Annotated in this window: 101 protein-coding genes, 1 tRNA gene and 2 pseudogenes (1 of these 104 running past the window's edge); 51 read left to right on the forward strand and 53 right to left on the reverse strand. The window is 40.0% G+C overall.

Annotated features, from left to right (window positions below):
- Positions 1 to 108, forward strand: a pseudogene (locus tag FTT77_RS10170) (IS5/IS1182 family transposase); the annotation flags it as partial.
- Positions 109 to 241: 133 nt separating this feature from the next.
- Complete coding sequence (locus FTT77_RS10175; RefSeq protein ID WP_180026408.1) at positions 242 to 757, forward strand: pyridoxamine 5'-phosphate oxidase family protein; 516 nt, start codon at positions 242 to 244, stop codon at positions 755 to 757.
- Between the two features lie 162 nt (positions 758 to 919).
- On the opposite strand, the gene FTT77_RS10180 is transcribed toward FTT77_RS10175, so the two are convergent.
- From FTT77_RS10180 to FTT77_RS10190, 3 genes are all read right to left on the reverse strand, one after another.
- Positions 920 to 2,563, reverse strand: coding sequence for an AMP-binding protein (locus FTT77_RS10180; RefSeq protein WP_180073989.1), 1,644 nt, complete (start codon positions 2,561 to 2,563; stop codon positions 920 to 922).
- Positions 2,564 to 2,874: 311 nt separating this feature from the next.
- The gene (locus tag FTT77_RS10185; protein ID WP_180073990.1) at positions 2,875 to 4,011 is read right to left on the reverse strand and encodes an acyl-CoA dehydrogenase family protein; all 1,137 of its coding nucleotides are present in this window, start codon (positions 4,009 to 4,011) and stop codon (positions 2,875 to 2,877) included.
- 318 nt (positions 4,012 to 4,329) lie between these two features.
- Positions 4,330 to 5,100 carry a 3-hydroxyacyl-CoA dehydrogenase gene (locus tag FTT77_RS10190; RefSeq protein ID WP_078188564.1) on the reverse strand — a complete coding sequence of 257 codons (771 nt, stop codon included), beginning with the start codon at positions 5,098 to 5,100 and terminating at the stop codon, positions 4,330 to 4,332.
- 141 nt (positions 5,101 to 5,241) lie between these two features.
- Between FTT77_RS10190 and FTT77_RS10195 the strand changes: the two genes are divergently transcribed.
- Both FTT77_RS10195 and FTT77_RS10200 read left to right on the forward strand, forming a co-directional pair.
- Positions 5,242 to 6,276 carry an AraC family transcriptional regulator gene (locus tag FTT77_RS10195; protein ID WP_180088166.1) on the forward strand — a complete coding sequence of 345 codons (1,035 nt, stop codon included), beginning with the start codon at positions 5,242 to 5,244 and terminating at the stop codon, positions 6,274 to 6,276.
- A 200-nt stretch (positions 6,277 to 6,476) separates the two neighbouring features.
- Positions 6,477 to 6,830: a hypothetical protein gene (locus tag FTT77_RS10200; RefSeq protein WP_078188566.1), complete on the forward strand. Its 354-nt coding sequence runs from the start codon at positions 6,477 to 6,479 to the stop codon at positions 6,828 to 6,830.
- 69 nt (positions 6,831 to 6,899) lie between these two features.
- Here the strand turns inward: FTT77_RS10200 and prmC are convergent, their stop codons facing one another.
- Positions 6,900 to 7,718, reverse strand: a complete 819-nt coding sequence (gene prmC / locus FTT77_RS10205; RefSeq protein ID WP_180109242.1) for a peptide chain release factor N(5)-glutamine methyltransferase — start codon at positions 7,716 to 7,718, stop codon at positions 6,900 to 6,902.
- The gene (prfA, locus tag FTT77_RS10210; protein ID WP_180051129.1) at positions 7,718 to 8,806 is read right to left on the reverse strand and encodes a peptide chain release factor 1; all 1,089 of its coding nucleotides are present in this window, start codon (positions 8,804 to 8,806) and stop codon (positions 7,718 to 7,720) included. The genes prmC and prfA overlap by 1 nt, the downstream gene beginning before the upstream one ends.
- A 368-nt stretch (positions 8,807 to 9,174) precedes the next feature.
- On the opposite strand from prfA, the gene FTT77_RS10215 reads away from it, so the two are divergent.
- From FTT77_RS10215 to FTT77_RS10235, 5 genes are all read left to right on the forward strand, one after another.
- Positions 9,175 to 9,603 (forward strand): glycine zipper domain-containing protein, encoded by a 429-nt coding sequence (locus FTT77_RS10215; RefSeq protein ID WP_078193959.1) that lies wholly within the window; start codon positions 9,175 to 9,177, stop codon positions 9,601 to 9,603.
- A gap of 286 nt (positions 9,604 to 9,889) precedes the next feature.
- Positions 9,890 to 10,417 carry a hypothetical protein gene (locus tag FTT77_RS10220; RefSeq protein ID WP_168377731.1) on the forward strand — a complete coding sequence of 176 codons (528 nt, stop codon included), beginning with the start codon at positions 9,890 to 9,892 and terminating at the stop codon, positions 10,415 to 10,417.
- 179 nt (positions 10,418 to 10,596) lie between these two features.
- Positions 10,597 to 11,604 (forward strand): LLM class flavin-dependent oxidoreductase, encoded by a 1,008-nt coding sequence (locus FTT77_RS10225; RefSeq protein ID WP_180007914.1) that lies wholly within the window; start codon positions 10,597 to 10,599, stop codon positions 11,602 to 11,604.
- A gap of 233 nt (positions 11,605 to 11,837) precedes the next feature.
- Entirely contained in the window at positions 11,838 to 12,314 is a 477-nt protein-coding gene (gene yiaA, locus FTT77_RS10230) for an inner membrane protein YiaA (RefSeq protein WP_180109241.1), read from the forward strand.
- 263 nt (positions 12,315 to 12,577) lie between these two features.
- Positions 12,578 to 13,150 carry a flavoprotein gene (locus FTT77_RS10235; protein ID WP_180109240.1) on the forward strand — a complete coding sequence of 191 codons (573 nt, stop codon included), beginning with the start codon at positions 12,578 to 12,580 and terminating at the stop codon, positions 13,148 to 13,150.
- Between the two features lie 999 nt (positions 13,151 to 14,149).
- Here FTT77_RS10235 and FTT77_RS10240 read toward each other — a convergent pair.
- Entirely contained in the window at positions 14,150 to 14,986 is an 837-nt protein-coding gene (locus FTT77_RS10240) for a pyruvate, water dikinase regulatory protein (RefSeq protein ID WP_168377735.1), read from the reverse strand.
- A gap of 153 nt (positions 14,987 to 15,139) precedes the next feature.
- Between FTT77_RS10240 and ppsA the strand changes: the two genes are divergently transcribed.
- The 14 genes from ppsA (at position 15,140) to alr (ending at position 30,639) form a co-directional block, all read left to right on the forward strand.
- Positions 15,140 to 17,518 carry a phosphoenolpyruvate synthase gene (gene ppsA / locus FTT77_RS10245; RefSeq protein WP_078188577.1) on the forward strand — a complete coding sequence of 793 codons (2,379 nt, stop codon included), beginning with the start codon at positions 15,140 to 15,142 and terminating at the stop codon, positions 17,516 to 17,518.
- 82 nt (positions 17,519 to 17,600) lie between these two features.
- A complete protein-coding gene (locus FTT77_RS10250) occupies positions 17,601 to 18,383 on the forward strand; it encodes an RDD family protein (protein WP_180109239.1) in 783 nt (260 codons plus the stop codon).
- 302 nt (positions 18,384 to 18,685) lie between these two features.
- Entirely contained in the window at positions 18,686 to 19,753 is a 1,068-nt protein-coding gene (gene cyoA, locus FTT77_RS10255) for a ubiquinol oxidase subunit II (RefSeq protein ID WP_078188579.1), read from the forward strand.
- Between the two features lie 3 nt (positions 19,754 to 19,756).
- On the forward strand, positions 19,757 to 21,745 hold the full coding sequence (cyoB, locus tag FTT77_RS10260; protein WP_078188580.1) for a cytochrome o ubiquinol oxidase subunit I: 1,989 nt from the start codon (positions 19,757 to 19,759) through the stop codon (positions 21,743 to 21,745).
- A 4-nt stretch (positions 21,746 to 21,749) separates the two neighbouring features.
- Positions 21,750 to 22,370: a cytochrome o ubiquinol oxidase subunit III gene (gene cyoC / locus FTT77_RS10265; RefSeq protein ID WP_078188581.1), complete on the forward strand. Its 621-nt coding sequence runs from the start codon at positions 21,750 to 21,752 to the stop codon at positions 22,368 to 22,370.
- Entirely contained in the window at positions 22,370 to 22,696 is a 327-nt protein-coding gene (locus FTT77_RS10270; protein ID WP_078188582.1) for a cytochrome o ubiquinol oxidase subunit IV, read from the forward strand. Before cyoC ends, FTT77_RS10270 begins: the two co-directional genes overlap by 1 nt.
- Positions 22,697 to 22,706: 10 nt before the next feature.
- Positions 22,707 to 23,585, forward strand: coding sequence for a heme o synthase (cyoE, locus tag FTT77_RS10275; RefSeq protein ID WP_180007909.1), 879 nt, complete (start codon positions 22,707 to 22,709; stop codon positions 23,583 to 23,585).
- A gap of 101 nt (positions 23,586 to 23,686) precedes the next feature.
- Positions 23,687 to 25,804, forward strand: coding sequence for a hypothetical protein (locus FTT77_RS10280; protein ID WP_180007908.1), 2,118 nt, complete (start codon positions 23,687 to 23,689; stop codon positions 25,802 to 25,804).
- A gap of 6 nt (positions 25,805 to 25,810) precedes the next feature.
- The gene (locus tag FTT77_RS10285; protein ID WP_180007955.1) at positions 25,811 to 26,599 is read left to right on the forward strand and encodes a DUF3142 domain-containing protein; all 789 of its coding nucleotides are present in this window, start codon (positions 25,811 to 25,813) and stop codon (positions 26,597 to 26,599) included.
- 157 nt (positions 26,600 to 26,756) lie between these two features.
- Positions 26,757 to 27,143, forward strand: coding sequence for a 30S ribosomal protein S6 (gene rpsF, locus FTT77_RS10290; protein ID WP_004696436.1), 387 nt, complete (start codon positions 26,757 to 26,759; stop codon positions 27,141 to 27,143).
- Between the two features lie 12 nt (positions 27,144 to 27,155).
- Positions 27,156 to 27,383, forward strand: a complete 228-nt coding sequence (gene rpsR / locus FTT77_RS10295) for a 30S ribosomal protein S18 (protein ID WP_004278792.1) — start codon at positions 27,156 to 27,158, stop codon at positions 27,381 to 27,383.
- 9 nt (positions 27,384 to 27,392) lie between these two features.
- Positions 27,393 to 27,839 (forward strand): 50S ribosomal protein L9, encoded by a 447-nt coding sequence (gene rplI, locus FTT77_RS10300; RefSeq protein WP_078188585.1) that lies wholly within the window; start codon positions 27,393 to 27,395, stop codon positions 27,837 to 27,839.
- Between the two features lie 238 nt (positions 27,840 to 28,077).
- Positions 28,078 to 29,517, forward strand: coding sequence for a replicative DNA helicase (gene dnaB, locus FTT77_RS10305; protein ID WP_078188586.1), 1,440 nt, complete (start codon positions 28,078 to 28,080; stop codon positions 29,515 to 29,517).
- Positions 29,518 to 29,565: 48 nt separating this feature from the next.
- Positions 29,566 to 30,639 (forward strand): alanine racemase, encoded by a 1,074-nt coding sequence (gene alr, locus FTT77_RS10310; protein WP_180109238.1) that lies wholly within the window; start codon positions 29,566 to 29,568, stop codon positions 30,637 to 30,639.
- Positions 30,640 to 30,735: 96 nt separating this feature from the next.
- On the opposite strand, the gene FTT77_RS10315 is transcribed toward alr, so the two are convergent.
- The 4 genes from FTT77_RS10315 to FTT77_RS10330 are packed head-to-tail and all read right to left on the reverse strand — an operon-like array spanning position 30,736 to position 34,436.
- Entirely contained in the window at positions 30,736 to 31,470 is a 735-nt protein-coding gene (locus FTT77_RS10315; RefSeq protein WP_180109237.1) for a proteasome-type protease, read from the reverse strand.
- Between the two features lie 17 nt (positions 31,471 to 31,487).
- Complete coding sequence (locus tag FTT77_RS10320) at positions 31,488 to 32,267, reverse strand: transglutaminase family protein (RefSeq protein WP_180109236.1); 780 nt, start codon at positions 32,265 to 32,267, stop codon at positions 31,488 to 31,490.
- Positions 32,264 to 32,866 carry an alpha-E domain-containing protein gene (locus tag FTT77_RS10325; RefSeq protein WP_168377743.1) on the reverse strand — a complete coding sequence of 201 codons (603 nt, stop codon included), beginning with the start codon at positions 32,864 to 32,866 and terminating at the stop codon, positions 32,264 to 32,266. Before FTT77_RS10325 ends, FTT77_RS10320 begins: the two co-directional genes overlap by 4 nt.
- Positions 32,867 to 32,888: 22 nt before the next feature.
- Entirely contained in the window at positions 32,889 to 34,436 is a 1,548-nt protein-coding gene (locus FTT77_RS10330; RefSeq protein WP_180109235.1) for a circularly permuted type 2 ATP-grasp protein, read from the reverse strand.
- A gap of 260 nt (positions 34,437 to 34,696) precedes the next feature.
- Between FTT77_RS10330 and FTT77_RS10335 the strand changes: the two genes are divergently transcribed.
- Positions 34,697 to 35,695: a YafY family protein gene (locus FTT77_RS10335; RefSeq protein ID WP_180007905.1), complete on the forward strand. Its 999-nt coding sequence runs from the start codon at positions 34,697 to 34,699 to the stop codon at positions 35,693 to 35,695.
- 840 nt (positions 35,696 to 36,535) lie between these two features.
- Positions 36,536 to 38,206, forward strand: coding sequence for an FMN-binding glutamate synthase family protein (locus FTT77_RS10340; protein WP_078188593.1), 1,671 nt, complete (start codon positions 36,536 to 36,538; stop codon positions 38,204 to 38,206).
- 451 nt (positions 38,207 to 38,657) lie between these two features.
- Here FTT77_RS10340 and FTT77_RS10345 read toward each other — a convergent pair whose 3' ends face one another.
- The 4 genes from FTT77_RS10345 to FTT77_RS10360 are packed head-to-tail and all read right to left on the reverse strand — an operon-like array spanning position 38,658 to position 42,422.
- The gene (locus FTT77_RS10345) at positions 38,658 to 39,701 is read right to left on the reverse strand and encodes an alpha/beta hydrolase (protein ID WP_180109234.1); all 1,044 of its coding nucleotides are present in this window, start codon (positions 39,699 to 39,701) and stop codon (positions 38,658 to 38,660) included.
- The gene (locus FTT77_RS10350) at positions 39,701 to 40,840 is read right to left on the reverse strand and encodes a YdcF family protein (protein ID WP_180007902.1); all 1,140 of its coding nucleotides are present in this window, start codon (positions 40,838 to 40,840) and stop codon (positions 39,701 to 39,703) included. Before FTT77_RS10350 ends, FTT77_RS10345 begins: the two co-directional genes overlap by 1 nt.
- Before the next feature lie 22 nt (positions 40,841 to 40,862).
- Entirely contained in the window at positions 40,863 to 41,897 is a 1,035-nt protein-coding gene (murB, locus tag FTT77_RS10355; RefSeq protein WP_180022008.1) for a UDP-N-acetylmuramate dehydrogenase, read from the reverse strand.
- Positions 41,898 to 41,906: 9 nt separating this feature from the next.
- Positions 41,907 to 42,422 carry a low molecular weight protein-tyrosine-phosphatase gene (locus FTT77_RS10360; protein WP_111884272.1) on the reverse strand — a complete coding sequence of 172 codons (516 nt, stop codon included), beginning with the start codon at positions 42,420 to 42,422 and terminating at the stop codon, positions 41,907 to 41,909.
- Positions 42,423 to 42,540: 118 nt separating this feature from the next.
- Here FTT77_RS10360 and FTT77_RS10365 point away from each other — a divergent pair, with 118 nt between their 5' ends.
- Both FTT77_RS10365 and FTT77_RS10370 read left to right on the forward strand, forming a co-directional pair.
- Positions 42,541 to 43,701, forward strand: coding sequence for an iron-containing alcohol dehydrogenase (locus FTT77_RS10365; RefSeq protein WP_180109233.1), 1,161 nt, complete (start codon positions 42,541 to 42,543; stop codon positions 43,699 to 43,701).
- A gap of 36 nt (positions 43,702 to 43,737) precedes the next feature.
- Positions 43,738 to 44,169 carry a thioesterase family protein gene (locus FTT77_RS10370; protein WP_180007898.1) on the forward strand — a complete coding sequence of 144 codons (432 nt, stop codon included), beginning with the start codon at positions 43,738 to 43,740 and terminating at the stop codon, positions 44,167 to 44,169.
- A 21-nt stretch (positions 44,170 to 44,190) separates the two neighbouring features.
- Here FTT77_RS10370 and dnaX read toward each other — a convergent pair whose 3' ends face one another.
- From dnaX to FTT77_RS10395, 5 genes are all read right to left on the reverse strand, one after another.
- The gene (gene dnaX / locus FTT77_RS10375; RefSeq protein ID WP_180007897.1) at positions 44,191 to 46,410 is read right to left on the reverse strand and encodes a DNA polymerase III subunit gamma/tau; all 2,220 of its coding nucleotides are present in this window, start codon (positions 46,408 to 46,410) and stop codon (positions 44,191 to 44,193) included.
- A gap of 134 nt (positions 46,411 to 46,544) precedes the next feature.
- Complete coding sequence (locus FTT77_RS10380; RefSeq protein WP_180007896.1) at positions 46,545 to 46,994, reverse strand: copper resistance protein NlpE N-terminal domain-containing protein; 450 nt, start codon at positions 46,992 to 46,994, stop codon at positions 46,545 to 46,547.
- 84 nt (positions 46,995 to 47,078) lie between these two features.
- Positions 47,079 to 48,365, reverse strand: coding sequence for a serine hydrolase (locus tag FTT77_RS10385; protein WP_180109232.1), 1,287 nt, complete (start codon positions 48,363 to 48,365; stop codon positions 47,079 to 47,081).
- 75 nt (positions 48,366 to 48,440) lie between these two features.
- Complete coding sequence (locus tag FTT77_RS10390; RefSeq protein WP_078188603.1) at positions 48,441 to 49,295, reverse strand: MaoC/PaaZ C-terminal domain-containing protein; 855 nt, start codon at positions 49,293 to 49,295, stop codon at positions 48,441 to 48,443.
- A 133-nt stretch (positions 49,296 to 49,428) separates the two neighbouring features.
- The gene (locus FTT77_RS10395) at positions 49,429 to 50,820 is read right to left on the reverse strand and encodes a 3-oxoacyl-ACP reductase (RefSeq protein ID WP_180055166.1); all 1,392 of its coding nucleotides are present in this window, start codon (positions 50,818 to 50,820) and stop codon (positions 49,429 to 49,431) included.
- A 241-nt stretch (positions 50,821 to 51,061) separates the two neighbouring features.
- Between FTT77_RS10395 and FTT77_RS10400 the strand changes: the two genes are divergently transcribed.
- Positions 51,062 to 52,582, forward strand: coding sequence for an acetyl-CoA C-acetyltransferase (locus FTT77_RS10400; RefSeq protein WP_180007893.1), 1,521 nt, complete (start codon positions 51,062 to 51,064; stop codon positions 52,580 to 52,582).
- Positions 52,583 to 52,649: 67 nt separating this feature from the next.
- Here FTT77_RS10400 and FTT77_RS10405 read toward each other — a convergent pair whose 3' ends face one another.
- A complete protein-coding gene (locus FTT77_RS10405; protein ID WP_180007892.1) occupies positions 52,650 to 53,753 on the reverse strand; it encodes an OmpW family protein in 1,104 nt (367 codons plus the stop codon).
- 204 nt (positions 53,754 to 53,957) lie between these two features.
- Positions 53,958 to 54,383 (reverse strand): chlorhexidine efflux PACE transporter AceI, encoded by a 426-nt coding sequence (gene aceI / locus FTT77_RS10410; RefSeq protein ID WP_168377760.1) that lies wholly within the window; start codon positions 54,381 to 54,383, stop codon positions 53,958 to 53,960.
- A 117-nt stretch (positions 54,384 to 54,500) separates the two neighbouring features.
- Between aceI and FTT77_RS10415 the strand changes: the two genes are divergently transcribed.
- The 4 genes from FTT77_RS10415 to FTT77_RS10430 all read left to right on the forward strand — a co-directional run bounded on the left by FTT77_RS10415 (position 54,501) and on the right by FTT77_RS10430 (position 58,617).
- Positions 54,501 to 55,391, forward strand: coding sequence for a LysR family transcriptional regulator (locus FTT77_RS10415; protein WP_180007891.1), 891 nt, complete (start codon positions 54,501 to 54,503; stop codon positions 55,389 to 55,391).
- A gap of 89 nt (positions 55,392 to 55,480) precedes the next feature.
- The gene (tal, locus tag FTT77_RS10420) at positions 55,481 to 56,470 is read left to right on the forward strand and encodes a transaldolase (RefSeq protein ID WP_078191801.1); all 990 of its coding nucleotides are present in this window, start codon (positions 55,481 to 55,483) and stop codon (positions 56,468 to 56,470) included.
- 72 nt (positions 56,471 to 56,542) lie between these two features.
- Positions 56,543 to 57,193, forward strand: a complete 651-nt coding sequence (leuE, locus tag FTT77_RS10425; protein ID WP_180007890.1) for a leucine efflux protein LeuE — start codon at positions 56,543 to 56,545, stop codon at positions 57,191 to 57,193.
- A 254-nt stretch (positions 57,194 to 57,447) separates the two neighbouring features.
- Entirely contained in the window at positions 57,448 to 58,617 is a 1,170-nt protein-coding gene (locus tag FTT77_RS10430; protein ID WP_180060074.1) for a benzoate/H(+) symporter BenE family transporter, read from the forward strand.
- Between the two features lie 344 nt (positions 58,618 to 58,961).
- Here the strand turns inward: FTT77_RS10430 and FTT77_RS10435 are convergent, their stop codons facing one another.
- The 3 genes from FTT77_RS10435 to FTT77_RS10445 all read right to left on the reverse strand — a co-directional run bounded on the left by FTT77_RS10435 (position 58,962) and on the right by FTT77_RS10445 (position 60,957).
- Complete coding sequence (locus FTT77_RS10435; protein ID WP_180007888.1) at positions 58,962 to 59,522, reverse strand: TetR/AcrR family transcriptional regulator; 561 nt, start codon at positions 59,520 to 59,522, stop codon at positions 58,962 to 58,964.
- Between the two features lies 1 nt (position 59,523).
- The gene (locus FTT77_RS10440; protein WP_078188613.1) at positions 59,524 to 59,868 is read right to left on the reverse strand and encodes an SMR family transporter; all 345 of its coding nucleotides are present in this window, start codon (positions 59,866 to 59,868) and stop codon (positions 59,524 to 59,526) included.
- 81 nt (positions 59,869 to 59,949) lie between these two features.
- Positions 59,950 to 60,957 carry an alpha/beta hydrolase gene (locus FTT77_RS10445; protein WP_180109231.1) on the reverse strand — a complete coding sequence of 336 codons (1,008 nt, stop codon included), beginning with the start codon at positions 60,955 to 60,957 and terminating at the stop codon, positions 59,950 to 59,952.
- A gap of 311 nt (positions 60,958 to 61,268) precedes the next feature.
- On the opposite strand from FTT77_RS10445, the gene FTT77_RS10450 reads away from it, so the two are divergent.
- Entirely contained in the window at positions 61,269 to 61,712 is a 444-nt protein-coding gene (locus tag FTT77_RS10450) for a universal stress protein (RefSeq protein WP_078191806.1), read from the forward strand.
- Between the two features lie 142 nt (positions 61,713 to 61,854).
- The gene (locus tag FTT77_RS10455) at positions 61,855 to 62,301 is read left to right on the forward strand and encodes a universal stress protein (protein WP_078188616.1); all 447 of its coding nucleotides are present in this window, start codon (positions 61,855 to 61,857) and stop codon (positions 62,299 to 62,301) included.
- A 49-nt stretch (positions 62,302 to 62,350) separates the two neighbouring features.
- On the opposite strand, the gene FTT77_RS10460 is transcribed toward FTT77_RS10455, so the two are convergent.
- The 5 genes from FTT77_RS10460 to FTT77_RS10480 all read right to left on the reverse strand — a co-directional run bounded on the left by FTT77_RS10460 (position 62,351) and on the right by FTT77_RS10480 (position 68,172).
- A complete protein-coding gene (locus tag FTT77_RS10460) occupies positions 62,351 to 63,379 on the reverse strand; it encodes a DUF1311 domain-containing protein (protein ID WP_180109230.1) in 1,029 nt (342 codons plus the stop codon).
- 120 nt (positions 63,380 to 63,499) lie between these two features.
- Positions 63,500 to 64,975, reverse strand: coding sequence for an OmpA family protein (locus FTT77_RS10465; RefSeq protein ID WP_180109229.1), 1,476 nt, complete (start codon positions 64,973 to 64,975; stop codon positions 63,500 to 63,502).
- A 209-nt stretch (positions 64,976 to 65,184) separates the two neighbouring features.
- Positions 65,185 to 66,420: a dihydroorotase gene (locus FTT77_RS10470; RefSeq protein ID WP_180109228.1), complete on the reverse strand. Its 1,236-nt coding sequence runs from the start codon at positions 66,418 to 66,420 to the stop codon at positions 65,185 to 65,187.
- 9 nt (positions 66,421 to 66,429) lie between these two features.
- Positions 66,430 to 67,446, reverse strand: coding sequence for an aspartate carbamoyltransferase catalytic subunit (locus FTT77_RS10475; RefSeq protein WP_180010388.1), 1,017 nt, complete (start codon positions 67,444 to 67,446; stop codon positions 66,430 to 66,432).
- 369 nt (positions 67,447 to 67,815) lie between these two features.
- Entirely contained in the window at positions 67,816 to 68,172 is a 357-nt protein-coding gene (locus FTT77_RS10480) for a hypothetical protein (RefSeq protein WP_180010389.1), read from the reverse strand.
- A gap of 221 nt (positions 68,173 to 68,393) precedes the next feature.
- On the opposite strand from FTT77_RS10480, the gene rlmKL reads away from it, so the two are divergent.
- Complete coding sequence (rlmKL, locus tag FTT77_RS10485; RefSeq protein WP_180109227.1) at positions 68,394 to 70,598, forward strand: bifunctional 23S rRNA (guanine(2069)-N(7))-methyltransferase RlmK/23S rRNA (guanine(2445)-N(2))-methyltransferase RlmL; 2,205 nt, start codon at positions 68,394 to 68,396, stop codon at positions 70,596 to 70,598.
- Positions 70,599 to 70,639: 41 nt separating this feature from the next.
- Here rlmKL and FTT77_RS10490 read toward each other — a convergent pair whose 3' ends face one another.
- The 8 genes from FTT77_RS10490 to crp all read right to left on the reverse strand — a co-directional run bounded on the left by FTT77_RS10490 (position 70,640) and on the right by crp (position 81,395).
- Complete coding sequence (locus FTT77_RS10490; RefSeq protein WP_180007880.1) at positions 70,640 to 71,107, reverse strand: hypothetical protein; 468 nt, start codon at positions 71,105 to 71,107, stop codon at positions 70,640 to 70,642.
- 188 nt (positions 71,108 to 71,295) lie between these two features.
- A complete protein-coding gene (locus FTT77_RS10495; RefSeq protein WP_180109226.1) occupies positions 71,296 to 72,597 on the reverse strand; it encodes a DUF945 family protein in 1,302 nt (433 codons plus the stop codon).
- 128 nt (positions 72,598 to 72,725) lie between these two features.
- Entirely contained in the window at positions 72,726 to 73,892 is a 1,167-nt protein-coding gene (locus tag FTT77_RS10500) for a GNAT family N-acetyltransferase (protein ID WP_180041137.1), read from the reverse strand.
- A 1-nt stretch (position 73,893) separates the two neighbouring features.
- The gene (locus tag FTT77_RS10505; RefSeq protein ID WP_180109225.1) at positions 73,894 to 75,444 is read right to left on the reverse strand and encodes a GH3 auxin-responsive promoter family protein; all 1,551 of its coding nucleotides are present in this window, start codon (positions 75,442 to 75,444) and stop codon (positions 73,894 to 73,896) included.
- The gene (locus tag FTT77_RS10510) at positions 75,444 to 76,280 is read right to left on the reverse strand and encodes a hypothetical protein (protein WP_306669886.1); all 837 of its coding nucleotides are present in this window, start codon (positions 76,278 to 76,280) and stop codon (positions 75,444 to 75,446) included. Before FTT77_RS10510 ends, FTT77_RS10505 begins: the two co-directional genes overlap by 1 nt.
- Before the next feature lie 225 nt (positions 76,281 to 76,505).
- Complete coding sequence (clpB, locus tag FTT77_RS10515; protein WP_168377776.1) at positions 76,506 to 79,085, reverse strand: ATP-dependent chaperone ClpB; 2,580 nt, start codon at positions 79,083 to 79,085, stop codon at positions 76,506 to 76,508.
- A gap of 347 nt (positions 79,086 to 79,432) precedes the next feature.
- Complete coding sequence (locus FTT77_RS10520) at positions 79,433 to 80,482, reverse strand: NADP(H)-dependent aldo-keto reductase (protein WP_180055141.1); 1,050 nt, start codon at positions 80,480 to 80,482, stop codon at positions 79,433 to 79,435.
- Positions 80,483 to 80,684: 202 nt separating this feature from the next.
- The gene (gene crp / locus FTT77_RS10525; protein ID WP_180109224.1) at positions 80,685 to 81,395 is read right to left on the reverse strand and encodes a cAMP-activated global transcriptional regulator CRP; all 711 of its coding nucleotides are present in this window, start codon (positions 81,393 to 81,395) and stop codon (positions 80,685 to 80,687) included.
- Positions 81,396 to 81,543: 148 nt separating this feature from the next.
- Here crp and FTT77_RS10530 point away from each other — a divergent pair, with 148 nt between their 5' ends.
- Both FTT77_RS10530 and FTT77_RS10535 read left to right on the forward strand, forming a co-directional pair.
- Positions 81,544 to 81,972: an OsmC family protein gene (locus FTT77_RS10530; RefSeq protein WP_078188630.1), complete on the forward strand. Its 429-nt coding sequence runs from the start codon at positions 81,544 to 81,546 to the stop codon at positions 81,970 to 81,972.
- Positions 81,973 to 82,375: 403 nt separating this feature from the next.
- Complete coding sequence (locus FTT77_RS10535; protein ID WP_168377779.1) at positions 82,376 to 83,122, forward strand: IS5 family transposase; 747 nt, start codon at positions 82,376 to 82,378, stop codon at positions 83,120 to 83,122.
- 86 nt (positions 83,123 to 83,208) lie between these two features.
- Here the strand turns inward: FTT77_RS10535 and FTT77_RS10540 are convergent.
- From FTT77_RS10540 to efp, 7 genes are all read right to left on the reverse strand, one after another.
- Positions 83,209 to 83,285 (reverse strand) — tRNA-Val (locus FTT77_RS10540).
- 32 nt (positions 83,286 to 83,317) lie between these two features.
- Complete coding sequence (locus FTT77_RS10545) at positions 83,318 to 85,330, reverse strand: DUF3488 and transglutaminase-like domain-containing protein (RefSeq protein ID WP_180065475.1); 2,013 nt, start codon at positions 85,328 to 85,330, stop codon at positions 83,318 to 83,320.
- A 3-nt stretch (positions 85,331 to 85,333) separates the two neighbouring features.
- Positions 85,334 to 86,239: a DUF58 domain-containing protein gene (locus FTT77_RS10550; RefSeq protein ID WP_180021985.1), complete on the reverse strand. Its 906-nt coding sequence runs from the start codon at positions 86,237 to 86,239 to the stop codon at positions 85,334 to 85,336.
- Positions 86,240 to 86,251: 12 nt separating this feature from the next.
- Positions 86,252 to 87,208, reverse strand: a complete 957-nt coding sequence (locus FTT77_RS10555; RefSeq protein ID WP_180004888.1) for a MoxR family ATPase — start codon at positions 87,206 to 87,208, stop codon at positions 86,252 to 86,254.
- A 230-nt stretch (positions 87,209 to 87,438) separates the two neighbouring features.
- A complete protein-coding gene (locus FTT77_RS10560) occupies positions 87,439 to 87,741 on the reverse strand; it encodes a YbdD/YjiX family protein (protein WP_078190160.1) in 303 nt (100 codons plus the stop codon).
- Positions 87,742 to 87,755: 14 nt separating this feature from the next.
- The gene (locus FTT77_RS10565) at positions 87,756 to 89,858 is read right to left on the reverse strand and encodes a carbon starvation CstA family protein (protein WP_180026451.1); all 2,103 of its coding nucleotides are present in this window, start codon (positions 89,856 to 89,858) and stop codon (positions 87,756 to 87,758) included.
- Between the two features lie 194 nt (positions 89,859 to 90,052).
- Positions 90,053 to 90,622: an elongation factor P gene (gene efp / locus FTT77_RS10570; protein WP_067762759.1), complete on the reverse strand. Its 570-nt coding sequence runs from the start codon at positions 90,620 to 90,622 to the stop codon at positions 90,053 to 90,055.
- A 388-nt stretch (positions 90,623 to 91,010) separates the two neighbouring features.
- Between efp and epmB the strand changes: the two genes are divergently transcribed.
- From epmB to FTT77_RS10585, 3 genes are read left to right on the forward strand one after another with little or no spacing between them, the layout of a single operon-like run.
- The gene (gene epmB / locus FTT77_RS10575) at positions 91,011 to 92,027 is read left to right on the forward strand and encodes an EF-P beta-lysylation protein EpmB (RefSeq protein WP_180109223.1); all 1,017 of its coding nucleotides are present in this window, start codon (positions 91,011 to 91,013) and stop codon (positions 92,025 to 92,027) included.
- A gap of 14 nt (positions 92,028 to 92,041) precedes the next feature.
- Positions 92,042 to 93,787, forward strand: a complete 1,746-nt coding sequence (locus tag FTT77_RS10580; RefSeq protein ID WP_180021984.1) for a GTPase — start codon at positions 92,042 to 92,044, stop codon at positions 93,785 to 93,787.
- A complete protein-coding gene (locus FTT77_RS10585) occupies positions 93,769 to 95,898 on the forward strand; it encodes an EAL domain-containing protein (protein ID WP_180055121.1) in 2,130 nt (709 codons plus the stop codon). The genes FTT77_RS10580 and FTT77_RS10585 overlap by 19 nt, the downstream gene beginning before the upstream one ends.
- 83 nt (positions 95,899 to 95,981) lie before the next feature.
- On the opposite strand, the gene rpmE is transcribed toward FTT77_RS10585, so the two are convergent.
- From rpmE to FTT77_RS10610, 5 genes are all read right to left on the reverse strand, one after another.
- Positions 95,982 to 96,206 (reverse strand): 50S ribosomal protein L31, encoded by a 225-nt coding sequence (rpmE, locus tag FTT77_RS10590; RefSeq protein WP_078190165.1) that lies wholly within the window; start codon positions 96,204 to 96,206, stop codon positions 95,982 to 95,984.
- A 217-nt stretch (positions 96,207 to 96,423) separates the two neighbouring features.
- Positions 96,424 to 96,894, reverse strand: a complete 471-nt coding sequence (locus tag FTT77_RS10595) for a hypothetical protein (protein ID WP_180109222.1) — start codon at positions 96,892 to 96,894, stop codon at positions 96,424 to 96,426.
- A 57-nt stretch (positions 96,895 to 96,951) separates the two neighbouring features.
- Positions 96,952 to 97,926 (reverse strand): bile acid:sodium symporter family protein, encoded by a 975-nt coding sequence (locus FTT77_RS10600; RefSeq protein ID WP_180026456.1) that lies wholly within the window; start codon positions 97,924 to 97,926, stop codon positions 96,952 to 96,954.
- A 223-nt stretch (positions 97,927 to 98,149) separates the two neighbouring features.
- Positions 98,150 to 98,551 (reverse strand): lactoylglutathione lyase, encoded by a 402-nt coding sequence (gene gloA / locus FTT77_RS10605; protein ID WP_078191833.1) that lies wholly within the window; start codon positions 98,549 to 98,551, stop codon positions 98,150 to 98,152.
- Positions 98,552 to 98,749: 198 nt separating this feature from the next.
- Entirely contained in the window at positions 98,750 to 100,894 is a 2,145-nt protein-coding gene (locus FTT77_RS10610) for an MFS transporter (protein ID WP_180063513.1), read from the reverse strand.
- Between the two features lie 205 nt (positions 100,895 to 101,099).
- Between FTT77_RS10610 and FTT77_RS10615 the strand changes: the two genes are divergently transcribed.
- The gene (locus FTT77_RS10615) at positions 101,100 to 103,748 is read left to right on the forward strand and encodes a Lon protease family protein (RefSeq protein ID WP_373686708.1); all 2,649 of its coding nucleotides are present in this window, start codon (positions 101,100 to 101,102) and stop codon (positions 103,746 to 103,748) included.
- A gap of 182 nt (positions 103,749 to 103,930) precedes the next feature.
- On the opposite strand, the gene grxD is transcribed toward FTT77_RS10615, so the two are convergent.
- Positions 103,931 to 104,272 carry a Grx4 family monothiol glutaredoxin gene (gene grxD / locus FTT77_RS10620; RefSeq protein ID WP_067762767.1) on the reverse strand — a complete coding sequence of 114 codons (342 nt, stop codon included), beginning with the start codon at positions 104,270 to 104,272 and terminating at the stop codon, positions 103,931 to 103,933.
- Positions 104,273 to 104,468: 196 nt separating this feature from the next.
- Here grxD and FTT77_RS10625 point away from each other — a divergent pair, with 196 nt between their 5' ends.
- Positions 104,469 to 105,680 (forward strand): aspartate aminotransferase family protein, encoded by a 1,212-nt coding sequence (locus tag FTT77_RS10625; RefSeq protein ID WP_180009361.1) that lies wholly within the window; start codon positions 104,469 to 104,471, stop codon positions 105,678 to 105,680.
- A 68-nt stretch (positions 105,681 to 105,748) separates the two neighbouring features.
- Here FTT77_RS10625 and FTT77_RS10630 read toward each other — a convergent pair whose 3' ends face one another.
- The 3 genes from FTT77_RS10630 to surE all read right to left on the reverse strand — a co-directional run bounded on the left by FTT77_RS10630 (position 105,749) and on the right by surE (position 108,489).
- The gene (locus FTT77_RS10630) at positions 105,749 to 106,678 is read right to left on the reverse strand and encodes a LysR family transcriptional regulator (protein WP_180004878.1); all 930 of its coding nucleotides are present in this window, start codon (positions 106,676 to 106,678) and stop codon (positions 105,749 to 105,751) included.
- A 92-nt stretch (positions 106,679 to 106,770) separates the two neighbouring features.
- Positions 106,771 to 107,601 (reverse strand): peptidoglycan DD-metalloendopeptidase family protein, encoded by an 831-nt coding sequence (locus tag FTT77_RS10635; protein WP_180009371.1) that lies wholly within the window; start codon positions 107,599 to 107,601, stop codon positions 106,771 to 106,773.
- 114 nt (positions 107,602 to 107,715) lie between these two features.
- Positions 107,716 to 108,489: a 5'/3'-nucleotidase SurE gene (gene surE, locus FTT77_RS10640; RefSeq protein ID WP_078190173.1), complete on the reverse strand. Its 774-nt coding sequence runs from the start codon at positions 108,487 to 108,489 to the stop codon at positions 107,716 to 107,718.
- Between the two features lie 116 nt (positions 108,490 to 108,605).
- Here surE and FTT77_RS10645 point away from each other — a divergent pair, with 116 nt between their 5' ends.
- The 9 genes and pseudogenes from FTT77_RS10645 to mnmA all read left to right on the forward strand — a co-directional run.
- Positions 108,606 to 108,980: an MCR_0457 family protein gene (locus FTT77_RS10645; RefSeq protein ID WP_078190174.1), complete on the forward strand. Its 375-nt coding sequence runs from the start codon at positions 108,606 to 108,608 to the stop codon at positions 108,978 to 108,980.
- A gap of 228 nt (positions 108,981 to 109,208) precedes the next feature.
- The gene (locus FTT77_RS10650) at positions 109,209 to 109,595 is read left to right on the forward strand and encodes an MCR_0457 family protein (RefSeq protein ID WP_180004877.1); all 387 of its coding nucleotides are present in this window, start codon (positions 109,209 to 109,211) and stop codon (positions 109,593 to 109,595) included.
- A 118-nt stretch (positions 109,596 to 109,713) separates the two neighbouring features.
- Positions 109,714 to 110,862, forward strand: a complete 1,149-nt coding sequence (gene dacC / locus FTT77_RS10655; RefSeq protein ID WP_078191838.1) for a D-alanyl-D-alanine carboxypeptidase PBP5/6 — start codon at positions 109,714 to 109,716, stop codon at positions 110,860 to 110,862.
- A gap of 103 nt (positions 110,863 to 110,965) precedes the next feature.
- The gene (locus FTT77_RS10660; protein WP_180009363.1) at positions 110,966 to 111,496 is read left to right on the forward strand and encodes a gamma carbonic anhydrase family protein; all 531 of its coding nucleotides are present in this window, start codon (positions 110,966 to 110,968) and stop codon (positions 111,494 to 111,496) included.
- Between the two features lie 193 nt (positions 111,497 to 111,689).
- Positions 111,690 to 112,139: a PAAR domain-containing protein gene (locus tag FTT77_RS10665; RefSeq protein ID WP_168377839.1), complete on the forward strand. Its 450-nt coding sequence runs from the start codon at positions 111,690 to 111,692 to the stop codon at positions 112,137 to 112,139.
- Positions 112,132 to 112,405, forward strand: a pseudogene (locus FTT77_RS17460) (PAAR domain-containing protein); the annotation flags it as partial. The gene FTT77_RS10665 and the pseudogene FTT77_RS17460, both read left to right, overlap by 8 nt.
- Positions 112,406 to 112,973: 568 nt before the next feature.
- Entirely contained in the window at positions 112,974 to 113,606 is a 633-nt protein-coding gene (locus tag FTT77_RS10675) for a hypothetical protein (RefSeq protein ID WP_168379209.1), read from the forward strand.
- 232 nt (positions 113,607 to 113,838) lie between these two features.
- Positions 113,839 to 114,324 (forward strand): NUDIX hydrolase, encoded by a 486-nt coding sequence (locus tag FTT77_RS10680; RefSeq protein ID WP_078190179.1) that lies wholly within the window; start codon positions 113,839 to 113,841, stop codon positions 114,322 to 114,324.
- Positions 114,325 to 114,328: 4 nt separating this feature from the next.
- A protein-coding gene (gene mnmA, locus FTT77_RS10685; protein WP_168379207.1) for a tRNA 2-thiouridine(34) synthase MnmA crosses the window boundary here: on the forward strand, positions 114,329 to 115,343 show its 5' portion. 122 nt of this gene lie beyond the right edge of the window; the window shows 1,015 of its 1,137 coding nt (coding positions 1-1,015); the start codon lies at positions 114,329 to 114,331; its stop codon lies off the right edge, out of view.

Below are 115,343 nucleotides of genomic sequence, written 5' to 3' on the forward strand. Positions count from 1 at the left end.
AAAACCTTCAAAATTCTTGCTGAGCGATATCGCAATCGAGGCAAAAGACTAGCATTAAGATTCAATCTAATTGCTGGAATTTATAACTTGGAGCTGAGTGAAAAATGACTTATGAAAGAAATCTATTGCTGACACAATATGTTAGATAAACTTATGAGCTAACACACATTATTCAAATACTTTGTGCTCAGTCATATTTACCCCTTTACCCCAAAGTGATTACTTAAAAGTGGAGAATAAAATGTCACAAGAATACGTTGAACAAGATCAGCGACAAAAATTATGGGAACTCATTAAAGACGTGCGTTTCACCATGATTAGCCATGTTACTGACAAGCAAGAAATTCATTCTCAACCCATGACCATGCTTAATTCTGATAAGATGAATGAGCATGAAAATATCTATTTTCTTATGAAAGAAAATAATGACCTTGTAGAGGCAGTCAATGCAGGTCGTAATCATCTTGGATTAGCATTCGCTAAATCTTCAGACGATATTTATGTATCAATTAGTGCTCATGGAGAAATCAGTACAGATGCGGCCCTAATCGATAAATTATGGAATCCTTGGGCTGAAAACTGGTTCGATGGCAAGACTGATCCTACTGTTCGCGTTTTGATAGCTAATGCTATTAGTGCAGAATTTTGGAATGTCAAAGACAATAAAGTCACCCATTTATTCAAAGTTTTGAAGGGCAATTTAACGGGTAAAACTCAAGAACTTGATACTGAACATAATACCCTGAACTTAAAATAAATGATTTTATTGATTTGAATGAATGCTTTAATTTTAGGTTAATTTGGATTGTCCCATAGTTAGTCAAATACATATATGATCTCGAATGAATGGTTTCACCAGCTCAAACATCAATTTAAAAAAGGCTGCATCATGCAGCCTTTCTTGCGTATATAAATTGACTCAACTGACCTTTTGAATTAATTGAGCTTTGGCCACTTCTTGTTGCTTCAACAGATTACGTTGGATTTTTCCACTCGATGTTTTAGGCAACCCATCTACAAATTCAATTTCTTTTGGATAAGCATGCTTGGATAAACGAGATCGTACATAAGCTTGTAGCTTGTCCATGAGTTCTGAACTTGCTTGATATTGTGGTTTCAATACCACAAAAGCTTTGACCAATTCTGTACGCTCAGGATCAGGCTTACCGACAACTGCCGATTCTAAAACCTCTTCGCACTCTAATAATGTACTTTCCACATCGAAAGGTCCTACACGATAGCCTGATGTTGTAATGACATCGTCAGCACGTCCTACAAAATCAATGCCGCCTTCTTCGTTTAAACGAACAGTATCACCAGTTAAATAGTAGTTCCCGACAAAGGCTTTACGGTTATTGCCACCATAGCCTGTGAACCACATGAGTGGTGATTGCGACCAGTCTAATGCCAATGTTCCAATGCCACCGCGTTCAATTTCTTGATGGTCTTTATTAAGCACCGCGAAACGATGTCCCGGTATAGCAAAACCGGCTGAACCCACTTTTTTGTAGTGTTCTAAAGCATGATGATTTGCAATCACCATTCCAAGTTCTGTTTGTCCATATTGGTCATAAATATTGACGTTTAAGTCATGATTAAACCATTGAATTACTTCGGGCGTTAACGGCTCGCCTGCACTACTCACAACCCGTAAATGTGATTTTATTGATTCATCAAATTTTTCTTTAAAACCAAAGAACATACGAAATGCCGTTGGTGAACCGGTCAGATTGCTGACTTTATATTTTTTGATGACTTGAAGTGCATGATCTACACTAAAAGCCCGTTCATCCATAATAATGCTGTGCCCCAAACTTAAAGGCCCTGCAATTCCATAGTACAAACCATAAGCCCAACCCGGATCTGCCAAATTCCAAAATGAATCTTCATCACGCAAATCAACCGCATGTGCCATATACCCTTTAAATGCCAACAACGCTTTGTGTGGCACAGGTACAGACTTGGCTAAACCCGTCGTCCCTGAAGTAAACATCATTAAAAATTCATCATCAAAAGAACGGGGTACTGAGTTAAACGTGGTGTCATGAAGTTGCAGCTCTGACCAAAAGTCAGGATCTGTCTGAATTGCTTGATCGGCATGCACGGTTAAAATATGTGGTAAATCAATATGATTGAGTTTTGAGCGTTGCTCAGTGTTGGTTACAATCAGCTTTGTTCCCGCAGTTTGCACCCGATGTTCAATCGCTTTAGACTCAAATGCCGTAAACAACGGCTGATAAATTGCCCCTATACGCCATGTTGCCAAAATAGTAATCAACAACTCTGCTGTGCGTGGTAATAGACCTGCAATGCAATCACCTGCTTTCAGTCCAATGCGCTGATAATAATTCGCCAATTGTGCAGAAGCTAAATCTAATTGCTCAAAAGTCCATTGCTCAGATTCACTATTTTTACTTTCCCAGATCAGCGCAGTTCTATTTTGCCCAACATAGCGCCCACAACATTCATCATAAGCATTGATTGAACTTGGCGTACCGACCAATTGTTCTGTAACAATCTTTTCAAAATTAAAATCACGATATGCTTGTTCTAGTGTCTTCATGACGACAATTCCTATCCTGTTCTCTATGATTCAAAGTGCAATACTTTGAGGTTTATTGATCTTGTTGTTATACCGCTGCGTATCCGTGACGATTCCTTTGCCACGTTCGCTTTTACTGCTATTCCATACACCGATTGCAATGTCGGTTTTTAGTTTTGTAACTTATACTTTGTTAAACTATCTATTCGTAAATTACCTATTCTTAGACTGTCTATACCTAGATAACCATGTTTGGATATCTCCTGCAATTTCCATAACCATCAACGCCATTGCAGGGTTTGAACATCGACTAAAGTCTATTTTTTAATCAGCTATCTTTTGGTTACTTCACGTGCTATCACCAGCCGCTGAATGTCCGATGCACCTTCATAAATTTGACTGACACGCACATCACGATATATTCGTTCTACTGGAAAATCAGATACATAACCGTAGCCCCCATGGATTTGAATGGCATCTGAACACACACGTTCAGCCATCGTCGATGCAAAAAGTTTCGCCATTGAGGCTTCTTTTAAACATGGAAAACCGGCATCTTTTAACGTCGCTGCATGGAAGATCAATTGGCGTGCTGCCTCAATTTGGGTGGCCATATCTGCTAGGCGAAATGCCACGGCCTGATGCTGTACAATCTCCACCCCAAATGCCTTGCGTTCATTGGCATATTCAACGGCAGCATCTAATGCTGCTCGTGCCATACCCACAGACTGCGCTGCAATACCAATTCGACCTGACTCTAGGTTTGATAAGGCAATTTTATAACCTTCACCCTCTTGGCCTAAGAGACTGTCTGCAGGAATACGACAGTGATCTAAAACAATAGTTGCTGTATCGGAACAATGCTGACCCATTTTTTCTTCTAATCGCGATACGATATAACCTGGTGCATCCGTCGGCACTAAAAAGCACGAAATCCCTTTTTTACCTGCAGACTTGTCCGTTACCGCAAAAACCAAGGCTACTTGGGCATGTTTTCCTGTGGTAATAAATTGCTTGGTGCCATTTAATACCCACTCGTCACCATCACGCTCCGCTTTGCATTCCAGTGCGCTCGCATCTGAACCCACTTGTGGTTCTGTTAGGCAAAAACAACCTAACCATTCGCCAGTGGCTAATTTTTTTAAGTATTTTTCTTTTTGTGCTTCTGTACCATAACGCTGCGTAATGCCACATGGCAGTGAGTTTTGTACGCTGACAATTGTCGAAATCGCACCATCACCTGCAGCAATTTCCTCTAAGGCAACAACCAAAGACACATAGTCTAAACCTGCACCACCCCATTCGTCCGAAACCGTCATGCCTAAAGCACCCAGCTCACCAAGTTCCTTTAGCTCTTGTGCAGGAAATGATGCCGTTTTGTCACGCTCTGCTGCCGTCGGTTTCAGTTTTTCTTGCGAATAACTTCGCATCATGTCCTGAACCATTTTTTGTTCATCATTTAAAATCATGAGACTTCCTTTTCTAAATCTTTTATAGCGTGTATAGCTTTAATTTTTGGATAACTGCGGAATTAAAAATACTTTGGCTGTATAAAGCAAAGTTGGATACACGACGACGTCATTTGCAACTGTCTGAGGCAGGACGCCATTAATCTCAAATGTTTCTGCGACCTATAAATCAATAAATACTTGATGACGAGTTTTGCAAATGACAATGGTTTTGGTTACTTTTGCCGAAACAAAAGTAATGAGATGAGCTACTGTCAACGAAGTTATTCTCGATAAGACTCCGTCGTAGAAGCCTGAATAAGCAGTTTTAATAAATAACTATTTAGGCTGCATACGAATCGCGCCATCAAGACGTATCACTTCGCCATTGAGATAAGCGTTTTCAAAAATATGCGTCACTAATTTTGCAAACTCTTGTGGTTTTGCTAAGCGTGGTGGGAAAGGCACCATTTGCCCCAAAGCATCTTGTACATTTTGTGCCAAGCCTTTGAGCATCGGCGTTTCCATAATGCCCGGAGCAATGGTCATCACACGAATCGACTCACGTGCAAGCTCACGTGCAAGAGGTAATGTCATTGCAACCACTGCCCCTTTAGATGCTGCATAAGCCGACTGACCAATTTGACCATCAAAAGCTGCAACCGACGCCGTATTCACAATCACGCCACGCTCTTCTTCACCTGCTTTTAATTCATATTTAGCAATCAGTTGTGCCGCATAGCGCAGCATGTTGAATGTACCTGAAACATTAATATTTAATACTTTTTGGAACATCGCCAAATCATGTAATCCGTCACGCCCTAAAACTTTTGCAGAGGGTGCGATACCTGCACAGTTCACTAAGCCATTGAGTTGACCAAATTCAGCTTCAACTTGTGCAAAGAAAGCGCCGACCGCTTGTTCATCAGTGACATCCAATTGAACAAATTTGGCATGATCACCTAGTTGACGTTGCATCGCTTCGCCATGCTCATGATTCATATCCACAATAATCACTTTGGCACCCAAGCCAATCAGATGTGTTGCTGTCGCAGCGCCTAGTCCTGATGCACCACCTGTCACAACAAAAACTTTTCCTTTAATGTCCATAGCATTTCCCTATTTACGATGTCTTGTTTTAAATTCGACTTAAGATGCAGAGTAAACAGAGAATTTATTCAGTACAATTTCCAAATGTTGCATCTTTTCTGATGTATTTGGACAATTCTGAACAAGGACCTATCCGCACATATGCCGAAGCATGGACTCGAATACAGCAAAGGGACGATTTCTATCGACTTGGTGCATGAAGCATTACACGATGCGCAAAAAAAGCACTTTGATATTTCTGCTATTTTACAAAAGTCTGGTATACCCTCAGAGTTACTGCTATCGAGTAAAACCAGAGTTTCCGTTTCACAATATGCGGCTTTATGGACTCATCTTGCAGATGTGATGGATGATGAATTTTTTGGCATGGATCGGCATGCTATGCGACGTGGTAGTTTTAAGCTACTGTCGAAAATGGTCATGCATAACAGCACATTGGGTGATGCACTCAAGCAAATCCTACAATTTTTAAATCTGGTTTTAGATGACTTACATAGCGATTTAACCATTGAAGATCACTTTGCTTATATCGTGATCTATGACCAACATGCGCCTAAACGCATGTTCAGCTATGCCACATATTTAATGCTCATCCACACGCTACTGTGCTGGCTAAGTGGTCAACGGATTTTATTAAACCAAATCCAATTTAAATGTGATGCACCGCTTGATGATCACGACTATAAAGTTCGCTTCTGCGAAAATATTCATTACCAAGCCAGTCAAAACTATATACAGCTCGATGCCAGTTATTTAAGCCTTCCCATCAAACAAGACACACGTTCCTGGTATCAATTCCTACAACAAACGCCTGAAAACCTCTTGGTTCGTTTTAAAAACCCGTATGCACTTAGCAGCCAAATTCGCAAACAACTCTTAGACGTTTCTCCTGCCGAATGGTTAGAGTTTTATGAGTTGGCAGTCAAAATGAATATGTCGGAAGCCACGATGCATCGCCGTCTTAAAAGTGAAGGTGTGAGTTATCAACAACTCAAAAATGATATCCGACGTGATACTGCCATCGATTTTTTAACCCATACCGATAAAAGCTTACAAGATATCAGTGAAGAACTAAATTTTCATGATCCGAGTGCTTTTCATCGGGCTTTTAAAAAATGGACAGGTGTCAGTCCCGGTGCGTATCGACAAAATAATGCGCCTGAATTCAAGGCCTAAAATTTGATATTCGCTATTTATAAATTGAATATTCATCTAATTAATAGAAAATCAATAACTTAAAAATATTCAATAAATAGACTGACCATTCATCCTTGAACGATTGCTACTTTAGTCTAATTAGGTTATTTTTCACTCAATTTAAAGCACTTTGCTTATTTATATTCCAATTCTCCTGCATCTCCTTGAAAGGCTTTCCTATGCTTAAGATGATTGATGTTCTTGAACAACAACTTGTTCAAAACTTTTCAGATTCTCTTTTCACTCAGATTGACGCAATTGATGAACTGTTTCATGAACAGCTTAAAACTGTCGCAGATATCGATTTGCAAAATTTGATCTCACAATTTTTTAGCACTGAAAATGCAGTTGAAGTTGCTCATGCACTGGATATCCAAGCAGATGACATTGAAGCAATTCAAGCAGGTGCAAATCTAAAAGATGAAAATTTAGTGAATGCAACTGCAAAAATTATTGCTTACTGTCTTGCAGTAGAAACAGCAGCTTTAGAACAAGTTGAAGTTTTCGATAGCTTACAAGACTACCCAATGTAAGCATTGATCGAATATAAAAATAAAGCGCATTCAATGCGCTTTATTTTTGACTATTTATCTAACACTAAATCAATGTTGCCACTGACCTAAGCTGACACGGTCATTACCGCCATAATCTTTTATAGTCCGAACATTTCGATATCCAGCCTGCAAGAACAAATGTCTGACCGATTCACCTTGGTCATAGCCATGTTCGAGCACCACCCAACCATTCACGGTTAAATGTTTTTTAGCTTGAAGAATGATTTGCTCAATATCTGCAAGCCCATGATTGTCCGCAACCAAAGCACGTTCAGGCTCTGTCGCCAAATCTTTCATGTGTACATCATCAGCATCGATATACGGCGGATTTGACACAATTACATCAAAGAAAGCACGACCAAAGGGTTTCAACCAAGAACCTAAGACAAACTGCACATGTTCAAGATCATGCTTTTTGGCATTAAACTCAGCAACTTCCAAGGTAGGTTCGTAAATATCCGAAGCTACAATTGACCAATCTGGACGTTCACTGGCTAATGACAAGGCTACAGCACCAGTTCCTGTTCCTAAATCGACCACACGAGCATCTTCAGGAAGTTCTAAACGGAGTACAGTTTCAACGAGTACTTCCGTATCAGGACGTGGAACCAAAGTATCTTTAGTCACTTTTAAGTCTAGCGTCCAAAATGGCTGAGAACCTGTGACATATGCCAAAGGCTCACCTGCTGCAATACGTGCAAGTGATGCGACATATTGTTGTTCTTGCTCAGCTGTTAATTCTTGATCCTTTTTCATGATTAAATCAAAAGAATCAATCTTGGTGATATGCTCTAACAACCACGCATTTTCCTGACGTTCATAACTTTCAGGTTCACCACGATAGGCCAAAGCCTGTGCAATATTCATTAGCCACCATTCTGCTGTGCTAATAACGCCAACTGATCGGCTTGATATTCACGATGCAAACTATCTAGCAATTCAGTCAAATCACCTTCCATCACAGCATCTAACTTATACAGTGTTAGGTTAATACGATGATCAGTCATACGACCTTGTGGATAGTTATAGGTACGAATACGCTCAGAACGGTCACCAGAACCCACCAAGTCACGACGCATTTCAGATGTCGCTGCATCTGCTGCTGCGCGTTTGGCATTTTCTAAACGAGAAACCAATAGCGCCATCGCTTTGGCTTTGTTTTTATGCTGTGAACGTTCATCCTGACATTCTACAACTGTACCCGTTGGAATATGGGTAATACGCACAGCAGAGTCAGTTTTGTTAATGTGCTGACCACCCGCACCAGATGCACGATAGGTATCAATACGTAGTTCTGAAGGATTAATTTCAACACTAGTGTCTACATCAATTTCCGGCAAAATCGCAACAGTACATGCCGAAGTATGAACACGACCTTGAGACTCAGTTGCAGGCACACGCTGTACACGATGTGCACCACTTTCAAATTTTAAGCGACCATATACGCCTTCACCATTGATGAGGCAAATCACTTCTTTATAACCGCCGTGTTCACCGTCATTTTCAGACAACACTTCAATACGCCAACCTTGTGATTCAGCATATTTACTGTACATGCGATACAAGTCACCAGAGAAAATCGCGGCTTCGTCACCACCCGTTCCGGCACGGATTTCTAAATAGGCAGAGTTCGCATCATTCGGATCTTTTGGAATCATCAGAATGTTTAAGTCTGCTTCAAGCTGACCAATCAAAGCTTTATTTTCTTTAATTTCTTCAACGGCCATTTCTTTGAAATCTGGATCCGTCAACATCACTTCAGCAGTTTCAATATCTTCTTCTGCTTGACGGTATTTTTTCCAAACTTCAGTGATTTCAGATAAATCACTATGCTCACGAGACAACTGACGGAAACGTTTATTGTCTGAAATGACTTCTACATCTGCGAGTAATGCATTTAATTCTTCGTGACGGTCAGAGAGCTGATCTAATCGTAAACGTAACGATTCTTTCATTTTTCAAAAAATCTCAATACACAGGCTCTACCGCTAAACTTTCACGGATATGCCAAAATTCAAAATAATGGCGCTAGTGTACCGATAATGGGTCTGAAATGACATATTTATTGTTTTTTGGCCTATCGATGACCCGAAATATTAAAGTGTGAAATTCATCACTCCTACCTTTCTCCACAAAGTCGTACAGATTTTCAGCATTCGACCATTTTTTTCACAATATTAATAAAACTTATACAAACTAGACACTCAAATCACTAAATAAAGTGAAAGCTCTCCATATTTATAGCGAATAGTTTTGTTACATTTACTGCCATCGAAATGATTATGAAAAAGTCCTCGCGTTTATGAAGGACATGGAGTGAACTATGAAACTGAATACTCTTTTAATGACAGCCACTCTAGCAACTGCTTCTATGTTCACTGTGTCTGCAAATGCAGATAGTACAACACGCGTTGCTGCAGCTAGTGCATTAGGTAGTGTTGCAGGTACTGCAATTGGTAAAAACATGGGCGGTAATACCGGCGCTACAATTGGTGCTGCTCTTGGTGGTGCTGGTGGTGCTGCGGTAGCAAGTAATAAACGTAACCGTACAGAATCTGCTATCGGCGGTGCTTTAGGTGGTGGTACAGGTTATACCGTTGGTAAAAGCATGGGCGGTACAAACGGTGGTTACATCGGCTCTGCACTAGGTGCTGCTGGTGGTGCTGCTCTAGGTAATAAAATCTCTAAAGATAAAGCTTACGACAAACACCAAGAACGTAAATACAAAAAACGTTACCGTCGTCGTCACTAATTCAAAATTAGTGAGTCCGTATTGGATCGTGAAAAGAGCACCTTCGGGTGCTTTTTTTATGTATCGCCTTTTTTCAAATGATAAATACAATTTTATTTATTGCACCTCAAATATGTAGAGTTGATCCACTCTATCCATGTGATCAATCATGTAGAAATAAAGTGCAAAATTTACATTGCAGCAACGGAACACGTATTTTATTTCACATCACGCTCCAAATATTCGCTATGTGTTTTCATATATTGATATCAACAGATAAACATCATGCTTCGTAAGGAGTTTAAAAATGAAAATTAATAAAATTTTATTCAGTGCAGCAATTGCCGCTTCAGCGCTTACTATGACTGCAACACATGCAGGTAATAGTACCAATACTGCATTAACATCTGCTTTAGGTGGTGTTGTTGGTGCAGCAATCGGTAACCAAGTTGGCGGTCAAACTGGCGCAATGATTGGTTCAGCAATTGGTGGCGGTGCAGGTGCAGCAGCATCGGCGAACAAACGTGACCGTAATGGTGCCATCATTGGTGGCGCACTTGGTGGCGCAGGTGGTTATACCGTAGGTAAAAACATGGGCGGCACAAACGGTGGTTATATCGGTGCTGCACTTGGTTCAGCCGGTGGTTCTGCACTAGGTAAAAAAGTGTCTGAAGACCGTCGCTATGATGACCGCTACAATGGTCGTTATGATGATCGCTATGACCGTCGTTATAACAACCGTGGCTATCGTACCAATAATTACAGCTACAACGACCGAGGCTACCGTGGAGACAATGGTCGTCACTTAGGTTGGTACAAAAACGGTAAACGTTAATCGAGATATTTCAATGAAAAAAATCAGCACCTTCGGGTGCTTTTTTTGTTTATAAAAAAAAGTTTAGATATACCAAAAGTTGACTTTTTACACAGCCCAACCAATATATCGAATTTATTCGATATACATTAGGCGTTTTATATCGTATTATTTCGATATAAAGATCTCTGAGAGAAAACATGCGTACTCTAGCCGATACAAAATTTTCAATACTTGAACTCGCACCTGTTCGAGATGATAAAACCATCGAATTTTCACTCAAACATGCACTCCAGTTAGCACAGAAAGCAGAACAACTTGGCTATGAGCGTCTATGGTTAGCCGAACACCACAATATGGACGGCATCGCAAGTTCTGCAACTGCGGTTTTACTCGGTTATCTCTTAGCAAATACACAATCTATCAAGCTCGGTTCAGGCGGGATTATGTTGCCTAACCATGCGCCGTTGGTTGTCGCTGAACAATTTGGCACGCTTGAAACGCTATATCACGGCCGCATTGAACTCGGCTTAGGTCGGGCACCAGGTACCGACCAAACCACCATGCGCGCTTTACGCCGTGGCCGTCAGGAAACCGAAGATCAATTTCCACAAGATGTCCTTGAGATATTGCAATACTTTAAAGCACCTGAGCCACAGCAGCGCATCATTGCTACACCGGGACAAAATACACATGTTCCTGTATGGCTTTTAGGTTCAAGCCTGTTCAGTGCACAACTCGCTGCACGTTTAGGTCTACCCTATTCATTTGCTTCACATTTCGCGCCACGCATGCTTGGACAAGCAATTCAGCTCTATCGTGAAAATTTCCAAGCATCCGAATATTTAGATCAACCTTATGTCTCTATGGGCGTACCAACGGTTGTTGCTGAAACAGATGAAGAAGCAGAATATCTGGCAACAAGTGCTTATCAGCGAGTTTTAGGTTTAATGCGTGGTCAAAGTTTAAAACTTAAAGCTCCGGTCGACAGTATGCAAGGCCTATGGTCTGCTGCAGAAAAGATGTCCGTAGATAATTTCTACGCTATGGGACAAGTCGGTTCAAATGCAACCGTTCGAGCAGGTTTAGAAAACCTACTCACCAAATATGACGTTGATGAATTTATTTTCACCTGTGACATTTACGATACCGATAAGCGCATTGAAAACTTCGAACGTTTAATGCAAATCAAAAATGATCTCGCTTAAGACTCTAAACTTAATGATCTAATCCAAGCGTTTAATCCGTCTAAAGGTAGAATTGTGACTACATTTTTTGTGGCTCTTTAGACGGATAGCAGTCAACAGATAATATGGTTTCGGCTAACAACGACTAAACCTGTACTTAAAAACCATCATTGCCTCAACGAAATAATTGCTTTACTCATTTTTATTGCTGTATAAATATTAAACATAAGCAAAACAAAGAGAAAAATAAGCAGATGAGCCAATATATTAATAAACCCACACCCGCATTTATCGCAGCAAGTTGGTGTGCACTCATTTTAGGCGCTGTAGTGTTTTGCATAGGTTTATTCAATGCAAATATGATGCTGAATGAAAAAGGCTTTTATCTCATTTTATTGCTTTATGGATTATTTTCATCGGTTTCACTACAAAAAATCATTCGTGACCGTTTAGAAGGAATGCATGTCACTGCAATCTACTTTGGACTGTGCTGGGCATCCGTCATTATTTGCCTCGTACTTCTTGCCATTGGTCTATGGAATGCTGAACTGGCATTAAGTGAAAAAGGGTTTTACATGATGGCTTTCCTAATGAGTTTGTTTGGTGCAGTTGCTGTACAAAAAAATATTCGTGATATGGACTATTTACGTACACATACCGACCAACCCGAACTTAAGCATTCAACCCCGAGTCAGCTTGACTATAACTCATCAGATGATGAACCATTTTAAAACTCACAAAATTTATAGATCTCAAAAGCTGTTCATGCAGGTCGCTCATTGTTTTATCGATCTGCTTGAGCGGTTAATGAACTACAACGCATAAAAAAATCAGTTCACTCCTAGAAATGTATAAATGACAAGGGCCAAGCAAATCAATTCTAGACAAATTGTATGACTCATCAGACTGAAAAAACGCTTTACCCCGACTGGCCCATCACAGAATATATTCCTATCTAAGACTCAACTAAAAAAACAAAAGACAAGGAATAAATATGGCCAACAAGCAGGATGCAACCCACCATATTTTTAATAATCATCTAGAGGATTTTGAACACTTTCGTGGAACGATCATCAGTTCAGAACAGATCAAAGATTATGACTTTAAGAAGCAAAAAATCGCCATTATTGGGATAGATCAGCATGTGGTCTCTGAACTGCACCATCTATGTCAGGTTGCAGATAACATCATGGTCTATCAAATCAAACCGCAATTTGTCTTACCACGCACCGAACGTCTACTGAATAAATTAATCCAGCACCCACTGATTGCAAAAAATCGACGTTTATTTAGCAATCGTATTAAGAGTATTTTGGCGATTCGCTTTTTAGAAGATCAAGTGCCGAACCATTGGTTAAGACATTTACTCAGTCCAAATACCGCAATTCAGAACAAAACCTTCCTAAAATCGGATCATTATTATGCTGCATTACAGCAGCCCAACTGCATCTTAAATACTTGGCCAATTGCGAATATTCAGAATAATTCAATTACCGCTTTAGATGAGCATACGTTTGAGTGTGATGTCATTGTGCGCAGCGAATCTAACCAGCCTAAAGAAAAGTAATTACAATGAAATGATTTTCACATAACATTTACTATAATTTATCCGATTGATCAAAACTCACAACACCAAAAGCCATCTCTGGCGGCTTTTGGTAGCTCCCCTACTATATTGGATACTTTCATTCGATAAGGCTAAGGATTCTTAAAAATCCATAAATGAAAATAGCTTTAATCGTGCTACATGCTTTTTCAGCTCTCAGACTTAAATCATGCTTCCGACCTGCACCAGCAGCTACAGCGAGTTTATAGACGTGCAATTTTGAATAGTTATGATCAATTCTTCATGAAAATTTTATTTCAAACTAATAAATTTTCAGTCGCTTAATTTTGTCTTACACAACTCTTTTAATCCCTAACTATAAGTTGGAAAATTTATACCGATGCTCATGTTCAGCCAACATTTACTTATGTTCTAATCTATATTCAATAGGAAAATAACAGCTAAAAATCCAATTTTAATATTACTTCATATCAGCTTTTAAAGCCTGAATGTTATCAATTTGAATATTTTTCACTCACATCAATTAAATAAATGGTGCCATTTCTTTATATTTAGCACCCAAAAGCAACTGTTTGATTATTTTTTATTCTATTTTCTGCCTATTTTTTTAGCATTTAAATCAGTATTTTTGAAAAATTGATTAAATATTAAACCATATCAGCTAAATCTTGTATTTACACAACTCATATCAAGTGGATTATTCAGGCTTAATTCATAGATAAAAATACAGCAAAACACGGATTTTTATAAAAGATTTGTGCTGTCAATTTGGCCATATTTTATAAATTTCCAGCCAAAAAAATTCATCGAACTGGTACACAAATGAATGCAAAAATTGCTTAAAATTTAAGTCTAAATATTGAGGAAAATTTTCATCAATATCTTAAATATTTATCATTCATTAAAAGTATGACAAACCAGAAATTAATACTATTTTTATATAATTTATACAGTAATTTATTATCATCAGAAGAGCCACCAAAGTGGCTCAATTTACACTTAACCAATGCGACGCTTCAGTCCGGTCATTTGTAAAACACGTGTAGAAATTTCTTCAATCGACATTTCAGACACGTTTAAGTATTTAATTCCTTCAGAAATATAAATACCTTCAATCGCACGTAGTTCCATTTGGCACTGACTAAAACTTGCATAACGGCTATTGGCCTTACGCTCTGAACGAATTGCTACAAGGCGCTCTGCATCAATCATCAAGCCAAATAACTTATGTTTATGCTCACGTAAAACTGCAGGTAAACGGTTGTCATCCAAGTCTTCTTCTGTCAACGGATAGTTCGCTACACGAATACCAAATTGCAAAGAGAGATAGATGGAAGTCGGTGTTTTACCCGAACGTGACACGCCAATTAAAATTAAGTCGGCTTTGTCATAATGACGAGTACGTGCCCCATCATCGTTATCTAAAGCAAAATGCACCGCATCAATACGTGCTTTATAAGACTCAGAATCTGTTACTGCATGGGTTTGACCGACTAAAGTTGTAGGAGCTGTGCCTAACTCGTCAGATAATTTACTAATAAGCCCTTCAAAAACATCAAGATTTACTGCATCTGCCGTATTAATAATGTCACGTACATACGGGTCAACAAGGGTGTCAAACACCAAAGGCTTTTGACCGTCTTGCTGCGCTCTAAGATTGATCTCTGCAACCACATTTGTAGCTGCTTCTTCAGAGGTAATATAAGGAATAATATGAATGTCAAAATCTACATGAGGGAACTGGGCTAACAGTGAATGACCAAGCGTTTCTGCGGTAATCGCGGTACCATCCGAAACAAAGAAAACACTACGCTGAATCTGTTTACCTTCTGACATTAAAATTCTCCTCCAAAATTTGTCTTAGTGCTATATAATCATTATAGTAAACCATCTTACATGACTGTCACTTAGTAAATTTAGAATGCTAAGTAATTTGTTATAATTTCATGCCAAGATAGTGATTAATACTGCAAAAGTGGAGTAACAACTTTGGAAGCGCGCGTAATTGGTCTAGAAAAATTAGGGAAACACGACGTAGAACTCGTGGGCGGTAAAAACTCATCATTAGGTGAAATGATCAGCCATCTCGCAAATGCTGGTGTATCTGTTCCTGGTGGTTTTGCTACTACAGCTCAAGCATATCGTGAATTCCTCGAGCAAAGTGGCCTGAACGCTAAAATTAACGCTGAACTTGCTGCACTCAATGTTGACGATGTAAATGCACTTGCTGAAACTGGTGCGAAAATCCGTCAATGGATTGTAGACACTCCGCTGACTGCTGAACTTGAAAAAGAAATTCGTGAAGCTTTCACAGCTCTTTCAAACGGCAACCCTGAAATCGCGGTTGCCGTTCGTTCATCTGCAACTGCAGAAGACTTACCAGACGCTTCATTTGCAGGCCAACAAGAAACTTTCTTGAACATCCGTGGTATCGATAACATCCTTGTTGCGATTAAAGAAGTATTTGCTTCACTTTATAACGACCGCGCAATTTCTTACCGTGTACACCAAAACTTCGCACATGACGTCGTTGCGTTATCTGCTGGTGTTCAACGCATGGTTCGCTCTGAAACAGGTGCTGCTGGTGTAATGTTTACACTTGATACAGAATCTGGTTTCCGTGACGCAGTTTTCATCACAGCATCTTATGGCTTGGGTGAAATGGTTGTACAAGGTGCAGTTAACCCTGACGAATTCTATGTATCTAAACCACTTCTAAATGCAGGAAAACACGCTGTATTACGTCGTAACCTTGGTTCTAAACACCAAAAAATGATTTATGGTGAAGAAGGTGCTGCGGGTAAATCAGTGGTTGTTGTAGACGTTGAAAAAGCAGATCGTCAACAATTCGCTTTAAATGACCACGAACTTCAAGAACTTGCTAAACAAGCATTGATCATTGAAAACCATTACGGTTCAGCAATGGACATCGAATGGGCGAAAGATGGCGATGATGGCCAAATCTATATCGTTCAAGCACGTCCTGAAACTGTGAAGAGCCGTCAAAATGTAGGCACAATGGAACGCTACCTTCTTAAACAAAAAGGTAATGTGATTTGTGAAGGTCGTTCAATCGGTCAACGTATTGGTTCTGGTCGCGTGCGTATCGTGACTTCAATCAAAGAAATGGACAAAGTTCAAGACGGCGACGTACTTGTATCTGACATGACTGACCCAGATTGGGAACCAGTAATGAAACGTGCTGCTGCGATTGTCACTAACCGTGGTGGTCGTACTTGTCACGCTGCGATTATTGCACGTGAACTTGGTGTTCCTGCAATCGTAGGTTGTGGTAATGCAACTGAAGTATTGACTGACGGTCAAGAAGTGACTGTGTCTTGCGCTGAAGGTGACACAGGCTTTATTTACGAAGGTTCTTTGGACTTTGAAATCCAACGCAACTCTATCGAATCTATGCCTAAACTTCCGTTCAAAATCATGATGAACGTAGGTAACCCTGACCGCGCATTTGACTTTGCTCAAATTCCTAACGAAGGTGTTGGTCTTGCTCGTCTTGAGTTCATCATCAACCGTATGATCGGTGTACACCCTAAAGCATTGCTTAACATTGACAGCTTACCACGTGAAACTCGTGCTGCTGTAATGTCACGTACTGCGGGTTATGCATCCCCTATCGAATTCTATGTTGAAAAACTAGTTGAAGGTATTTCTACTCTTGCTGCAGCGTTTGCTGACAAACCAGTGATTGTTCGTATGTCTGACTTTAAGTCAAACGAATACGCAAACTTAATCGGTGGTAAGTTATACGAACCTGAAGAAGAAAACCCAATGCTTGGCTTCCGTGGTGCAAGCCGTTATGTGTCTGACAATTTCCGTGACTGCTTCGAACTTGAATGCCGCGCACTGAAAAAAGCACGTGACGAAATGGGCTTAACTAACATTCAAATCATGATTCCTTTCGTACGTACTGTTGCTGAAGCGAAACGTGTTATTGAATTGTTAGCGCTTAACGGTCTTAAACGTGGTGAAAATGGTCTTAAAGTGATCATGATGTGTGAACTTCCAACTAACGCATTGTTGGCTGAACAGTTCCTTGAACACTTCGACGGTTTCTCTATCGGTTCTAACGACTTAACTCAGTTAACACTCGGTCTAGACCGTGACTCTGGTATCGTTTCTCACCTATTTGATGAACGCGATCCAGCCGTTAAAGCACTTCTTTCTATGGCAATTCATGCTTGTCGTAAAGCTGGCAAATACGTAGGTATTTGTGGTCAAGGTCCTTCAGACCACCCTGACCTAGCTAAATGGTTAATGGAACAAGGCATCGAGTCTGTTTCGCTTAACCCAGACTCAGTATTAGACACATGGTTCTTCCTTTCTGAAGAAAAAGCTCAACAAGCTTAATAAACTGTGTTAAAAAAAGACCCACATGTGGGTCTTTTTTTTTATTTATACTTTTACAGACGTTTTTTGAGATTTTAGTTTTATGCAGATTTACTTGGCACGAAATAACCAACAAGCTGGTCCCTACACCTTAGAACAACTTAACCAAATGCTCGCGAGCCAACAAGTGTTACTCACGGACTTGGTTTGGCACCAAGGTATGACCGAATGGAAAGCTTTGGGTGAACTCACTCAAGGTCAGTTGGTTTATATGCCTGCAGGATATACTGCACCAACAGCATTCGAATCAAATCAAACTGCAACTACGCCATCAAATACCTATGCACAGCCTCAAGCGGTACAAGAGCAAACTAGCCTAGCTAGTATTCCTAAACGTGTTTTGGCGAAAATCGTCGATTTACTGCTTTGGATACCAGCAACTTTTATCTTAACGGCATTTTTTAGTCCAAGTGAAAAGACACAATTTGCAAATCTGAATGAACAGTTTATGCAAGCTGTGATGACCCCAAATGCTGACCCCAATGTTTTACAGGCATTACAAACACAAATGGTTGAAATGTTTTCCAACCAAGCTTGGATTGCAATGTTTGCCTACCTATTTATCATGCTTTTCATTCAAGCGTATTTGATTGCTAAATCAGGTCAAAGCATTGGTAAAAAAATCACCAAGATTAAAATTGTAGATGCCGAAACCAGTCAACCTGTAAACCTCATGCGTGGCTTCACTTTACGCAGTGTTTTATTTATTTTCCTGAACTTTTTATCAATGCCATTAAGCGTAATCATCGATTCCGTTTTCATTTTCGGCAAGAAGCATCAAACCTTGCATGACAAATTGGCAAAAACCAAGGTAATAAACCAATAATTTTCACTTTTATTCAGGGATGATTTTTTCATCCCTTTTTTGTGCATTATATTGAAATTAAAATAAAATTTAGATAAAAAAAATACAATCCCGACTAGCAAAATAGGGTTTTAATACAGTCATTTAAAGCATCTTTATGTATAGCTTAGTTTGCCGATATCAGGCATAATGCCCTACAACGTAGCGGTGTCGCATCATTGTGACTGTTTTTTCATGTCTGAAAAAATCACAATCATGCGACACTTTATTCGCTATCCCAAATTTTAAATTTAGGGAATGGGACTCTTCACCGAGGTTGTAAAATGAGACAAACAATTTTAGCTGTATTGTCTTTATCTGCGATCGCTGCACTCTTAACTGGGTGTGGTGGTGATATGGTACTTCTAAACTCAAAAGGTCCAGTTGCTGAAGGTCAATCAAACCTCATGCTTACTGCGATCTACCTAATGTTGTTGGTCGTTATTCCATCAGCACTTATGGCGTTATGGTTTGGTTGGAAATATCGCGCGTCAAATAAAGATGCAGACTATAAACCTACTTGGGCACACTCGACTGCAATTGAAGTTGTAGTTTGGGGTATTCCTGTCATTATTATTGGTATTTTAGCGGCATTAACATGGTGGGGCTCACACGAGTACGATCCATACAAACCATTAAAATCAGAAAAAGCACCATTAACAGTTCAAGTTATTGCTGAACAATTTAAATGGATCTTTATCTACCCGGAACAAGGCATCGCGACTGTAAACGAAATGCGTTTCCCAGAGAAAACTCCGGTATCGCTTCGTATTACATCTAACTTTACGATGAACTCATTCTTCATCCCTGCGTTAGGTGGTCAGATTTATGCAATGGCGGGTATGCAAACTCACCTGAACCTTTTAGCTGACGAACTTAGTCCTGCTGAAGGCTTCCGTGGTTTCTCATCTAACTACTCAGGTTACGGTTTCTCACAAATGCGCTTCCGCGCTCACTCTGTGACAGATACTCAGTTTGCTGAATGGGTTTCTGCTGTTAAAGCTGGTAATGGTACTTCAGTGAATCCACAAGCAGTTCAAAAAACTGTTTTAGACCAAGCTGAATTCCAAACTCTTAAAGACGGCGACCGCTCTAAACATCAGATCGAAGCTTTAGTTGCTAGAGCAACTACTCCTGAAGAAAAGGCTAAAGCTGAAGCAATGAAGCCTTACCCTACTAAGCCACATCCAGTGACTTATTACTCTTCAGTAGAACCTAAATTGTTCGAATCAGTGATCAATAAATACATGAGTAACTACCACGGTGCTGATCATACAGCTACTGTTGGACACGAAGCTGCTGCTTCTGAAGCTCATGCAGGCGTTGAACATGCGACTGTTGCAGGGGAATAAGACATGAGCTTATTAGGTAAGTTAGGACCAGATGCAATTCCACACGATCCAATCGTGTTGGTTACTGTTGCAATGATGATCCTTGGCGGTATCGCAGTTGTTGCTGGTATCACCTACTTTAAAAAATGGGGCTACTTGTGGAACGAATGGTTCACATCTGTAGACCATAAAAAAATTGGTATCATGTATATCCTCGTGTCAATTGTCATGCTTGTGCGTGGTTTTGCCGATGCGATTATGATGCGTCTTCAACTGTTCCTTGCAAAAGGTGGCGGTGAAGGTTACTTACACCCAGAACACTATGACCAGATCTTTACTGCCCACGGCGTAATCATGATCTTCTTCGTAGCAATGGGTCTAGTTGTTGGTTTAATGAACGTTGCTGTACCACTTCAAATTGGTGCGCGTGACGTAGCATTCCCATTATTAAACTCTCTAAGCTTCTGGTTATTTGCCGGCGCTGCGGGCTTAATGATGGCTTCTCTTGCAATTGGTGAATTCGCTGCAACAGGTTGGATGGCTTACCCTCCACTTTCTGGCATCGAATACTCTCCAGGTGTAGGTGTAGACTACTATATCTGGGCACTTCAGGTTTCTGGTCTAGGTACGCTTCTTACTGGTGTTAACTTCTTCGTTACCATCATCAAAATGCGTGCGCCTGGCATGAAACTTATGGACATGCCTATTTTCACTTGGACTGCATTAGTTACTGTAGTGCTTATCGTTGCAACTTTCCCAGTTTTGACTGCAACTATTGCAATGCTTTCACTTGACCGTTACTTCGGCTTCCACTTCTTTACAAATGACATGGGTGGTAGCCCAATGTTGTATGTAAACTTGATTTGGACTTGGGGCCACCCAGAAGTTTACATCTTGGTATTACCTGCTTTTGGTATTTACTCAGAAGTTACTGCTGTGTTCTCACGCAAAGCGTTGTTCGGCTACAAATCTATGGTGTACGCAACTGTAGCAATTGGTGTTCTTTCACTGGTTGTTTGGGTTCACCACTTCTTTACAATGGGTGCTGGTGCCAACGTTAACGCGTTCTTCGGTATCATGACCATGATCATTGCGATCCCAACTGGTGTGAAAATCTTCTCTTGGTTATTCACCATGTACAAGGGCCGCATCACCTATACAACTCCAATGCTTTGGACACTTGGCTTCCTTGTGACTTTCGGTATTGGTGGTTTAACAGGCGTATTAATGGCAGTTCCACCAGCGGACTTCTTAGTACACAACTCTTTATTCCTTATCGCTCACTTCCATAACGTAATTATTGGTGGTGTAGTGTTCGCGATGTTCGCGGGTATCATTTTCTACTGGCCAAAAATGTTTGGTTGGAAACTAAATGAAACTTGGGGTAAAGCAGCGTTCTGGTTCTGGTTCTTCGGTTTCTACTTTGCATTCATGCCACTTTATATCCTTGGTTTCATGGGTATGACTCGTCGTTTGAATACATATGACAACCCTGAATGGGATCCGTACTTAGCGATCGCTTTATTTGGTTCTGTATTGGTTGCTATCGGTATCTTCTGTTTTGTTATGCAAATTGTTGTTGGTTTCCTTCAACGCAAAGACAACATGGACGTTACTGGCGATATCTGGGATGGTCGTACTCTTGAGTGGGCTACTTCATCTCCTTCACCATTCTATAACTTTGCTTATCTTCCAAAGATCAATGGTATTGATACTTTCTGGACTGACAAAGAAAATGGTGTTGCATACGCTAAACCAACTACCTATGAAGACATCCACATGCCAACAAACCGTGCGGCTGGTTTCGTAATTGCAATGTTTATTACAGTTATGGGCTTCGCATTAATCTGGCATATTTGGTGGTTAGTAGTTGTTACTTTCATTGCTGCAATCATTAGCTTCATCGTTTCTTCTTTCACTAAGAAAGTGGATTACTATGTTCCTGCTGCAGAAGTTGAACGTATCGAAAACGAACGCTATGCGCTTCTTGAAAAACACTTGAAGAAGGACTAAGACAATGGCTGAAGTACTTCATCACGACAACCACGGACATGACGAGCATCATCATCACGATGATACTGACATCACTGTCTTTGGTTTCTGGACTTACTTGATGAGTGACTTGGTTCTTTTCGGGACACTCTTCATCGCGTTCGCTGTATTAAGTAGCCACGTTCCAGTGGGTACGCCAAGTGCACAAGAGCTGTTTGGTGAATCTTTAGGTTTCGTTTTAACTGAAACTTTCGCCCTTCTTATCTCTTCTGTAACTTTTGGTTTTGCTGTTCTTGCAGCATACAAGAAAAATGTTGGTCAAGTTTTAACTTGGTTAGCAGTTACTTGGGTATTTGGTGCAGCCTTCATTGGCATGGAACTTTATGAGTTCAATCATTTAGTTCATGCTGGTCATGGCCCAAGCACAAGTGCGTTCTTATCTGCGTTCTTTACTTTAGTTGGTACGCACGGTATTCACGTAACTTCTGGTTTGGTATGGATGCTTGTGTTGATGTTCCAAATCAAGAAATATGGTTTGACACTTCCAAACACTCGTCGTCTTGCTTGCCTAAGCTTGTTCTGGCACTTCCTTGACATCGTTTGGATCTGCGTATTCAGCGTTGTTTACTTGATGGGAGTTATCTAATGAGTCACGATCATAACTCTGCTGGTGCAGCTCACGGTAACGTTAAACAATATACAATCGGTTTTATCCTTTCTGTTCTACTTACCGTAATTCCATTCGGTATGGTAATGGCAGGTGGTTTTAGCCGCGGTCTATTGGTTGCCGTAATCGCGATTACTGCGGTTGCTCAGGTTCTTATTCAGTTAGTTTACTTCCTGCATATGAACTCTTCTTCAGAGCAACGCTGGAACGTGATTGCATTTGTTTATACAATCCTCACAATTGCTATCCTTTTAGTAGGTTCTGTGTGGATTATGAACTACCTTCACTTCAACATGATGATCTAAACTGGTCGTCATGCTGAAAAAGTATTTATTCCTGACTAAACCAGGAATTCTCTTTGGTAACTTTGTTACCGCTTTGGGTGGCTACTTTGTAGCTGCCCAAGGTTCTGTAGATTTCCTTCTGTTGCTTCTTACCCTCTTAGGCACCCTCTTTGTGGTCGCTTCTGGATGTGTTGTCAATAACGTTATTGACCAAGACATCGACTCAAAAATGCAACGCACACAAAATCGTGCGATGGTTAAAAAATCAATCTCGATTCCTGTTGCTTTAGTTTTTGCTTTAGTTTTAGGTGTAATTGGTTTTAGCATTTTATGGTTCTGGGTAAATGCTTACGCTTTTCTTTTTGCTGTTATTGGTTTTGTCGTATACGTTGGTTTTTACAGCTTATGGACAAAACGAACAACAATTCATCAAACCATTATCGGCAGTCTTTCTGGCGCAGCACCACCTGTAATCGGGTATACGGCTGTTGCAAACCAGTTTGATTTAGGTGCATTACTGATTTTTATTGGTTATGCATTTTGGCAAATGCCTCATTCTTGGGGAATTGCTGTTTACCGATTTGATGATTACAAAAATGCAGGTATTCCAATTTTACCTGTAGCTCGTTCAATTCACCGTACCAAAGTTGAGTCTTTGGTTTATGTGTTTTTGTTCTGCATTACCATGAACGGCTTATACTTTTATGGTTATGCCAATTGGATTTATATGATTGTCCTGAATGCCTTAAGTCTGTATTGGATTTATTTAACCATTCAAGGATTCAAAGCTGAAGATGATCAAGTTTGGGCAAAACAATATTTCATGTTTTCGGTCAAATTGATCACAGTGATTAGTTTAATTTTTAGTTTTACCTCCACTGCCCCTCTAAAGCCAATTGTATTTTTTTAAAGAAGATAGAGTTTTACTCTATCTTTTTTATTTCTAGGCATCTTCAATCAACTTTCTCCACTTGATATCATTGCACCTACAATTATAAATAACTGTGCCTTATGTCTTCTCAACAAAAAATTCTTCGCTCTGCTCTTTTCACATCATTTATTCCTTTTGGCATTTTCTTTAGTGCACACAGTCATGCAGGTATGGATGTCTATTGTGAACCTTCGACTGAAATTCAGACCACTGCCTATACTGCATGCAATGAATTGCCTGCGCTCACGCCGGCAAATGACAATCAAACCAATATGCTGCTGTTGCTTAGCGATTTAGGCATTGCCAAATTTAATATTCAAGAAGAAAAATCCACTTTATGGACAACTAGCTATAGCAAAGTTCCTTTTGAAGTTTCCAGTCTTTTAGTGAATAGCCACAATAAATTGCCAAATGCACGCAAACCTCTAAAAGCACCAGATTTAAGCTATAACGAGCATTGCAATAGCCTGCAAAATGGTGCGCACGCGTTTATTCAACAAGTCAAAACGGACACTAAGCTTTCAAGCAGTGAAAAAGACATGTTGATCCATGAGCGTGAAAAAATTAATAATTGTGAAAACACATTAGCTTTACTGAGCGTGAATCCAAATTGGTCTGCCGCTGCACGTCAATATGTATCCTATCTAAATGCAACGATCTCTTTTTATAATACTCACTTTTCCACAGCGACTAAGATTTATTCAGTACTAACCAATGTTGATCAAGCGTGGTTAAAAGAAACTTCTCAATATATGCTTATTCGTAGCACCTTAAATGAAGCCTATCAAAGTGGTGTTGGTGAATATGGTGATTTAGTACATGACAAACTCAATCAAAACTTATTAACCACTTTTTTTAATAACATTACTCAGTACTTTAAGCTCTATCCGCAGGGTCAATATGCTGCAAGCGCACGCGGTTTATTAAGACGTGGTTTTTGGCTCAGCGGTAAACACGATTTACTGATCAATGAATATGTTTGGCAAATCAATCATCCAACATCCAGCGTCTATAATTTAGAATTGCCAAATCTACCTTATGAATTAGATCGACATGTTTTTCAAAGTAATAGACTCAATGTCAAAAATTTGAAAGATCCATTTTTTCTTAGCATTTATGACCTTATGCATATGCGCAAAAAAGAAATGGCCGATGATGTGGTCATTTCATGGGCTGAGTTAAACGCACAGAAAAAATATTTTAAAGATTCACCAGAACTGTTTCAGTATTTGCAGGCAAATCACTTATTTAATGTGCAAAACAAAGCACAAGAAGCACTCAAATATCTGCCACAACAAGTACCGAGCAGCATCAACAGTTATCTACAGTTGAGTCAGTTACTACTTAAAGGCCGTATTCTGGAAGCTAGTGGGCGAAATCAGGCCACTCAAAAATATTGGGAAAACCTACTTTCCATCAGCAAAACCGCCGAACAACGTGGATTGGCTGAACTTATGCTCTATCGCTACTATGCTCAACAGCAAAATACTGCACAATTTATTGGTTCTTCAGCCAAAATCAAGCAAGCTTATCTACAGCAACAATATTTAGTCGATGCAGCGAATGAACAAAGTTTAATGTCTGTAGTCAAAAATAACGTGGCCACACAAGATCAAAAAAATGTTGCGCTTTATACCCTACTAAATAAGTCATTGGCTTATCAAAACTTTGATTTATTTAACCAAGCGTACCGTGAATTACCAAGCAACGCGGCTCAATTTAATACTGAACAAAACACTGCGGAGAAGTTTCGCAATCAGCCACCATTTGCAAATTTCTTATGGAAAGGTGCAAGCGTGAGCAATTCGATTAAATGTCCTGACTTGGCAACTTTGACCCAACAATTGCAAGTCAACCCAAAAGACCTGAGCCTTAATTTATGCTTAGGTGAATATGTGCGTAGTTCACAAGCCTATAACATACTAAATCTCAACTACCTGCCTGATCATTCACTGCAAAGTTTCAAGGGTACTTATTTTGCCCGTGGCGATGTATATAAAAACATTATTAAAACAGGGACAAAATCTGAATTAACGGCTTATGCGCTGTACCGTGCCATTCAATGTTATGCGCCAAGTGGCAATAATGAATGCCAAGACAAAGATGTAAATAAGTCGGTTCGAAAACAATGGTTTGATCAAATCAAACGCGACTATCCTGAAACCAGCTGGGCTAAATCTCTAAAATATTATTGGTAATTGATGATGATTTTGCAGGTGATCAAGTGGTCAAGAACATTTCGACTTTTGCTTATCTTGAGTATAGCTCTGTGTACAGCTTGCACACCGGCCCAATCTGGAAATACACAACAAGCTCAAACCGAATTACAGCAATGTGTTGATGCAGCACATTATTCAAGTTTTTGGATTTGGGGCAATATTTCTAGTAGCCCCTACTTACAGCAAGCCTCAGAGCTTTATATTTTACAAGGTGAAATGAATTGGAATAAACCTTTAAAGCAATCCGAGTTTATCCCACAAGGTATTCAAGTCCTCCATAAACCACAGCAGAAAATTTGGATTGTAATCCGTAGCCATCATTTACAATGGTCAAATAACAATATTCAGCAAATTTTGCAGCGGCTTAAACATTGGGAAAATAACGGCAATCAGATCCAAGGCTTACAAATCGATTTTGACGCCAAAACTAAAAACATTCATCAATATGCCTTATTCCTTGAAAATATACGAAAGCAACTACCTCAAAAATATCGTTTAAGCATTACTGGTTTAATGGATTGGACCAATGTTCAAGATCAGCAAACGCTCAGTATATTGCGCCGCAATATTGATGAGATCGCCATTCAAACTTATCGTGGTAGTGCCACGATCGAGAATTACACGAGTTATCTGAATAAAGTCTCAAAATTGAAACTACCCTATAAAATAGGCCTCGTACAACATGGCCGTTGGCACGCACCTCAACATTTAATTAATGATCCTTATTTTAAAGGTTATGTGGTGTTTTTATTACGTACCGCTAATCGGCCTTAAACCATAAATAATTCAAGCATTTTAAATCCATGCCTTGTATTTCAAACCTAAACGCTCTAAAATTCACGCTTCGCAATTATTGCGACACAACTTTGGTTGTGACTCCTTGCTTCAATCAATTAATGATTGGGGCTGCCTAAACCGTAAGGAGCTGACAATGCGTCACTACGAAATCGTACTATTGGTACATCCAGACCAAAGCGATCAAGTTGTGGGTATGGTAGAACGTTACCTAACTCACATCAAAGAAGCTGAAGGTCAAATCCACCGTCTTGAAGACTGGGGTCGTCGTCAATTGGCTTACCCAATCAACAAGATCCACAAAGCTCACTACATTCTTATGAATGTTGAGTGTGGTCAAACTACTCTTGATGAGCTAGAAGAATTGTTCCGTTACAACGACGCAATCATTCGTAGCCTTATCATCCGTCGTGAAAACGCTATCACTGAAGAGTCACTATTGGCTAAGAGTGCTGAAGAAAAACGTGCGCGTAAAGCTCAACGTGAAGAAGCACAACAAGCTCAAGACTCTGCTGAAGCATAAGGAGAACATAACATGGCACGTTTTTACCGTCGTCGCAAGTTCTGCCGCTTTACAGCTGAGAACGTTACGTACATCGACTACAAAGATATCGACACTTTAAAACAGTACATCACTGAAAACGGCAAGATTGTTCCTAGCCGTATTACAGGTACTAAAGCTCGTTACCAACGTCAATTAGCGCTTGCTATCAAACAAGCTCGCTACTTGTCTTTGATCCCTTACACTGACAATCATAAGTGAGGTTGAGCTGTGGATATTATCTTATTACAACGCATTAAAAACCTTGGTAAATTAGGCGATAAAGTTTCAGTTAAAGCTGGTTACGGCCGTAACTTCCTTATCCCTCAAGGTAAAGCAGTTGCTGCTACTGAAGCTAACACTGCTGCATTTGAAGCTCGTCGTGCTGAACTTGAGAAACAAGAAGCTGAGGTATTAGCTGCTGCTCAAGCACGTGCTGACCAATTGAACGAAGTTAACATCGTGATCACTGCTAAAGCTGGTGACGAAGGTAAACTATTCGGTTCTATCGGTACTCGTGACATCGCTGACGCGTTAACTAATGCTGGTCTTGTTGTAGACCGCGCAGAAGTTCGTTTACCAAATGGTGCGCTTCGCAACACTGGTGAATTCAACATCGCAATCCAATTGCATCATGATGTTGTTGCAGAAGTTCTAGTTACTATCGTAGCTGAGTAATTTCTTGCAAAGAAAAGAGCATGCTTACGCATGCTCTTTTTTTATCTGTAAAAAATAGTGCTCCAACTTTTTTATATTTTTAACTCTTCATTCAATTCAATGTATGACGAATTAATCGGAAATACTTGTTCGCATTTCTGTAGAAAACGCCTATCATTTCAGTTCAATGAAGAGTTGAAAAAACTGTAATTAGCACCCATTTCCATCACATTAAATGGTTTCAGCATCAGGGATTTTTATGTCACAGGCGAATGCCAGCAAGCCAAACTCTACGCCAACAGCAAAAACCACAGAACAAAGTTCGTTGAAAGAGTTTCGTACCCCACCCCATAACCTTGCGATTGAACAAGCTGTGCTTGCTGCACTGATGACCGTTGCAGAATCTTTTGAGCAAGTGGGTGATGTACTGACTGAAGCTGATTTTTATGCGACTCGTCATAAATATATTTTCCGTGCCATCGACCAGTTATCAAAAGATAGCTCACCTTATGATGCGGTCTTAGTCAATGACTGGCTAATTAAACAAAACTTGCTCGATGCTGCTGGTGGCGAAGAATATCTGATGCAACTGATGTCAGATTCACCTTCAAGTTTCTATAACCTTGAAACGTATGCTGCAAAAATTAAAGAGTTTTCCACTTTACGCAGCATGATTAAAGTCAGCTCAGAAATTTTACAAAATGCCTATGACACCAAAGGTCGCACAGTTAGTGAAATTTTAGACTTAGCTGAAACCAATATTTTCTCTATTGCTGAACAACACAATAACAACGCCAAAGCCCAAGGGCCGAAAGCGATTAACTCAGTTGTTGCTAGTGTTTTTGATAAGTTAAATGAACTATCACAAACGGAAGGCAGTATTACCGGTTTAACCACTGGCTTCGTTGAACTCGATAATAAAACTTCAGGTATGCAAGCAGGCGATTTGATTATTGTGGCGGCCCGTCCATCGATGGGTAAAACTACTTTTGCCATGAACTTGGTTGAAAGTGTGCTGTTTAATAACAACCTGCCCGCTCTAGTTTACTCTATGGAGATGCCCGCTGACTCGATTGCCATGCGTTTGATATCCTCGTTCGGTCGTGTACACCAAGGGCATTTACGTGCAGGTAAAATGGATGCTGATGAATGGTCAAAAGTCACCAGCACCATTGTGCATCTCCAAGAAAAGAATTTGTATATCGATGATTCGTCTGCACTACCTCCAACGGAAGTACGTGCCCGTGCGCGCCGAATTGCCAAAATGCACGGCGGTAAACTCGGCTGTATCATGGTCGATTATTTGCAGCTTATGAAAGTACCCGGTATGGGCGATAACCGTGTTGGCGAGATCTCGGAAATTTCCCGAAGCTTAAAGGCACTGGCTAAAGAAATGCACTGCCCTGTGATTGCACTGTCTCAGTTGAACCGATCACTGGAAAACCGTCCCAATAAACGCCCAGTGATGTCCGACTTACGTGAATCGGGTGCGATCGAGCAGGATGCCGATTTGATCATGTTTATTTACCGCGACGAGGTTTATAACAAAGAGTCTAAAGAAGCTGGTACTGCAGAAATTATTATTGGTAAACAGCGTAACGGTCCTATTGGTACTGTGCGTCTTGCCTTCGAAGGTCAATACACCAAATTTAGTAACCTCTCCCCTGAGTTTTATGCTCAGTATGATGATGAAGAGTAAAGACTCTTTATCATCCATTAATTCATCGACCCTGTAGGAGTATTTAGGGTGCGCCAAGCTACAGTTTATATTGATCAACAAGCACTTCAATATAATTTAAACCGTGTCAAACAACTTGCCCCAACCGCTAAAATTGTAAGCATGGTGAAAGCCAATGCTTATGGACATGGAGTTAAAGACTGCTTAGCAGCCTTAAAAGACAGTGATGCCTTCGGTGTTGCCTGCCTAGAAGAAGCCTTAGAAATTCGCGAACTGGGTTATGAACAACCCATTACTTTAATTGAAGGCATTTTCTCAGATGATGAAATGCAAATTATCATCGATAAAAAAATTGAATGTGTGGTGCATCATCAGCAACAACTAGATTGGTTACGTGCACATAAGGATGCCTATATTGCTCAAGGTCTGAAAGTTTGGGTCAAACTCAACAGCGGTATGAACCGTTTAGGTTTTAAAGTGCCTGAAATTATTGATGTCATCAATGCTTTAAAGGCGGAAGGTTTTACTTGCGTACTGGCGATGCACTTTGCCAATGCAGACGCAGAAAATCATCCTTTAAATGACCAACAACGTGAACAATTCTTACACGTAAAAGAAGCTTGTGCGCCAATCATGGGTTCGTGCTGTAACTCGGCTGCGATTTTCAAATGGCCAGAACTGAATTTTGATTTTGTTCGCCCAGGCATCATGCTATATGGCGCGACACCTTTCTCAGACCGTTCTGTAGAAGCATTAGATCTTAAACCGGTGATGACCTTTACCGCTGAAGTGATTGCTTTAAATAGCATTCAAGCTGGTGAATCTGTGGGTTATGGATCGACTTTCGTTGCAGAACAAGAAATGAATCTTGCGATTGTGTCGATTGGTTATGGTGACGGTTATCCACGTGCCTTCCCTAAACAAAACTATGTATCCATCCATGGACAGAAAACGCGTGTGATTGGCCGTGTTGCCATGGATATGATTGCGATTGATATCACCGGTATGCATGCACCGATAGGCACTGAAGTTGAGCTTTGGGGCAAAGATCGTCTGGTTGATGACGTTGCAGAAGCGAACGGAACCATTGGCTATGAATTATTATGCCGTATGAGCGCGCGCCCTGTACGTAAATTAGCTTAATTACGCCAAATCAAAAAGCCCAGATCAAATCTGGGCTTTTTTTTATCTCGCTTTTTTTATTCACTTTTTAAATTGATCGATTTGTTGATCAAATGGTTATTGAAAATAGTCAGCTGTTGGTTTTGCCAATTCAATCAAACCCTGACGCAATGCCTCTGACCAGCCTTTACTGATCATGGTGAAATATGGGTCTTCTTCATAAATGCGCTTACCATTTGGTATTTCTAAACTGTCCTTTTTATAAACCAAAGCATCTAAAGGCATACCTACAGATACATTTGAGCGTATCGTTGAATCAAAAGAAATTAAGCTACAACGCATTGCTTCATCGAGTGGCATATCGTAACGCAAAGTTCGGTCGAGTATCGGCTTGCCATATTTGCTTTCACCAATTTGAAAATATGGGGTATCCGGTGTCGCACAAATAAAGTTGCCTTGCGGATAGATGTTATATAACTGCATATCTGCACTGCCAATTTGACCGCCTACCAATAAACTACAGTAATAATTACTTTGTTCTAAAGTATCTGATGTGACATCTGAGATGACTTTTTTTAAGGTATGCCCGACCAATTCAGCCACTTCGAACATCGTATTTACACTATATAAATTCGGCTCTTGTTTGACCTCTAGTTGATTGTGTAAATGCCCGATGACTGCTTGTGTTGTGGCTAAATTTCCAGAGGTTTGGATGGTAATAAATCGCTCACCCGCAATACCAAAGGTATAAAGTTTACGAAAAACTGAAATATGGTCAACACCTGCATTTGTCCGTGTATCACTAATAAATACCATGCCATCTTTTAACCGTAATGCACAACAATAGGTCATTTTTTTCCCTCAAATGATTAACAACTCAGCACTTGTACAATTGAGCTCATAGACTCAATACCACCTTTATCACGAACGCCTCGAACTGGAGCTACATCCCAGTAGTCCCGCCCAATCGCGACATAAATATGTGATTGTGGTGTAAATAGCTGATTACTGACATCAAAACAATACCATTTATTTTCGATATACACTTCTACCCAAGCGTGACTGGCAAGGTGGCTACTATTCGGCACAAATAAATACCCAGAAATATAACGTGCAGGAATACCCAAATAGCGACACATTGCGATCATGACATGGCTATGATCCTGACATACCCCTTGCTGGTGATGAAAAGCATCAATCGCTGAAGTATGTACCGATGTTTGATTCGATACATAGGGAATATGCGCCAATATCGCTTCAGCCAAACGAATCAGATTGGCACGATTGATACGAGGGACATAGCAATCGGCAAAACTTTTCATGTGAATATCGTACTGCGTACTCGGCGTTGGCTGTAAAAACAATTTCGGGTTTAAATCATCCGCATTTGAATCTGTTGAGCTCAAATTCATCTCTACGATGCCCTGCGCCATAATGGTCATTTGCAGATAAGGTTCGCGCTGCGTTGTGGTCAACCACACATTACCAAAAGTATCCAATTGCATATCACGCTGCCCCGGCACACTCACATCCCAATTTTGCACCTGTTGGTGTGCATTGGTGGACGGGGTCATTTTGATATATTGAATGCTTCTGTTTACCACATCAGTGTAAACATAATGGGTCTGATGGTTGATCATGAGCCTCATACAGCCACCTCAAACATATTTTGGATATGATCACTGAAATGGTAGAAGTTTTGGCTATTCGGCTGCTGTTTAAGTGCCAACCATGCCTCTTGCACGCTTTCCCATCCAAACTGAACCAAAGCCATGACAATATGTTCAATCTTCGCTAGGGTGTGTTGAATGTCCTGCTGCATGCGTAACTGGCGATCAAGCTGCTCTATGGCTTGTCCTAAACTAAAAAATAAAAATACATCTTCAGATTCGGACTCTAAAACATCTTGGCAATCTGTTACCACGTCACAGATATAACCTGGGTTATCACTCGCATTACGAATTAAACGGCTGAGTTCTGCATAACTTTTTGCTGAAAGTACACCCCTTAAGTCCTGAATATTACTTTGCGCATATTGAAATTGGCTGGAAAATGACGCCGGCTGCTCCGCATTTAAAACTAACTCATTCATTGAGTCGGCATCAAATGCTGGCAAACAAAAAGCATGTGCATAGTTCAATGCCGTATCAACATCTTGAAAAGGGAAAATACTGCATAAATATTGAGTACGTGCTAAATAACGCCCCAACCAAAAAATATGTTCTGCATTACTGTTTAATAAAATCATGTTTTGCTCCTTCACTGGAGTGCTATGAGCGTAAATCGTCTACTACCCACGTATCTTTAATGCCGCCGCCTTGAGAAGAATTCACTACCAATGAACCTGCTTGCATCGCGACACGAGTTAAGCCACCTGGTACAATTTCAGTTCGATATGGTGAACTCAGTACAAATGGGCGTAAATCGATATGGCGTTCCGAAACACCCGCCTCACTTAGGGTTGGGCTGACAGATAAATTTAAAGTCGGCTGTGCAATATATAAATGTGGTGCTGCGGCCACTTTATCTTTAAAGCTATTTAATTCTTGTAAAGAGGCTTGCGGACCGATCAGCATGCCGTAACCACCTGAACCCTGCGCTTCTTTGACCACCAATTTTTCGATATTCGAGAGCACATAATCCAATTCGTTCTGCTCACGACATTGATAGGTCGGCACATTTTTCAGGATCGCTTGTTCGCCTAAATAGAAATGAATCATTTTATCCACATATGGATAAATCGATTTATCATCTGCTACGCCTGTTCCCGGTGCATTTGCAATGACCACATTATGTTGCATATACGCTGACATGAGCCCTGCTACGCCCAAAGTACTGTCAGGTTTGAAACATAATGGATCGAGAAAAGCATCATCCACACGACGATAAATTACATCAACCTGTTGTCGGCCTTTAATGGTTTTCACATAAACCTTATCGTTTTCTACATAAAGGTCACGCGATGTCACTAAGGGTACATCCATCTCCCTTGCCAAAAAGGCATGTTCATAATACGCACTGTTAAAACGCCCTGGGGTTAAAACCACGATAAACGGGTTATCGACGTAGGCATTTTCTGCAAGAATTTCACGTAAAAGCTGCGGATACTGCTCAATCCCCATGATGTTGCTTTGCTGGCAAAGTTCAGGCATCAGTTTTTGACTGATCTTACGGCTTTCTAGCATATACGACACACCAGACGGTGTTCTAAGATTATCCTCAAGGACGTAAAATTCGCCTGATTGATCTCGGATGATATCAATGCCACTGATTTGGCTATAAATTTTACCTTTTAGCCCATGCATATACATTTGTGGCAAATAGGCTTCATGGGTTAAGACTTGCAGTTCAGGAATAATTCCTGCTTTTAAAATATCTTGTTGATGATAGACATCATGTAAAAACAGATTGAGTGCTTTCACGCGCTGTGCGCAGCCTAGAGATAAATTATTCCATTCCTTTCGTGCAATCACACGCGGAATAAGATCATAAGGTATGGTGCGTTCAATGCCCTCATCTTCGCCATACACTGTAAAAGTAATGCCTTCATAGAGAAAATGTTGTTTTGCAACCTGATTTAGTTGCTTCAATTCATCAAGCGTATGCTGTGATAACCACTGCTCTATCCGTTGGCATGATTCATTAGCTACCGTTTTGCTGTCGCGCATTTCATTAAAAAAATCCGAATTGAATTGATTAAACAGCGCATATCCTCGAGCAAGTGGTAAAGTTTTTAATGTAGAGACAGAAGTATTAACCAACTTTGCCTCATAACCCTCAATTCCATTTGAAGTTGTATTACGATTTTCTTTCAGCATAGCAACTCCATGTTTTTGTCATGTTTTGTAAATCAGATAAAGCAATATATATGCCATCAATACATATGCTGCTTCTCTTTGATTATTTATGCATCATTTTTGCAAAGTGGTACAGCATGTAACTGCTCAAGTTGTGTCAAATTGCGTTATTAAAATCATCTTAGTTTTTTCAGATGAAGACTTGCTTAACGCAGGAAGATTTCTTATTGTGTCCCACAGCATCATTTTATTCATTTAAGTCCAAGTTCAAGCACTAGATTATGTCTTCACAAGAAAAAGAAACGTCGAACAGCCTCTATCGTCAGTGGCAAATTCTTTCACGACTGTCCACAGGTAAGTGGATGGGTACGCGTGAATTACAAGAAATACTGAACCGTGAAGGCATTGATATCAGCCTACGCACCATTCAGCGTGACTTAAATCAAATTTCTCTGCGTTTCCCAATTGAGAGTAGTAAAACAACTCCACAAGGCTGGCGTTGGCGTTCTGATGCACCGATTCAAAGCTTGCCACATATGACCAGCTCGCAGGCGGTCACCTTTATGATGGTTGAGGAGCACCTAAAACATTTGCTTCCACCAAGCTTAATTGAAGAAATGAATCCTTGGTTTGACCTCGCACGTCGAAGTCTGTCGTCGCAAAATAATGTCCGTCAGTGGATTAACCGCGTGCGAATCGTGCCAGCAACTCAGCCATTGATTCCTCCTGTAGTTGAAAAAGCCGCACAACAATCAATTTATGAAGGCTTACTACAAGACAAACAACTTGAATGTCTGTATCAAGGTCGTGGACAACAAAGCGAAGAAAAGACCTATATTTTAAATCCACTCGCTTTGGTCCAAAAAGGTGCAATTATCTATTTGGTTTGCACACGTCATGACAAAACAGACATCCAGACCTTTGCTTTACATCGTTTTAAATCTGCTACGGTCTTAAATTCACGTGCATTACACCCTGTCGATTTTGATATCGATGCCTATATTGACTCTGGAGCGCTTGGCTTCCGTGTGGACTTCAATAAGCCGACTGAAATGATTCAGCTCAAATTAACCATGTCGGAATCAGAAGCAGTTTATTTTGAAGAAAGTCAGCTAAGTAAAGATCAAGTGATTCAAAAAACCGAAGATGGCTGGGTTGAAGTTAGCGCAACAGTACCATTTACCTCTCAGTTAACTTGGTGGCTACGTAGTTTTGGTAAAAAGATTCAGAAAATTGAACCTGAAGAAGTCGCTGTCGTTGTACAACAACGCAATGACTAAACTGATCTAAGGTTTTCTGCTACCTTAAATACTAACTAATGTTACGCACATAAAAGTAATTTCGCATTTTAAAAATGATTTTTAAGTCTATTCAACGGAGTCTTACATCTAGGGCTTAAATAAAGGAATTAGCCTTCGGCTGGAGGTACTTTTGTTTCGGCAAAAGTACCCAAAACCATTGTCATCCGCAAAACTCGTTCACTAACGTCTACTTATTCAAAGTATCGCAAAAACATTTTTAAATAAATGTAGTCCTGTCTCAAACACTTGCGGATGACCTTACCGCGTATCATTCTTTTATTTGAGGTGACAACTTCTAACGCATAATGAATATCTAGTACATTATTTATGCTTAGATTTTCCCTTAAAATATCAACACATAAAAAAGTCCCAACGCTGGGACTGGATAATTTCTTAGAATATTTTTGTAATTTTAGTCGGTTAGGTCAAAGGAACTACAGCATAAGTATCTGCTGAATACCTTATGCCATAGCGCTAATTTCTCATGGCTATAATCAATTACTGACATAGGCAGGCTAGGTCGGCATTATTATAACGAATAGATTTCATAGTCATATTCAGCACCTCGTGTTTAGAAAGTAAAATCACTTTAACCTCCATTTTACGTACTGTGAAATAACAAGAACCGCGCTGCTTTTCACAAATTTTCTTAAAGAAGATTCCTGCTTTTCTTATCTGATTTGGCTTTAAATGAAAAATTCATCCAACTTCAATGTTGTTTTTTATAAATGCTACACTGAATCAACAAATTAAAGCTTGAGCATTGTGCATAAACTCGGCAAATTATGAGCAAATGAGCTGAATAAGATTTTTCAAAATATGGCCAGTCCAGCGCAAACTATTCGCCACAAGCTACTAAATACTTTTTTTTCTCGGCATTCCATTTGGTTTGCTTGTATTTTTATCTTCCTACTCATTTCGAGTTTTCATTTAGGTTATTCCCCTCGTTATATTCAATATTTTATTCCACAAACCTTATTGAATAGTATCTGGGTCATTACTGGGCTTTTAAGCTTATTGGGTTTGTATGACGTCATACAAAACAAACATTCGATTTTAAAAAATTACCCTATCATGGGGCACTTTCGTTTTCTATTTGAAGAATTTCGACCTGAAATTCGCCAATATTTTATTGAATCTGATCAAGATGCACTGCCCTTTTCTCGTATGCAACGTAGCTTGGTCTATCAACGCGCAAAAAACCAAAATGCAGATAAACCATTTGGTTCAATTGTTGATGTTTACCAAAATGATTACCGCTTTATTAATCACTCCTTGTCACCTTGCATTCCTGCCATTCCTGAAACATTCCGTATTAACATTGGCAATGAACAATGCAAGCAACCGTATAGCGCATCGATATTAAACATTTCTGCGATGAGCTTTGGTAGCTTAAGTGCCAATGCCATTCGTGCCTTAAACTTAGGCGCAAAAATGGGTAATTTCTACCATGACACCGGTGAAGGCAGTATTAGTCCTTATCACTTGGAAAATGGTGGCGACATTGTTTGGGAACTCGGTAGTGGTTACTTTGGCTGCCGTACGATTGATGGTCAATTCGACCCTGTACGTTTTGCTGAACAAGCCAAGCACCCTCAAGTCAAAATGATTGAGATCAAATTATCTCAAGGTGCAAAACCAGGCCATGGTGGCATTTTACCTAAAGACAAAATTTCCGAAGAGATTGCTCAAATCCGTGGTGTAAGCCGTGAACATGACTGTATCTCTCCATCTAGCCATCCTGCCTTTAGCACCCCTATTGAAATGATGCAATTTATTCAGCAATTGCGCGAACTGTCAGAAGGCAAACCTGTGGGTTTTAAACTGTGTATCGGGCAACCATGGCAATTTATGAGTATCGTAAAAGCTATGTTACATACAGGGATTACACCCGATTTTATCGTGGTAGATGGTTCTGAAGGTGGGACTGGCGCAGCACCGATTGAATTGATTGATAATATGGGTACACCCCTGCGTGAAGGCCTACTCTTTGTTAATAACACCCTGATTGGTGCAGGCTTACGTTCAAAAATTAAAGTCGGTGCCAGTGGTAAAATTATTAGTGCTTTTGATATTGCCAGTACCATGGCAATTGGTGCAGATTGGGTCAACTCAGCTCGTGGCTTTATGTTTGCAGTTGGGTGTATTCAAGCTCAAAGCTGTCATACCAACCAATGTCCAGTTGGCGTTGCGACACAAGACAAAGACCGTCAAAAAGCCATCCATGTTCCGACCAAAGCAGAACGTGTTTTTAATTTCCACAAAAATACCTTGCATGGCTTATCTGAACTTATTGCCTCAGCAGGTTTACAACATCCATCAGATATCCGTGCGCACCATCTAGCGCAGCGGATTAATAACCGTGAAATTAAAAACTATGCACAGCTACATTTTTGGTTAAAAGATGGGGAGCTGCTCAGTTGTGAAAATAAAGATGAAGAAAACTTCTATTTCCGTATGTGGAATATGGCCCATCTAGAAAAGTTCTGATTCCTCCACCCAAAAAAAAGAGGCGACTACGCCTCTTTTTTTCGTCTAGATCCATCACACTGATTAAGGTAAGCTGTGCTCAATCGTCAATTAGTAACTGATGTTACGCGCGTAAAAGTAAATACGCATTTTTTAAAATAATTTTTAAGCCTATTCGACGGAGTCTTACATCTAGGGCTTAAATAAAGGGATTAGCCTTCGGCTGGAGGTACTCTTACGAAACGTTGTTTCTCATTTGGTAAAATGAGAAGCGTGCTTCGCAAGGAAATCATCTTGCGGTGCAATGCACCTCACCCGCAAAACTCGTTCACTAGCGTCAAATTATTCAAAGTATTGCAAAAACATTTTTGATTAGGAGTAGTCCAGTCTCAAACACTTGCGGATGACCTTCCCGCGTATCGTACTTTTATTTAAATCAAATTACGCTCCTGATGTTAGTGCGTAACATCAGTTAGTAATAAGACTTACTGTTGGATTGAGCATGCAAGAATGCCGGGATCAAACCTGTTAATGCAGCACGAATATCGGCACGTTCATTAATCAGCTGATGTGAACCTTCTTCAAGCATGAGAAGCGTCTGTAAACGGAATTTACGACGTATAAACTCAATGTTATAACGCCAATCCACCGTCTGATCCTGTGCACCTTGGGCTAACCACACTGGAATACGACACGCAGGTCGTTCTTCCATTTCCTGCATCCATTTTGACATGGCCAAAATCCAGTCCATGCCCATCATTCGAGGTTGTAGAGGATCTTTTAAACGTACAAAACGTAAAAACTCAGGGTTGTGATTATTCCGTCTAAAATGACGGGGCACTTCACGTTTAATACGACGAATAATGCCTAATCCAACCGAGTTATGCCACCATGCCGTTTTTGCAGGGCGAATCAGCGGAGATAATAATAAAACCCGTTCGACATAAGGGTTTTTGCGATGTTCAGCAAAATCTAACAGATGATGCAGCCAAATCGCACCACCCGTACTCTGCCCAATCCCTAACCATGGGGTTGGTAGTTGAGCTGCATGTTTCACATAACGATATACCGCTTCCAAAACTTGTTGGTAATGGTCAAAGTTTTGAATACTGGCTGGCGAGCCATTGCTTAGACCATGCCCCGGTAAATCATAGGTCAAAACACTAAAACCTTGATCTAAGAGCTCACGAATAATCGGCTGATATATTCCACTATGCTCTAAATAACCATGTAATAAAAATACAGTGCCTTTAATGACATCTGTTTCAGCCTTTAGTTTCGGTTGAAACACTTGTACATGTAGTTTGAACAAAGGCATTTCTACATAGCCTTGCCAATGTTCGCAGTTCAAGGCATCTAAACCATAAAGTCGTCTATAAGACTGTATTTCAACACTAGGCTCAAAAGGTCGATTTAAATTTAGAGGTTCTAATACTTGTGGGGTTAATTCTCGACTTGGAATAGGAAGATCTAATTGTTTAAGGATTGAAGGATTAAGAAATGGGATATCTGACATTATGGGACCTCCCGACAGTCACTTGAGCCAAACCAAACGTCACGTAAGGTGGCTAATAATTCATAATTGGCACGACGACTATGGTCATAATTTTTTTCACTTGGTCGCCATGTGGTTAATGTCGTTGGCATAGGTGCAACAACAGGAATGGTTTCAATACCATTTAATGCAAATAAACGCCGTGTTCGAGGCATATGATATTGGTCGGTGATTAAAATAACCGTCGGTGCGCCGCCTTTTTTCTGTAAAAGTAACGAACTAAAGCGTGAATTTTCGCAAGTATTCATACTCCGGTTTTCAAGCAATTTCGCATCGACATCATATTGCTTTAACCAAGCTTGCATATACGGTGCTTCCACACCACTCAGTACAATCGGTAGCTTATGTGTGCGTTCGACATCGAGTGTTTTTTCCAGTCGAAGTCGTGTGTAGTCATTCACCACGATATCTTTATCATTTTTATCTAAAGTTAAGCCACCACCTAACACCACGATCGCATACGGATCTGCGGTTGGTTTCTTCAGGGTTTTATCTTTCATTTTGGCTAGATCAAGATAGGTTTCATCATCGATCGGTTCCGCTTCTGAAGCAGCTTGTTCAATTTCATGAGTTTTTAAGAACTCTGTATATTGCGTCATGAGTCCTTTATTTTCCGCACTATTGAGTTCGAGCAGCTCTTTCATTTTTTGAGCAGGATTTTCCGCCATTGCTTCAGAGGATGCCGCCTCGGATGCAGAAGGATTCAGCAAAGGAACTTTCGGTATGTCCTTTTGATTATCACTTATTTCTTTTTCATGTTCTTCTTCAATGAGCTGCTGTAAAGCCTTATAACGCGCTTGTATAAGGGTCAAGTCTTGAGGCTCATCGGACTGTATGGTTTGCTCCATGAGTTGTAAATACGCTTGGCGTGCAATCCATAAATCTGAGCCCGGCTCATAGTTATCATCATCACTCAAAGCACCGAGTTTTTGACTTTGCGCTGCGAGCTGATTGACTTCTACAGGAACGAAATAATTTAAACTTTTAACAATTAATTTAGAATAAAACGGCGTATAGATAAAAATCATCAGACAGCCCAAAAGTACAAATAGCACTGCGGCAATTTGTACTAAGCGAACCATCCAATGTGTTTTATGCATAAATCTAAAACCTATGTTTTTATTAATCTGCGTGAGATCGAATCAAGCCATTTGTATCAAATAATACAGGCTCTGGATGTAGTTCAATATTAAATTTTTCAAAAACATCATGTTGTACAGCTTTGTAAGTTGTACGCACATCTTGCAGCGTGGCGTCTTGGTAATTGACCAATACCAAAGCTTGCTTATGAAACATTCCCACTGAACCCACAGATTTCCCTTTCCAACCCGCTTGGTCAATCAACCAGCCCGCTGCCAGTTTTACCGCATTATTCGGTTGTGGGTAATGGGGTAAATTTGGAAATTGCAGCGCAATTTGGTCAAAGGCTTGCTGGCTAATCACAGGATTTTTAAAGAAACTTCCGACATTTGGAAATTCTTTCGGATCTGGAAGTTTGGTTTGACGGATATGAATGACTTGTTGTTGTAGGTTTTCTGCACTTAAGTCTTCGCCTACCGCCTGCTTTAAATCACCATAATTTAATTTTAAATCGGCATGTTTTAAAAGTTTAAAAGTCACATGCGTAATAATAAAACGCTCTGGCTCATCTTTAAAAATACTATGGCGATATGAAAAATGACAATCGGCAGCGCTAATACTACTTTGCTGTTCTGTTACTCGGTCATAGACCTGCACAGATTCAATAAATTCACCCGCCTCAACACCATAAGCTCCAATATTTTGCACAGGTGAAGCACCGACTAAACCAGGTATCAGTGCCAAATTTTGTAAGCCATAAAACTGGTGTGTCGTCGTCCAAAGTACAAAGTCATGCCACACTTGCCCTGCACCCACTTTTAAAGTTTGAGTTGCGGCATCGTCTTGTACATATTCAATACCTTGAATATCCATGTGCATCACCAAAGCATGTATTTGCTCAGGCAACAGCATATTACTGCCTCCTGAAAGTACCAATACATTTAATTGCTCAGCTTTGGCAAAGTCGAGCGCTGCTTGGATATCTTCTACCGATTGAACACGTACATAATGAGATGCTACAGCATCGAGGCTTAATGTATTAAATGGCTTAAGCTGAACCTGTGTTTGAATTTGCATTCTTAAACCTTAATTTTTTTGCTGTGCTTGTAACTGAGTTTTTAAATAATTGACCCAAGCCTGACTGCTAGATTCGCATTGATCTAATACATGTTCAAACCCTGCATCACCACCATAGTACGGATCTGGTACTTCTTGTTGCGGATATTGGTGATCATGTTGACTCATCAAAGACACTTGTGCACGTAGTTGACCGAATTGTTGCTGCGCCTTTTGCATGAGGTTTTGAATATTGTCTAAATTTTCGTAGTCCATGGCCAAAATCAAATCAAATTCAATAAAATCATGAACCGTTAACTGACGTGCGCGTAATGCAGATAAGTTATAGCCTCGTAATTTTGCATGCTGTTGGCTACGAAGATCAGGCGCTTTGCCCGGATGATAATTGCTCGTACCCGCAGAGTCGACGTGAATATTGAGTTGCGCTTCATCACAAAAATGTCTGAGAACCACTTCAGCCGTAGGTGAACGGCAAATATTTCCTAAGCAAACACACAACACCTTATATGGCGTGCTGGATGACATAACAACCTCAAGACTACTTTTATTTCAAGCGTCTTATGTTAAGTTATTTACAGGATGAATCCTATATCAACACTCAAGAATAATGTTTATTTGGATATAAAAAATTAGGGATAAGCCAATGAGTCAATTTCAGTTTCAAACCGTCAGCAATATTATTTCAGGCTTAGGCTCTATTTCCCAACTGAGAGAGGTCCTAGGCGACTTTCAAGCCAAACGTGTCATGCTTGTGACCGACCCCGGTATGTTGCAACAACAATTACATTTACCCATTTTGGATATTTTAGAAAGTATCCATCAAGACTATGTAATTTATTCCAGTATTCAAGCTGACCCTGCAGAACATATAGTTTTGGATGCAGTTCAATTTGCCAAGAATGAAAAAGTAGATTTGATTATTGGTTTTGGCGGTGGCAGTTCAATGGATGTGGCTAAAATTATTGCGATTTTGGCTCATCCTAAGCAAACACAGCAGATCAGTGATTTATATGGTGTAGCTAATGCAAAACGACCACGCTTGCCACTCATTTTGATTCCGACAACGGCAGGGACCGGCTCTGAAGTCACACCAATCTCTATCGTCACTACAGGTGAAACCACCAAAACAGGTATCGTCTCCCCTGTACTGTATGCCGATGTCTGTATCCTCGATGCGAACTTTACATTAAATCTTCCCGCACACATTACCGCAGCAACCGGTATCGATGCCATGGTGCATGCCATTGAAGCCTATACGTCAAAAATTAAAAAAAATCCGTATGCGGATATGCTCGCCAAACAAGCTTTGCGTTTATTAAATAAAAACTTAGCACTGGTTTTACAAGATGGACATAACCTCGAAGCGCGTCAGCACATGCTAGTCGGTTCAATGCTTGCAGGTCAGGCCTTTGCTAATGCACCTGTTGCAGCGGTGCATGCACTCGCCTATCCACTCGGTGGACACTTTCATCTATCGCATGGTCATACCAATGCACTGGTTCTAGCCGAGGTGTTAAAGTTTAATGCACCTCAGGCCAAGCAGCATTATGCAGAACTCATGAGTTGGCTAGATCCATACAGTACGGGCTGTACCGATGGTTTATGTGATTTATTTATTGATCATATGCAAAATCATTTAGATCAGAGCGGTTTGGTGCTAAAACTCAGCCAACTGAATGTGCCTGAAAATATGCTCAATCGTTTAGCAGAAGACGCATTATTACAAACACGACTATTACAAAATAATCCGCGAGAACTGCAGTTTGAAGATGCACGCCAGATTTACCAATCAATTTATGCCTAAAGTTCACTCATTTTTGAAATAAAGAAAATACCAACGATGAAACCTGAAACTAAACGCCGCCAAAACTATCGATTTTTATTTCCAATCCAAACGCGTTGGGCAGACAACGATATGTATGGCCACGTCAATAATGTCACCTATTACAGCTATTTTGATACCGCTGCAAATGCGCTCTTGATTCAACATGCCGGTTTTGATTTGCGAAATACCCCGATCATTGGTTTAGTGGTCGATTCAGCCTGCAGCTTTTTACAAGAACTGTCCTATCCTGAAATCATTGAAGTTGGGGTTTCGATTGAAAAAATTGGCAATTCTTCACTGCGTTATGACTTAGCCATTTTTAAACAAGGACAAAATGAGGCTGCTGCCCAAGGACATTTCGTACATGTGTTTGTCGACCGCCAAACACGAAAAAGCACCTCGATACCCGATGATATGCGATATGCTTTAACTCAGTTTTTACTTTAATTTTTATATCCAGCTTAAAACTTATTTGAGCTGGATATTTTGCAACTCACCATCAAAGCTTTTGAGTAAGTCTTTCACAACAGGCTCTGCATGTAATAACTCATTTGCACGTGCAAACGCTTTTTCTTTGCGGACATGCTGTAAAGCATACGGTGTGGTTTCTTCGACATCTTCAAAGCTGATATGGAAACGACATTTTGACCATTGTGCATGAATGGCTTGTTCCAATACATGCTGTAATTGAGTCACTAAAGCTTCGTATCGCTTTGGAATATGGAAAGTCGATTCACCGTCAATCGTACCGCGCATAATGCCATGCTGCGCCAACTCTTGTACCGCAGGTGAAAGTTGACTATTTCGGAACCAATACTCCCACTTTTCGACCGTCCACTCACCTTCAAGGGTTTGAGGCTGTAAAGTCAAAATATCTTGTGGCATCAAGGGAGAAGATGAACCCGTTTGAACAACATCCGAAGAAACGGAACTTTGCGTAACTTGTGGTGATGCTAGATCAAAACCATTGTCGCCTTGAGCACCCGAAACTGATTCATTCACCACATGTTGTGGTTCAATGGCATTTATCAAATGTGGCTGAGCTGTTTCAGGCTCTACACTTTTTGACTCTAAAGCTGTTGGTTCTAAAGGTGCAATATCTTCAAAATTTATAGCGCTCACATCAACTTCTTCAGTTTCAGTACTCGGCGTCGGATCTAAATCAAATAATGTATCTTCTGCCACGGCATCCATAACAAGCGTGTCATTTTGCTGTGTCGATACAGACTCAACCGGTGCAACCTCTTGCGTATCTAGAGTGCCATTTGCTGTAGATGCTGTAGAAGTTTGGCTTATTGCGTCTTCTTCAGGATCATCTAAAAAATCATCAGATGAAGGTTCGTCGGCTGCAGGTGCAGAAACATAGCCATCATCGTCATCATAATGTGAATCATCAAAATCATCGAAAGCTGGCGATGTGTCTACAGCGGGTACAGCTTCAGGCTGCTCAACAGTGGCAACCTGTGCAGCAGACTCAACAACGGTATTGGGTTGCTGCAAAGACTGTGTTTGAGTCGGCTGAACTGTTTCGGCCTGATTTTGAGCAAGCTGTGGCTGTGCGGCTGACTCTTGCTGTACGGCAGAGACCAACATTTCGTTTGGCTGTAATGGTCGGAATGCTAATAGACGCAGCACACACATCTCAAAACCTTGCTCTTGCGTGACTGCCAACTGCAAGTCTGCCCGACCTTTGCATGCGACTTGATAATACAACTGCAAATCTTGAGCTGAAATCAACTGCGACAATTGCATAATTTTTTGATTGATCTCAGCGCTATATTTCAACGCTAAGTCTGGCAAGTATTGTAATAATGCCAGTTCATGTAACGTTGAAATCAACTGATCTAATACCAGCGAAACATCCAACGCTTGTTGACGGAATTGCATGAGTAAAGCACTCACGCGTTCACGCTGATTTTGATGAATGGCTAAAATCAAATCATAAATGATCGTACGGTCAATTAGGCCCAACATGTCTTTAACATCTTGGTGCTGAATTGAACCCTGACCATAGGCAATCGCCTGATCAGTTAGTGACAATGCATCACGCAGTGAACCTTGAGCCGATTCAGCAATTTGCCAAATCGCATCTTGCTCCGCTTGAATTTGTTCTTTTTGTAAGATATCTGTCAAATGCGATGTGATTTCATCCACCGCTAAAGGACGCAAAGTAAATTGCAGACAACGTGAAATTACAGTAATCGGTAATTTTTGTGGATCTGTAGTAGCAAATAAGAACTTCACATGCTCTGGCGGTTCTTCTAGAGTCTTTAATAACGCATTAAATGAATGCGTAGAGAGCATATGCACTTCATCGATTAGATAAACCTTGAAGCGACCTTGGGTTGGAGCATAAGGAACGTTGTCGAGAAGTTCTCGAGTATCTTCAACTTTGGTCCGTGATGCAGCATCGATTTCAATTAAATCAATAAAACGGCCTTCATTTACTGCTTTACACGTTGGGCAGACTTCACACGGCGTTGATGTTACACCCGTTTCACAGTTCAGACATTTTGCCAAAATACGGGCAATGGTGGTTTTACCCACGCCACGAGTACCTGTAAATAAATACGCATGATGTAACCGACCACGCTCTAAGGCACTGGTAAGTGCGCGTGACACATGGTTTTGCCCCACGAGTTCAATGAAATTTCGTGGACGGTATTTTCGTGCAAGTACTTGATACATGTATGCTCCTTTTTACAGGTGTAAGCATACTGTTTTTTTGTCTAATAGTGAAATAAATGGCAGAGTTTGGACAACAAAAATCCGATCTTGAGCTATCACAATGATCAGGCAAATTTAATATAAATTACGAATGCTTAAACTGCTTTATTTAAAAGGAAATCACTCTGCATTTGATAGCGTTTCGCCGTCTGGTCTTCCCGAATTTCAAGTAATTGCTGATCCAAATCTACATACAATAGATTGCGCGTTTGCACATTCATAAGTTCTAGCTGCTGCTTTGATTCATCTTTAAAACGAATTACACCTTTTAGCACTTCTACTTCGTTATGACCACTTAGACTTTCACGAGTAAGTGTATAGGTTTGGTCTTCATGTAGCTCAAGAGCCACAGCCATACCGGGACAATCTTCACAACGAGAAAGACAGCCCATACACGGCGTTGTACCTTTAAAATCACCCACCCATGCAGCTTGCTGTTTTTCGGCAGTAATCGCTTCTATCTCTTTTGCTTTCGTTGGAGTTGAATCCTGACAACCCAACATTGCCGACGTTGCGACTAAGGGAATCAAAACAACTTTTTTCATAGGGATATCACAGCAGTCTAAAACAGCGAGGGAAAATAGCATATTTTTCACATTTCCCCAATTTCTGTTCTATCCCGAAGTATCTTAAAGCCAGCCCTTGCGTCCTTTAAGTGCTTTGTCTGCACAGCGTAGCGTTTCTTGAGTTAAGCCCCATAAGCGATAATCGCCGGTAATTGAACCCGTCGCAAAGTTATGTGTATAAGCAAAACTTAAATCACGCTGCGGATCACACCAGGCCCCAGAACCATTAAAACCAATATGTCCAAAACCTTCACTAGATTTACCTAAAGTTAAAATTCGATGATATCCCAAACGCCAATTCATCGGTAAAGGCATAATACGATCACGTTTTTTATATTGAATTTTACTTAAAGATTCAAAAACTTGTGGTGTGATTAAGGTCTGTCCTCGCCACTGGCCATGATTGGCTAGCATTGCATAGATTTTCGCTAAACTATTAGCACTAAATACGCCTGTTGCCGCAGGAATAATGGCTTGCAAACCCTCATCACTAAAAAATGAAAACTTGCGCATTCCTTTTGGAATCATACCATCTTGAAAGTCTTGCAAATTTTGTCCTGAAATTTGCAGGAGCTGATCAAAGATTGACGGTTTTCGTGTCTCGGTCTTTTTTTTCGTTGTCTGCGCTTGGGTATTTTCTTGAACAGAAGCATCTATAGTGCGTTCTTCTTTTTTCTTTTTCGGAATCAAGCGTGCAACCTTACCAAGTTGATGCTCTGGTACGCCAAAAAAAGCATGATCCAATGCTAAAGGCTCAACCAAATAGTGTTGCATCAGTTCAGTAAGCGGTCGACCTGTGGCCTTTTCAAGTACACCACCTACTTGCCAGCCGAAGGTTAACGGTTGATATGCCGCATCAGTTGTCGGCCCAAAACGTGGTTTAGCTTGTTCAATGACGTTGAGCATATGCGGCCAATCTGCCATTTCGGATGCTGTTTCAATGATATTACGGATATCGTATAAACCACTTTGATGACTCAGTATGTGCCTTAATGTGATATCCGACTTACCATTTTGAGCAAACTCCGGCCAATATGTTGCAACGGGAGTATCGTAATCAAGAAAGCCTTCGCTCACTAAAATATGTGCTAGCGTTGCAAGTACGCCTTTACCCGTGGAATAACAGACCGAGGGGGTATTGGACTTCCAAGCTTCTTCGGCTGATTTTTTACCGGTCCAAATATCCACAACTTTTTGACCTTTAAAATACACCACTAAAACAGCTCCGCCTAAGTGGGTTCGAGCATCCTGCATCCGGCTAAATTGCACCGCCAAATCCTGAAACGCCTCGTCGACTGTACCTTGATAATTATTCTTTTGTGCAAATAGATATTCTTTGAGCGCCTGCATCATCATTCCTTTGAATATGAATCGCTTGAGATTAAAACAAAAAAGCCTAAACCGATATCGATTTAGGCTTAAGTCTTAAAGTGCCTTTACACTTCCCGCTACATGCGGCTTTTTGTTCTTACTATTTCGAATGGCAAACTCTGTATCTTTACCTGTTTGCGCAGTTAGGAACTCAACTTGTGATGGGAGATACATCGGCAGTTTAAACCATACATCTGCTTCATACGCATCTGGCAAAGTTAAGCTCGACAAAGCTTTGGCTTTACTCCACATACCATGTGCAATGGCTTGTTTAAAACCAAACGCTTTAGCGGTTACAGCATGAATATGAATCAAGTTAAAGTCACCAGAAGTCAACGCATAACGGCGACCGGTATTTTCAGAAACATTCCATTCAGCTTGAACTTGCAACTCAGCTGACTTTGTTTCGGTAGATTTTGCCGCAGCTTTGTTCTCGGTTTTTTGACGTGCTAAATACGTGGTTAATGATTCTACAACCACTTCATCGCCCACTTTTGCAGTGGTAATAAAGTCAAATTGCACGCCTTTATCATGTGGCTGTAATTCACCAAATTTGCATGACAATGACAGTGTTTCATTTACACCAACTTTGCGATATTGCTTCACTTGGTTACGAATATGTACCAAACCTAAGATCGCAAAAGGAAAAGCTTCCGTGGTCATCATATGCATTTGCAAACTTTGAGAAAGCACAGCCAAATAAATCGCTGGGATATAACCATTGTTTTTAAAGCCACACACTTCGTTATAGGCTTTTAAATGCTTTTGATCAACCTTAAATGAATCCACCACATATTCAACTTGCGGCAGCACTTTTTCAGCTTTAGGCTTTTTAAAAATCAAGCCTTGAATCACTTTTGGATAGGCTAAATAAGGTTTTGGAAGTTGACTAAAATGGCGAGTATTCATACTAAACCTTTGGAAGTTTTATCTTTATAAAGTTCCCTTCCTTTTAAAGAAGGATATTTTAAATCCCCCTCATCCCCCTTTGATAAAGGGGGACTTCTCCTCTCTTTTTCAAAGGGAGGTCGGGAGGGATTAATTAAGCCCCTAACAAGCTTTGACCACACACACGTACCACGTTACCGTTCAAGCCTGTCGATGCCGTTGAAGCAAACATCGCAATCGTTTCAGCAACGTCTACAGGTAAACCACCTTGACTCATCGAGTTCATACGACGACCTGCTTCACGGATTGCAAATGGAATCGCAGCAGTCATTTGCGTTTCAATGAAGCCTGGAGCAACAGCATTAATGGTTACGCCATTTTTCAATAATGGAGCAGTAAATTTAACCACACCAACAACACCTGCTTTAGAAGCAGCATAATTGGTTTGACCTAAGTTACCTGCGATACCTGAAATAGAAGATACGCACACAATACGACCATTTGCATTGAAGCCATCATTTTCAAGAAGGTAATCATTTACACGCTCAATCGCAGACAAGTTAATGTTAATCACCAAGTCCCAAAGCTCAGGTTTCATATTGGCCAAAGTTTTGTCACGGGTAATCCCTGCATTGTGCACGATGATATCCAAACCACCTTGAGCAGCTGCAGCCGCTTTGATTTTTTCACCGGCATCGTTTGCAGTAATATCAATCGCGAGCGTAGAACCGCCAATTTCACCTGCAACACGGTCAAGATCTGCTTGCTGCTGTGGAACGTCTAAACAAATCACATGCGCGCCATCACGTGACAATACATGTGCAATTGCTTCACCAATACCACGGCTTGCACCTGTTACTACAGCTGTTTTGCCTGCAAGCGGTTTATTCCAGTCAACATCCACAACATCTGCTTTAGATACACGAATCACCTGACCCGATACATAAGCTGAACGTGGTGAAATCACAAAACGTAATGCAGATTCTAAGTTTGCTTCAGCACCTTCATCCACATAAACTAATTGTGCTGCAATCCCTTTCTTAAACTCTTTACCCACTGATTTTACAAAACCTTCTAATGCACGTTGTGCAATGGCTTGTTTCACAGTTTTCGCAGTCTCTGGTGTTGTACCAACAACGACAACGCGACCAGACGCCTGAATTTGACGTGCGATTGGGTTAAAAAAGGCATATAAGGCATGCAATTGTTCTGAGTTTTGAATACCTGAAGCATCAAACACCACAACTTTAAACTTAGACTCTTTATCGCCTTCGTTGAATGCGCTTAAGTTTAGACCTGATTTTGCCGCAGCTTGCTGTAGTTCCGCATTATTGCCTGCATAGCTATTGGCATGAATATTTGCCAAGACTTGTGCAATAGCACCAGATAATGTTGAAGCAGGCGCTGCACCGAATAAAACCGCACCTTTAACTACAGGTGTTGCAGACTCAAAACGCTCTAAAAAAGTCGGTGATGGTAAACCTAAATTTTTGATGACAAATTTACCAATAGGAGATTTTGCAAATGTTTGGTATTGATCAGTCATGTTTATTATCTCTCATACAGATTAATTTTTGATGGATCTGAAGATATCCCTTTAACTTCAAGATGATGTCAGATACTTATATTTCAATAGTTCCATCAGTTTCCATGGAATCATACTTGAGTTAAACCGCAGATGGCTTGACCTGAATGCTTTAGCGAATGTCATTTTAGTCAATTTACCCCTTTGGTGAATATGCTAATGTAGCCGTCAAGAAGATCATCAACATGCTTGGAAAAGCCTTATGAGCAAAACAACTCAAGAAAATCCAGCAGTCGAAAGTCCGACTACGGAAACTGTGTCAAATACATCAAAGAGTACGCCACGTACCGCTAAAAGTACGGGCACAGCAACCAAGTCTACAAGTGATGTCGCTAAAACGAGCCGTCCTCGTCGTGCATCTACACGTACTAAGACACCCGCTTCAAACCCTAAAACAGCTTTAAAATCAACAACTCAAACGTCTGTTCAACAGGATAATACCATGAGTCAAAACACAGTTCGCCGCGTTGCTATTATCGGTGGTAATCGTATTCCTTTCGCTCGTTCTAACGGCGCTTACTTCACTGCATCGAACAGCGATATGTTCACAGCTGCATTAAATGGTCTTGTTGAACGCTTCAACCTTCAAGGTCAACGCCTTGGTGAAGTTGTTGCTGGCGCTGTGTTAAAACATAGTCGTGACTTTAACATGACCCGTGAGTGTGTACTCAATACCGAACTTGCTCCTGAAACACCTGCTTACGATATTCAACAAGCATGTGGTACAGGTTTACAAGCAGCTTTCTTGGTTGCTAATAAAATCGCATTGGGTCAAATCGAAGTGGGTGTTGCTGGTGGTGTAGACACAACCTCTGATGCACCGATCGCTTTTGGTGATGGTTTACGTAAAGCACTACTTGAACTGAACATCGCAAAAACAGGTAAAGATCGCCTTAAAGCATTAACTAAAATTAATGTAAAAGACTTGATGGATGCGCCGAAAAACGGTGAGCCACGTACAGGTCTTTCTATGGGTGATCATCAAGCAATTACGACACTTGAATGGGGTATCTCTCGTGAAGCGCAAGATGAACTTGCTGCATCTTCACATCAAAAAATGGCAGCTGCTTACGAAGAAGGTTTCTTTGATGACCTTATTACGCCATTCCTTGGTTTAGAGCGTGACAACAACTTACGTGCAGACTCATCAGTAGAAAAACTTGCGAAGTTAAAACCAGCGTTTGGTAAAGGCGATGCGCGTACCATGACCGCGGGTAACTCGACTCCACTAACTGATGGTGCGTCATGTGTCCTTCTTGCCTCTGAAGAATGGGCAAAAGCAAACGGTCACGAAGTGCTTGCTTATTTAACTTTCCAAGAAACTGCGGCAGTTGACTTTGTAGAGAAAAAAGAAGGCTTATTGATGGCGCCTGCTTATGCAGTGCCTCGTATGCTTGAACGTGCAGGTATTACGCTACAAGATTTCGATTACTATGAAATTCATGAAGCATTTGCATCTCAAGTATTGTCTACACTGAAAGCATGGGAAGATCCTAAATTCTGTAAAGAACGTTTAGGCTTAGATGCACCATTGGGTTCAATTGATCGTTCTAAATTGAACGTGAAAGGTTCATCTCTTGCTGCAGGTCACCCATTTGCTGCAACTGGCGGTCGTATTATCGCAACTGCTGCAAAATTGCTGAACCAAAAAGGTTCAGGTCGCGTTCTTGTTTCGATCTGTGCTGCAGGTGGTCAAGGTGTGACAGCAATTATTGAAAAATAATCCTTTATGCTTTAAAGCAAAAAACCGCTCTTATGAGCGGTTTTTTATTTCAGAGATTTCATAATTTTTAGAAACGATAACCGACACCTAAATAAGTAATGATGGGATCAATATCGATCTTTGTCGTTGCATGAATTAACTGTTCACCGGTCGTTTGGTTAATCACATCGATCTTGGTCTTATTATTTAACTTTGCATAAGACACTGAAGCTGCTGTAAACCAATTTGGGGTGAAGTCATAGGTAAAACCGAGTGTGACAATTGGAGCAATCGCATCATCCGCATCGACATCGACCACCATTTTACCTGATGATTCTTTACCGTCTAATGCAGCACCTGCAAGATTATCCTTAATATTTTGAATCATATGCCCTGCAGCAATTAAGTCAGATTCAATACCTTTATTGAGTTCAATATCATTAAAATACGCATACATAATCCCTGCACCTACATAAGGTCTGAATTTATTCACGCCCGATTTTCCAAATTGATACTGAGCTTGAAATGCTGGCGTCCAAGCACGCGCTGTTGCTGCTTTACCATAAGCATCCAGATTGGTAATTGGTACATCATAATCCAAAGGTAAACCGTCCGGAAACAGCAAACCAGCAAGACCTCCCGGCATTGCATTGCCAGATAAAGGTGCCGTAATCATCCCTTTCCCTTGAATATCCACTTTGGGAGGAATACCGCCAATCATCTGTAAGGATACGTTGTCATTGATATAATAATTGACCATCAAACCCAAAGTATCAACATCCTCTGCTTCTAGACCAGTGCCTCCTGCTGACCAATTTTCCAATCCATATAATGTCGATGTCCCTGCAATATCTGGTTTGATATTGCCTTTGCCATCTGTCATGAGTCCATTAATAAAACTATCTTCTAATAATGTTCCTAAAGTCTCCTTTAAATTTACTGTGTTATCACCGTCTTGAATCGTTGCATTTGGGTCAATTGCTTGTAAAAAACCCTCTTCACTAATGCTTCCAACTTTGGCCTGTGTCCCATTTGCCACAGAAGTATTAATGTTAAAAGGATTCGCCTTTCCTTGCGGCATCACGTGTAACCAACCTGCAGATACAGAAAAGCGCTTAAAGTTACCATCTGCAAATGTAAATTGTGTAAGCCCAAGTAAAACAACAGGAGTGACAATTTTTATCAATTTCATATACTAACTCCTTATTTTGCATATTTTTTTAATTAATTTATAAAAACATTCTTTGTTCTTATATTTAAAAGTTATGTAATTATTCTAACTTTTTATAGTTAGTTTATGTTTTTATATATTATTATTTGTTAAATATTGCACTATTTTGATGCAAAAAAGGCCTGTATTTATCAGTACAGGCCAATGTGATTTTCTTATTGAAATTTAACGATATTGTGGTTGGTAGCCCAAGTGCGCCTCGATCTGGTCATAGCACCATTGGAAAATAAATGTGTAGACTAAAATGCACATGGTCATACTAAAATCGAGCAAAATCGCCTGCCATAAGGTCATATGCATGGCATAAGCCACCATTGGGATGGTTGCAAGCATTAAACCGCCCTCAAATCCAATTGCATGTAAAACACGTACACCAAAGGTTCTTTTTAACTTTCTTTTTGCTTCAAATTTTTCAAAATAATGATTAAAAATCATGTTCCAAATCACAGAAGTGACCGCCATTGCAATACCGAGCGTACCTGTCACCTCCATCGGAACTTTAAAAATAAAACTTAAAGCAATAGCAATGATCACCAATAGGATGATCTCATAGCTTAGCGCATGAATAATCCTTCTCTTGGAAATCGTCATTTTGAAACACTCTATTATTTGTAAAAAACTTATTTTATTTTTATATTATTGATTAATCGAGTCAGATTCTTTCAATATTATTGAAAGGTTGTATTCCTTTATTTTTTCTGTATGCTCATGAATATTAATCAAGAACAACTGATGATTTTTAAAACAGTCATGGAAACAGGATCATTTTCCGCAGCCGCCAGACAACTCGGCAAAGTGCCATCAGCAGTCAGCATGTCCATTGCGAATTTCGAAATTGATCTCAACCTTAAACTGTTTGAGCGCGTTGGTCGTGAGCCTGTGCCCACCGCTCAAGCGCTTAACCTGTATGAAAAAACTGAACAATTATTGATAGAAATCAATCAGTGGAAACAGCATGCGATTGCGCTGAGTCATGGTTTAGAGTCTTCACTGAATATCGTGGTGGTATCAGAACTGCTTCATACGCAGTGGACCGACTATATCTCTTTGCTAGAAACTCATTTTCCATCTTTGCAAATCAATATTTTTTCTGCGCCTCAAGAAGATGCTCAAAAGATGTTATTACAGGGTCAAGCGCAGCTTGCTCTAATGTTTGAACGTGAACAGCTTGAGAGTTATGAACAATTTGTCGAATTGAAGCGTGAAGCATTGGTTCCTGTTGCTGCGACAAAACATGCCCTGTCGAAATTTAAGCAAGTCAGTTTTGAGCAAATTTTGCAAAGTCGGCAAATCGTGGTTGCAAGTCGTGATAAAAGCATCAAACCAGAGTTGTTATTTTCCAAACACAATTGGCGTACAGATAACCACCACTCTGCTTGTTCGATGATTATTCAAGGTCTGGGTTGGGGTGTGCTTCCATTAGAGATGTTTAATGAAAATCCAACACTCAAAGATCAACTCAAAATCTTAAGCTTTCAAGATTTCACACCCAAATTTGAATATTTCGTCGACTTGGTCTGGAACCGTGAAAAACCTCTCGGCTCGGCTGCTCATTTTTTGATTAATCACATCCGAAATTCACGAAAAACTACGATTTAGACCGCCTAATTGGGCGGTTTTTGGTTGGGTTCTAAACAGATTGTGTTATAAAAGTATGTACACCAAGAACATTAAGAACTAGATTTCAAATGACTCAAAATGCGTTAAACCAATTAAAAAGCCTAACAACGATTGTTGCTGACAGCAGTGATTTAGCTGCGATTAATACATTCCGTCCATTGGATGCGACCACAAATCCATCTTTAATTACAGCAGCGGCAAATCAACCTGAAAATAAAGAACTGATTGAAAGTGCTTTTGAACAAGCGCGTAAAGAAGGTTATCAAAACGATGAGCTGGTTGAGCGCACCATCGATATTCTTACGGTCAAATTTGGTGTAGAAATTTTAAAATTGATCGAAGGACGTGTATCTACAGAAGTCGATGCAGCCTTGTCTTATGATACCGATGCCACCATTGCAAAAGCCAAAGAGTTACTGGCTTTATATGCACAGTATGGTATCGATCAAAACCGTATCTTAATTAAAATTGCCTCAACATGGGAAGGCATTCAAGCCGCTAAAGCCCTTGAAGCCGAAGGCATTCACTGTAATCTGACGCTATTGTTTGGCTTACATCAAGCTCAAGCCTGTGCAGATGCTCAAGTCACACTGATTTCACCATTTGTCGGCCGTATTTTAGATTGGTACAAAAAAGCTGAAAATGTGGATAGCTACCCGATTGAGAAAGATCCAGGCGTTTTATCAGTTAAGCAGATTTACCACTACTACAAACAACATGACATCAAAACTGAAATTATGGGTGCTAGCTTCCGTAGTATCGATCAAGTGCTTGGCTTAGCAGGTTGTGATTTATTGACGGTTTCACCGAATTTATTGGCAGAACTGGAAAAAGATCAGCGTACCGTTGAAGTGCAACTATCTAATCATCATGCGCATGCACACTGTCAACACGACGTACAAGTGCTCGACAAGCAAACTTTCAAAGCTGAAGTTGAAAAAGACTTAATGTCTTTCCAACTATTACAAGGCGGTATTGATGGTTTTATTAAAGCCCGTGAGCAATTAAGTAGCTTACTGCGTCAAACTTTTGGCTTAGATGCTGAAATAAAAGCATAAATTAGAAATTTTCAGTTTCATCTAGAACCGAAGTTGTATACTACAGCTTCGGTTTTTATTAGAGTGTCTTCAGTGTTTGGAATCACAGACTTAACGACCTTTATTATTGGTACGATATTAATTGTGATTTTACCCGGGCCAAATTCACTTTATGTCATGTCTGTTGCTTCTCGCTATGGCATTAAGGTCGGCTATTTAAGCGCTTTTGGCGTTTATACTGGCGATTTGATCTTAATCTTACTCACTGCTCTCGGTGCTGCATCCTTACTTCACGCCTTCCCTTGGTTATTCTTATTATTAAAAATTGTCGGTGCGCTGTATTTAAGTTATTTAGGTATCAAACTTTTCAAGGCTGCCTACCAAACATGGAATGCCGTTCAAACGCCAGAACAACTCGACACTAAACAACTGAGTTTGAATGAATTGAAACCGTTTAAGACTGCATTAACCATCAGTATTTTAAACCCGAAAGCCATTCTTTTTTACTTATCGTTCTTTGTACAATTCGTCGATCCTGCATATCCATATCCAGCGATTACATTCACCGCACTCGCGATCGTGCTGCAAATTATCAGTATGAGCTATTTAACGATTTTGATCTTTTCGGGTGCAAAACTGGCCACCTATTTTAGCCATCGTTATAAATTTACGGCATGCTGCGTGACAGCGGTTGGTCTTCTATTTTGTGGATTCGGTCTAAAGCTTGCGACATCTACCATGTAACTGACATGGGCAAAGTAGTACTGTTTTTTCTTAGGAAATTCCATATCCCTTTAAAGTTTTGAATGGATAAAACATCCTCAATGTGGGTTGTCGATTCGTTCTATTAAAGTGCCTTTTGTTAAAGTGTCGTTTGTGAATAAATAAAGTATTTCCATAATATCTCGATGAGCACTTTTACTGTACAGGACTTGAGCGTATCATCCTGAAAAATGTCATCTTAAATCTGCGCCAACAATACTCATAGCTCGATCATTATGCAAAAACTACTCCAAGACTTTTCCATTCCAGCTGCTTTTGCAGGTTTTATTACGTTCTTAGTCGGGATCAGTGTCTCGGCTGTTTTGGTGATCCAATCTGCACAACTGCTCGGTGCCAACACTGCAGAAATAACCTCTTGGTTTTGGGCTCTAGGTTTGGGTATCGGCTTAAGCGGGCTGATTCTGTCTTGGAAATTTAAATATCCCGTTGCGACTTCATGGTCCACTGCAGGACTGGCACTGATTTTAGCGACTGCAAATGGTTACAGCATGAATGCCGCCCTAGGTGCTTTCTTGGTCTGTGGCTTATTGACAGCAATACTTGGATTTTTAGGCATTTTTGAAAAAATATTGCGCTATATCCCGCAATGTCTAACTAGTGCAATGTTGGCGGGTGTACTCCTTAAATTTGGTATTGAGCTATTTGTCAGTTTACAAAATGAATGGGCATTCGTTCTTGGTTTACTCGCGGCTTACGTCCTCAGTAAACGACTGTTACCACGTTATAGCATTGTCATTACGGTGATCATTGGCATCATGCTTTGTCCATTATTACTTGGCTTTCAATTACCGGCGCTTAATTTAGAACTCGCACAGCCGGTTTGGGTCACACCTGAATTTTCGATCTCAGCAATACTGGGTTTGGCGTTACCACTCTTTGTAATCAATATGGCCTCTCAGTATTTACCGGGTTTAGCCATGATTAAAAGTTATGGTTATCAACCCCACGTCAATCAACTGATTGGTTGGACTGGTACAGCCCAAACGCTACTCGCGCCATTTGGATGTTTTAGTGTCAATATTGCTGCGATTAGTGCAGCCATCAGTCTAGATGACCAAGCCCACCCCGATGAGAAAAAGCGCTATATCGCAGGTATGACTTGTGGCTTCTTTTATATTTTGATGGGCCTGTTTGCAGCCACTTTGGTGAGTTTCTTAACTGCTTTTCCATTGGTATTTATTACCGCTTTAGCAGGAATTGCCCTACTAGGCACCATTGGACACAACATCGTCATTGCTTTCCAAGAAGCGAGTGAACGTGACGCTGCTCTACTCACCTTCTTATTTAGTGCATCGGGCGTACAATTTTTTGGTATTGGTTCCGCGTTTTGGGGGTTGGTCTTTGGTTTAGTCGTACATGCTATTTTCAAATATAAGAGAAATTAAGCCCTCAGTTAAATAATTTGCTTCAAATAAAAGAATGATACGCGGTAACGTCATCCGCAAGTGTTTGAGATAGGACTATTTCTAATCAAAAATGTTTTTGCGATACTTTGAATAATTAGACACTAGTGAACAAGTTTTGCGGTGAGGAGCAATGCTCCGCAAGATGGCTTCCTTACGAAGCACGCTTCTCATTTTGCCAAATGAGAAACAACATTTCAAGAGTACCTCCAGCCGAAGGTTAATCCCTTTATTCAATCCCTAGATGTAAGCCTCTGTCGAATAGACTTAAAAATCATTTTAAAAATGCGTAATTACTTTTACGTATGTAAAATCAGTTATTTAATCTATTTCGCTCGATACGTTCTGGCGATCAGTTCTTGTTTTAATAATTGGGTTTCGATTTCGTCTTCCACTTCTGTAAAAGCGGTGAGCCAAATACCATCGGCTGCATAACGAACAATTTTGAGTTCTATATCTGAATCGGTCTGATGATGTCGCTCTAAACGTGAGTTCATCCATTCAATCCAATATTCATTAAAAGTTTTATCGGTCAGCATGGTCATCGAAATCGCGGACCATGACTGTTGCAAACCCATGATTTGTTTTTCTAAGGTAATTTCAATATAGGCTCGGGTAAAACGACCGTATGGCTCAGGGTCTTCGTCAATCAATCGGTCAACAACCTCGTCTAATTGAGCTAAAAGCATGACGATCATGGACTCTAAGAGCTTTTGCTTATTTGAGAAATGATGAAATACACCACCTTTTGTGACCCCAACTAAATCCGCAACGGCTTGAATCGACACCCCGTTGACACCTTTATCTGCAGCAAGACGGATTGCATGCTGCAAAATACTTTGGCGTATCAGTTGAGGTTCTTTCTTGCGCTGATGCGGATTATCCATACTAGTGTCCAGCAGAAGTTGAAAACAGGTTGATCACGACCACACCTGAAACAATCAGGCCTATCCCTAACATGGCTGGGAGGTCTAAACTTTGACGAAAGATAAAGTAGCCAATTAGTGCGGTTAAAACAATACCAACACCCGCCCAAATGGCATAAGCAATACCAAGTGGTATGACTTTAATCACCTGAGACAATAAATAAAATGCTAAACAGAATAAAACTGCGACAGCCAATGAAGGCGCAAGTTTGGTAAACCCTTCTGACTTCACCAAAAATGTCGAACCAATTACTTCTGAGATAATCGCCAATGACAGTAAGCCATAGGCCAATGTTACCGAATTCATTAATCATTCCAAAACAAACATACCAACTGGTAGGTATGCTATTAAGTTAAAGATTATTCTGCAAGCCATTTAAGTCTGTTTTTAATTTTTGACGGTCTGTGTGTGTTGTTGCAAAAATTCTAAAGTCCGATCAAAGGTCTGCTGACTGGCCTTTTTACTCATCATAAATTGATATTCATGTACCAAAAATTCTTTCGAATCTGGATAAAATACCGCTGTCACAGGTACATTATTTGCCTTCAATTTTTCTACATAAGGCTCAGATTGCGTTTTGGTTAAAAAATCTTTATTACCACCACTGATAAATACAGGCGGATAATTTGAATTAATATTTGAGGCCGTTGAAATACGCGTTAAAAACTCGGCATCATCTTTTTTGTCTCCGGTATACGCCTGAACCAAGTTATAGACGCCCCACTCGATCAATCCAATCTCGTCGGGTGCTGTATTTACAAAGCTGTTTAAATCATAAATACCACAATGTAAAATCAGCCCTTTAAGCTGTGAAGGCTTTAATACTGGCTGAATCTTTGACGCTTGCGCAAAATCAGGATTCGTAACCAAGGCGGCATAATGACTGGCCATATTTGCACCTGCAGAATCCCCGGCCAAATACATATTTTGCGAATCAATGCCATATTGTGCCGCATGTAGATTCAAAAACGTCAGTGCTGCATCTATTTGGTTGAGCTGTGCAGGATAAATGGCTTCAGGTGCAAACTGATATTGAACAGAAACCACGTTATAGCCTTGGGCTGCGAGCCGTTTAAAATATCCACCTGCATGCTCTTTTGAACCTGAGACCCAACCGCCCCCGTGGATCCAAACAATCGTTGCTCTTGGTGCAATCGCCATACTAGTTTCAGGTTGATAGATATCCAAGTTTAAATTTGGATTTTGTAGATATTGAATATTTGACTGCACAATAACATTGTCAGGTGCATGTAAGTTGATAAATGTCTTTTGAACTTGTGTCGATAAGTTAAATGCGCCTGCAATCACTTTGGTACTGCTTTGCGTGTTTTGACAACCAGACAAATGCAACACTGAACAAATACTGAGTATAACCAACCCTGCTTTATATGACATATCAAACTATCCAATCACATCAATTCTGTTATAAATCTTAGATTTAAAACTGTATATAGTTTAGGCTTATTTTCATAAAGTTCAAATTGATCTTTTAAGCTCAAAATCCGAGAAAATTGGTCGATTTTATTTTAATATTTTTTGAGCAAAGTCCGAGTTTTCCGCTCAGATTTATTTGACGACTTATCGACATTAATTTATGTAATTTTATGAATTTACAATATTTTTTAGATTAATAAATTGAACCATGCACGACAATGTGTTATCAATAATCTATAGGGTTTAAAAGCAAAATTACAGGAGATTGTTCCATGTCATATCAAAACATTTTAGTACCTGTCGATGGTTCAGAAATCTCGTTTTCTGCAGTTAAAAAAGCTGCAATTATTGCCAAGGCGTTTAACAGCCAACTCACTTTAATCAGCCTTGTTGCTGAAGACCCATTTACCGATGCAGACTTTTATTATTCTTCATCAATCATGAAAGAATATTTCGTACAAGCTTACGCAAATGCAGAATCTGCATTAAAAGAAGCTGTACAAATTACAACTGAAGTGGGTGTAGAAGCACAAAGTAAGATTATTAAAGGTCAAGTTTCTGCTGAAGGTGTCGTAGAAGCAGCCAATGAAGTCAAAGCCGATTTGATCGTGATGGGTTCACATGGTCGCAAAGGATTTAAGAAAATGCTACTCGGCAGCTTCGCACAAGATGTACTCAGCAATACTGAATTACCCGTGTTGGTTGTAAAAGCTTAAAAATGACTAAGCCCACATCATGTGGGCTTTTTTCTATTCAGCACACCCTTCACCCATAGGCTTACCCTTTTGTCTAATTCATACAATTTCGTGAATAGAGCAAGATTATATTGATAACATTTAAAATATTAAGGAAGCAGATATGAGTCAATATCAACAAATTTTAGTCCCTGTGGATGAATCTCCAATTTCATATTCTGCTGTTGAACATGCCCTCAGCTTGGCTAAAAGTCAAAATGCACAAGTGACCATTGTCAGTGTTGTTGCTGTTGATCCATTCGTTGGTGTCGATTTCTATGCTGTTGCACCTGCAATCACTGAATATTTTATGCAAGCTGAAAAAAGTGCTCAGCTGCGTTTAGAAGATATCAAACAAACCTTTGTACGTGATGGTATCGAAGTTAAAACCCGTTTGATTCATGGTGTATCGCCAACCGAAGGGATTTTACAAGTGGCTGATGAAATCTCTGCAGACTTAATCATCATGGGTTCACATGGACGCACAGGTTTAAAAAAAGCCATGCTGGGCAGCGTAGCACAAAATATTTTAACGCAGTGCCCAATTCCTGTTTTGATCATCAAGCAATAAACTAAGATTCAAAAAAAAGCCCTTCATTGAGGGCTTTTCTTCTTTTAGATCAATTAAACACGTTATTTAAATACACAATTCGTTCTGTAGTTTTCTGATTAAAACATTTGGTATATTGCAACTCCTGATTTTGCGTATTCATCGCATCATCCCAGTATTGCGAATGCTTTTGATAAGTCTCTTTTTCACTTTCATTTAATGAATAAACACTTTTTTGTGCAAGCACTTTACAGTCGATATCACGCTTTTCAAACCAGTCTGCTTGATCTTGCTGTAACTCCGCCTTTTGTTCATCACTAAAACGATCCCAAGTCTGATTGAGACGGTCCACCACTTTGGCATTATCCTGATCTAGCTCTTTCTTACGAATATCCATCGCCTTTTGTGCAAGGCTCATTTGTTGAGATTGACTCTCCATCCCTTGCTGATAGGATTCTTCGTCTCGCTTATTTTGAGCACTATATGCCGCATATAGCACCGCATGACGTGTCACTGTTACAACGCTATCAATTACGTCATTTTGACTTGGGACACTTAGGCTCAAACCATCTTTGTCCGTTTTAGTGATGCTATAGCTAAAATTCCCTTTAAGCTGATCATTATCCATGCTTAAGCCTGACTCCCCATCTTCGAGTGAATCATTCAAAGTATAATTACCACGTTCTTCACAGCCTTCGTCACATGGTCGTTCAGCAAAGGCGTTTTCAGCACGCTTTTGTAATCCTTTCGGGAAAACCACCAACAATTGACTACTACATTCCAATGTTTTGGCTTTATTAGGGTCTTCAGTTAAAGTCGTGACATTTTGAATGTTAAATTTTAGATTTTTTACAATCAGATCCATAAGTTGCTGATCGGCTTCATAATCGGACTGACGTATTTCTTTGTTTAATTCTTTGAAATATTCGTTTTTTAAATGATCTTGCAATTGGTCAATATTGGCTTGTGCAGTACAACTCCAATCTTCCAAAGCAGGCACTTCCGTTTTGGCTTCAGTATCTTTTTTATTTTTAAAATTATCACAGCCGGATATCAATGCCGCAGACAACATGAGGCTCGTGATGACTATTTTTTTCATTGTATAATTACCATTATGATTTTATTCTTCGGGCGTATTTTACTCAAAATTACAGCGCTTTGACGAGAAAAATCCCCGCATGTGCAGGGATTTTTATATATCATCTAATTTAGTACGGTTTTAATTGGTCTTTTCAGTCACGCCTTCACTGGTAACATCTCGTACTTTGCCATTCTCGGTATTTAAAACTTCAAACTCAATACGACGGTTTTTGAATTGACCTTCTTTGGTGCTGTTATCCGCCACAGGTTTTTCTTGACCATAGCCCACCGCTTGAAGCTGTGCAGGATCTACGCCTTTCGACACCAAATAATCCACCACAGCTTGTGCACGCTCTTGCGATAAAGCTTTATTCGCTTCCGCATTACCCACAGCGTCGGTATGACCTTGTACAGTCAGATGTACTTCTGTAGCGCGCTGCAGCAATGCTGCCGCCTGATCTAAAATCGATTTATTCACGTCAGGAATATCAGATGAACCTGTCGCAAAATTAATAATTTGTAAGTTCAGCGCAGTCGCAACATCTAGCGCACGAACTTGTTCAGGGTTAATGCTCGCTAATGCTTTTTGTGCATCAGTAATACTGTTATCTACTGCTGTTTGTTCGCTCACGCCTTCTTGAACCAATACCGTCATATTTTTTGCTAAAGGCTTAATTTGATTGGCAAGGTTTTGAGCATCCGCAGGATTTTGCGACAAAATCGATAACTGATTTTCTGTCCAGGTTAAAGTGGTATTTGGCACACCTTTAAGTTTTTGCAGAACCGTTGGAATGGTATCTTGATCAATAAATTGCGTATGGTAACTGGCATCAGATGAAGCACCACAACCCGTATTAAAGTTAAAGATCTGTTTGACTTGTTGCTGCAAAATTTCAAGATAATTTGAATCACCAGTTTGAATTTGACAGTTGGTTAACTGCCCATCTGTACCGGTGCTAAATTGCAAATGTGCTGGCTGAGATGCAGCAGGCTGTGCAACCGTTGTTGCAGAGGTGGTTGGTTCTTCTTTATTAGTACAAGACTTAAACCAAAATGCGATCAGACCCAATAATATAAGCAGCGCAATAATTGGCAATAACCAATTCGAGCGTTTTTCTTCAACGATAACAGGTGTTGGTTCAACAACAGGCGCTTGGTGTAATGTACGGCCAGCTGCAGTGTTTACCCCTAAACCTGCGAGTAAAGGCACTGCCCATTGTGGTAGTGCCGCCAAAATGCTATCTGCATGATTATCAAGTAAATGCGTGATTGCGACGGGATCAGATGAACCCGCTTCATTTTCAAGTGCCCCTAAAGTTGGAGCTATAGAGTGGTTTAAGGTTTGCTCTATTTCTGACGTTGGGGCCGTACCGCCACCGAGATGTTGCAAAAATTGATCTTTTAATGTGGGATTTGCCGAAAATATATCACTAATACGAGGGTTTAACTGTTTTTGAAAGGCATCAATAAATTCAGGTTTGGATCGAAAAATATTTAACAGGAATGGAATAAATTGACTAATGGCTGAATTTTTTTCAGTTAAGTGTTGTGTATCACCGTCCAGCACAATCGAGGAGACGTGCTGCTTAATCAGCGCTAATAAATCTATACTCATATTTGTACTCCATGCAGTTGTCATTATTTTCATATGTACTTCAGTTTATATGCTTATTTTTTGATCAAATGTAATAATTTGTTCGGACTTGTCAACGCTTTAATTTCTTCTTTTATTTTCAATCTTCACTAAAAAAGCCAGCCGAAGCTGACTTTTTAATGTCTAATCAAAATTCTGAGAATCAACAAATTTCCATGTTGAGCGTGCGCTTAAACGGCATAAAAAGCGTGAACTACTTTACCTTTTACCGTTTGCTGAATTAATGGTGTGTTCTTACCATTTGAGACAATCGTGTCTTTATTAATAGTCCACTCAAGTTCTGGATCGACAAGCACCCAACCCGCTTCATCTGTCCAACGTTGTTGCATATTGGCTACTTTAGCAGGTGCGAGTGTGACTTTCTCAACCCATTCCAGTGGGCTTAATAGACCTTCTTGAATCAGTTGAATACCAAAAGGTACAAAGGTATCAAATGCGGTAAAACCGGGCTGTGTTTCAGCAAAAGGCGCCATTTTCGCAGAGCTGCTCAGTGGCTCATGATGCGTACAAATCGCGTCAATTACACCGTCTTTCACTGCTTGGCGGAGCAAGTCTTTATCTTGCTCAGAACGCAGCGGCGGACGCACATGCGCAAGTGAATTAAAGCCGTCGATCAACTGATCAGTTAAATGCAATTGGTGCATGGCTACATCGCAAGTCACCGGTAAGCCTTTCGCTTTAGCATGTTTAATCAATTCAACAGATGCGCCTGATGACAACAGACCAAAATGCGCACGCACTTTAGTGGCTTCAATCATCAGTAAATATTTTGCAATGGCTACGGTTTCCGCTAATGCAGGGATCATCGGTAAACCTTGACGAGATGCGACAAAGCCTTCATGCACACAGCCATCTTTGGCAATCTGCGGTTCTTCGGCATAGAACACAACGGTCATGTTCAGACCCGCAGCATATTCCAAGGTACGAATCACCACATCATCGTCCATAAATGGCGCATTAGCATTCGATACCGCAGTACAGCCACCTTTTTTCAAACCCGCCATATTCGCAGGCTGCTTGCCTAACAAGCCTTGAGTTTGCGCGCCAATCACCTGCAGATAAATGCCACCATCAATCATGGCTTTTTCCACCAGGCCATGAATCAATGCGCCATTGTCCTGCACAATCGGTTTTGAGTCAGGCGGGGTAAACACATGCAAAATACCATTCGCACGTGCAGCCTTACCTTCTGACTTTAAAGTGCCATGCTGCTGCTGACCCGGCTCACGCAAACGCGCACAGAGATCAACCATACTTGGCATCAGCCATTTGCCTTGACCATCAATGGTTTCAGCGGCATTGCTTTCGGCAACCAATCGGCCATTTTCAATATAAACCGTCTGTACGCTGTCAGTTTGATTGATTGGATCTAAGACACGTACATTTTCAACTTTAACAATACTCATGACTATCCCTTAAACCGCAATCGCTTCAATTAAACCTTTTTCTTGCAGCTGACCTTGCATCGCCAAAGCCAGTACCGCCATACGCACCGCAATACCGTTGGTCACCTGATGTAAAATCACGGACTGAGCACCATCGGCAATACTCGAGTCAATTTCAACACCGCGGTTCATTGGTCCCGGATGCATCACGATGCAGTCAGGTTTTGCCAAAGCCAAGCGTTCTTTATTCAAACCGTACATTTTGTAGAATTCAGCTTGAGATGACAGCGCAGGAGAATCAATACGTTCATTTTGAATACGTAAAGTAATAATCACGTCGCAGTCTTGAATGCCGTCTTCCATATTGTTGAACAAACGAATGCCTTCGCCATAATCATCAAAACCGTAAGGCAGCAAAGTATTTGGCGCAATGACACGAATATCTTTACAGCCCAATGTTTGCAATGCAGCGACATCTGAACGGGCAACACGCGAATGCTTAATATCGCCAATAATGGCAATGGAAATGTCTTCAAAATTCTTTTTGGTTTCACGGCGAATCGTCAACATATCCAACATGGCTTGCGTTGGATGCGCATGACGGCCATCGCCTGCATTGATGATTGCCACATGCGGACAAACATCTTTGGCAATAAAATGCGGCGCGCCTGACGATGAATGACGAACCACAAAAATGTCGGTCGCCATCGCCTCTAAATTCCACAAGGTATCACGCAGTGTCTCGCCTTTTGATGTACTTGAACGTGCAATATCAATGTTCAATACGTTTGCAGACAGGCGTTTTGCTGCCGCTTCAAAAGTGGTACGGGTACGTGTTGAATTTTCAAAAAAAAGGTTCATTACCGTACGACCTTCTAAAAGGTTGTTGGTAATCAGCTGATTTTGGTCATTAAAAAAGGACTGTGCAGTGTCCAATATTTTTGTGAGAGTTTCTTTAGAAAGGCCTTCGATGGTGAGGAAATGTTTTAAGTTACCATCTTGGTTGAGTTGAATCTGGCTCGGTGTATGCAATGCCGCCAAGTGCATGAGAGATTCCTTATCGTTAAGTTAACGCATTATACAGAGAATCTTGGCAAATGGCAGTTGAAGTTTTCAACGTTCAATGCAAACGCATGATGTTATTCAAAATGAATTTTCAAATTCCTATCTATCATTTCAATTAGATAAATTAAACGGTTTAAATTAAACTTCACCTTTCCCCTTTCAAAAAGCCTTCAAACAGGACTTCTATCTGTCCTTATTTTTGATTGAATTGAATACTTTCAAACAGATAAAGTTCAGCTATGAACAACCGCCTTCTGCACAGTTCAACAGCTCTTGAAACATGGAAAGATGGTTGATACTTCAGGCGGTGTGCAGCAGGAAATTTATGCTGCTGCTCACAGCGGGATTGAATTAACGCAATGCGCCAATATAACGATGTGCAACCTGTGCTTTATAGATATCTTCCGCAGTCGGTTCGCTCATTAAAATTTCTGCTGTTTCAGATTGAACTGAGCTAACTATTGGTTCTTCTTGTGCTGAAACTGCAGCTTCATGCAAATTCAACTCGCTGTAAAGCCGCGCAACCAAACGAGATAATTCAGGATCGGCCGTTTCCAAAGCCAAGTTAGAAACAAAGCGTGCGTATTCGACATTCTCAACCACATATAATGCGTCAATAACCCGACCTGACACACGACGTAAGCGCGCATAGATTAAAGTTGCAATTGAAAATGCGTTTGATTGACTATTGATTGCCAGCCCTGTCATAAATACCCCTAATGATATCAATATTATAAAGATCGAATTTTGATCAGGGTTATAGCAATTTTTGTACCATTAAGTGATATTTCTCACAATGTACGCAGAATAAATTTGGTAAAGTCATTCAAATCTACCGATATTTCTCCCGTTTCAGCGCAATATCGTCCGCCCAAATCCACGAAAATACGTTAAAATATGCGATTGCTTTTTTGCCTTTGGAAATTTACATGAATTCGAAACCGCGTCTTTCTACATATTGGGTTACCTGTGCAGATGGACTGGAAACCTTACTCCGCGAGGAAATTGAAGGTTTAGGTGTTCAAAATATTGAACAGTTCCCGGGTCGTCTTGTATTCAAAGGCACACTTGAAGATGCATACCGTATTTGCATGTGGTCACGTTTGGCTTCTCGTGTACTCACTCCAATTCATACACATGAATTAGAGTTCACGCATGATGCACGTGATGTAGCGGAAGAGCTCTATGAAGGTGCAATAAACTTTGACTGGTCACTTATTTTTGCACCACAAAGTACATTTGCCGTTCGTTTACACATCGAACGTGACATTAAAGTCAATTCTCAGTTCGCAACTTTACGTGTCAAAGATGGTGTGGTCGATTCCTTTATGGAAGCTGTGGGCAAACGTCCTAGCATTGACATTAAGCAACCTGAAATTACGTTGTATGTATTAGCTGGCAAAACTGAACATACTTATTGCTTAGATTTATCAGGTGACTCTCTGCATAAACGCGGCTACCGTCGCTACATGACAGATGCACCGATTAAAGAAAACTTAGCGGCTGCTATCTTACAGAAAGCAAAACTTAAACAACATCAACCCGATATTATCTTGGACCCAATGTGTGGTTCAGGGACCTTTATCATTGAATCTTTAATGATTTTGACTGACCGCGCACCAGGCCTTGTTCGTCGTTTTGGTTTTAATGGTTGGAATGGTCATGACCATGAACTTTGGATGTCAATTAAAGGCGAAGCGGCTGAGCGTCATAAAGCTGCACTTGAAAATCCTCTCCCACAATTCTATGCATTTGATGCAGACTGGGAAGCGGTAAAAGCGACCAAACAAAATATTATTGCTGCAGGTTTCGAATCTGTACTTGATCAAATTAAAATTGAAGAACGTACACTTGCAGACTGGCCAGAATTCCAAGCAACAGGTAAGAAAAGCTTTGTTGTCACTAATCCTCCATACGGCGAGCGTTTAGGTGATAAAGCCTCTAACCGCGCACTGTATTTAGGTCTATCGGCATTATTACAAAAGAACTTCCCAAATCAGCCTGCTGCGATTATTGCAGCACAAGTTGAACAGGCCGATGTCCTTGCCTTTAATGATCCGCAAATTTTGCGTTTGATGAATGGTAAGCTGCCAATTTACGTCCGTTTTGGTACAGTCAAACCTGCAGCAGTTCAAAAGCCTTTCCTCGAGCATTGGGAACCTCAACAATTTGAAAAAATTGAAGGTGCAGAAGACTTTACTAACCGTCTGCAAAAAAACATGCAGAATCTTAAAAAATGGGCAGTTAAAGAAAATATTTTCTGCTTACGTTTATATGATGCCGATTTACCAGACTTTAATGTCGCAGTAGATTTGTATGGTGATCGTTTACACGTACAAGAATACGCACCACCGAAAAAAATTGACCCTGAGAAAGCCAAAAAACGCTTTAACTTAGCACTGCAAGCGATTCGTGCAGTGACAGGCTTAGGTCGTGATGCGATTTTCATTAAAACACGTGCCCGCCAAGAAGGTAAAAATCAGTACACCAAACAAAGTACTGCGTCTAAACGTTTTATCGTTCAAGAAGGCAAAGCAAAGATTTTGGTGAACCTAACAGACTACCTCGATACAGGTCTGTTCCTTGACCATCGTCAAATGCGTCTACGGATTGCCAAAGAAGCCAAAGGTAAACACTTCCTGAACTTATACAGCTATACCTCTACAGCGAGCTTACATGCAGCACTTGGCGGTGCAGCAAGTACGACCAGTGTCGATTTGTCAAATACCTACCTAAACTGGTCTAAAGAGAACTTTGTACTGAATGGTTTGACTGTAGATCATGCAGATGAACAACATCAGTTCTTCTCTAGCGACTGTTTTGAATGGTTAAAAGAAGGTCACGAGCAATATGACCTGATCTTTATTGACCCACCAACCTTCTCAAACTCTAAAAAGTTCTATGGTACGTTTGATGTCCAACGCGACCATATGTCTTTGCTTAAACGTGCCATGAACCGTTTAACCACTGACGGTACGCTTTACTTCTCAAACAACTATCGTGGTTTTGAGATGGATGATGTGATCATGGCAATGTTTGATGTTGAAGAAATCAGCAATGACACCATTGGTCTAGACTTTAAACGTAACACCAAAATTCACCGTGCATGGAAAATCACCCATCCACAAATCTAAGGTTTAACTTTAGCTATTCCTGATCTATGAAATGAAGCACGTCAGTGCTTCATTTCAACCACGACGCCATCTGGATACGTTACTCGAATATTTTCGTGTCGCTCTTGCAGCACAATTCGGTTAATCGGTGCCACTTCTGGAGATTGTATTAGCCCGACCTGATCCGCTGCCCTTTTCTTTTGAAGCAAATAATCACTCATAGTTGAACCTTCAAGCTGGGCCTCCTGAATGATCTTATTATTACGATTAGATTTATGATTTGAATTTTGCTGCTGCTCTTCTTTGGGTTTAGCTGCCTCACTCTCAATAATATCTAAGGTTTCTTCACTAAACTGTTTTTTACCTTGCGTTTCATTCGACAAACGTTGATCTGAAATTGAAGTACCCGCAAAAGCTGTAGACTGAACAGCGATCAGAAAAATGCTACTAATAAGACTGTGTTTTACCCAAGAACATTTAGGCATGGATGATTGAACAAGTTTCCGTCTAAAAAAATAATCGTGTGACATCGTGTCTTTCCTATTGTTGTTTTGATTGGCTAGTTGCCCATTGACGCTAGCAACTTTTCAACTGTTCAACAATGGCTAGGCCGCTGTGTTCCGATAAAGTGAACATCATGATTCCGCAGCTAAAAATATGAAACCGTCAATCAATGACGGTTTTATATTTTCAAACTAAACGACTAACGACTTGTTGCTTATTTCTTTTGTATGGCTTGACCAAAAAGCTTTTGACCGAACTTATATTGCATACTCATGACCATGTTATCGCCATCGCGCTTGCCTTGCCCTGATGTTTCAAAACCAGCAAACATGGCTTCAGCTTCCTGTCCTGACAAACTTTTGCCCTGTAATTGCAAAAAGTTATTCATGATTGCAGTCATCATATTTTTATCAAAACTTAAGTCTGCTTGAAAATCCAGTAAGCTCGGCACCATTTTAATAAAAGACTCCATTGAGGCATGGTGACCCGGCATGACTTTCCCCACGACATTTGCAGAGGCTTTACCTCCACCAATACTGATCGAGTTATCTTTAGACTCAAAATCAAAACCTTGGCTTGCGATAGCTAAGAAAGCTTGAGTCATTTCTTCACTTGATTCACCCACTGCATCACAGGAATTTTCCACCTGATGCAAAAGTTCACTAAATGCACGAACTTTATCTAGATTAACTTTATGCAATGCCAAATTCAGTGCGAAATCTTTGGTGACCGGTGAACCTGGGAAATCCATCTCATCAGCTTTTAAGTAGCCTTCAAAGTCCACATCATGTTTATTTAGTTCGGTCTCCCAACGCAGTTGCATACCACGCATGCCGCCTGAGAACTTTTGATCTAAACGTTTGATAGAAGCCGCTTGGATTTCAAGAAAACCATTTTCAAGATTTTCCTGATTTAAACCTTGATTGGTCTTCATCGAAAAATTTTGCACCATGGTATGCATTGGACCTTCACTCAACCGAACCACAGGTAAATGGATTGAAAGCTCAGATACCTTAGTGGCTTGCCCTGGTAAACTATTGATTCGAATTTGCAATTGGCTGGCATCAGCTTGTACCGTTGCACCTTGTGCAGTCGTTTTAAATGCAGGAATCTGTAAATCTGTTTTACTTTGACCAATCCAATTGACCAAGGTTTTTGCCGTTAAGTCCGTACCAAAAAGCTTGGCATATTCGGACGTACTTTGTTGTTGAACAATCTTAAAGTTAGAGTTGATGTTATAGCCTTTCAACCCACGTTGAATCTGATCGGTTCCCTTCAACACAATCACTTCTTTGGGTTTACACGGGTCTGTTTTCAGGGTTAATACCCAATCGACTGTTCCACCCATCAAGCCCATTTGATAATTGCTGTACTTTACATCAACATCTTGTACAGCTGCGGACCAATTATTCTGTGTATAAAATTGGGCAAGAGATTTATCTGCATATAAATTCCCTCCCACCACTGCTGCTGAAAGCACCGCTAAACTGCCAATTCCCCACATCAACTTCGACATGTCTTTCTCATTCTGATTATTCTTTGCGCAGTATACTGAAGAACTCAGTTACATAAGTACACAATTAGAATGATTTTAAATGATTGATTTGGCAGTTTTAATTGATTTTTTGATCGTTATCACTTCCTCTATATACGCCCAACTTCAAAATAACTAATACGTTTACGATCAAAAGCAGCGTATGGATTGGCTTTAAAACTATGAAAATAGTGCTTGGCTTTTAACACATGTGAGGTCGTATTTTTCATCCACTCAATACGCGGGTCCTTCTCTGCCAAAGTAATACAATAGGTTTCTTTACCACGTTGCTTTGTCTGCTGTTTTGCATGAAAAATCAAACTTGCAAATACGTCCAGATGTTCAGGATGACATAGCGGACTATGCAACATTAAATAATCAAAGGTTCCATGAATTTTTGGCAGTAATAAAACACCACGCACACTGGCATAGGCATTATAAAAAGGTTTCATCAACTTTAATGACCTTGAATAATCGATCACTCGAGTTTGTTTAAAACTTTTTTGATTCCATAAGCCATAAAGTCCAACCAACTGATTGTGCTGATCGTAAATCAAATAGAAGTCATCTAGATTTAAGCATGCCCAAAATGGATTTTGACCATCTACCAAAGCATTAAAATCATAGCTAGGTAAAAAATTATAATGGTCTTTCATTTTTAAAATGAAATCATTCGCTTCATCTACACGTTCAGCAGTCAGGGTTTTAAATTGATATTGATTGAAAGTTTTTGGTTTCACTGCCTGTGAAACGGTAAAGGTTCGAATTTCATCATAAAAATATGGCAGCGGAAATCCAGATCTTTCATGATGTAAAATACTGGCAGCGACAATATTGTCGTTTAAAACTACACTTTCAAAAATCGTGTCTTGTGGTATTTCATCATGGAGATAGTCCATCAATAAGCGCATGACTTTAGCACCACGATACGCTGGATTCATTCTTAAATCGGCGACATAACGCATCAGGTCAGGCTGACCATTGATATAACAATAACGCCATCCCAAATTCATCATCGCAATCACGATAGATGGATCTTCCACAGGGACAACCACTTTTAAATCTGGACGATTATACTGTGCGTGGCTGGCATCAAAATAACTGGGGTGACGCGCATAAGATAATGTGATGCCATTGCTTGGCATAGTCTCTGCACTAATTTTCATTAGTTGCTCATCATCTTCGACAGTCGCATTTCGAACCGCAAACTTAGTCTCATTCTTTGAATGATATAACGCCGTTTCGTCGAACGGTGCATCTAACACATCGATATCCATCTCAATACTCAATTATTTTTGTTTTCATTTTCTTAAGCGGCTCAGGCTTAATATTCCCTTCAATCATGCCATTGTTCATGGCTAGTGTTTTGTAGTAGTCCCAAGCATCTTGTACATGTACCACTTCAGGTTCATCCAACTGCCCTAGATCGCGTGCCAATTCATAATGAAAATTATGTTTAAGCAAACGGTCTAGTGCTTGAGCGGATGGTTGTTTATCTACATTGCCTTCACTGAGTAAAATATAGTGTGGTTTTTTAACCGAACATTGTTCAATACCCAAGATACTAATCGGCAAATAATCCGCTTGTTTAAACTCTGCAAGGACTTTAACTGCTGCATTGTGGTCGAGCTTTTCTCCGACCAAATCAACCGTCATTTTTCGACCTAAAAATTTAAAACATGGCACTTGCTGATAAAAGTCGGTGACTTCTAATTCATCATCAATCACATAACGAATTAATCCTGAACCTGTAGTAATCACAGGACTAACGATATCGCCTATTTTCAGTTGCCAAGATGGCACCACTTTTTGGCTGTCTTGCAAAATAAATTCATAAAAATGTGACTGATAACTTAAGGTAAAACGGTTTGCAAATGGAATCGTCACTACGCCTTCAGTTGCCCATAAACCTTTACCCTCAAATGCCACCCCTGCAATTCGTTGCTGTAGCTGTACTGCCCATTGCTCTGCGCTCGCTGTATCCCAACTCGAAACCAGACTGAGTTTAGGCCACAGTTTTTTCCACGCCGTTGCTTGGGTTAAATCCAAGTCTTGTAAGCGATAGCATTGTTGACAAGATTTCGGAACTTGCAGAAAACTCAAACCATCACGTTGCCATTGTCCAGTTTTTAAGACCTGTACAATTTCAGCTTGATGTTCTTGAATAATATCCAGCAATTGCAATGCAAATGTAGGACTCCATACCGAAATCATGCCTAAATGCTTATCTGCAACGAGATACACCGCGGTTGCAAACATGGCATCTTCGGCTGAATTTGCCATCGCAATTTCAGTCGGTACCGACTGGGTAATTTTACTCAGCACTCGCTTCGACAGATTAAGCAGCGCACTATCATCATTCAAATTACTATTTTCTAAAAGCTTTCGCTGGCTTTCAGGCAACCATGAAACCGACCAATAATGCGTTGAGTTTTTCAGTTGTGGATGAGTTCGGTATAGATTGGTGAGCCATAACCCAATAGCTTCATCTAGCTCATCTAAAAAAGCCTGAGTATAAGGAATGAATTTAATTGCTTCACTCGACCCACTGGTCGGTTGAAATCGGACAATTTTTTCAGGCCCTAAACAATTTTTGCCACTTTGTCTGGATTGTTCAATTTGGCTTTTCCAATTGCTATAACGCGAAAGCGGATATTTTTTGGCAAATTGCTCATAACTTAAATTTTGCGAAATGTGCTGCTTTAAAAAATGACTTAATTTTTTACGTTGCACATTTTCCAACTGATGTGCCTGCTGTGTATAGCGTTGAAATGCTTTACGGCAGGCAATATTCAAGACTTGATGTGCTGTGGTGAGAAGCAATCCCATTAGGCCACCTTCGAGTCTGAACCTGTCGCAATATGCAATGTACGTGACTTATAACGTAACTTGCTGTCATGTTTACTCACACTGGTGGTCTTGGTTAAGAATCGATTTACATAACGGTATAAATCGCTCCAACGTAATTCACCAATGCACGGAAGTTCAGTTCCATCGACCCACGTTGGGTTCTTGTCTTCAAAGAAGGCAATCTTGGTATTGTTTTCGCGCATCTCATGGGTGATAGGCGCAACATCTGCTTTGAGTGGCTGGTAGTCTTCGCCAAAATTCAGCAGACCCGTTTCATGGTTATAGTATTCTGAGAAATATTCTTTACAGTACGATTCGACAAAGTCTTTGAGATGAGCATTTTTCTCACCATAATGTGGATAGTAGCTGTAGTAGTTATTGGCTAAGAGCAGATAAGTTTTAAAGCCTTTAGAAATTAGAATCCAATATACAGGGGTTCTTGGATGACGAAATTTAAAACTAATAATATAACGGAACATTGCTCGGGTTAATGCACGATTCCCCCAATACTCTTTCTCAATAATGGTATCTCCACTGAAAAAAGCATGTCGGGCTTTACCATCAACAACAAAGTCACGCTCCATAACCGTCGAGAATCCGACAATTTGATTATTTTTCGGTTCAATAATAAAAAAAACACCGGTTTTTTCTAAGAAGTCGCGTTCAAAAATTTCATAACGGGTATTGGCATAATACTTTTGGTAAATACCATACATGCGTTTGAGTTCTTGAACAGTGATGTCACCAGTACGTTTATATAAACTATAAGGTTCTTTTTTGATCTGCCTAAGCAGTTTAAATTCCATCATAATCATAATTCCCTGTTGCCATTCATTCATGATGAACGAGCGATATTGTTTTTGTTTTACAGAACACAGTCATCTCGTTGGATGCGTGCGGACGTCATATTAGTGGGTGAAAATGATGAAATGCAATCAACTTTACGTATTTAAACGAAAATCACGAAAAGCGTAAAATAAAAAAACCCGGCCTAAACCGGGTTTCTGTTTTTACAACTGAACGTGGCTAATTTGTACCTTTTAATTGAGTTTCATCTTGTCAAAACTTAGGTGATCTCCTTCCGCTTGAACAACAATCGTATCGCCCGGTTGGAACGCGCCTGACAAGATTTTCTGTGCCAGTGTATTTTCAACTTGTTGTTGGATGGCACGTTTTAGAGGACGTGCACCATATACAGGGTCAAAACCAGCATCGATAAGTAACTCAAAGGCACTATCTTCAACTGCCAAACTCATGTCTTTGTCAGCCAAACGTGAACGTAAACGATCCAACTGAATATCTGCAATGCCACGAATTTGCGCTTTTTGTAAAGAATGGAAAACCACCAGCTCATCAATACGGTTCACAAATTCAGGACGGAAATGTTCAGATACAGCAGCCATGACCACAGCACGAACTTCGTCTTTCGACGGGTTTTCACCTAATTCACGAACATCGGTTGAACCTAAGTTCGAGGTCATCACGATTACGGTGTTTTTGAAATCAATCACACGACCTTGTGAGTCAGTTAATCGACCATCATCTAACACTTGAAGCAAGATGTTAAAGACGTCTGGATGGGCTTTTTCAACCTCATCAAACAACACCACACTATAAGGTTTACGACGTACAGCCTCAGTTAATACACCGCCTTCTTCATAGCCCACATAGCCCGGAGGAGCACCCACTAAACGGCTCACCGAATGCTTTTCCATAAACTCTGACATGTCGATACGAATAATCGCATCATCACTGTCAAATAAGAAGTTACCTAGAGCTTTGGTTAACTCAGTTTTACCTACACCTGTTGGCCCAAGGAATAAGAATGAACCACTTGGGCGGTTTGGATCGGATAATCCTGCACGAGAACGACGCACCGCATTTGATACTGCTACGACCGCTTCATCTTGACCGACTACACGGTTATGTAAGAACTCTTCCATGTGTAAGAGTTTTTCACGTTCACCTTGTAGCATTTTTGCAACAGGAATACCTGTAGCTGCACTTACCACTTCAGCGATTTCATTTTCAGTGACTTTGGTACGAATCAGTTTCGGCTCTTCATTCACCTCCGCAATTTCTTCTTCATTCAAGCGTTTTTGCAACTCAGGAATGACTCCATATTGCAAACGGCTCGCTTCTGCTAAATCACCTTCACGTTGTGCTTTTTCAAAGGCAGTACGTGCTTTATCTAACTCAATTTGAGCTTGATTCGTTCCGTCAACCAGACGTTTTTCCGCAATCCACACTTCTTCCAAATCGCTATATTCTTTTTGAACTTCAGCAATTTGTTTCTCCAAATGCTCAACTTCAGCCTTCGACACCGAATCCGCATCTTTTTTTACGGCTTCAAGTTGCATTTTTAACTGAATTAAACGGCGGTCTAAACGATCAAGTGGCTCTGGTTTAGAGTCAATTTCCATTTTGATTCGTGATGCTGCTTCATCAATCAAATCAATGGCTTTATCTGGCAACTGACGGTCTGTGATGTAACGGTGCGACATTTTTGCCGCAGCAATAATTGCAGAGTCTAAAATTTGCACACCATGATGGGTTGCATATTTGTCTTTTAGACCACGTAAAATCGCAATGGTGTCTTCCACGCTCGGTTCATCAACAATCACTTTTTGGAAACGGCGTTCTAATGCCGCATCCTTTTCGATATATTGACGGTACTCATCTAAGGTGGTTGCACCTACACAGCGAAGTTCGCCACGTGCCAACGCAGGTTTAAGCATATTCCCTGCATCCATTGCACCATCACCTTTACCTGCGCCAACAAGCGTATGTAATTCGTCAATGAAGAGAATGATCTCGCCATCATATTTGGCCAAATCTTTTAGAACGGCTTTAAGTCGCTCTTCAAATTCACCACGGTATTTTGCACCTGCAAGCAATGAACCAAGGTCGAGTGAAAGTACACGTTTACCTTTCAGACTTTCAGGAACTTCGCCATTGACGATACGCTGTGCTAAGCCCTCAACGATTGCAGTTTTACCCACACCCGGCTCACCAATCAGTACGGGGTTGTTTTTACTACGGCGTGATAAAACCTGAATGGTACGGCGAATCTCTTCGTCACGACCAATGACCGGATCTAGCTTACCTTCTAATGCACGTGCATTGAGGTCTAAGGTATATTTGTTGAGTGAATCACGTTGATCTTCGTGGTTATTACTCATGACTTGTTCACCGCCTCGTATTTGTTCAATTGCACTACGTAATTTATCTGTCGTTACGCCTACACTATTTAATAAGGTTTTGGTTTTACCCGTTTCAGCTAAACCGAGAATCACCCAATCTGTAGAAAGAAACTCATCTCCAGCTTTTTGCGCAAAACTATCGGCTAAATTTAGCGCTTTGACTGCTTCAGGATTTAGGTTGATGTCCCCTGTCGGCGTCGCAATGGTGGCGGTATCCTGTAGGGCTTGCTGAAGTTTGGTTTTTAACTCAGGAAGATTAGCACCTGCCTGTTGTAACAAGCTTTGGTTCGAAGGCTCTTCAAGCAATGTCGAAAGAATATGGATTCCTTCAATGGCTGTATGGTCTTTCCCCATTGCTAAAGATTGGGCATCGGATAATGCTTGCTGCAAACGGTTTGTGAATTTTTCGAATCGCATTCTTGTTATTCCTCACAACAAATTCTGTACTTGAAGCATATATGGGAGTCATATTTAAAATTTCAAATACATTTTTCAAATATTTTTCAATGAGTTAATTTTAAGATAAAGATAAATCTCAATTATAATATTGGTATAAATAGAATACTTTTCAAGTCATTTATTGAAGAATTTAGTACTTTATTATATTGTTTAAATACATATGTATTTTTAGGCAATTTTCTTGTCAACTCAACTGACTTTCTGACAATAAAATTCAATGATTTTCCATTTGCTTAAATAATACAAATGTCAAAAAAGCCCACATTTACATGCAGGCTTTTGCTTAATCCACTAAAAAGTTCAGCTTAAGGTGCAGGATTTGGCTGTTGGCGATGAATAGCTTCAATCCCTTTTAAAATGTCTTCTGATAAATTCACCTCAAAAGCATCAATATTTTCTTTCAACTGATCTAGATTTGTCGCACCAATAATTGTACTGGTGACAAAAAATTGCTGCTTAATAAATGCTAGTGCTAACTGTGTCAACGTTAAACCATGCTGTTCTGCCAATTGTGCATATTGTTCTGTTGCCCATTCACTCTCCGCATTTGAATAGCGGCTAAAGCGTGAAAATAGTGTCACTCGAGCATTGGCAGGACGCGCACCATGACGGAATTTACCTGTTAGATAACCAAATGCCAATGGAGAATATGCCAATAAGCCCACGCCTTCGTAGTGTGCAATTTCAGATAAACCTATTTCATAAGTACGGTTCAATAAACTATACGGATTTTGCACACTGACAATTTTTTCTAAACCATGCTTTTCTGCAAGTTGTAGGAATTTTAAAGTTCCCCATGGTGTTTCATTGGAGAGTCCAATAGTACGAATTCGGCCTTTTTTCACCTCATAACTTAAAGCAACCAATGTTTCTTCTAAATTGGTAATGGTTTGCGTATTGTTCGCTTCGGCATTGCCAAAACCCAATTTACCGAAAAAGTTGGTTGGTCGTTGCGGCCAATGCAGCTGGTATAAGTCAAGGTAATCTGTTTGTAAGCGCTGAAGAGATTGATCTAGAGCAGACTCAATTTCCGAAGCAATAAATTTGGTTTGCCCATCTCGAATATGACTGCCACCTTGTGACGGACCTGCAATTTTTGAAGCTAAGATTAATTTATCGCGTCCACCGCGAGCTGCAATCCAGTTACCAATAATAGTCTCAGTTGAACCTTGGGTTTCAGGTTTCGGTGGGACAGGATACATTTCTGCAGTATCCCAAAAGTTAAGACCACGCTCTAAAGCATAATCCAGTTGCTCGAAAGCTTCTGCTTGGGTGTTTTGTTCACCAAACGTCATGGTGCCTAAACAAATTTCTGGAACTAATATGCCTGTATGTGCCAATGGTTTAAATTGCATGCCGCAAATTCCCTCTTTATTTTAAATATCAATATATAAGTCACGAAGTAGCTTACCTAAGATATCGGCTTTGTTTAAATCATAATTTTCTGTTTATTTGTCAAAAAATGTGAGAAAGGTTTCTTCCGCTAAAATAGTGAGAAATGAATAGACATAAAAAAAGCAAACCCCTGAGTTTGCTTTTTTAGATTTGGAAGAATGATTATTCTTCGTCGTAAAATTCGTCAGAAGCCAATTGGCTTTTCTCTTCAAGCGATGCATCAAAAATTAGAATCGCTTTACCATCAGTTTCGATCATACCTTGTTCTTCAAGTGTTTTTAGAACACGACCAACCATTTCACGGGAACAACCCACAATACGACCAATCTCTTGACGAGTAATACGAATCTGACGACCATTCGGCAAAATCATTGCTTCTGGTTGTGAAGATAAATCAATTAAGCAACGTGCAATACGACCTGACACGTCAATAAACGCAAGGTCAGTGACTTTCCGTGTCGTATTTTTAAGACGACGTACAAGCTGTGCAAATACCGCATAACTTAAGTCTGGGTATTGTTTGCTTAATTCATGAAAGTTTTCATAGGTAATCTCAGCAATTTCACATACATCACGCGTACGCACTTCTGCAGTACGCTGTGCATTTGCTTCGAATAGACCCATTTCCCCAAAAAAGTCACCCGCATTTAAGTACGCAACCACAATTTCACGCTCATCATCTTCGCGTAAAATGATAGATACTGAACCCTTAAGAATTAAATACAAAGATTTAGATTCTGAGCCCGCATCAACGATTGTTGTACGTTTTGGGTAACGATTGATATATGCACGTTTTAATAATGCCTTCACCGACTCAGGTAACTGCCCCGGAGATAGCGCATCTGTGCTAAGTTGTGAAAAGTTTGAAGTCATGCTAACAGTTTCCGAATATGGATAATTTATAGATCGCACAAGACCTAAAGTGAACTTGTCACACGTAAGAGTTGAAATTCCTTATCAACTCAATTTATGTTAGTGTACAGGTACTGCGTAAATTTATAGCTTTTTTTAGGGACTTGCAATGCAAACTAGTGTTCATTGGCTAGAGAATGTTGCTTTTGAAGCAAAAACTCAAAGTGGTCACACTGTTATGATGGATGGATCACAAGAATATGGCGGTGAAAACCGTGGTCCGCGCCCAATGGAACTGATTTTAACAGGACTTGGTGGTTGTGCATCTTTCGATATTGTGACGATTTTAAAGAAAGCACGCCAAGACATTACTGATGTTCGTTGTGAATTAAATGCAGAACGTGCCGACACTATTCCTGCTGTATTCACTAAAATTCATTTGCACTTTGTAGTCACTGGTCATGGCGTGAAGGAAAAGCAAGTTGCAAAAGCGGTTGAACTTTCTGCTGAAAAATACTGTTCTGCTAGTAAAATGCTGATGGATGGTGGTGTAGAAATTACCCATGACTTTGAAATTTTAGAAGCTGAAGCGGCATAATATATTTGCTCAATTAAAAGCCGCATAGAATGCGGCTCTTTTGTTTCAAACAATCCGCTAAAGCACACATTGTATAAAGCACTGCTATATAGTCATAAACGCAGAAATATGAGCCAAAGAAGTTTGGCTTAATCACTTAAACAATCAATATCCAAATTGATGTATTTGCACATAGATGCATTTACACCCAATTCCATCTCATGATGATTTTACGACTCAATCCATATGAATCTATTCAAGCCAAATACGATTGAAAACGATTGCGAAGAACACCTTACATATAAGTAGATTTGATTTAACTATAGTCTTAATAACACTTTAATTAGGGTGTGTTGACACTTTTAGCTTAAAAAAATAGCGAAGTAGTAAAATCAAATCACCAAACCCAATTTTACTATTCGCTATGCCTCGTACCATGCTGACAGATCAACACTGGCAAAAGTTGAAAGTTATTCTGCGTAATTTATCCATTCACCACAACTCAAATTTACGCAATTTTATTGAAGCTATTCTCTATAGAATTAGAACAGGCTGTCCGTGGCGAGATATTCCTTCTTGTTTTGGTCATTCAAACTCTATTTTCAAACGTTTTAATCGTTGGTCAAGCAGCGGTAAGTTACTTAGATTATTCAAATTACTAGCCTCATGCCCCGATATGGAGTGGATTTTTATTGATGGCTCTCATGTACGTGCTCATCAACATTCTGCCGGCATAGCGAATCAATCTATTTCTAAAAGTGTAGGAGGAAACTCCTCAAAAATACATTTGATTGTTGATGCACATGGCAATCCTATTGATTTCATGATTACCGATGGAACCACACATGATGTTAAAGTTGCACATGATTTAATATCAACATTAGATTTAAAAGAGACAAAAGTGGTATGCGCAGATAAAGGCTATGATTCAGAATCACTGCGTGAACAGATCAGGAAAACAAGGACTAAAGCGAATATACCAAGGAAAACGAATAGCCAATCGAACAATGACCATATGGACTGGTATTTATATAAAATCAGGCATTTAGTTGAAAATATGTTTTGCAGATTAAAGGAATTTAGAGGAATAGCTACTCGATATGACAAGCTCAAAAGGAATTATCAAAGTTCTGTTGCTTTAGCCTGTATATTTTTATGGCTACCTTTATAGGGTTAATTATGAACAGTAAATGTCAACAGACCCTAATAATTTCAGATAAAAAAAAGCAGAATAATTTTGATTCTGCTTTTTGAATTTGGTAGGTTTAACCAGATTCGAACTGGTGACCTCTACGATGTCAACGTAGCGCTCTAACCAACTGAGCTATAAACCTAGAATGCGTAGAATCATATTCATTTTTATTTTTTATGACAAGCCCTTTTCTGAGTTTTTTAAACTTTGCGTACAAGTTTTAAGCAAAGCCTTAAAATATTGAATATCATGAGAACTTAGCGCGGTACCTACATAAATTTCCTGCTCAAATAACGTAATAACTTGTTCAAATGCCGCCCTTTCCTGTTCAGGTATATTTTCAGCCAAACGTTGTAACCAATGCCTAAAACTTTCTGAAGCCACTTTTTGCTGGCTCAAGGGTAAATTCTTAGCAAACTTGGCAATTTCTCTTTCAAGAGGGCTTAGGCTTTTTCTTTTTTTCCACAAAATCCATATAAAATATAATGCTACAATGCCACCAATACTCAAAATAAGAAGTAACCCACCTGCATAAGCAGAATTTACCCCGAGCTTTTTAAACCATTGTTGCTGTGATTCAGCATTATAACCCACCACTTTGCTTTGCCATTGGTAACTCGCATAATCACTCCATACACGGACTTTTTTCAACATCGAAAATTGTTGATAGGCCCAAGTCGACTGCTGGCTCCCAAAAATTGTCCGATCTTGTTCCATATAATCCTGCATCCCCCCATCGATACGCTGCGGTGCGATCATGGCCGTCGGATCAATACGACGCCAATGTTGATTGATATAAACCTCTGTCCACGCATGTGCATCAAGTTGACGAACTTCCCAACTTTTTCCATCTGGTGCTAATTGACCACCTTGATATCCCACGACAATACGCGATGGAACACCAACATAGCGCATCAACATTGCAAAGCTCGAAGCAAAATGTTCGCAAAAGCCCTGTCTTGATCCGAATAAAAAATCATCTATCCGATTTTGCCCCAATACACCTGGGCTTAAGGTATATGCAAAGCGATTTTGTTTATACCATTGCAAAACTTCGGCAATATAACGCTCGGGATTTTGATGACTTCGCTGCCATAATGTTTGGGCCAATTGTTGTGATTGAACATCCAAGTGTTCAACATAACGAGTATTTAATTTTTCAAGCAAAGCCACATTTTTTATTTGTGGCGGCTCTGCACGTCCTAACCATTTCAGTTGAATCGGCTCCGTGCGTGCTGTTAATCGGTAGGGTGTAATTCGACCATCTTGACCTAATGCAAAACGTGCTTCATTGGGAACGGATTGCTCCAACGACATAATCCACATCACACTTGGGTCGGCAGCCAAATATTGATAATTCAATGTCCGCTTGGGTTTTAACTCGGCTGGATTCAGCTGTATAACGTTCTGGTTAAAAAAATGACTGGTCCATTTAGAACCATCATATTCATCTAATGCCATCGCCCGCCAATACAGCTCTGTACGTGGTGGCAAGGCTTGAATATCTCCAATTATACGAAAAGCCAAACTACTCGACTGTGATAACTCAGCAATATCGCCCGGAGACATGCTATCACTTATCCCTGTTGTGGCTTTATTTTCAGGAATAGGAATGTGCCATAGCGGTGGCAGGCGTGGAAAAAAGAGAAACAGTAAAATAAAAAATGGAACAGCTAAGCCAATAAATTTTCCCACATGCCCAATATCTTGTTTAATCGCCTGTATTTCACCGCTTGAGTCTTGGCTAAAACCAACGGTCTGTAAACGGTACAACCCAATAAAACAGCTCAACAACGCCAATAAAATAACCAATGCCATGGCAAAAGACTGGCTAAACAAAAAACTACTGGCAATCACAAACATCGCAAAGTTATATAAAATAATTACATCACGACGTGTTTTTGTTTCTAAAGATTTAGCAAATAAAAATGTACTGAGTACTGCAACCCCTGCATCAACACCAATAAAGGTTTTATGGCTTATATAAATGCTAAATAATGCTGTCAATGTCAGCACATAGGTTAAAATTTTAGAAAATGGTTTTTTACTGGCGCGGGTATTGAGTAATAAAATAAGCCAAATAACTAAAAATACCAATGATGTCGCCACAGGGATATAAAGCATTTGTGCAATGAGCACCAATGCTAAAGTGAGTAATATTGAGCGGCGTATGGTATTTTCAATCATCTCTTAAGCCTGCGCCAATAACCGTTTTGCTTCGGAATAATGCAGTTTTCCAGTACCTGATGCTAACTCAGCATTAGGTAAATACAATGCATATTGATCGTGATTTTTTTCAGCCTGCTCGACCAAACCCATCATGAGGCTAAGTTTTTCTTCATGACTTTGAGCTGGCATATGGTGATAATGAATCTCCAATTTCTTTAGATCTTCATATTGCTCAAAAACTTTGACATACAAGCCTTGTCCTCGTGCTGCTTGTTTCCATGACACCGCATGAAGTGAATCCCCCGTCTGAAAACTCCGTAATTCGCGAAATTCATCAAGATCAGGTTCAAAATTTTGCTGTTGTTGCTTATTTTCCACGGAATGCAAACTGGCTTGTGGCGCAACCCACGCGGGGTGTTGTGCATACAAATACGTCCAGGCCCGAACCAAACCAAAGGGATAAACACTATAAATTTGTATAGGTGGAATCTGAAAAACACCGCGTTGACTGGTTGTAAAATTTAATTGAAAGCCGTGCTGTTGCGTATTGAACAATAATTTATGTAGCTGATTTTCAGTTTTAATCCACAAATATCGCGCCTGTTCAACCTCTTGTTTAAAGTAAATATCGACCAAAAGTAATTCCCCAGCTTGCGGGATATCAACAACATTTATTTGAATCTGCAACGCATGAAGCTGTTTAAAAGTAATATAGAAACTAATACACAATACGGCGCTAATTAAAAAGCAAAATCCTAAAATCAAGTTATTGGCATAATTCACACCTGCAATAAAGGTGATGAAAATTAACACCAAATACAAGTAGCCTTGCTGATAGATAAAGATCAATACATCTTTTTGAGTCAGCTGCTTGTGCTGATCGATTTTAAATCGACGTTCAATCCATTGCTGCCACATTGAAGCCAAGGTTCAACTCCTTTATTGGATCGAAACTTGTTCTAAAAGCTTAAAGGCTTCAAGATCTGACAACCCAATTCGATGAGATACCACAGCTGTAAAAACGGCTTGTACATCGTCAGGATTCACATAATTTCGCTGCTCAATCAGCGCATAGGCTTGCGCAGCTTTCTTTAAGGCTAAAACACCACGAGTAGAAAGACCATGTCTCCCCTTACGTGTCTCAGCAGCAAGATCCAAAATGTAATCCATTAAACGATCACTCAGATGTATCTGCTCGACAAACCCTTGTAGTTGTAAAATTTCTGCTTCATTAAAGATATGTGCTAATGCCGCAATCAGATCATGGCGTGAAGTTTGTTGGAGCAATAATTTCTCTGCCTGACGCGATGGATAACCTAAAGACAAACGCATTAAAAACCGGTCCAACTGGGACTCAGGTAAGGCATAAGTACCACTTTGAAATAAAGGGTTTTGTGTCGCAATCACCCAAAATGGTTGAGGCAAAGCATATCGCACACCGTCGACCGTCACATAGCCCTCTTCCATCGCTTCCAATAAAGCACTTTGGGTCTTTGGACTACAACGGTTGATTTCATCTGCCAATAAAATTTGGGTAAAAATCGGCCCAGATTTAAACTCAAAATGATGTTCTTTTTGATTAAACATATTTACCCCAATCACATCGCTGGCCAGCATGTCATTGGTAAATTGAATCCGTTGAAACTTTAATCCCGCCAAATGTGACAAGGCGCTAGATAATGTCGTTTTTCCTAAACCAGGTAAGTCTTCAAATAGCACATGCCCGCCTGCCAATAGACAAGCTAAAGCCAATTTGGTTTGCTGATTTTTATCCAAAATAATTTGGTTAATTTGTTCGAGGAATGTATTTATTTTCGGGTAAAAAGGCGCAAGGCTCTGCTCACTTAAAAGCGTTGATGTATTATTTTGTTGGCTTTTCTCTGATCCCCAAAACACCTTTTATTCCCCAATAAAAAAGTTAAATGAATGACTAACATACAGGGTTTTATTTAAAAATACAGTGTTTATCTCCAAGTCATACCCAGTTCAATACTTTAAATACATACGCTTGATATTTATTGGGTATACAAAAGCGTTGTCATCGCTTCGACTGATCACAATTCAGCAATAAAAAAGCGTCCCGAAGAACGCTTTTTTTTATTGGATTTTTAGCACAAGTCAAAGCATTAGCAAGGACACTTCTTCATGTCACCACCAGCTGATGGATAACGTGCATCTACACAGTGACGATAAAATGTTTTTGCATCCATCGCTTCCAAATCAGGATGATGTTTTGCCATATGTTCCAAATAATTTTGGTAATCTGGCACACCCACCATCAGGCGGAAGCTTTGCTGTAAACGTTGCCACAACGTCGCAATACGTGACCAATTTTTCGGGTTCAGAATTAAATCCTTCTGCGACATAATGGTCATTTTAATGATTTTATAAATCACCGTTTTTCCACTTTTTGCAAACTTCAGGTTCATTCATATTCCCCCTATTAATGTGCTGAATTCGACGGATTAATTTCAGCTGGGTCACGGTAAATCGCTTCTGCTTCATTCACCGATGGATTTGGATTTGCCAAAGCACGACGCACCACACCAATCGCTGCAAATAACATCACAAATGCCACAATCATAAAGAATGCACAAAGACCGGCATTGATTTGATTCGACAATGCAACCGTATGCATTTCAGCCATGGTTTTCGCAGGTGCCAACAATTCATTTTTCGCAATGGCTGCATTAAAACGATCTGCCTGAGCCAAGAAACCAATCTTTGGATTTTCGTGGAAAATCTTCTGCCAACCAGCGGTCATTGAAGTAATAAACAAGAATAATGTTGGGATAATTGTCACCCAAACATACTTTTGTTTTTTCATCTTGAATAAAATCACTGTACCCAAGATCAATGCCATCGCAGCAAGAATTTGGTTACCAATACCAAATAGCGGCCATAAACTATTAATACCGCCGAGTGGATCAACCACGCCTTGGTAAACGAAGAAGCCCCAACCTGCAACAGCCACCGCTGTACCTAACAGATTTCCGAAGAAGTTATGTGAGTTTTTAACAGCAGGAATTACGATACCCACAGTATCTTGCACCATGAAACGACATGCACGTGTACCCGCATCAACTGCCGTTAAAATGAAGAGTGCTTCGAATAAAATCGCAAAGTGATACCAGAACGCCATCATTGAACGGTTATTAAAAATTTCCGTAATGATATGCGCCATACCAATCGCAAATGTTGGCGCCCCCCCTGTACGAGACAGAATCGAGTTTTCACCCACTTCTTGTGCAAGTAAGGTCAATGCTTCAGGTGTTACCACGAAGCCTAATGTACGAACTGCTTCTGCAGCGGACTCAACCGTTGTACCAATCACAGCTGCTGGCGCATTAATCGCAAAATACACACCAGGCTCAAGAATCGTTGCACAGACCAAAGCCATGATCGCAACAAAAGATTCCATCAACATGCCGCCATAACCGATCATGCGAATATCTTTTTCATTATTCACAAGCTTCGGTGTCGTTCCTGAAGAAACGAGCGCATGGAAACCTGAAATTGCACCACAGGCAATGGTAATAAACAAGAATGGGAACATTGAGCCTGCAAATACAGGACCTGTACCATCAATAAAATGCGTCACCGCTGGCATTTTCATTTCAGGTAAAGCAAACATAATCCCGATTGCTAAACCTGCAATAACACCAATTTTCAAGAAGGTCGATAGGTAATCACGTGGTGCAAGCAGTAACCATACGGGTAACACAGATGCTACGAAACCATAACCAATCAACCACCAAGTTAGTTCAGTACCTGAAAGTGTAAAGAATGGCCCCCAGTACGGATGCTGTGCAATGTCGCCACCATAGATAATCCCAGCCATCATCAGTACAAAACCAATGATCGACACTTCTGCAATTTTACCCGGACGGATAAATCGCATATATATACCCATGAAAATCGCAATCGGTACAGTGGCAGCGATACTGAAGACACCCCACGGACTGTTGGTCAACGCTTTTACAACAACCAAAGCAAGTACCGCAAGAATGATGATCATCACGCCAAGTGCACCAAGCATCACGATGATTCCGGCAAAAGAACCTAGTTCTTGTTTTGCCATTTCACCGAGTGAACGACCATCACGACGCGTTGAGATGAACAAGACTAAAAAGTCTTGAACCGCACCGGCAAGAACAACACCCACCAAGAGCCAAATAGTTCCCGGCAAATAACCCATTTGCGCAGCAAGGATCGGTCCGACTAATGGGCCTGCACCTGCAATCGCAGCAAAGTGGTGACCAAATAGAACGCTTTTATTGGTCGGTACATAATCCAAGCCGTCAGCTAAGCGATGGGCAGGCGTTAAACGTCGCTCATTCAGTTCAAAGACTTTATTGGCAATAAATAAACTATAAAAACGATATGCAATGCTATACACACAGATTGCTGCAAGGATCAGCCAAACTGCATTGACATGCTCGCCTCGACTGAGTGCTAGTATGCCGAATGAAACGGCACCTAGAATGGCTACAAACAGCCAGATAATCTTTGAAGCCATTCCTGACTTCGGTTGAATGGTTTCCATCTCAATCCCTCATAAATGTTGAAATAAATCAGCTTGATTTTTCTTGTTCGAGGTACTGCTGTTTCTTCCCTTGAAACTCTACTCCTGTTATGGGCTTTTTCATCTAATACTTTGGAATAAAAATTTAAACCAATAGGTATAAAAAAAGGGATGAATCACTTCATCCCTTTCGATAATAGTCTATTTTTAAACCATTATGCACGTTCTAAATAGTCACCAGTACGAGTGTCTACACGAACGCTTTCTTCTTGCTGTACGAATAATGGAACACGTACAACTGCACCAGTTTCAAGCTTAGCCGGTTTACCGCCACCGCCTGAAGTATCACCACGTACACCTGGATCAGTTTCAACGATTTTTAATACAACGAAGTTGGGCGCGCTCACAGTTAAAGGAACACCGTTCCAAAGCATGATTGTGCAAAGTTCATTTGAGTCATCTTTCAACCATTTAGCCGCGTCACCCATAGCAACTTTATCAGCAGCGATTTGTTCGAAAGATTCTGGATCCATGAAGTTCCACATTTCACCGTCGTTATACAAGTAGTTCATTTCAACTTCTTGGATGTCAGCAGCTTCTAGTGAATCACCAGATTTGAAAGTTTTTTCTAAAACTTTACCAGTTTTAAGGTTACGTAATTTTACGCGGTTAAAAGCTTGGCCTTTACCTGGTTTTACGTATTCGTTTTCCATGATTGAACATGGGTTACCGTCAAGCATGACCTTAAGGCCTGACTTGAAATCATTCGTAGAATAATAGGCCATGACTGGCTCACTCCAAACTTACTAACTTTAATCTATAGATGCTATGGGCTGTAACATGTCATTTAGCAAGTACTGACTGTAACATTGGCTGCCACATGCACATTAATGTGATATTGCGTATTCTAAATGACCAATGCACCATGTCGCAACGAAAAAATCCCCATTAAAGGGGTCAAGCTGCTTAACTTACACTCAGACATTAAAGAACTTTGTTTATACAATGCCCACAAACAGGTAAAATTGCTGTTTACTGAAACTTAATAAATGTTTCGTAGGCTTCATCCGTTGTGAGCTTTATCGGAATTATTTCAGCTTACACTTAAAAGTTCGACGCATTAATTTCAGCAATATTCCCTACTCACCTTTCTGCATTTTTTAAACAATCGGCATGATAAACTATTTATTTCAAGAGCAAAACTGGCAAACCCAATTGAGTGATTTGATTACAAATCCTCAAGAATTACTCGATGTATTAGAACTTTCGCATGATCAGTTATTATCTGGTGCTCAGTTCGCAGCAGATGAGTTTCGCCTACGTGTGCCGCGCGCTTTTGTTGAAAAAATGCAAAAAGGTAATCCGCTCGATCCGCTTTTACTCCAAGTCCTACCGCATCATTTAGAACTCGAAGAACACGCCGGTTTTGTTACCGACCCATTAGGTGAAGAACAAGCCAACCAACAGCCTGGTGTATTACATAAGTACAAGTCTCGTTTTTTACTGACCTTAACCGGTGCCTGCGCGGTCCATTGCCGTTATTGTTTCCGCCGGCATTTTCCCTACCAAGAAAACCTGCCTAAAAATGACGATTGGGTAAACATTAAGCAATATATCGAACAACAACCCGATATTAATGAAGTGATTTTAAGTGGTGGAGACCCGCTCACACTATCAAATCGTAAACTTCAAGTGTGGATTGAACGTTTATCGACTTTGCCACAAATTAAATTTTTGAGAATTCATTCACGAGTTCCTATCGTAATCCCCAACCGTGTCGATGAAGAGCTGGTTTCTATTTTAAAAAACAGTAGGCTACGCATTATTCTAGTGGTACACTCAAATCATGCATCAGAGCTAGATGACTTCACCTGTAGCCAGCTTCAACAGCTTGTCAAACAAGAAATCACCGTGCTGAACCAAGCAGTCTTATTAAAAGGGGTTAATGATTCTGCAGATGTATTGGTCGATTTAAGTTACCGCTTATTCGACGCAGGTGTAATGCCATATTATTTACATGTTCTGGATAAAGTAAAAGGTGCTCATCATTTTGATACACCAGCTCAGGATATTGATTTAATTTATAAAAAAGTTTTAGAGAACCTACCTGGTTATTTGGTTCCTAAACTTGTACGGGAAATAGCGGGCGAAAAAAACAAGACACCGCTTTTTGGGGCTTCAACTTTTTGAGTTAAATAATAAAGATGACCACGCATACTTCAGATACGTTTTACAATCCGACTGAATTAAAGCTGGATAAATTAAGCTTTTGTCCGACCAATGCTAAAGGTCTGCAAGAGTGGTTAAACGGTATTTCAATTTTACAATTGGGTACCTCATCTAAAGCTTTATTCAATGCCTTACTTGAAATCTCCGAGCTGAAATGCCAAGAGATGTTACGTTTTGATTTGGTTCAAATTTTACATCCGACTATGGAAAGTGTGCTCACAAGCTTAGAAAAACACTTTACCAATCAAAGCCTCATTACCACGGATCGTAATGACCAAATCATTGAATTGGCGATGCTTTTACGCAGTCACTTTGCCAAAATCTATATTGATATTGCCAAACGATGTAATCAGCAGCTTAATCAACAAAAGTTTTCGATTTTTTCATTCGGCCATAAAAAAAGCTTACAAACCGCTCGAATTGCATCAATCTACTATGCGTTGCAACAACTGACACTGTTGTTGTATCAACAACATATGTTGTATGCCACACCGACTGCAGGTCAATGGATTGCGGCACATCAACTGATTGAATGTGCCATTGAACACAATTTCTATCAAAGTAATGTCAATCAGTTACTGGGTACTCAACATCAAATTGCAAATATTGCTCAAGCTTATGCACAATTAATCTTATTAGATATTTTCAATAATCATCAGATTCGCCCTGCTGAAATCCAAGGTTTGTATTTATGTAGCTTTGACTGGGCAAAATTGGTTCAAATCCTACCGAAAGAAACCACGCTTTCACGCTATGTTGTAGACACGAAAAAAGATCACCCACCGATTTATAACTCAAAACAAGATCGGTCTTATCAAGCCAATGTATACATTTCAACGCAAAACTTGCTCGATCATTTGACCGAAACGCAAACTAGAAATGCCAATTATTTATCTAAAAATGAAAAGTTATTTTTAACTCCAGCGCTATATTTCCATATTCATAATATTTTGACCAACAACACTGAACGCCGTCATGAACGTTATGAATATTCTGCGCAAATTAATATTTGCTTTAGCTTAATGGTGGCGCATTTCTATCTCTCTAAAGGTAAAAACTTCCACGAAACTTTAGATTTGGAAGGCAATTATCAATTCCACAATGAAGCCTCTTTTGTCAATTCGCATGATTCAAATATGCCAACAGGCATGACTAATGCGAAAGCGCTAGATCGTGAAGCAAAACAGATTCATACCGCTGACGTATTAGATATTAGTGTGAATGGTTATCGCATTAAATGGACTGGCCCTACCCCTGCTAATTTAAAAACCGGCGAATTTATTTTGATCCAAGAAAATGCTCAAAGCCAATGGCGTGGCGGTGTTGTTCGTTGGATCAAACAATCGACTGAAAAAAGTTTGGAATTGGGTCTCGAAGTACTGGCTCAAGATTTGTATCCATGTTCAGCCCATATTCGTACCGACCGCAATACAACAAATCATCAACCTGCTTTATTGGTACAGACCACACAACTTGATCAAGTGTCTACGACCTTAATTTTACCTGGGGCAAATCTCTTCCGAGAGAAACAAACGATCCACCTTCGCTTAGGCAAAGAAGACATCAAAGTCTATCTCACCAAAGCGCAGTTGGTGACACAAAGCTTTATTCGCTTTGAATATGAATTATTGAATGAAGAGCAAGAAAATGTCGTTAAAGACTATATTGCGAAACAGAGCAATGAGATCAAAAATAACGACTTATGGGAAGCATTAAAGTGAGAAATCCATTACTATCCAAAAAACTAAAACGTACGGAAACTCGATTACTCATTATTGATGATAATCAAATACGTTTTAACCAGATACGTGATTTATTGACAGACAGCGAACATCAAGTTCATGCCATATTACTTGATGATTTACAAAATTTCGAAAAACAGCTGAATCTCAATTGGGACTTGATCATTTTTGGACGTGCTTATGATTTAAAATATGAACAAGCTTTAAGTTTAGTTCAACTATCGAGCCAACCGAATTTACCGATTATTTTACTTAAACCCGAGGACTATCAAGCAGAACAATATGCAAGTTTAGTCAAAAAAGGGATTTATGACATTGTCGATATTGCTGAACCTGAGAGTTTCTATTTTGGTTTAATCCGTGCTTTATCCTTTAGTCGCCTACAACAATCGCAGCAACATTTAATGGAAGAGCTCGAAACAGCTCAAATCCAAACCCAGTCTTTAGTTGAAGATAGTCGTAAAGCGGTTGCCGTGATTCAAGAAGGCATTCACATTCAAGCCAATGCTGAATATCTCACTTTATTTGGTCTAAAAAATGAAGATGATGTAATTGGTCTGCCTTTACTCGATCTATTACAACCTACTGACCTCAACGACTTTAAGCAACGCTTTAAAAAAATCAGCCAAGGACAGCTCGATTTAGGACGTTTTGATCTTGTTTCGCAAAATATCGCAGTGGCTGGGCAAAACCCACTAAAACTCGAATTTATTGCCGCGGCTGAAGAAGATGCTTTACAGCTCGCAATTGAAATTGGCAGTCAAAGCAGCAATGCTGTAAGCAACGCTCCAGTTGAAGCTAGCCCACAAAAACCAAAAGCATTTCAACAACTCAACCGCACCATTGGCCAGCAACCTGCTAATGTAAATGCATTGGTTCTATTTACATTGGCTTCTTGTTCTGATGCGATTTTTCAAAAAGATTGGAATACTTATAAGAGCTATTTCACCAATATTAAAGACTTCTTGAAAGATCAGACTCATGCTCCATTATTTAGTTTAGATAATGGTGCAATCGTTGCCTTATTCCAAGCGGATAATCAGCTCAAACTTGAGTCTAAGTTGATTGGTCTTAACACCCTGAGCAAACCTCAATTACTCAGTGTAAACAATGAAACTTATCCATTAAATTTACGCATAGGATACAGTGTTTTAGACAGCGATATTCGTGATGAAGCACATTTTGATACCTTTATTGCGAAAGCCTTTAATACTGCGCTACCAACCAACCAACAAGCACCTGAAATCGATTTAACTATTCCATTAGAAATTGATATACCAAGTTTGGATTTTGGTACACCAGAAGCACAAATTGCGCCGATTGTCGTTAGTGATGAAGCTCCTGTTATTAAGGCCCTTCGCAACTGCTTAGAACGCGGTGAAATTCATCTTAAATATCAACAACTGTATGATAAAGAAGATTCTCATCTTTATACTTATGAAGTAACCAGCGGCTTTATTTTTGAAAATAAATGGAAAGATATCGCCCAACTGCGTGAGTTAGCTGAAGACTCGGAGCTTTCCATTAAATTGGATCGTTGGATCTTGGTTGAATCGTGTAAACAGCTACACAACTTCATCACTCAGTTCCCTGAAGCTAAATTAATCGTTAACCTGAACAAAGAAGTGCTATATAACGACCGCACCTTCCCTGAGTTTATTTCGAAACTAATTACGATTATTCGTAGTAAATTGAAAAATCCACTGATTTTACAATTTGCCGAAGAAGACATTCAGCTCAATATCGATGCCGCTCAAAAAGCATTTGTAGAACTTCGTAAAAATGGTGCCGAACTGGCTTTACGCAATTTTGGTCATTCGATGTTTAGTGAATCATTATTACGCCAAATGGATGTTCACTGCTTAACATTAGATTCAAGTTTGACCAAAATGCTTGCAAACGATAAGTCGTGCCAAGAGCTCCAAGAAAAAATTACCACTTATCATGAAATCAAAACTGTTGAAATCATGTTACGTGAATTAAATGACATGACACTGTTTGCCAATGCTTGGAATGTCGAAGCTCGCTTTATTCAAGGCGATTATTTCCAGAAGAAACTCGACCATCTCATCGATGTTCAGGACCAATAAGGTTCTGAACATTGCCGATTTAAGGTTTATCTTTTTTATCGGCACAAAAAAACGGGCATAAAGCCCGTTTTTCGTTTTGGATATTAACGTTTGATAGAACGTGACATACCAGCAAAACGTTGCTTGAATTTGTCGATACGACCGCCAGTGTCAACGCTTTTCTGTTTACCAGTGTAGAATGGGTGGCAAGCAGAACATACGTCTAGGTAAATAGTTTCTTTACCAAGAGCTGAACGAGTTTCAATTACGTTACCGCATGAACATGTAGCAACTAAAGTTTCATATTTTGGGTGAATATCGGCGCGCATCGTCGATTACTCCTAAGATTTAAGAAGGTTTAGCTGTCATCGCAATTGATCACTCTTGTATCGCTACAAGGAAGGCTTAAAAAAGCAGACCAACACCATAACAGACCATTCTTTTGGCCCACCGAGACGGATACCGTCAGAGCTAAGCACAACAAGTTGGGGCAAATTATAGCTGATTTTTTAATGTTAATAAATAGATATTCAAGGCTGAATCGCTCTACTCTTTAGGTTGAGCTTGCTCTAAATATTTCTGATATTGTAATTCGACTGTACGCTGAAATTGGGCTTGATCAAAATGGTTTAATCTTTCAATAAATGCAGGACAAAACGTCGTAGCATTTACTGACTGTAATGATCTGCTCATACCCTCTAAAATACTTTGAAGCTGCTGTTTAAATTGTGCATTGACTGACAGATCAACATCTTTTGCCTTTAATGGCTCTACACCCTTAAAACGGACAGCCTGAACCGCAGCAATTAATTTAAGCTTTGCAGTTTGATAAGCCTGATCTAATTCCGTATTCATCTGTGGTTGTCGATCACGACAAAAATCCAACATGGGCTGCAGGCTGATGAGCGGCATTTTTTCAATGACATCACGGTTACTATTTACGGATAAATCCTCTTGGGCATGAACGACTGTGTTCAGACCTAAGAATAAAATGAAGAAGCCTTGTTTAATTTTCATGATTTTTTTCTTTTCATCTATATTAAGGTATTTTAAATGGACGTACTCATCTCGCCCTTATTCTTGCCCACGGCTTTGTTTTGCCCAAAGGTTGGCAATCACACCACAGACCATCAACTGAATTTGGTGAAAGATCATAATCGGTAAAACTATCATCCCCATCGGCTGCCCAATAAATAAAATTTGTGCCATGGGCACGCCGCTCGCCAAGGTTTTTTTAGAACCACAAAAGAAAATCGTCTTTTGATCAGCTCGGCTAAAGCCCAACCAACGTGGTACATATAGCGCCAATAACATAATGATCGTTAACAAGGCAGAGCACGCCACAATCAATAGGAATAAGGTCATACCACTCACTTGATGCCATAGCCCTGCCACCACTGCACTACTGAATGCACCATAGACCACCATCAAAATTGAGCCCTGATCAAATACCTTCACGATTTTTGGCATTTTCTTCATATAAGGAAACACCCAAGGACGGAGGAGCTGCCCTAAAATGAAGGGAATCAGTAATAACAGGGTAATTTGGATAATAGATGCCGTCGGATCATAGTTATGTTGTGACTGACCAAGAATAAAATAGGCCACCATCACTGGGGTAATAAACATCCCAATAATATTTGAAAATGATGCACTACAGACTGCGCCAGCAACATTACCCTGTGCTACCGAAGTAAATGCAATAGAAGACTGTACTGTCGAAGGTAAAAAGCACATAAACAAAAAGCCCCAATACAACTCTTGCCCTAACATCGGCACGAGGATTGGTTTCGCCATTAAACCCAGTAATGGAAATAATGCAAAGGTAAAAGCAAAAACTAAAGCATGTAACTTCCAGTGCATAATGCCTTCAACCACAGCCTCACGAGATAACTTTGCACCATGGAGGAAAAATAAAATGGCAATTGCAGCCGTGGTAATATAGCCAAAGATTTCTGCAGCTTGACCACTAACAGGCAAAAAAGTCGCAAGTATGACCATTACAAAAAGTAGAATGGTAAAACGATCCAAAGCCAACATTTTTAGCATAACAACATCCTGTACAAATTTCCCTTTAAAGCTCATCGGCACAAAAATGCCCAATAAGCTAAATTTACCATTGAGTAAATTTCATCTTACTGGGCCATATAAATAAAGCCAGCTTTTCTCCGATATATTCATTATTTTAAACGTTGATAGTGAGCTCAACGCAAAAAAATTTATAAATAAGAATATTCAGAATTACAGATGACTTTATATTAATGATTGCACATTAATTATTTCGTGCATTTGAGTCTTGTTGGATCAACTCAATTTTATAGCCATCGGGATCTTCAACAAAGGCAATGACGGTCACACCACCTTTCATTGGTCCTGCTTCACGTACCACGTTTCCGCCACGTGCTTTAATTTCTTCACAAGCCTTGTAGGCATCATCTACTGCAATAGCAATATGGCCATAAGCGTTACCCAATTCATAACTCTCCGTATCCCAGTTATGCGTTAACTCGAGTACGGTATGATTTTCTTCATCACCATAGCCCACAAATGCCAAAGTAAAACGACCTTCTTCATAATCACGCTTACGAAGCAAAGTCATACCGAGTACTTCAGTATAGAACGCCAATGAACGCTCTAAATTGCCTACACGTAACATGGTATGCAGCATGCGCATAATCGAGTTTCCTAAATCTATCATTATGTTTGAATACTATAGGGATTTAACATGCAAAGTTCAATTTAAGTCTAGAGCACATATACCGCCTTATTTCAAATATCCTTGTCCAAAACCGTAGACCTGCTTAGGCTATTCAACAGCTTAGAATAAAAAAGCCCACTCAAACTGAATAGGCTTTTTTTAAGTTAAATTGAATTATGAACTGGATTTCTGTTCATGTTCTCTCAATAGTTTGGCGACCCAAACCACTAAAATTAAAATCGGAATACCAATTAGAGTTGTCATCAAGAAAAAGTTTGGATAACCGATATTGGTCACAATCGTACCTGAGTAACCGCCTAAAATTTTAGGGGTTAAGGTCATTAATGAACTAAAGATGGCATATTGAACAGCTGTGAAAGAAACACTGGTTAAGCTCGATAAAAATGCAATAAATGCCGCACCAGCAAGACCAGAAGCCAAGTTATCAACAATAATCGCAAAATACAGCCACAGCGAACTATAAGGCTTAATGACCTTACCTTTGATGTCCACATTCTGTTCAGCACTTGCTAAGTTAATCGGTTGAATATCAACACCAAGCACACCCGCCATATTGGCCGATGTATTCACTTGATATGCTAAATCGACACTCTTTTTCACCACATCATTTTCTAGTAGTTGAGCCGTTAATGTTTTTTGCTTTGCTGTTTCGAGCGCTTGACCTGGAATTGCAGCACTAAAAACACCAGTTTTATCAAGCTTCGCGTCGAATGGTTTAGCATCCAAAATAATTTGAATTTTTTGACTTTCTTTTAACTCGCCTGCCAAGTATTGTCCACGGACCACGATACTATTTGCAGTCTCTTGAGCTGAAATCATGTTATCTGAAGTCACTGGCAGCAACATCATTGCTGAGTTTGAAAAAGCATTATTCAAATACGGCAAACTCACCTGTACTGGATGTTGATTCTTAGACTGATAATCCGCACTGACTTTAATATTTTGATCTGCAGCCAAGACTGCTTTTGGAATTTGAACTGCCCAAGCACCCGTGTCATCCGGCGTCGCTGTATATTGCTGCCCTGCTACATTTACAATGACATCGCTTAATGGCTGACCTGATTTGACCAGACCGATAAAAATCAAGTTTGTTGAACTTGCTAAAATCGCACCAACAAACATCAATTTCATAATGTTCATGCGCTGCGCTAGCAAACCGCCAAGGAAGCCGCCAACCAAGCTAAAAATCACACCATAGACTTTTACAGCTTCAGCAATCTGCTCTTTGGTGAAGTTTAAATCTTGATAAAACACATTAGAAATGACGCCGGCGATAATATCGGAAATACGGTAAAAACCAATAAGTAACAACAGCACTAAAGCCAGTTTTAGACCATAACGCTTAAAGAAATCTGCAACTGGATTAACCCAAGTTTCAAATGCCATCTGCTTATTTACAGCACCTGATTTCACTAAAACTGAACCGATACCAAAAGCAACCACAGCTGAACCAATAAAGCGCACAGCCTCTAAACAGAACAAGGTAAATGAATCTGAAATTTGCCACTGCTCTTTCAAACTTTCAACCGCTACACCTGAATAGATATAACTCAAGACAAAGGCAACCACGGCAGCAAAGAATACAGCGACTAAACGATAATAGTCGGTCCGTTTATAATGCTTTTGTACACGGTCAACCTGCGGCTCACGTATCGATAAAGTTGTGATAATACCGATAGCCATCACAGCAGCCATTGCAAGGTAAGTATATTTCCAAGCTTCATAAATATAGTTACCTTTGGCCGTGCCTAAATATGCAGCCAAAAATAACGCCCCTGCACCTGCCACGATCATGCCGATACGATAACCTGCATTATAGGTCGAAGCTAAAACGGTCTGCATTTCAGTTTCAGCCAACTCAATACGATAAGCATCAATCACAATGTCTTGCGTTGCGGCAGAAAAACCTAGTAATACGGCTCCAGCAGCCATTTGGTAAATATAGCTTTGTCCTAAAGCTGGGTCTGAAAATGCCATGATACAAATTGCACAGATAATGAGAACTTGAGCGATCAACAACCATGCACGGCGCCGTCCGAGTTGTTTGGTTAAAAATGGCACAGGTAACTCATCAATTAATGGCGCCCAAACAAACTTAAACGAATAGCCAAGCGCTGCCCAACTAAAAAAAGTCACTGCACTTTTATCAATTCCTGCTTCACCTAACCAAAGCGATAAACTGGAAAAGATCAGTAAAATTGGGATACCGGCCGAAAAGCCAAGAAAAAGCATAATCAGCGCACGTCGGTCTAAAAATGCAGTAAAAGCAGATTTCCATCCTGAAGCTTGTGTTGTCATGACTCAGTTATTTTTGTCAAAATCGAATGTTGCTATTCAAGCGCTTAATGACAACGGTTTCAACAACATTTATGAAATCATTGTTTTATTTTATCGATATTTCGCATGCTGTTGCTTGATCTTTGGCATTAAACCTGTATACCTTAATTACATATCTCTATTCTTTAGTTTTTTGGATTCAACAGTGACCCAGCGACTTGAACAAATTCACTCTTCTTTATCAACCACCATTAATGAAACCAACACAAAAAACTTAGCAGAAACAGTAACGACACTAAAGAGTGCTTTTGATCAACCCGAAATACAGAATACTTTAACTAAAACCCAGTTGCAGCCGCTTCAGCTGACGCATACGCCTGAGCTTAAAAAAATACCGACGTCTACCAAGCGGATCAAACCACTCAATGACTTTTTAGGACAAGATCGTGCCCGTGCTTCGGTTGAAGCTGGCATTGCATTGCCCTATTCAGGCTATAACATTTTTGCTGTAGGTACCGCAGGCTTAGGTAAGCGCACCATGATTAAGCGCTTATTACAACAACACGCTAAAAATATGCCAACGCCTTCAGACTGGGTGTATGTCAATAATTTCAAGTTTCCGCGTGAACCGATTGCGCTGAAACTTCCTTCTGGTCAAGCGACAAAATTCCAAACGTTATTACATCAAAGTTGGCAAACTATATTAAAACAGCTTGAACGTCGCTTCACCGCAGAAACCTATCACAATCGCATTGAAATGATTCGCCAACATGCTGGTGATGAACAACATCTTGCTTTAGTTGAATTAACCCGAGAAGGTGAAGAGCTCGATCTTAAACTGATTTCTCAGGATGATGATCATTGTTTCGTTCCCGTGCATTTGGTCGATAACAAATACCAAGAAATGTCCAAAGAAGACATCAATGCACTAAGCAGTAAACAACGAGCTGAAATTGCGTCAAACGTCCGTTATATGGATAAAAAACTTGAACGCCTTGGTCTACATCTTGGTGATCTTGAAGATGACGCACGCGATAAAGTTCAGGTTTTAAACCGTGAAATTGCTAAACAAGTCGTCATGCCGCGTATTGATGTAATTCAAAATAAATTCAGCATGGTTGAAGGCTTGGAAGATTATCTGAAGCAATATGCAGATGACATCATTCAAAATGTTGAGTTTGTGCTTGAGCAAGAAGAAGATGACTTTACACCTGGCCTATTTAACCGCGTGCCATCTCGCTACCAAGCTAACATTATCGCCACACACAAACCAAATGCTGGTGCGCCAGTTATTTTTGAAGATTTCCCAACCCATTACAATTTGCTAGGTCATGTCGAACAACTGACCCAAAATGGCACCATCACCACAGACTTTACGTTAATCCGTCCTGGTGCATTGCATAAGGCCAATGGTGGATTCCTCATCTTGGAAGCTGAACAACTTTTAGAGCAGCCTTATGCATGGCAAGGTCTAAAACGTGCATTAAAGTCAGGACATTTAAAGCTATCTTCACTTGAACATATGCTTACATTGACAGGCAGTATTTCGATTGAGCCTGAAGCTATTGATTTAAATATCAAAGTGATCCTGCTTGCTGAACCTGATATTTATTACGATATTTTAGAACTCGAACCAGAACTGGGCAGTGTCTTTAAAATTCGTGCCGATTTTACCGATACATTACAACGTAATGACATTAATGAGCAGGCATATATGCAGCTAATTGCTGATTATGTGCAAACAGACAAACTTCTGCCGTTTGACCGTACAGCACTTGCTGCACTGTTAACTGATTCAAGTCGTCAAGCTGAAGATCAAAGCTCTTTGTCATTACATGCCCTCACCTTAGGTGATTTGATTCGTGAAGCACATCATCATGCAGCCCTCGCTGGCGATAAAATGGTGACAGAAACACATATCAACACCGCTCTTGATCATCGTAAATACCGTCTAGGCTACTTACGTGAATTGTATTGGCAAGATCTCAGTCGCGGCACACAATTAATTGAAACCAAAGGTCATCGATTCGGGCAGATCAACGCCCTCTCTGTGATTCAATATGCAGATGTTGAATTTGGTTTACCGTCACGTTTAACAGCTTCGGTTTATCAAGGCGGTGGCGATATTTTAGATATCGAACGTAGCGTAGAACTCGGTGGTTCTCTGCATGCCAAAGGCGTCCTATTGATGTCGAGTTTCTTAAAGGCACACTTTGGTCGTGAACAAATTTTACATTTCTCTGCTGCCCTCGCCTTTGAGCAAAGCTATGGTCAAGTGGATGGCGACAGCGCAACTGTTGCAGAGCTTTCAGCTCTTATTTCCGCTATTAGCCAATTACCGATCGATCAATCTTGGGCAATCACTGGCTCCATGAACCAATTGGGTCAAGTTCAACCGATTGGGGGTGTAAATGCCAAGATTGAAGGCTTCTATGATGCATGTAAATTACAAGGGTTAACAGGCAAGCAAGGTGTGATTATTCCACGCCAAAATATGCAGCACTTAATGTTACGCAAAGATGTGATTGAAGCTGTGCAACAAGGTCAATTCCATATTCACGCCATAGATACCATTGACCAAGCATTAGAAATTTTGATGGCGCGTCCAGTAGGCACTCTTGATAAAAAAGGTCGTTATAGCAAAGGCTCAATCTACGCTGCTGTCATGGAGCAACTTGAGTACTGGCAAGCGATTGAAGACGGTGCTGAGTTTGAGGAAGAAGAGCCAAAGAAAAAGAAAAAAAAGAAGAAGTCAAAAAAGAATAAAGATAAAAAGGCAAAGAAGTCTGAAGCTCAAGACAGCACTGCTAAAAATGGGACTGCTGAAAACGAGCAACGTGTTGAAGAAAGTCCGACTGAAGACAATCCGTCATAAATCTTCGATGAGTTTATTCATTTGTTGATTTTTCCACCACCCTTTGTGCTTTAAATGCGTATGGGGATGGTGGAAAAACGCATAAACCACGACTTTTTTGATAAATAAGTCATAAAAAAAGCGCCTTAAAGGCGCTATTTTTATCTGTATCCAATGATCAAAATCATCAAATACACATCCAATTAAGCTTCAGGAGCTGGGCTATATTGTTCAACTAAAGGTTGTAATTCACCTTTTTGGAACATATCAAGCATAATGTCGCTACCACCGATCAACTCACCATTGATCCATAATTGTGGGAAAGTCGGCCAGTTTGCAATTTGTGGAAGAGTTGCGCGAATATCTTGATTTTCAAGAATATTTACATAAGCAAACGGACGACCAATTTGACTGAGCGCTTCTACTGCACGCGCAGAGAAACCACACTGTGGAAACTGTGGAGTGCCTTTCATGTAAAGTAGAACTGCGTGTTTAGCAATTTGGTCACGAATTAACGCTTCTGTATCGCGTGCTTGTTCAGTCATTGATATATCCTCAATAAATCTGCTTCGCATTATACCCAAAACTGAGTAAAACAATATGACTAAAGCAATATTTCACGTTTTATTTACATTTCAGCTTTTCAAGTGAGTCATATTTTGCTTATATAGACCTCTTGATGCTCATATATATGGCGTCTCCTCTATATTATTTCAATCACCTGACAAATTAGAGTTAGTCATGAATAACATTACCCTTGCCCCAGTACAAACTGATCAACCATCGCACTTGATGCCAGTATTTGGCCGCCAACCGATCAGCTTTGTCCGAGGTCAAGGTGCTCACCTGTATACCGCAGATGGCACAGAATACTTAGACGCACTGACAGGGATAGCTGTTTGTGGTTTAGGTCACTCACATCCTGCAATTACAGCTGCAATTGCTGAACAGGCAGCGACCCTCATTCATACCAGTAACTTATTTGAAGTGCCTTGGCAAACGGCTGCTGCGCAAAAATTAGCTGAAGTTGCGGGTATGGAAGAAGTTTTCTTCTCAAATAGTGGTGCAGAATCAAATGAAGGTGCAATCAAAATTGCACGTAAATTTGGTCATATGCAAGGTGTTGCAAGCCCTAAAATTATTGTTGCTGATCATTCATTCCATGGTCGTACCATGGCGACATTATCTGCAACAGGTAACAAAAAAGTTCAAGAAGGCTTTGGCCCACTGGTTGAAGGTTTTATTCGTGTACCTTTTGGTGATATCGAAGCAATTGAAGAAGCTGCAATTCACCACCCAGACATCGTAGCGATTTTGGTTGAGCCGATCCAAGGTGAAGGTGGTGTAAATACTGCACCTCAAGGTTTTAGCTACCTCGAAGAAATTCGTCAAATCTGTAATCAACACAACTGGTTAATGATGCTTGATGAAGTGCAAACAGGTAACGGCCGTACTGGTAAATACTTTGCATATCAACACACCAATATTATTCCTGACGTGCTAACTACAGCAAAAGGTCTAGGTAATGGCTTCCCTATCGGCGCAGTCATGACTCAAGGTCGTGGTGTTGGCGTTTTAACAGCGGGTAACCACGGTTCAACTTATAGCGGTACAGCATTAGGTTCACGTGTGGTTTATACCGTGATTGATACCATTCAAAAGGAAAACCTTATTGAAAATGCTGCAAATATGGGTGCGTATCTTGTTGAGCAATTCACAGAGCAACTTGCAGAGCAAAACGTGACTGTTCGTGGTTTTGGTTTAATGGTCGGCATTGAATTACCAAAAGCATGTGGCGAACTTGTGAATATTGCACGTGATGAGCATCACTTGATTATTAACGTAACAGCAGGCTCTGTGATTCGTTTATTACCTACGCTGAACATCAATAAAAAACAAGCGGATATCTTGATTGAACGCATTGTTAAAATGGTGAAAAACTTTCTAGCGTAATTTGTGCCGAAAGTAAAAAAAGCCGCTGATTGCGGCTTTTTTTATATCTTTTTAAACCTTTTTTGTTTTTATGAGGCTTCTTGGTATACACGTCCGCCTGGTAATTGACTGAAATACAATTTTAATGCATCTAGGCAACGATGAATTTTAGTAGGCTGTTGATCACGTTTAGACATCACAGCATATAGAGTAAATGATGGTAAACGCCATTCTGGTAAAACTTCAACAAGAGAACCGTTTAATAAGTCTTTTTGCGTATCTAGATATAATATTCTTGCAATGCCATGTCCTTGTTGACACATTGCTTTTGCAGCAAATACATTATTTGTTGTAAATCGGGAGTGCACATCCAATGCAACCTGCTCTTTAGTCACTGCATTTTCAAATGCAAAATGCTGAAAGTTTTTAACCAAATTTATTTGAACCATATCATGATTTTGTAAATCTTCTGGTCGTGTAATTAAACTGGTTTGGTTGATATAGCTTGGTGCTGCAACGAGAACTTGTTCAACATGTGCCAATGGCACCACATGAAACTGTTGATCATCAATTTTTGAACTCATTCGTAGCGCAATATCAATGCGGCCATCAATTAAGTCGATATATTGATTATCTGCTTCTAGATGAACGGATAAACCGCGATGTGCCGACATCCAATGTGACAATGCAGGAATCACATGATTCGCACAAATTTCTGGTGTCGATGCAATACGTAATTCACCGACTAAGTCGTCACGAAGTTCATTGATACGAATTTTGCCGCGCTCTGCGGCAGATAGCATCTCTTGGCAACTATGAAAAAAAGCTTGTCCAGCTTCTGTCAAACTTAACTTACGTGTTGAACGATGTAAAAGAATGACTTCCATATCCTGCTCTAGTGAGCGGATTTGCTGACTCACGGCACTCGTGGTAATACCTAACTCACGAGCAGCACCGCTAAACGAATTTTTTTCCACAACGCAAGCAAAGACACCCATTGCTCGAAGTTGATCTAACATAAATTTCCCTCATAAACTTATGAGAAGCTTCATCTTTCGATAAAAGCAACTCATTGTATTATACGGGGATATTTTGCTTTTGCATTATATATTTAATTATTTGGTAAAACTGAAGTTGGATTGATTGGTTTACCATCTAAACGCACCTGAAACTCAAGCATCGTACGGTTTGTACCCGATGAACCCATCTCACCAATTTGCTGCCCTGCTTTCACAGTATCGCCACTTTTGACATTCATTTTACTGTTATGTGCATATGCAGTGATATAGCCATTAATATGCTTCACCAAAATTAAATTGCCGTACTCTTTAAGACCATCGGCGGCATAGACCACTTGACCATCAGCTGCTGCAAAAATAGGATCACCTGTATTACCTGCGTAACGTGTTCCTTTCACATTCGATGCTAAGTTATAGCCTTGTAATACCGTAGGACGTGATACTGGACTCACCCAACGTAAACTTGAAGAACTGACCACTGGCGTTGGAACTGTAGTTCGCGTCACTGTCGATGGAGTGGTTGAAGCTTGAGTCACGGGCGCTGTTTGCGTTGGCATTGCAATCGTTTGGCGTTGAATTGGTGCCGCTTGAGTCATGGCTTGCGTAGACGTTGTACGACGTGAGCCGCCATTTTTAAGGCGAATGGATTGTCCAACATAGATGCGATAAGGCTGCGCAATATCGTTCATTTCTGCAATGCTGACATAGCTCAAACCATAGCGAGCGGCAATGCCACTTAAAGTATCTCCCGAACGAACTGTATAATAATCCGGAGCAGTCGCATAACGGGTCGCATTATTAATTTGTGGTTTTGACGCACAGCCAGTCATGACCAAAGTCGTAACAACCGCAGCAGATAAAACAAGGGTCTTAAATAATGCTGCAGGAGCGGCAATAACGCGATATTGTGACACCAGGGACATCATCTTCCTCACTAATAATTCAAATATAGTCATTATGAATGGGCTAAGATTAGCAAAAATCCACTCTAAAAAAGTTGCGGCATAACCATTTTCACAAAGTTATAACATTAATACTTAAGATTTAGATAACTCTGAGTGCAAGTTATTCAAAATCTCATAGTTTGTAGCATCCATTTGTATAGGCGTTACACTGACATAACCATTTGCAACTGCAAAGAAGTCTGATTCGATATGCGTTAAGCCTTTCTTAGGCTCTGCCACTGCCTCGCCTGCCAATCCAATCCAATAGACTTGACGACCACGCGGGTCTACATGACTGGTAATCGGTTTGGACTGTAAACGTCTTCCTTGATAGGTCACTTTGGTGCCTTGAAGTTCAGCAACATCTGGAATATTAATATTAAAAATATGTCGTGCAGGTAGCGCGGGTAGTCCATTGGCAATAAAATCATGCACCCATTGCGCGGCGACTGCATAATCTTCTGGGTTATTATAACTACGCACATTTGGCCCAGCCAAAGAGACGGCTAGCGCAGGTTGTTTCATTAAACGGCCTTCAAATGCCGCACCCACTGTCCCTGAATACAGCACATCATCACCCAGATTTGCGCCACTATTGATTCCACTCACCACCAGATCAAATTCGAAGTCGAACAAGCCATTCATTGATAAATACACACAGTCCGCAGGTGTACCATTTACCGCCCACATATTCGGTGCAATTTCGACAGGTCGTAATGGTCGATCTAAAGTTAAAGCACTTGAAAAACCGCTGCGTTCGCTTTCAGGCGCCACGATCACCACACGACCGAGAGGACGCAATGCATGTGCTAAAGCTTGGATACCGGGAGCAAAAACGCCATCATCATTGGCAATTAAAATATTCACAACTAAATTTCCATTACTAAAAAATTAAAAATGACTCGCAAGAACATTTTATTGAAATATATGAATAATTATATATATTTACATTTCAACATCCAGCATAAATGTGTGTGTACAAAATGAATAAAACCGTAGCACTTCGTGGTTTATTGGGCTTTGCTCTAGCAGCTTGCATGACTCAAACTGTGGTCGCAGACAATGACTTCACTCAAGAAGAAGCCAATACCATCGTAAAAGAAGACATTGCATCTGCACAAGTCATGTTAGAAGTATGCCCTGCGATTATTGGTCAAAATGCAAAATTTGATGCCAACATTCAAGCACTCACTAAAACATATCTTGCTGATTATTCTGATAAATCAATGACATTAGAAAAACTACAGTCTGACAGCGAATATAAATCAGTTCTTGAAGAAGCGCGTCAAGCTGCTAAAGAAACTGATAAAGCTGAGCAAAAATCAGTTTGTGATGACGTTTTAAGTTATGAAGGTTAATTGATCATTCAGCTTTGGACGTCCTCTAAATAGGTTAGTCCTTATTGCATCAAACCTGCCAAAAAAAGGATGAAGCCTTATAGCCTCATCCTTTTTTCTTTCACAATGTATTGATTTTTAAACAGCTTCAATACAATTTTCTACTGATCTCTACCAGAAATACGATTAAGCTAAGCAAATAAATTTTAGCTATTTGATATCTTTTAGGTTATTTAACAGGTTATTTAAATGAAAAACTCCTTTGTAAAATCTCTTTGTGCCCTTAGTCTTTCTGCTTTTGCTTTCACTACCATGTCTGCACATGCCGCAGATGAAAAAATTGAAGTTACCCCTACACCTCAAGTGACTACTCAAGAACTTGCAGCTATCTATGTACTATCTGAAGTCTGCCCAAAATTGGTGAATGACAAAGATCAACCAAAGTTTGAAGCGGGTTATGCAAAATTAGCTAAAGAATATATGCCGAATGAAAAGAACCCAGTAAATGCTTTACAGCAACTCAGCAAACAAAAAAGTTTTAAAGACGCTTTAAAAGAAGCGCAGTCTGATGCGAAGAAAGCTGGCGATAAGAAAAATGGTGCGATTTGCAAAGAATTGACTGCTTACAGCAAATAATACCAATTGGTTACAATACTTTTAAAATAAGCGCTTGCACCCCATAGCAGTCCGCCTAGCTTTGTCCTAAAATGCTAGGCTCTTTGTGCTTATACCTAAGTTATTGGAACCACCCAGAATGACCCGAAAAACCGCCCTTGCCGCATTACTACTTGCACCTAGTTTTTCATTCGCGGCAACTGTCCTTTCTGCACCACCTGAATTAAATAATAAATCTTATGTGCTGATGGACTATGAGACAGGGCAAATCCTTGCTTCTAAAAATGAAAACGAAAAATTAGCTCCTGCTTCAATGACAAAAATGATGACCAGTTACATCATTGAGCAAAAGTTATTAAGCGGTGAACTAACTGAAAATGAAAAAGTACGTATGAATGAGTCGGCTTGGTGTCGCGGCAGCAGCACTGAGTCATGTATGTACGTTCCGCTCAACGGCACTGCAACTGCATTAGAAATGTTACGTGGCATTATCATTCAGTCGGGTAACGATGCTTCTAAAGCTATGGCAGAACATATTGCTGGCAATGAAGGCACCTTTGCCCACATGATGAACCAAGAAGCGAAACGTATTGGCATGGTGAATACTCAATTCATCAATGCGACAGGTATGCCAGCTGAAGGTCATTTCTCGACTGCCAAAGATATGGCGACTCTTGCGCAACATATCATTCATGACAGTTCAAAATACTATCCGATCTACTCTGAAAAAGAATTTACGTTCAATGGCATTAAGCAAGGCAACCGTAATGCCCTGCTTTATACTGACCCAAGTGTAGATGGTTTAAAAACTGGTCATACTGAAGAAGCGGGCTACTGCTTAACGACTTCAGCTAAACGTGGTCCTTTACGTTTAATTTCAGTGATCTTTGGTGCGCCAAGCATGAACGAGCGTGCATCTCAAACACGTGAAATTTTAGCTTGGGGTTATGCAAACTTTGAAACTGTAAAAGTTCAACCTGCTAAACAAGTGCTTGCAAAAGCAAAAGTTTGGTACGGTAAAGACAATGAAGTTCAAGTAGGTCTAGCTGAAAACTTTAACGTGACGATGCCTAAAGGCGAAGCGAACGCCATTAAAACTCAATTGGTTGTTCAACCAAAATTAACTGCACCTTTAAAACAAGGTCAAGTGGTCGGTAAATACGTTGCAACGCTTAATGGCAAAGTCATTGCTGAAAAACCACTTGTAGCTCTACAAAATGTTGAAGAAGCTGGTTTCTTTGCAAAAATGATTGATCACATCAAACAATTCTTTAGCAACTTATTCTAAGTTTAATGAAAACTGAGCTTTAAGACTAAAGTGAAAGCATCTAGATTTCGGTCTAGGTGCTTTTTTATTTTATAATGCCTAAAAACCTGTAGATGACTTTCCTATGAGCCAAAACATTCGCCCTTATTTACACACTGTTCCACGTATTGCTGACTCTTGCTATATCGATGAAATGTCAGTGGTGATTGGCGATGTTGTATTGGCTGAAAATGTCTCTGTTTGGCCATTTGCTGTGATTCGTGGTGATGTAAACCATATTCGTATTGGTAAAAACTCTAATGTGCAAGATCACTCAATGTTGCATGTGAGTCATAAAAAAGCCGATAAGCCTGAGGGTTCTCCACTGATTATTGGTGAAGATGTCACAATTGGTCATCATGTAAAATTACACGGTTGTACCATTGGTAATCGTGTTTTAGTCGGTATAGGTACGATTATTTTAGATGATGTAATTGTTGAAGATGATGTGATGATTGGTGCTGGTTCACTTGTTCCACCAAATAAGGTTTTGGAAAGTGGTTATTTATATGTGGGCAGTCCAGTCAAAAAAGTCCGCCCCCTAACCGATAAAGAAAAAGCATTTTTACCGTATTCAGCGCAGAATTATGTGAAGGTGTCGGGGAATTATAAATAAAATAGATTTTATTTAGGTTAATTTTTATTAAAGCATTATTTCAATGCTAAAAATTTATTTATTGTTTTGCACCTAAAATGCATATATTAGAATAAATATAAAATTAGATAGTATTTCCTTAGTTACATTTTCAAATTTTATTAGTCATCTTATTTTATTAAGCTCGAATATAATTACAATATTTGGACATAGTATGACTAGCCCTACTTTTTTGCATCAACTGCCAAAAGAGCAGCTACAAAAGCTTTCAAAAGAAGATATAAAAAAAATTCATGAGGCAGAACAACTATATTGGAATCATAAGCCTCACACAAAATATTATGTAGCATTTAACGGTGCAAAAACTAAAAATGGTGGACTTGTTCGGGCATCAAATCATACTTTTAAAGTCCAAGGGATATCATTGGCATTGATAGGTGATGAAGCCATATACTTAGATGGTTCAACAGCAAAAATTATCTCTGGCGCAGGATCGCTTTTCAATGTAGATGGTCGATCAGCCGCTCTAATCGGTTCATTTTTAGAAAATGGCGATGAAATTATTGATAGTCCAATTACATCTCATGTATTACGCTTATATCATGATGCGATACCCCCTATAGGCTTTATGACTACAACAATTGGAGACTCAAAAAATGTCTAAAGGATTCGGCATTCATGGGTCTACAACGAGCCACGGAGGAACAGTCATATCCACTCAGTTCAGAAGTTCACAGATGGGGAATCTTTTTTCTTCGTGCTGGAGATGGTTTCGCATGTCCGAAATGTAAAACTTGGTCTACGTTAATTAAAAGTAATGACCACGTTATTTTTGATGGCAAGGCTGTAGCTTATGTAGGCGATAAGTTCACTTGTGGTGCTACCTTACTCCCTAAGCAAGTACATGTAGTTGGAGCTAGTGGTGGTCCTAGTAATTCATCCGTCTTAAATTTTCAGACAACATCTCAACAAAGTAATAATTTGGCAAACAATTTTAGCCGTAACAAAGAAAATTATTATATAGAACAAAATAGAACACAATACGTGAAATTCAAAAATTTAATTCTTCCTTATGATGAGGATAAAAAGGTTGGGTAGGAGTTGTTTCTCAAGCTATTTCTGGGACTTGTGAATATATTGTTAGCTATATTTTAAAGGGTCGTGAATTATTTATAACAGTTTCCTATATAGCCCCTCCATTAAAAGGAGATGCTAAAATTAAACCTTTTGTTTCAGTAAAAATATTTAGAGAAAAAGCAAGAGATTTTAAACTACTCTCACAAAAAAATTTAGAAATAGGGAATGGTGTCTGGAATACTGAAAAGGGGAAAGAACTAGTTGGATCAGGAACAATTCTTCTTCCGGAGCCCAATTTGTCTTTAATTAAAGTTGAAATGCAAATGGGATATGAAGCCAAATTAGATGGCGGAATAATTTATCCAAATCCAAGATTTACAACACATACATTCACATTAACTTCGGCTGCTAGACGTATTTCATGAAAAAATATCTAATTTTAACTATTCTTTTTAGTACAGTTTTCACTATAACTGGATGCTCTAATGCACAAGAGATTCCAAAGAAAAATGAAGTTGTAGAAGAACAAAAAATATCCCTATCAGATGATATTATCATCCAAAAATACAGAATATTAATGAATGATATAGACATTCATAACCCTAAATCTAAAGAAAAATTAAAAAATATTTTATTAGATGTAAAAAAAATCCAAGCTCAAAATGAGCGAGAAAAAATAGAAATGAATATTTATCTCTCTTTAGAAATGTATCAAGAGGCTTATGAATTAAATAAGAAACAACTCAATGAGAGACCAACTCAAGCTAAATTATTTAAGCACTGTGAACTAATGCAAATTTTGAAATATCCGCAAAATGACCTGCGATCTTGTCAGAGTAAAGTAGCAGAAGGTATAAGGAATGAATTAAAGACTATCCCCAAAGATGATCCAGCCTATCCGTATGCTAAATGGGGATATTTATTAGCTATGTATAAATCAGGACATGGTGAGTATAAAGAACAAATGGAAAAATTCATTAACTCGACTACAGATGAAACAATGAAGTTCCAATTTCAGGGTTCTTATGAAATGGCAATTGAAAGTAACAATTGAAATAGTGCATGTATTAATTATTTTTTAATATTAATCATATCCATATTACAAAAAAAGCCTATATCAACTGTACAGGGCTTTTTATGATTCATTGTTTCCAACCCCATTTATGAAACAGTGTTCCATAAATTTCTACGCTAAAAAATATCTCTATCCAAAGAATTCACCTCCCATCGTAGCCACCGCTCCCTAAATTTTGTAGAATAGCGTTTTTACCCCATGGTGCTTTTCTATGACCGCTTGGACTGCTCACGTCACTGTTGCGACAGTCGTTGAAAAAGACGGAAAATTCCTATTTGTTGAAGAACATACAGAAGGTGTGACCCATACTGTATTTAATCAACCTGCAGGTCATGTTGAAGCTGGCGAAACCATTATTGAAGCCGCCATTCGAGAAACCATGGAAGAAACAGGTCACGATGTAGAAATCACGAACCTCCTAGGCATGTATACTTATACTCCTCCGATGTTCCCTGATCGTACTTATTTCCGTTTCTGTTTCTTAGCTAAAGACATTCAGCACCATGCCGATGCACAATTAGACACAGGTATTGTCGGTGCAGTATGGATGACGCTTGATGAACTCATTGAGTCTGCCCGTGCGCGTAGTCCATTAGTCATCAAAGCTGTGCAAGATGCTCTTTCAGGTCAAAAATTTCCTTTATCGCTCATTTACGAGCACCAAAATTCTCCCTTAATTTCAAATTTGGATGCTTAATCCTATGCAACAACGTGTCATCGTCGGTATGTCTGGTGGTGTAGATTCTTCTGTATCTGCAGCACTTTTACTTCAACAAGGTTATCAAGTTGAAGGTCTTTTCATGAAAAACTGGGAAGAAGATGACGGCACGGAATACTGTACGGCAATGGAAGATCTTGCCGATGCTCAAGCCGTTTGTGACAAAATTGGAATCAAACTTCATACCGCAAACTTTGCGATGGAATATTGGGACCGTGTCTTTGAGCATTTCTTAGAAGAATATGCCGCAGGTCGTACACCAAACCCAGATATTCTCTGCAATAAAGAAATTAAATTCCGTGCATTTCTCGACCATGCTGTGAACTTAGGTGCTGACTTTATTGCGACAGGCCACTATTGCCGCCGTGGTGAAACGCTAAAAAATTCACGTGGTGAAGAGTATGCCCCTCTACTGCGTGGTCTAGACAACAACAAAGACCAAACCTATTTCCTACATGCAGTGCATGGTCGTGAAATTAACAAAACTTTGTTCCCTGTGGGTGAAATTGAAAAACCACAAGTGCGTAAAATCGCTGAAGAATTAGGTCTAATCACCGCGAAGAAAAAAGATTCAACAGGAATTTGCTTTATTGGCGAACGTCGATTTAATGACTTCTTAAAGCAATATTTACCTGCTCAACCCGGAAAAATCGTCCTAGACACGGGTAAAGAGGTTGGTGAACATCACGGCTTAATGTACTATACGCTCGGCCAACGTGGTGGCATCGGTCTTGGTGGTCTAAAAGGTGCTGAAGAAGGCGCTTGGTTTGTACTGCATAAAGATATCGAAGGTAATCGCCTAGTCGTTGGTCAAGGTCATGAACATCCACTCATGCAAAGCACCATTTTATGGTCTGAAGCGATTGATTGGGTGGCTGGTGAACAAGAGATTCCTGAATCAGGCTTCCGCTGCACAGCGAAAACTCGTTATCGTCAGCCTGACCAAGACTGTACAATATTTAAAGACCCTACAGCGCCAAATGGTGTGCGTGTCGAAT

This window comes from Acinetobacter sp. YH01010, from assembly GCF_013420775.1.
GTDB classification, from domain to species: Bacteria; Pseudomonadota; Gammaproteobacteria; order Pseudomonadales; family Moraxellaceae; genus Acinetobacter; species Acinetobacter amyesii.

Excerpts from the sequence above, each read along its gene's own strand:
- FTT77_RS10175 (WP_180026408.1), top strand. The coding sequence starts at position 242 with ATGTCACAAGAATACGTTGAACAAGATCAGCGACAAAAATTATGGGAA.
- FTT77_RS10180 (WP_180073989.1), bottom strand. The coding sequence starts at position 2,563 with ATGAAGACACTAGAACAAGCATATCGTGATTTTAATTTTGAAAAGATT.
- FTT77_RS10185 (WP_180073990.1), bottom strand. The coding sequence starts at position 4,011 with ATGATTTTAAATGATGAACAAAAAATGGTTCAGGACATGATGCGAAGT.
- FTT77_RS10190 (WP_078188564.1), bottom strand. The coding sequence starts at position 5,100 with ATGGACATTAAAGGAAAAGTTTTTGTTGTGACAGGTGGTGCATCAGGA.
- FTT77_RS10195 (WP_180088166.1), top strand. The coding sequence starts at position 5,242 with ATGCCGAAGCATGGACTCGAATACAGCAAAGGGACGATTTCTATCGAC.
- FTT77_RS10200 (WP_078188566.1), top strand. The coding sequence starts at position 6,477 with ATGCTTAAGATGATTGATGTTCTTGAACAACAACTTGTTCAAAACTTT.
- prmC (WP_180109242.1), bottom strand. The coding sequence starts at position 7,718 with ATGAATATTGCACAGGCTTTGGCCTATCGTGGTGAACCTGAAAGTTAT.
- prfA (WP_180051129.1), bottom strand. The coding sequence starts at position 8,806 with ATGAAAGAATCGTTACGTTTACGATTAGATCAGCTCTCTGACCGTCAC.
- FTT77_RS10215 (WP_078193959.1), top strand. The coding sequence starts at position 9,175 with ATGAAACTGAATACTCTTTTAATGACAGCCACTCTAGCAACTGCTTCT.
- FTT77_RS10220 (WP_168377731.1), top strand. The coding sequence starts at position 9,890 with ATGAAAATTAATAAAATTTTATTCAGTGCAGCAATTGCCGCTTCAGCG.
- FTT77_RS10225 (WP_180007914.1), top strand. The coding sequence starts at position 10,597 with ATGCGTACTCTAGCCGATACAAAATTTTCAATACTTGAACTCGCACCT.
- yiaA (WP_180109241.1), top strand. The coding sequence starts at position 11,838 with ATGAGCCAATATATTAATAAACCCACACCCGCATTTATCGCAGCAAGT.
- FTT77_RS10235 (WP_180109240.1), top strand. The coding sequence starts at position 12,578 with ATGGCCAACAAGCAGGATGCAACCCACCATATTTTTAATAATCATCTA.
- FTT77_RS10240 (WP_168377735.1), bottom strand. The coding sequence starts at position 14,986 with ATGTCAGAAGGTAAACAGATTCAGCGTAGTGTTTTCTTTGTTTCGGAT.
- FTT77_RS10250 (WP_180109239.1), top strand. The coding sequence starts at position 17,601 with ATGCAGATTTACTTGGCACGAAATAACCAACAAGCTGGTCCCTACACC.
- cyoA (WP_078188579.1), top strand. The coding sequence starts at position 18,686 with ATGAGACAAACAATTTTAGCTGTATTGTCTTTATCTGCGATCGCTGCA.
- cyoB (WP_078188580.1), top strand. The coding sequence starts at position 19,757 with ATGAGCTTATTAGGTAAGTTAGGACCAGATGCAATTCCACACGATCCA.
- cyoC (WP_078188581.1), top strand. The coding sequence starts at position 21,750 with ATGGCTGAAGTACTTCATCACGACAACCACGGACATGACGAGCATCAT.
- FTT77_RS10270 (WP_078188582.1), top strand. The coding sequence starts at position 22,370 with ATGAGTCACGATCATAACTCTGCTGGTGCAGCTCACGGTAACGTTAAA.
- cyoE (WP_180007909.1), top strand. The coding sequence starts at position 22,707 with ATGCTGAAAAAGTATTTATTCCTGACTAAACCAGGAATTCTCTTTGGT.
- FTT77_RS10280 (WP_180007908.1), top strand. The coding sequence starts at position 23,687 with ATGTCTTCTCAACAAAAAATTCTTCGCTCTGCTCTTTTCACATCATTT.
- FTT77_RS10285 (WP_180007955.1), top strand. The coding sequence starts at position 25,811 with ATGATTTTGCAGGTGATCAAGTGGTCAAGAACATTTCGACTTTTGCTT.
- rpsF (WP_004696436.1), top strand. The coding sequence starts at position 26,757 with ATGCGTCACTACGAAATCGTACTATTGGTACATCCAGACCAAAGCGAT.
- rpsR (WP_004278792.1), top strand. The coding sequence starts at position 27,156 with ATGGCACGTTTTTACCGTCGTCGCAAGTTCTGCCGCTTTACAGCTGAG.
- dnaB (WP_078188586.1), top strand. The coding sequence starts at position 28,078 with ATGTCACAGGCGAATGCCAGCAAGCCAAACTCTACGCCAACAGCAAAA.
- FTT77_RS10315 (WP_180109237.1), bottom strand. The coding sequence starts at position 31,470 with ATGACCTATTGTTGTGCATTACGGTTAAAAGATGGCATGGTATTTATT.
- FTT77_RS10320 (WP_180109236.1), bottom strand. The coding sequence starts at position 32,267 with ATGAGGCTCATGATCAACCATCAGACCCATTATGTTTACACTGATGTG.
- FTT77_RS10325 (WP_168377743.1), bottom strand. The coding sequence starts at position 32,866 with ATGATTTTATTAAACAGTAATGCAGAACATATTTTTTGGTTGGGGCGT.
- FTT77_RS10330 (WP_180109235.1), bottom strand. The coding sequence starts at position 34,436 with ATGCTGAAAGAAAATCGTAATACAACTTCAAATGGAATTGAGGGTTAT.
- FTT77_RS10335 (WP_180007905.1), top strand. The coding sequence starts at position 34,697 with ATGTCTTCACAAGAAAAAGAAACGTCGAACAGCCTCTATCGTCAGTGG.
- FTT77_RS10340 (WP_078188593.1), top strand. The coding sequence starts at position 36,536 with ATGGCCAGTCCAGCGCAAACTATTCGCCACAAGCTACTAAATACTTTT.
- FTT77_RS10345 (WP_180109234.1), bottom strand. The coding sequence starts at position 39,701 with ATGTCAGATATCCCATTTCTTAATCCTTCAATCCTTAAACAATTAGAT.
- FTT77_RS10350 (WP_180007902.1), bottom strand. The coding sequence starts at position 40,840 with ATGCATAAAACACATTGGATGGTTCGCTTAGTACAAATTGCCGCAGTG.
- murB (WP_180022008.1), bottom strand. The coding sequence starts at position 41,897 with ATGCAAATTCAAACACAGGTTCAGCTTAAGCCATTTAATACATTAAGC.
- FTT77_RS10360 (WP_111884272.1), bottom strand. The coding sequence starts at position 42,422 with ATGTCATCCAGCACGCCATATAAGGTGTTGTGTGTTTGCTTAGGAAAT.
- FTT77_RS10365 (WP_180109233.1), top strand. The coding sequence starts at position 42,541 with ATGAGTCAATTTCAGTTTCAAACCGTCAGCAATATTATTTCAGGCTTA.
- FTT77_RS10370 (WP_180007898.1), top strand. The coding sequence starts at position 43,738 with ATGAAACCTGAAACTAAACGCCGCCAAAACTATCGATTTTTATTTCCA.
- dnaX (WP_180007897.1), bottom strand. The coding sequence starts at position 46,410 with ATGTATCAAGTACTTGCACGAAAATACCGTCCACGAAATTTCATTGAA.
- FTT77_RS10380 (WP_180007896.1), bottom strand. The coding sequence starts at position 46,994 with ATGAAAAAAGTTGTTTTGATTCCCTTAGTCGCAACGTCGGCAATGTTG.
- FTT77_RS10385 (WP_180109232.1), bottom strand. The coding sequence starts at position 48,365 with ATGCAGGCGCTCAAAGAATATCTATTTGCACAAAAGAATAATTATCAA.
- FTT77_RS10390 (WP_078188603.1), bottom strand. The coding sequence starts at position 49,295 with ATGAATACTCGCCATTTTAGTCAACTTCCAAAACCTTATTTAGCCTAT.
- FTT77_RS10395 (WP_180055166.1), bottom strand. The coding sequence starts at position 50,820 with ATGACTGATCAATACCAAACATTTGCAAAATCTCCTATTGGTAAATTT.
- FTT77_RS10400 (WP_180007893.1), top strand. The coding sequence starts at position 51,062 with ATGAGCAAAACAACTCAAGAAAATCCAGCAGTCGAAAGTCCGACTACG.
- FTT77_RS10405 (WP_180007892.1), bottom strand. The coding sequence starts at position 53,753 with ATGAAATTGATAAAAATTGTCACTCCTGTTGTTTTACTTGGGCTTACA.
- aceI (WP_168377760.1), bottom strand. The coding sequence starts at position 54,383 with ATGACGATTTCCAAGAGAAGGATTATTCATGCGCTAAGCTATGAGATC.
- FTT77_RS10415 (WP_180007891.1), top strand. The coding sequence starts at position 54,501 with ATGAATATTAATCAAGAACAACTGATGATTTTTAAAACAGTCATGGAA.
- tal (WP_078191801.1), top strand. The coding sequence starts at position 55,481 with ATGACTCAAAATGCGTTAAACCAATTAAAAAGCCTAACAACGATTGTT.
- FTT77_RS10430 (WP_180060074.1), top strand. The coding sequence starts at position 57,448 with ATGCAAAAACTACTCCAAGACTTTTCCATTCCAGCTGCTTTTGCAGGT.
- FTT77_RS10435 (WP_180007888.1), bottom strand. The coding sequence starts at position 59,522 with ATGGATAATCCGCATCAGCGCAAGAAAGAACCTCAACTGATACGCCAA.
- FTT77_RS10440 (WP_078188613.1), bottom strand. The coding sequence starts at position 59,868 with ATGAATTCGGTAACATTGGCCTATGGCTTACTGTCATTGGCGATTATC.
- FTT77_RS10445 (WP_180109231.1), bottom strand. The coding sequence starts at position 60,957 with ATGTCATATAAAGCAGGGTTGGTTATACTCAGTATTTGTTCAGTGTTG.
- FTT77_RS10450 (WP_078191806.1), top strand. The coding sequence starts at position 61,269 with ATGTCATATCAAAACATTTTAGTACCTGTCGATGGTTCAGAAATCTCG.
- FTT77_RS10455 (WP_078188616.1), top strand. The coding sequence starts at position 61,855 with ATGAGTCAATATCAACAAATTTTAGTCCCTGTGGATGAATCTCCAATT.
- FTT77_RS10460 (WP_180109230.1), bottom strand. The coding sequence starts at position 63,379 with ATGAAAAAAATAGTCATCACGAGCCTCATGTTGTCTGCGGCATTGATA.
- FTT77_RS10465 (WP_180109229.1), bottom strand. The coding sequence starts at position 64,975 with ATGAGTATAGATTTATTAGCGCTGATTAAGCAGCACGTCTCCTCGATT.
- FTT77_RS10470 (WP_180109228.1), bottom strand. The coding sequence starts at position 66,420 with ATGAGTATTGTTAAAGTTGAAAATGTACGTGTCTTAGATCCAATCAAT.
- FTT77_RS10475 (WP_180010388.1), bottom strand. The coding sequence starts at position 67,446 with ATGCACTTGGCGGCATTGCATACACCGAGCCAGATTCAACTCAACCAA.
- FTT77_RS10480 (WP_180010389.1), bottom strand. The coding sequence starts at position 68,172 with ATGACAGGGCTGGCAATCAATAGTCAATCAAACGCATTTTCAATTGCA.
- rlmKL (WP_180109227.1), top strand. The coding sequence starts at position 68,394 with ATGAATTCGAAACCGCGTCTTTCTACATATTGGGTTACCTGTGCAGAT.
- FTT77_RS10490 (WP_180007880.1), bottom strand. The coding sequence starts at position 71,107 with ATGTCACACGATTATTTTTTTAGACGGAAACTTGTTCAATCATCCATG.
- FTT77_RS10495 (WP_180109226.1), bottom strand. The coding sequence starts at position 72,597 with ATGTCGAAGTTGATGTGGGGAATTGGCAGTTTAGCGGTGCTTTCAGCA.
- FTT77_RS10500 (WP_180041137.1), bottom strand. The coding sequence starts at position 73,892 with ATGGATATCGATGTGTTAGATGCACCGTTCGACGAAACGGCGTTATAT.
- FTT77_RS10505 (WP_180109225.1), bottom strand. The coding sequence starts at position 75,444 with ATGGGATTGCTTCTCACCACAGCACATCAAGTCTTGAATATTGCCTGC.
- FTT77_RS10510 (WP_306669886.1), bottom strand. The coding sequence starts at position 76,280 with ATGATTATGATGGAATTTAAACTGCTTAGGCAGATCAAAAAAGAACCT.
- clpB (WP_168377776.1), bottom strand. The coding sequence starts at position 79,085 with ATGCGATTCGAAAAATTCACAAACCGTTTGCAGCAAGCATTATCCGAT.
- FTT77_RS10520 (WP_180055141.1), bottom strand. The coding sequence starts at position 80,482 with ATGCAATTTAAACCATTGGCACATACAGGCATATTAGTTCCAGAAATT.
- crp (WP_180109224.1), bottom strand. The coding sequence starts at position 81,395 with ATGACTTCAAACTTTTCACAACTTAGCACAGATGCGCTATCTCCGGGG.
- FTT77_RS10530 (WP_078188630.1), top strand. The coding sequence starts at position 81,544 with ATGCAAACTAGTGTTCATTGGCTAGAGAATGTTGCTTTTGAAGCAAAA.
- FTT77_RS10535 (WP_168377779.1), top strand. The coding sequence starts at position 82,376 with ATGCCTCGTACCATGCTGACAGATCAACACTGGCAAAAGTTGAAAGTT.
- FTT77_RS10545 (WP_180065475.1), bottom strand. The coding sequence starts at position 85,330 with ATGATTGAAAATACCATACGCCGCTCAATATTACTCACTTTAGCATTG.
- FTT77_RS10560 (WP_078190160.1), bottom strand. The coding sequence starts at position 87,741 with ATGAACCTGAAGTTTGCAAAAAGTGGAAAAACGGTGATTTATAAAATC.
- FTT77_RS10565 (WP_180026451.1), bottom strand. The coding sequence starts at position 89,858 with ATGGAAACCATTCAACCGAAGTCAGGAATGGCTTCAAAGATTATCTGG.
- efp (WP_067762759.1), bottom strand. The coding sequence starts at position 90,622 with ATGGCCTATTATTCTACGAATGATTTCAAGTCAGGCCTTAAGGTCATG.
- epmB (WP_180109223.1), top strand. The coding sequence starts at position 91,011 with ATGATAAACTATTTATTTCAAGAGCAAAACTGGCAAACCCAATTGAGT.
- FTT77_RS10580 (WP_180021984.1), top strand. The coding sequence starts at position 92,042 with ATGACCACGCATACTTCAGATACGTTTTACAATCCGACTGAATTAAAG.
- FTT77_RS10585 (WP_180055121.1), top strand. The coding sequence starts at position 93,769 with ATGGGAAGCATTAAAGTGAGAAATCCATTACTATCCAAAAAACTAAAA.
- rpmE (WP_078190165.1), bottom strand. The coding sequence starts at position 96,206 with ATGCGCGCCGATATTCACCCAAAATATGAAACTTTAGTTGCTACATGT.
- FTT77_RS10595 (WP_180109222.1), bottom strand. The coding sequence starts at position 96,894 with ATGAAAATTAAACAAGGCTTCTTCATTTTATTCTTAGGTCTGAACACA.
- FTT77_RS10600 (WP_180026456.1), bottom strand. The coding sequence starts at position 97,926 with ATGCTAAAAATGTTGGCTTTGGATCGTTTTACCATTCTACTTTTTGTA.
- gloA (WP_078191833.1), bottom strand. The coding sequence starts at position 98,551 with ATGCGCATGCTGCATACCATGTTACGTGTAGGCAATTTAGAGCGTTCA.
- FTT77_RS10610 (WP_180063513.1), bottom strand. The coding sequence starts at position 100,894 with ATGACAACACAAGCTTCAGGATGGAAATCTGCTTTTACTGCATTTTTA.
- grxD (WP_067762767.1), bottom strand. The coding sequence starts at position 104,272 with ATGACTGAACAAGCACGCGATACAGAAGCGTTAATTCGTGACCAAATT.
- FTT77_RS10625 (WP_180009361.1), top strand. The coding sequence starts at position 104,469 with ATGAATAACATTACCCTTGCCCCAGTACAAACTGATCAACCATCGCAC.
- FTT77_RS10630 (WP_180004878.1), bottom strand. The coding sequence starts at position 106,678 with ATGTTAGATCAACTTCGAGCAATGGGTGTCTTTGCTTGCGTTGTGGAA.
- FTT77_RS10635 (WP_180009371.1), bottom strand. The coding sequence starts at position 107,601 with ATGTCCCTGGTGTCACAATATCGCGTTATTGCCGCTCCTGCAGCATTA.
- FTT77_RS10645 (WP_078190174.1), top strand. The coding sequence starts at position 108,606 with ATGAATAAAACCGTAGCACTTCGTGGTTTATTGGGCTTTGCTCTAGCA.
- FTT77_RS10650 (WP_180004877.1), top strand. The coding sequence starts at position 109,209 with ATGAAAAACTCCTTTGTAAAATCTCTTTGTGCCCTTAGTCTTTCTGCT.
- dacC (WP_078191838.1), top strand. The coding sequence starts at position 109,714 with ATGACCCGAAAAACCGCCCTTGCCGCATTACTACTTGCACCTAGTTTT.
- FTT77_RS10660 (WP_180009363.1), top strand. The coding sequence starts at position 110,966 with ATGAGCCAAAACATTCGCCCTTATTTACACACTGTTCCACGTATTGCT.
- FTT77_RS10665 (WP_168377839.1), top strand. The coding sequence starts at position 111,690 with ATGACTAGCCCTACTTTTTTGCATCAACTGCCAAAAGAGCAGCTACAA.
- FTT77_RS10675 (WP_168379209.1), top strand. The coding sequence starts at position 112,974 with ATGAAAAAATATCTAATTTTAACTATTCTTTTTAGTACAGTTTTCACT.
- FTT77_RS10680 (WP_078190179.1), top strand. The coding sequence starts at position 113,839 with ATGACCGCTTGGACTGCTCACGTCACTGTTGCGACAGTCGTTGAAAAA.